89 protein-coding genes and 5 pseudogenes (1 of these 94 cut by a window edge) are annotated in these 104,947 nt (G+C 70.9%); 71 read left to right on the top strand and 23 right to left on the bottom strand.

Annotated features, from left to right (window positions below; all coding sequences use genetic code 11):
• From CLV30_RS26300 to CLV30_RS06540, 4 genes and pseudogenes are all read left to right on the top strand, one after another.
• A pseudogene (locus CLV30_RS26300) lies at positions 1–229 on the top strand (HNH endonuclease signature motif containing protein); the annotation flags it as partial.
• Positions 230–260: 31 nt separating this feature from the next.
• Positions 261–3,584 carry an error-prone DNA polymerase gene (locus CLV30_RS06550; protein WP_106536374.1) on the top strand — a complete coding sequence of 1,108 codons (3,324 nt, stop codon included), beginning with the start codon at positions 261–263 and terminating at the stop codon, positions 3,582–3,584.
• A 59-nt stretch (positions 3,585–3,643) separates the two neighbouring features.
• Complete coding sequence (gene nucS / locus CLV30_RS06545; RefSeq protein ID WP_106536373.1) at positions 3,644–4,333, top strand: endonuclease NucS; 690 nt, start codon at positions 3,644–3,646, stop codon at positions 4,331–4,333.
• A gap of 7 nt (positions 4,334–4,340) precedes the next feature.
• Positions 4,341–4,619: a hypothetical protein gene (locus CLV30_RS06540; RefSeq protein ID WP_106536372.1), complete on the top strand. Its 279-nt coding sequence runs from the start codon at positions 4,341–4,343 to the stop codon at positions 4,617–4,619.
• A gap of 9 nt (positions 4,620–4,628) precedes the next feature.
• On the opposite strand, the gene CLV30_RS06535 is transcribed toward CLV30_RS06540, so the two are convergent.
• The 4 genes from CLV30_RS06535 to CLV30_RS06520 form a co-directional block, all read right to left on the bottom strand.
• Positions 4,629–5,138, bottom strand: coding sequence for a hypothetical protein (locus CLV30_RS06535; RefSeq protein ID WP_129710946.1), 510 nt, complete (start codon positions 5,136–5,138; stop codon positions 4,629–4,631).
• On the bottom strand, positions 5,135–7,090 hold the full coding sequence (locus CLV30_RS06530; RefSeq protein ID WP_106536370.1) for a hypothetical protein: 1,956 nt from the start codon (positions 7,088–7,090) through the stop codon (positions 5,135–5,137). The genes CLV30_RS06535 and CLV30_RS06530 overlap by 4 nt, the downstream gene beginning before the upstream one ends.
• Before the next feature lie 2 nt (positions 7,091–7,092).
• The gene (locus CLV30_RS06525; protein WP_129710947.1) at positions 7,093–7,356 is read right to left on the bottom strand and encodes a hypothetical protein; all 264 of its coding nucleotides are present in this window, start codon (positions 7,354–7,356) and stop codon (positions 7,093–7,095) included.
• Between the two features lie 115 nt (positions 7,357–7,471).
• Positions 7,472–8,047: a hypothetical protein gene (locus CLV30_RS06520; RefSeq protein WP_165358548.1), complete on the bottom strand. Its 576-nt coding sequence runs from the start codon at positions 8,045–8,047 to the stop codon at positions 7,472–7,474.
• A gap of 133 nt (positions 8,048–8,180) precedes the next feature.
• Here CLV30_RS06520 and lpdA point away from each other — a divergent pair, with 133 nt between their 5' ends.
• The 3 genes from lpdA to CLV30_RS06500 are packed head-to-tail and all read left to right on the top strand — an operon-like array spanning position 8,181 to position 11,365.
• Positions 8,181–9,584 (top strand): dihydrolipoyl dehydrogenase, encoded by a 1,404-nt coding sequence (gene lpdA / locus CLV30_RS06510; protein ID WP_106536366.1) that lies wholly within the window; start codon positions 8,181–8,183, stop codon positions 9,582–9,584.
• Positions 9,581–10,516, top strand: coding sequence for an alpha/beta hydrolase (locus CLV30_RS06505; protein WP_106536365.1), 936 nt, complete (start codon positions 9,581–9,583; stop codon positions 10,514–10,516). The genes lpdA and CLV30_RS06505 overlap by 4 nt, the downstream gene beginning before the upstream one ends.
• Positions 10,517–10,531: 15 nt before the next feature.
• Positions 10,532–11,365 (top strand): MBL fold metallo-hydrolase, encoded by an 834-nt coding sequence (locus tag CLV30_RS06500; RefSeq protein WP_106536364.1) that lies wholly within the window; start codon positions 10,532–10,534, stop codon positions 11,363–11,365.
• A gap of 8 nt (positions 11,366–11,373) precedes the next feature.
• Here CLV30_RS06500 and CLV30_RS27775 read toward each other — a convergent pair.
• A pseudogene (locus tag CLV30_RS27775) lies at positions 11,374–11,709 on the bottom strand (esterase family protein); the annotation flags it as partial.
• 166 nt (positions 11,710–11,875) lie between these two features.
• Here CLV30_RS27775 and CLV30_RS06490 point away from each other — a divergent pair.
• Positions 11,876–12,715, top strand: a complete 840-nt coding sequence (locus CLV30_RS06490) for an alpha/beta fold hydrolase (protein ID WP_106536363.1) — start codon at positions 11,876–11,878, stop codon at positions 12,713–12,715.
• Between the two features lie 113 nt (positions 12,716–12,828).
• Positions 12,829–13,461, top strand: a complete 633-nt coding sequence (locus CLV30_RS06485) for an HNH endonuclease family protein (RefSeq protein ID WP_106536419.1) — start codon at positions 12,829–12,831, stop codon at positions 13,459–13,461.
• An 18-nt stretch (positions 13,462–13,479) separates the two neighbouring features.
• On the opposite strand, the gene CLV30_RS06480 is transcribed toward CLV30_RS06485, so the two are convergent.
• Positions 13,480–14,085, bottom strand: a complete 606-nt coding sequence (locus CLV30_RS06480; protein ID WP_205740705.1) for a DinB family protein — start codon at positions 14,083–14,085, stop codon at positions 13,480–13,482.
• Between the two features lie 95 nt (positions 14,086–14,180).
• Positions 14,181–14,663: a nuclear transport factor 2 family protein gene (locus tag CLV30_RS06475; RefSeq protein WP_205740706.1), complete on the bottom strand. Its 483-nt coding sequence runs from the start codon at positions 14,661–14,663 to the stop codon at positions 14,181–14,183.
• An 85-nt stretch (positions 14,664–14,748) separates the two neighbouring features.
• Here CLV30_RS06475 and CLV30_RS06470 point away from each other — a divergent pair, with 85 nt between their 5' ends.
• Positions 14,749–15,636 carry a LysR family transcriptional regulator gene (locus CLV30_RS06470; protein WP_205740707.1) on the top strand — a complete coding sequence of 296 codons (888 nt, stop codon included), beginning with the start codon at positions 14,749–14,751 and terminating at the stop codon, positions 15,634–15,636.
• A 27-nt stretch (positions 15,637–15,663) separates the two neighbouring features.
• Here the strand turns inward: CLV30_RS06470 and CLV30_RS06465 are convergent, their stop codons facing one another.
• Positions 15,664–17,775, bottom strand: a complete 2,112-nt coding sequence (locus tag CLV30_RS06465) for an MMPL family transporter (protein ID WP_106536360.1) — start codon at positions 17,773–17,775, stop codon at positions 15,664–15,666.
• Positions 17,776–17,793: 18 nt separating this feature from the next.
• On the opposite strand from CLV30_RS06465, the gene CLV30_RS06460 reads away from it, so the two are divergent.
• Positions 17,794–18,030, top strand: coding sequence for a hypothetical protein (locus CLV30_RS06460; RefSeq protein WP_106536359.1), 237 nt, complete (start codon positions 17,794–17,796; stop codon positions 18,028–18,030).
• Positions 18,031–18,060: 30 nt separating this feature from the next.
• Positions 18,061–18,849 (top strand): alpha/beta fold hydrolase, encoded by a 789-nt coding sequence (locus tag CLV30_RS06455; RefSeq protein ID WP_106536358.1) that lies wholly within the window; start codon positions 18,061–18,063, stop codon positions 18,847–18,849.
• A 10-nt stretch (positions 18,850–18,859) separates the two neighbouring features.
• Here the strand turns inward: CLV30_RS06455 and CLV30_RS06450 are convergent, their stop codons facing one another.
• Positions 18,860–20,140: a coiled-coil domain-containing protein gene (locus CLV30_RS06450; RefSeq protein WP_129710949.1), complete on the bottom strand. Its 1,281-nt coding sequence runs from the start codon at positions 20,138–20,140 to the stop codon at positions 18,860–18,862.
• Between the two features lie 289 nt (positions 20,141–20,429).
• Here CLV30_RS06450 and mce point away from each other — a divergent pair, with 289 nt between their 5' ends.
• From mce to CLV30_RS06425, 6 genes are all read left to right on the top strand, one after another.
• A complete protein-coding gene (gene mce / locus CLV30_RS06445; RefSeq protein WP_240723247.1) occupies positions 20,430–20,846 on the top strand; it encodes a methylmalonyl-CoA epimerase in 417 nt (138 codons plus the stop codon).
• Between the two features lie 62 nt (positions 20,847–20,908).
• Positions 20,909–22,090 (top strand): acetyl-CoA C-acetyltransferase, encoded by a 1,182-nt coding sequence (locus tag CLV30_RS06440; protein WP_106536356.1) that lies wholly within the window; start codon positions 20,909–20,911, stop codon positions 22,088–22,090.
• A complete protein-coding gene (gene meaB, locus CLV30_RS06435; protein WP_205740708.1) occupies positions 22,087–23,037 on the top strand; it encodes a methylmalonyl Co-A mutase-associated GTPase MeaB in 951 nt (316 codons plus the stop codon). The genes CLV30_RS06440 and meaB overlap by 4 nt, the downstream gene beginning before the upstream one ends.
• Before the next feature lie 125 nt (positions 23,038–23,162).
• Positions 23,163–23,315 carry a hypothetical protein gene (locus CLV30_RS26295; RefSeq protein WP_165358549.1) on the top strand — a complete coding sequence of 51 codons (153 nt, stop codon included), beginning with the start codon at positions 23,163–23,165 and terminating at the stop codon, positions 23,313–23,315.
• Positions 23,316–23,324: 9 nt separating this feature from the next.
• Positions 23,325–24,026 carry a PH domain-containing protein gene (locus tag CLV30_RS06430; protein ID WP_106536354.1) on the top strand — a complete coding sequence of 234 codons (702 nt, stop codon included), beginning with the start codon at positions 23,325–23,327 and terminating at the stop codon, positions 24,024–24,026.
• An 11-nt stretch (positions 24,027–24,037) separates the two neighbouring features.
• On the top strand, positions 24,038–24,550 hold the full coding sequence (locus tag CLV30_RS06425; protein ID WP_106536353.1) for a MarR family winged helix-turn-helix transcriptional regulator: 513 nt from the start codon (positions 24,038–24,040) through the stop codon (positions 24,548–24,550).
• Here CLV30_RS06425 and CLV30_RS06420 read toward each other — a convergent pair.
• Entirely contained in the window at positions 24,512–25,141 is a 630-nt protein-coding gene (locus CLV30_RS06420) for a TetR/AcrR family transcriptional regulator (protein WP_165358550.1), read from the bottom strand. The two genes, CLV30_RS06425 and CLV30_RS06420, sit on opposite strands and share 39 nt — an antisense overlap.
• 96 nt (positions 25,142–25,237) lie before the next feature.
• Between CLV30_RS06420 and CLV30_RS06415 the strand changes: the two genes are divergently transcribed.
• Positions 25,238–26,254, top strand: coding sequence for a hypothetical protein (locus tag CLV30_RS06415; RefSeq protein WP_106536351.1), 1,017 nt, complete (start codon positions 25,238–25,240; stop codon positions 26,252–26,254).
• Here CLV30_RS06415 and CLV30_RS06410 read toward each other — a convergent pair.
• Entirely contained in the window at positions 26,187–26,642 is a 456-nt protein-coding gene (locus CLV30_RS06410) for an RrF2 family transcriptional regulator (protein WP_106536416.1), read from the bottom strand. The genes CLV30_RS06415 and CLV30_RS06410 overlap by 68 nt on opposite strands.
• 89 nt (positions 26,643–26,731) lie before the next feature.
• On the opposite strand from CLV30_RS06410, the gene icmA reads away from it, so the two are divergent.
• Positions 26,732–28,441: a coenzyme B12-dependent isobutyryl-CoA mutase large subunit gene (gene icmA / locus CLV30_RS06405; RefSeq protein WP_106536350.1), complete on the top strand. Its 1,710-nt coding sequence runs from the start codon at positions 26,732–26,734 to the stop codon at positions 28,439–28,441.
• Positions 28,442–28,483: 42 nt separating this feature from the next.
• The gene (locus CLV30_RS06400) at positions 28,484–29,416 is read left to right on the top strand and encodes a tetratricopeptide repeat protein (RefSeq protein WP_106536349.1); all 933 of its coding nucleotides are present in this window, start codon (positions 28,484–28,486) and stop codon (positions 29,414–29,416) included.
• On the opposite strand, the gene CLV30_RS06395 is transcribed toward CLV30_RS06400, so the two are convergent.
• Entirely contained in the window at positions 29,379–30,233 is an 855-nt protein-coding gene (locus CLV30_RS06395; protein WP_205740710.1) for a cytochrome c biogenesis CcdA family protein, read from the bottom strand. The two genes, CLV30_RS06400 and CLV30_RS06395, sit on opposite strands and share 38 nt — an antisense overlap.
• The gene (locus CLV30_RS06390) at positions 30,230–30,841 is read right to left on the bottom strand and encodes a redoxin domain-containing protein (protein ID WP_165358551.1); all 612 of its coding nucleotides are present in this window, start codon (positions 30,839–30,841) and stop codon (positions 30,230–30,232) included. Before CLV30_RS06390 ends, CLV30_RS06395 begins: the two co-directional genes overlap by 4 nt.
• Before the next feature lie 250 nt (positions 30,842–31,091).
• On the opposite strand from CLV30_RS06390, the gene CLV30_RS06385 reads away from it, so the two are divergent.
• The 16 genes and pseudogenes from CLV30_RS06385 (at position 31,092) to CLV30_RS06315 (ending at position 52,640) form a co-directional block, all read left to right on the top strand.
• Positions 31,092–32,072 (top strand): LacI family DNA-binding transcriptional regulator, encoded by a 981-nt coding sequence (locus tag CLV30_RS06385; protein ID WP_420841983.1) that lies wholly within the window; start codon positions 31,092–31,094, stop codon positions 32,070–32,072.
• Positions 32,073–32,467: 395 nt separating this feature from the next.
• A pseudogene (locus CLV30_RS06380) lies at positions 32,468–36,319 on the top strand (GH92 family glycosyl hydrolase); the annotation flags it as partial.
• Between the two features lie 12 nt (positions 36,320–36,331).
• Positions 36,332–37,048: a COG1470 family protein gene (locus tag CLV30_RS28005; protein WP_483401415.1), complete on the top strand. Its 717-nt coding sequence runs from the start codon at positions 36,332–36,334 to the stop codon at positions 37,046–37,048.
• A 239-nt stretch (positions 37,049–37,287) separates the two neighbouring features.
• Positions 37,288–38,289, top strand: coding sequence for a LacI family DNA-binding transcriptional regulator (locus CLV30_RS06375; RefSeq protein ID WP_205740711.1), 1,002 nt, complete (start codon positions 37,288–37,290; stop codon positions 38,287–38,289).
• Positions 38,286–39,233 carry a carbohydrate ABC transporter permease gene (locus tag CLV30_RS06370; RefSeq protein WP_106536345.1) on the top strand — a complete coding sequence of 316 codons (948 nt, stop codon included), beginning with the start codon at positions 38,286–38,288 and terminating at the stop codon, positions 39,231–39,233. Before CLV30_RS06375 ends, CLV30_RS06370 begins: the two co-directional genes overlap by 4 nt.
• A complete protein-coding gene (locus CLV30_RS06365) occupies positions 39,230–40,066 on the top strand; it encodes a carbohydrate ABC transporter permease (protein WP_106536344.1) in 837 nt (278 codons plus the stop codon). Before CLV30_RS06370 ends, CLV30_RS06365 begins: the two co-directional genes overlap by 4 nt.
• Before the next feature lie 27 nt (positions 40,067–40,093).
• A complete protein-coding gene (locus tag CLV30_RS06360; RefSeq protein WP_106536343.1) occupies positions 40,094–41,389 on the top strand; it encodes an ABC transporter substrate-binding protein in 1,296 nt (431 codons plus the stop codon).
• Positions 41,390–41,508: 119 nt separating this feature from the next.
• Positions 41,509–42,462, top strand: a complete 954-nt coding sequence (locus CLV30_RS06355) for an ADP-ribosylglycohydrolase family protein (protein ID WP_106536342.1) — start codon at positions 41,509–41,511, stop codon at positions 42,460–42,462.
• Entirely contained in the window at positions 42,459–43,529 is a 1,071-nt protein-coding gene (locus tag CLV30_RS06350) for an ADP-ribosylglycohydrolase family protein (RefSeq protein WP_106536341.1), read from the top strand. The genes CLV30_RS06355 and CLV30_RS06350 overlap by 4 nt, the downstream gene beginning before the upstream one ends.
• Positions 43,526–44,674, top strand: coding sequence for an ADP-ribosylglycohydrolase family protein (locus tag CLV30_RS06345; RefSeq protein WP_240723248.1), 1,149 nt, complete (start codon positions 43,526–43,528; stop codon positions 44,672–44,674). Before CLV30_RS06350 ends, CLV30_RS06345 begins: the two co-directional genes overlap by 4 nt.
• Positions 44,675–44,688: 14 nt before the next feature.
• Positions 44,689–46,062 carry an ADP-ribosylglycohydrolase family protein gene (locus tag CLV30_RS06340; protein WP_106536339.1) on the top strand — a complete coding sequence of 458 codons (1,374 nt, stop codon included), beginning with the start codon at positions 44,689–44,691 and terminating at the stop codon, positions 46,060–46,062.
• Entirely contained in the window at positions 46,059–46,961 is a 903-nt protein-coding gene (locus CLV30_RS06335) for a ribokinase (RefSeq protein ID WP_106536338.1), read from the top strand. Before CLV30_RS06340 ends, CLV30_RS06335 begins: the two co-directional genes overlap by 4 nt.
• Before the next feature lie 7 nt (positions 46,962–46,968).
• The gene (locus CLV30_RS27230) at positions 46,969–48,936 is read left to right on the top strand and encodes an SUMF1/EgtB/PvdO family nonheme iron enzyme (RefSeq protein WP_106536337.1); all 1,968 of its coding nucleotides are present in this window, start codon (positions 46,969–46,971) and stop codon (positions 48,934–48,936) included.
• A complete protein-coding gene (locus CLV30_RS06325) occupies positions 48,933–50,144 on the top strand; it encodes a CaiB/BaiF CoA transferase family protein (protein WP_240723249.1) in 1,212 nt (403 codons plus the stop codon). Before CLV30_RS27230 ends, CLV30_RS06325 begins: the two co-directional genes overlap by 4 nt.
• Entirely contained in the window at positions 50,141–50,968 is an 828-nt protein-coding gene (locus CLV30_RS06320; RefSeq protein ID WP_106536335.1) for an HpcH/HpaI aldolase/citrate lyase family protein, read from the top strand. Before CLV30_RS06325 ends, CLV30_RS06320 begins: the two co-directional genes overlap by 4 nt.
• A gap of 280 nt (positions 50,969–51,248) precedes the next feature.
• Positions 51,249–52,640: an LVIVD repeat-containing protein gene (locus tag CLV30_RS06315; RefSeq protein WP_106536334.1), complete on the top strand. Its 1,392-nt coding sequence runs from the start codon at positions 51,249–51,251 to the stop codon at positions 52,638–52,640.
• 80 nt (positions 52,641–52,720) lie between these two features.
• Here CLV30_RS06315 and CLV30_RS06310 read toward each other — a convergent pair whose 3' ends face one another.
• Positions 52,721–55,267 (bottom strand): M14 family zinc carboxypeptidase, encoded by a 2,547-nt coding sequence (locus CLV30_RS06310; protein ID WP_165358552.1) that lies wholly within the window; start codon positions 55,265–55,267, stop codon positions 52,721–52,723.
• Between the two features lie 291 nt (positions 55,268–55,558).
• Between CLV30_RS06310 and CLV30_RS27510 the strand changes: the two genes are divergently transcribed.
• Complete coding sequence (locus tag CLV30_RS27510; RefSeq protein WP_106536332.1) at positions 55,559–58,327, top strand: S8 family serine peptidase; 2,769 nt, start codon at positions 55,559–55,561, stop codon at positions 58,325–58,327.
• Here CLV30_RS27510 and glgB read toward each other — a convergent pair.
• The 3 genes from glgB to treS form a co-directional block, all read right to left on the bottom strand.
• Positions 58,305–60,194, bottom strand: a complete 1,890-nt coding sequence (gene glgB / locus CLV30_RS06300; RefSeq protein ID WP_106536331.1) for a 1,4-alpha-glucan branching protein GlgB — start codon at positions 60,192–60,194, stop codon at positions 58,305–58,307. The genes CLV30_RS27510 and glgB overlap by 23 nt on opposite strands.
• Positions 60,195–60,363: 169 nt before the next feature.
• Positions 60,364–61,773 carry a maltokinase N-terminal cap-like domain-containing protein gene (locus tag CLV30_RS06295; RefSeq protein WP_106536330.1) on the bottom strand — a complete coding sequence of 470 codons (1,410 nt, stop codon included), beginning with the start codon at positions 61,771–61,773 and terminating at the stop codon, positions 60,364–60,366.
• Positions 61,770–63,494: a maltose alpha-D-glucosyltransferase gene (gene treS / locus CLV30_RS06290; RefSeq protein ID WP_106536413.1), complete on the bottom strand. Its 1,725-nt coding sequence runs from the start codon at positions 63,492–63,494 to the stop codon at positions 61,770–61,772. The genes CLV30_RS06295 and treS overlap by 4 nt, the downstream gene beginning before the upstream one ends.
• A gap of 552 nt (positions 63,495–64,046) precedes the next feature.
• Between treS and glgP the strand changes: the two genes are divergently transcribed.
• The 4 genes from glgP (at position 64,047) to CLV30_RS06270 (ending at position 69,489) form a co-directional block, all read left to right on the top strand.
• Complete coding sequence (glgP, locus tag CLV30_RS06285) at positions 64,047–66,596, top strand: alpha-glucan family phosphorylase (RefSeq protein ID WP_106536412.1); 2,550 nt, start codon at positions 64,047–64,049, stop codon at positions 66,594–66,596.
• 136 nt (positions 66,597–66,732) lie between these two features.
• On the top strand, positions 66,733–67,554 hold the full coding sequence (locus CLV30_RS06280; protein WP_106536329.1) for an IclR family transcriptional regulator: 822 nt from the start codon (positions 66,733–66,735) through the stop codon (positions 67,552–67,554).
• Positions 67,544–68,299, top strand: coding sequence for an SDR family NAD(P)-dependent oxidoreductase (locus CLV30_RS06275; RefSeq protein WP_205740713.1), 756 nt, complete (start codon positions 67,544–67,546; stop codon positions 68,297–68,299). The genes CLV30_RS06280 and CLV30_RS06275 overlap by 11 nt, the downstream gene beginning before the upstream one ends.
• Positions 68,299–69,489 carry an acyl-CoA dehydrogenase family protein gene (locus CLV30_RS06270; RefSeq protein WP_106536328.1) on the top strand — a complete coding sequence of 397 codons (1,191 nt, stop codon included), beginning with the start codon at positions 68,299–68,301 and terminating at the stop codon, positions 69,487–69,489. Before CLV30_RS06275 ends, CLV30_RS06270 begins: the two co-directional genes overlap by 1 nt.
• Before the next feature lie 3 nt (positions 69,490–69,492).
• Here CLV30_RS06270 and CLV30_RS06265 read toward each other — a convergent pair whose 3' ends face one another.
• Positions 69,493–69,894: a MaoC family dehydratase gene (locus CLV30_RS06265; RefSeq protein WP_106536327.1), complete on the bottom strand. Its 402-nt coding sequence runs from the start codon at positions 69,892–69,894 to the stop codon at positions 69,493–69,495.
• 102 nt (positions 69,895–69,996) lie between these two features.
• Here CLV30_RS06265 and CLV30_RS06260 point away from each other — a divergent pair, with 102 nt between their 5' ends.
• From CLV30_RS06260 to CLV30_RS06215, 10 genes are all read left to right on the top strand, one after another.
• The gene (locus CLV30_RS06260) at positions 69,997–70,761 is read left to right on the top strand and encodes an IclR family transcriptional regulator (protein ID WP_106536326.1); all 765 of its coding nucleotides are present in this window, start codon (positions 69,997–69,999) and stop codon (positions 70,759–70,761) included.
• Positions 70,758–71,510 carry an SDR family NAD(P)-dependent oxidoreductase gene (locus CLV30_RS06255; protein ID WP_165358553.1) on the top strand — a complete coding sequence of 251 codons (753 nt, stop codon included), beginning with the start codon at positions 70,758–70,760 and terminating at the stop codon, positions 71,508–71,510. The genes CLV30_RS06260 and CLV30_RS06255 overlap by 4 nt, the downstream gene beginning before the upstream one ends.
• Positions 71,500–73,110, top strand: coding sequence for an acyl CoA:acetate/3-ketoacid CoA transferase (locus CLV30_RS06250; protein WP_106536324.1), 1,611 nt, complete (start codon positions 71,500–71,502; stop codon positions 73,108–73,110). Before CLV30_RS06255 ends, CLV30_RS06250 begins: the two co-directional genes overlap by 11 nt.
• 6 nt (positions 73,111–73,116) lie before the next feature.
• Positions 73,117–74,145 carry a TRAP transporter substrate-binding protein gene (locus CLV30_RS06245; RefSeq protein ID WP_106536323.1) on the top strand — a complete coding sequence of 343 codons (1,029 nt, stop codon included), beginning with the start codon at positions 73,117–73,119 and terminating at the stop codon, positions 74,143–74,145.
• Positions 74,142–74,663 (top strand): TRAP transporter small permease, encoded by a 522-nt coding sequence (locus tag CLV30_RS06240; RefSeq protein WP_165358554.1) that lies wholly within the window; start codon positions 74,142–74,144, stop codon positions 74,661–74,663. Before CLV30_RS06245 ends, CLV30_RS06240 begins: the two co-directional genes overlap by 4 nt.
• Positions 74,663–75,943 carry a TRAP transporter large permease gene (locus CLV30_RS06235; protein ID WP_106536321.1) on the top strand — a complete coding sequence of 427 codons (1,281 nt, stop codon included), beginning with the start codon at positions 74,663–74,665 and terminating at the stop codon, positions 75,941–75,943. Before CLV30_RS06240 ends, CLV30_RS06235 begins: the two co-directional genes overlap by 1 nt.
• Complete coding sequence (locus CLV30_RS06230) at positions 75,940–76,716, top strand: enoyl-CoA hydratase/isomerase family protein (RefSeq protein ID WP_106536320.1); 777 nt, start codon at positions 75,940–75,942, stop codon at positions 76,714–76,716. Before CLV30_RS06235 ends, CLV30_RS06230 begins: the two co-directional genes overlap by 4 nt.
• A gap of 20 nt (positions 76,717–76,736) precedes the next feature.
• Positions 76,737–77,501: an SDR family NAD(P)-dependent oxidoreductase gene (locus tag CLV30_RS06225; protein WP_106536319.1), complete on the top strand. Its 765-nt coding sequence runs from the start codon at positions 76,737–76,739 to the stop codon at positions 77,499–77,501.
• Positions 77,502–77,557: 56 nt separating this feature from the next.
• A complete protein-coding gene (locus tag CLV30_RS06220) occupies positions 77,558–78,457 on the top strand; it encodes a D-isomer specific 2-hydroxyacid dehydrogenase family protein (protein WP_106536410.1) in 900 nt (299 codons plus the stop codon).
• A gap of 64 nt (positions 78,458–78,521) precedes the next feature.
• Positions 78,522–79,559: a PDDEXK family nuclease gene (locus CLV30_RS06215; RefSeq protein WP_106536318.1), complete on the top strand. Its 1,038-nt coding sequence runs from the start codon at positions 78,522–78,524 to the stop codon at positions 79,557–79,559.
• 48 nt (positions 79,560–79,607) lie between these two features.
• On the opposite strand, the gene glgX is transcribed toward CLV30_RS06215, so the two are convergent.
• Positions 79,608–81,758 carry a glycogen debranching protein GlgX gene (gene glgX / locus CLV30_RS06210; RefSeq protein WP_106536317.1) on the bottom strand — a complete coding sequence of 717 codons (2,151 nt, stop codon included), beginning with the start codon at positions 81,756–81,758 and terminating at the stop codon, positions 79,608–79,610.
• A gap of 101 nt (positions 81,759–81,859) precedes the next feature.
• On the opposite strand from glgX, the gene CLV30_RS06205 reads away from it, so the two are divergent.
• The 10 genes and pseudogenes from CLV30_RS06205 (at position 81,860) to CLV30_RS06175 (ending at position 92,694) form a co-directional block, all read left to right on the top strand.
• Positions 81,860–82,645: an enoyl-CoA hydratase/isomerase family protein gene (locus CLV30_RS06205; protein ID WP_240723251.1), complete on the top strand. Its 786-nt coding sequence runs from the start codon at positions 81,860–81,862 to the stop codon at positions 82,643–82,645.
• Between the two features lies 1 nt (position 82,646).
• Positions 82,647–83,633, top strand: a complete 987-nt coding sequence (locus tag CLV30_RS06200) for a class I SAM-dependent methyltransferase (protein WP_106536315.1) — start codon at positions 82,647–82,649, stop codon at positions 83,631–83,633.
• A gap of 96 nt (positions 83,634–83,729) precedes the next feature.
• Positions 83,730–84,374, top strand: coding sequence for an acyltransferase (locus CLV30_RS06195; RefSeq protein WP_129710951.1), 645 nt, complete (start codon positions 83,730–83,732; stop codon positions 84,372–84,374).
• Between the two features lie 325 nt (positions 84,375–84,699).
• On the top strand, positions 84,700–86,538 hold the full coding sequence (locus CLV30_RS06190) for a choice-of-anchor G family protein (protein WP_106536313.1): 1,839 nt from the start codon (positions 84,700–84,702) through the stop codon (positions 86,536–86,538).
• A 547-nt stretch (positions 86,539–87,085) separates the two neighbouring features.
• Positions 87,086–87,733, top strand: a pseudogene (locus CLV30_RS27770) (choice-of-anchor G family protein); the annotation flags it as partial.
• Positions 87,734–88,348: 615 nt separating this feature from the next.
• Positions 88,349–88,708, top strand: a complete 360-nt coding sequence (locus CLV30_RS27765; RefSeq protein ID WP_425323595.1) for an LPXTG cell wall anchor domain-containing protein — start codon at positions 88,349–88,351, stop codon at positions 88,706–88,708.
• 116 nt (positions 88,709–88,824) lie between these two features.
• On the top strand, positions 88,825–89,574 hold the full coding sequence (locus CLV30_RS26290) for a DUF5819 family protein (RefSeq protein ID WP_165358556.1): 750 nt from the start codon (positions 88,825–88,827) through the stop codon (positions 89,572–89,574).
• Positions 89,571–90,713 carry an HTTM domain-containing protein gene (locus CLV30_RS06180; RefSeq protein ID WP_165358557.1) on the top strand — a complete coding sequence of 381 codons (1,143 nt, stop codon included), beginning with the start codon at positions 89,571–89,573 and terminating at the stop codon, positions 90,711–90,713. The genes CLV30_RS26290 and CLV30_RS06180 overlap by 4 nt, the downstream gene beginning before the upstream one ends.
• An 11-nt stretch (positions 90,714–90,724) precedes the next feature.
• Entirely contained in the window at positions 90,725–91,552 is an 828-nt protein-coding gene (locus CLV30_RS26285) for a DUF5819 family protein (protein WP_165358558.1), read from the top strand.
• On the top strand, positions 91,549–92,694 hold the full coding sequence (locus CLV30_RS06175; RefSeq protein ID WP_165358559.1) for an HTTM domain-containing protein: 1,146 nt from the start codon (positions 91,549–91,551) through the stop codon (positions 92,692–92,694). The genes CLV30_RS26285 and CLV30_RS06175 overlap by 4 nt, the downstream gene beginning before the upstream one ends.
• On the opposite strand, the gene CLV30_RS06170 is transcribed toward CLV30_RS06175, so the two are convergent.
• A complete protein-coding gene (locus tag CLV30_RS06170) occupies positions 92,653–93,945 on the bottom strand; it encodes a glycosyltransferase family 4 protein (RefSeq protein ID WP_106536309.1) in 1,293 nt (430 codons plus the stop codon). The genes CLV30_RS06175 and CLV30_RS06170 overlap by 42 nt on opposite strands.
• 226 nt (positions 93,946–94,171) lie before the next feature.
• Between CLV30_RS06170 and CLV30_RS06165 the strand changes: the two genes are divergently transcribed.
• From CLV30_RS06165 to CLV30_RS06140, 6 genes and pseudogenes are all read left to right on the top strand, one after another.
• A complete protein-coding gene (locus CLV30_RS06165) occupies positions 94,172–94,954 on the top strand; it encodes an electron transfer flavoprotein subunit beta/FixA family protein (protein ID WP_106536308.1) in 783 nt (260 codons plus the stop codon).
• An 11-nt stretch (positions 94,955–94,965) separates the two neighbouring features.
• Positions 94,966–95,928, top strand: a complete 963-nt coding sequence (locus CLV30_RS06160; protein WP_106536307.1) for an electron transfer flavoprotein subunit alpha/FixB family protein — start codon at positions 94,966–94,968, stop codon at positions 95,926–95,928.
• Between the two features lie 141 nt (positions 95,929–96,069).
• Complete coding sequence (locus tag CLV30_RS06155; protein WP_106536409.1) at positions 96,070–97,269, top strand: cysteine desulfurase family protein; 1,200 nt, start codon at positions 96,070–96,072, stop codon at positions 97,267–97,269.
• Between the two features lie 7 nt (positions 97,270–97,276).
• Positions 97,277–98,374 (top strand): tRNA 2-thiouridine(34) synthase MnmA, encoded by a 1,098-nt coding sequence (mnmA, locus tag CLV30_RS06150; RefSeq protein WP_106536408.1) that lies wholly within the window; start codon positions 97,277–97,279, stop codon positions 98,372–98,374.
• A 51-nt stretch (positions 98,375–98,425) separates the two neighbouring features.
• Complete coding sequence (locus tag CLV30_RS06145) at positions 98,426–99,154, top strand: arsenate reductase/protein-tyrosine-phosphatase family protein (RefSeq protein ID WP_106536306.1); 729 nt, start codon at positions 98,426–98,428, stop codon at positions 99,152–99,154.
• 65 nt (positions 99,155–99,219) lie between these two features.
• Positions 99,220–99,657: pseudogene (locus CLV30_RS06140) on the top strand (arsenate reductase ArsC); the annotation flags it as partial.
• Here the strand turns inward: CLV30_RS06140 and CLV30_RS06135 are convergent.
• From CLV30_RS06135 to CLV30_RS06125, 3 genes are read right to left on the bottom strand one after another with little or no spacing between them, the layout of a single operon-like run.
• Positions 99,642–100,529, bottom strand: a complete 888-nt coding sequence (locus CLV30_RS06135; protein WP_106536304.1) for an alpha/beta fold hydrolase — start codon at positions 100,527–100,529, stop codon at positions 99,642–99,644. The pseudogene CLV30_RS06140 and the gene CLV30_RS06135 overlap by 16 nt on opposite strands.
• A 33-nt stretch (positions 100,530–100,562) precedes the next feature.
• A complete protein-coding gene (locus CLV30_RS06130; protein ID WP_106536303.1) occupies positions 100,563–101,159 on the bottom strand; it encodes a TetR/AcrR family transcriptional regulator in 597 nt (198 codons plus the stop codon).
• 27 nt (positions 101,160–101,186) lie between these two features.
• Complete coding sequence (locus tag CLV30_RS06125; RefSeq protein ID WP_106536302.1) at positions 101,187–102,119, bottom strand: universal stress protein; 933 nt, start codon at positions 102,117–102,119, stop codon at positions 101,187–101,189.
• Between the two features lie 155 nt (positions 102,120–102,274).
• Here CLV30_RS06125 and CLV30_RS06120 point away from each other — a divergent pair, with 155 nt between their 5' ends.
• The 3 genes from CLV30_RS06120 to CLV30_RS06110 form a co-directional block, all read left to right on the top strand.
• A complete protein-coding gene (locus tag CLV30_RS06120) occupies positions 102,275–103,693 on the top strand; it encodes an alpha/beta hydrolase family protein (protein ID WP_129710953.1) in 1,419 nt (472 codons plus the stop codon).
• A 129-nt stretch (positions 103,694–103,822) separates the two neighbouring features.
• Positions 103,823–104,191: a thioredoxin gene (gene trxA / locus CLV30_RS06115; RefSeq protein WP_106536300.1), complete on the top strand. Its 369-nt coding sequence runs from the start codon at positions 103,823–103,825 to the stop codon at positions 104,189–104,191.
• A gap of 44 nt (positions 104,192–104,235) precedes the next feature.
• Positions 104,236–104,947 carry the 5' portion of a uroporphyrinogen decarboxylase/cobalamine-independent methonine synthase family protein gene (locus CLV30_RS06110; protein WP_106536407.1) on the top strand. 293 nt of this gene lie beyond the right edge of the window, so only the first 712 of its 1,005 coding nucleotides appear in the window; its start codon is at positions 104,236–104,238; its stop codon lies off the right edge, out of view.

Here is a 104,947-nt window from a genome sequence, read left to right as displayed (position 1 = left end):
CCACACCATCGTCTACCCCCTCGGCGGCACCGACGCATGCAACCTCGGCCTGTTCTGCCGCCACCACCACCTGCTCAAACACCACACCCGCTGGCACGTCGAACAACCCCACCCCGGCACCTTCGTCTGGACCAGCCCCACCGGCCGCACCACCACCATCACCCCCGAACAAACCCCCACCCCACAACAACCCGACACCCCCGACCCACCCGAGCCCCCACCGTTCTGACGACGAACCGCAGCACGAACAGGAACACGACATGGGCTGGCACAACCCCGACATCCCCTGGCGAGAGTTCGAACGTGCGCTGTCGTGGGGCAGCGGTTGGCGTAGCGACGGCGAGAAGCTACCCCGACCCTCCGCGCCGGCGGCCGGACACCAGCTCACGCCGGCAACCGAACGCGTACCCGCGGTGACCACCGCCCCGTCGCGCCCGCGTCCCGGCGTCGCGTGGGCGGAGCTGCACTGCCACTCGGCCTACAGCTTCCTCGATGGTGCTTCCGAGCCGGAGGATCTGGTGGCCGAGGCTGTCGCACAGGGTGTCGAGACACTCGCTGTGACCGACCACGACGGCATGTACGGCGTGGTCCGTTTCGCCGAGGCCGCACGTGCGGCCGGGGTGAAGACGGTCTTCGGTGCGGAGCTGAGCCTCGGCCTCACCGAGCGGCAGAACGGCGTCCCCGACCCGGAGGGGCATCATCTGCTGGTTCTGGCGCGCGATCCGGAGGGCTACCGCCGTCTCGCTGGTGCGATCACCGAGGCACAGATGCGTGGTGACAAGGGCCGACCGGTCTACGACCTCGACGAGCTGGCGACCGCTCACGGCGGGCACTGGGCCGTGCTCACCGGATGCCGCAAGGGCCTCGTTCCGGCGGCTCTGGACTCCGGGGGTGAGTCTGCGGCCGAGGCGGAACTGCGCCGTCTGGTCGCCCTGTTCGGCCGCGAGAATGTCTTCGTCGAACTGATCGACCACGACCAGCCGCTCGACGACACCCGCAACGACACCTTGTACGACCTCGCGAACCTGGTCGGGGCCGGCGTCGTCGCATCCAACAACGTGCATTACGCCCGCCCCGCCGATGCCGACCTCGCCCAGGTGCTGGCGGCGGCCCGCGCCAACAGCAGCCTCGACGACCTCGCGGGCTGGCTGCCGGCCACGGGCACGGCGCATTTGCGCAGTGGGGCGGAGATGCGACAGCGGCTCAGCCGCTACCCAGGGGTGCTGGAGACCACCGTCGCACTGGGCGAGAGTTGCTGGTTCGATCTCACGCTCATCGCGCCGGAGCTTCCCGAGCGGACCGTGCCGGACGGCTGGACCGACGCCGATTACCTGCGGCACGTCGTCGAGGAGGGTGCGCGGAACCACTACGGCCCACGCGGGCCGCAGACACAGCACATCTACGACCAGATCGAGCACGAGCTGGACGTCATCGGACGGCTCAACTTCCCCGGGTACTTCCTGATCGTCTACGAGATCGTCCGGTTCTGCCACGACCAGGGCATCCTCTGTCAGGGGCGCGGATCGGCGGCGAACTCGGCGGTCTGTTACGCCCTGGGCATCACCGCCGTCGACCCGATCGAGCACAACCTGCTGTTCGAGCGTTTCCTCACCGACTCCCGGGTCGGCCCGCCGGACATCGACATCGATATCGAGAACGCCCGCCGTGAAGACGTCATCCAGCACGTCTACCAGCGCTACGGTCGCGCCCGTGCGGCCCAGGTCGCCAACGTCAACAGCTACCGCCCGCGGATGGCACTACGTGACGTCGCGCGTGCGCTCGGGTACAGCCCAGGGCAGGTGGACGCGTGGTCGCGGCACATCGGTCATCACGAGCCGATCCCCGACGACGTCGGCATCCCCGAACACGTCGCGAAGCTGGTGTACCGCATGCTCCGGCTACCGCGGCACCTGTCGATCCACTCCGGCGGCATGGTGCTCTGCGACCGTCCGGTGGGCGAGGTGTGCCCGGTCGAGTGGGCGAGCATGCCCGGCCGCAGTGTCCTGCAGTGGGACAAGGACGACTGCGCGGCGGCGGGGCTGGTCAAGTTCGACCTGCTGGGTCTCGGCATGCTCTCCGCGTTGCGTGAGTCGTTCCAGCTGCTCAGCGGGTTGTACGAGGGCACCTACACGTTGCGCGACGTGCCCGGCGAGGACTCGGCCGTGTACGACATGCTCTGCGACGCCGACACCGTGGGCGTCTTCCAGGTCGAGTCGCGAGCGCAGATGGCCACGCTGCCCCGACTGCGGCCGCGGAAGTTCTACGAGCTGGTGGTCGAGGTGGCGCTGATCCGGCCCGGGCCGATCCAGGGCGGCTCGGTGCATCCGTACATCAAGCGCAAGAACGGGGACGAAGAGGTCGTGTTCCCGCACGAGCTCATGAAGTCGGCGCTGGACCGCACCCGGGGTGTCCCGCTGTTCCAGGAGCAGATGATGCAGTTGGCCATCGACTGCGCCGACTTCAGCGCGGAAGAGTCCGACGAGCTGCGGCAGGCCATGAGCTCCAAACGGTCTCCCGAGCGGATCGAGCGGCTCCGTCACCGCCTGCTCACCGGTATGGCGGCCAAGGGCATCCCGGACGACGTGGCCGAGGACATCTACGGCAAACTGTTCGGCTTCGCCAGCTACGGCTTCCCCGAGTCGCACGCCTACAGCTTCGCCTATCTCGTGTACGCCAGCGCCTGGCTGAAGCGGTACCACCCGGCGGTGTTCACCACCGCGTTGCTGAACAACCAGCCGATGGGGTTCTACTCGCCGCAGACGCTGATCGACGACGCCCGCCGACACGGCGTGACCGTCCGTGGCGTCGACGTCAACGTCAGTGACGTCGACGCCGTCCTGGAAGAACACGTCCCGGTGGTCTCGGATCATCCGCACGCGCCGGCCGACGCACAGCCGGCGATCCGCCTGGGGCTGTCCTCGGTGCGCGGGCTGGGAGCGTCGGTGGCTGAGGCCATCGCAGCGGCGCGTCCGTTCGGCGGTGTCGCCGACCTGGTGCGCCGCGTCGAGGTGCCGTTGCCCGCGCTGGAGGCGCTGGCCACGGCCGGCGCGTTCGAGTGTTTCGGGCTGCAACGGCGTGAGGCGTTGTGGGCGGTCGGCGCGCTCGCTCACGACCGCCCCGGTCAGCTCCCCGGTACCGTTCCCGGAGCCGAAGCGCCCGACCTGCCGGTCATGACGCCGGTGGAGCAGACGTTCGCCGATCTGTGGGCGACGGGGGTGTCGCCCGACAGCCATCCGGTGCAGCACGTGCGTGAGCGGCTGACCGGGTGGGGCGCGGTCCCTGCGGCCACGCTGCGCGACAACGAGGACGGGGTCCGGCTCGTCGTGGGCGGGCTGGTGACGCACCGGCAGCGGCCACCGACGGCAGGGGGAGTGGTGTTCATGAACCTCGAGGACGAGACCGGCATGATCAACGTCATCTGCCCGCCGGGTGTGTGGCAGCGGCAGCGTCGCATCGCACTCGAGTCGTCCGCGCTGCTCGTCCAGGGGAAGCTGGAACGCAACGACGGCGCCGTCAACCTGCTGGCCGCCCGGCTGGCGCCGTTCAAGGTCAGCGGTGGTGTCAAGAGCCGCGACTTCCGCTGATCCCCGACTTCGGCGTCGCTGAGCCGTCGGAGCGGGGCGACCCGGTAACGTCGGACACCGTGCGTCTCGTCATTGCGCGTTGCGAAGTGGAATACGCCGGTCGGCTGTCGGCCCACCTGCCCGAAGCCGTCCGGCTGATCATGGTGAAGGCCGACGGCAGCGTGCTGGTGCACTCCGACGGCGGCTCGTACAAGCCGCTCAACTGGATGAGCCCGCCGTGCTCGCTGGCCGAGTCGCAGCCGGACGGCGACGCGGGTGGCGCTGTCGCCGAATGGACCGTCACCAGCACCAAGACCGACGACCGTCTAGTCGTGCGCATCTTCGAGGTGCTGCACGACACCGAGCACGACCTGGGCGTCGACCCCGGGCTCGTCAAGGACGGGGTCGAGGCCCACCTGCAGGAACTGCTGGCCGATCAGGTCGAGACGTTCGGCGCCGGGTGGCGGCTGATCCGCCGCGAGTACCCGACGCCCATCGGCCCGGTCGACCTGCTCTGCCGCGATCACGACGGCGCGGCCGTCGCGGTAGAGATCAAGCGTCGCGGCGAGATCGACGGCGTCGAGCAGCTCACCCGCTACCTCGAACTGCTCAACCGCGACCCGCACCTGAGTCCGGTGCGCGGGGTCTTCGCCGCGCAGGAGATCAAGCCCCAGGCCCGCACCCTCGCCGTCGACCGCGGCATCATCTGCGTCACCGTCGACTACGACGCGCTGCGTGGCGTCGACGACCCGACCACCCGGCTGTTCTGAGGTCGCGATGATCGTCCTCCCCGCCGTCGGCACCGTTGCGCTGCTGGCGACGCTCGCCGCCGGCGGTGCCGTCCTGGACATCACCTTGTTCGGTGTCGCTGCGGTGTTGTTCGTCGTGTGTTCCTTTGGCGACCAGAACCGCTACGTCTTCTTCGGACGCCGATGGAGCATGCGTGGTGAGCCGGAGCTGTCCGCTGCGGGGCACGAGGCGGCTCGGCTGGGGTGGGTCGGTCTCGCGGTGTTGGTCGTCATCTTCGCGATCGTGGACGTGTCGCCGCGGATCTGACAGGGGGCCTCAGCCGAGACAGTCCGTGAACACGTCGACCGCGACGGTCAGCCCGCCTGCTTCGGCCGGCCCGACGTCGACCAGAAGGGTCATCGTGTAGCCGTCCCGGACGATCTTGACCAGCTCATAGAAGGCGGCGCCGTCCTCGTACCTGCTCGTCAGCGTTTCGCCCGAGAAATCCACGTCATCTCGAACGTCGAGATCATGAGGGCCGGTCATGAAGTTGTCGAACACCGCTTCTGCATCGTCGATCGTCACGTCACCGGACCCGGGGATCGAGAAAACGATCTGGTGCTGGGCGCGCTCACCCTCGGTGCAACCGATGTCGGTGGGCTCGTTGGCCCGAACAGTGCCTTCGCCGCCGGTGAGTGATGCGTACTCGTCGAACAATGGAGTGAGCGCGTCGACCATCTCACCCTGCACCGTTTCGACATCTGTCGATGCGTCGCCTTCCGAACACCCTGTCAATGCCAGTGCGCCGAGAAGAGCGACGAGCGCGCCAGGTCTGATCCACGTCATCGATCCATCGCCCCCACAAACGCGTCGACACCATGAGCGCCGTCGTTCCATCCCTCCTGCGCCTCGTCGGACGGGCCGTTCAGTGCCGGCGTCTCGTTGACCCAGTCATAGAACTGCTCGGAGAGTTGCTCGTCTGCGAAGATCTCATTCATCGGCTTCAGTTCACCGTCCTCGAAGAGCCCTGCTGGGGCGTTCGAAACGGCATTCTCGCCGACACCGTTCTCGATCATGGCCTGGACGGTCATGTACCACCGCATCGACTCCGCCGTCGCGTTCTCCGACACCACCTGGTCTTCCATTCCGGGCCCGCCACTCACCCACTCGCTGAGCTTGTCGTTGGCCGCGACCTGGAAGCCCCAGTAGGCGAAGTGTTTCCAACCCGGCAGTGGGATGATCGCCATGCCGCTGCTGTAGAATTGCGCGACGCCGGCGCGCCGTGCCTCTTCCTGTGCGTCGAAATCAGCGGCGTACTCCTTGCGGGCCAAATAGTGCATTCGGGAAGCACCGCCGAACAGTTGCATGACCTGCTGCGCGTGTGTCCCGTCGGCGTCGCCGGACTTGTCCGCTTGGATGGCGGCGTCGAGCTTCTTGCTGAGCAGGGTGCCCATGGCCTCGTCGAACGGCTGGGAGAGTTGCAGCTCGTCCTGGAAGCTACCGAGGAACTCGTACGTGACCTCTGGGCTTAGATAGAAGGACGGGTCGAGCCCGGTGCCCCCAGGAAAGTCGTTCGGTGCATCGGTCATCGAGGACTCCCGGAACCCCGGCCGCTCGCCGTCGTCGACGAATGACCCAGCGACCATCTCGTGAACGTACGACCCTGCCAGGCGACCAAGGGAGTCCTTGATCAGGAACGGGACCTCGTCGTGGTCCGCCGAGGCGTTGATGAACTTGAAGGCGAACGCCGACTCCTCGTCGCTGTGTTCGGTGCGCGGTGGGTCGCCCTCCACCCCCGAGCCAGCCTCGATGGCGTGCCCGAACGAATCGACCAGTCCGTGCCGGTCGTGCGGGTAGTCGCCGGCTTCGTAGACACGGTCGACGAAGTCGGAGAGCGGGAAGTCCTCGTACCCGGTCAGGGCCTTGCGGGAGGCCTCCGGATTGTTCCCGAGCACCCGGAACGCCATCGCGCCCACGTTGGACGGCAGATCGAGGGGCATCTGGTGCTGATGAGGATGCAGGTTCCGGTTCGATATGTTCTGCGGATCGGACCAGTCCTCCCGCACGAAGGAGTCCAGAGCGGTGCCTTCGACGGCCATCTGAACGAAGAACTGGGAGTCGGAGAAGTCGCCATATTCCAGCAGAGCAAGGCGCCCCCACGCGACCTGGGGATTGTCCGTCTCCTCCCAGAACTCGTTCATGACGTACCAGTCACCCGGCCGCGTCTCGTCCTTCATCGCCGTGCCGAGCCCTATGCTCATGAGTTCGAGATAACGTTGGGAATTCTCGCCGGCCGGGCTACCGGGGCTGCCCAAGCTGGCGGCGAACATCGCGGCCAGCTCCGGGCCGAGTTCGGCGTAGAAGCCCGACATGGCGTCCGGGTCGTTGGCGAGCTCCTCGTAGCGGCTCATCAGATCGTCGAAGCCATCGTTCGGCCCGCCGAGCTCTTCGAAGTCCTGGGCGAGTTCGCGTCCGCGTTGCTCGGCTTCTTCGGAGCTCATCGCATCGACGACCGTCTCGTCCACCTGCACGAACGCAGCGTCCGGCGACTGTTGTTGCAGCCCGCGCGCGAGGTTGAGGCGACGGCGCAACGACGGCAGCTCGTCGTCGTTGATCCAGTTCTGAATGGTCTTGAGGTTGTCGATCGCCTCGGACGTTACGCCCAAATCATCCATGTCCGTCTTGATCGAGCTGTAGCCCAGTTGTCCGGTGAAAGAGTCGATCGCCATCAACGCCGATTGCATCTCGGAGACGAGGTCTTCCAAGCCCTCCACCGACACCGAGGAGTACGTGCCCATCGTCACTCGCCCCCGTCGGGGAGTGTCTTCGGTTCGGCCGAAACGGCCTCGTCAATGTCGTCCGTCAGCGTCTCGGCTGCTGTTCGCAGGTCCGTCTTGCGGTAGTCGACGTCTTCGCCGAAGACGTCGGCTACCGACCCGGTCCAGGCATCGCCTTCGGCCATGATCGTCTGGGGCTTGTCGAGAGCTTCCTTCAGGTCGTCGATCTTGCCGGACACGAGTCGTCGAAGATTTTCGAGTTCTTTGCGACGAGGGTTGTCACCCATATGGACTCCGTTCCGCCGGCGGAGGTGGACGCCACTGGTCGACCGACCACGAACTGCCGGTGATCTTAGCGGCGTGGCTGCTGCCCCCGGGGGTTCGGGTCCGCGTGGGTGGGGCTCAGTCGCGCACGTCGAACATGCCGTGCTCGATCTCGAAGAACGGTGCCGTGCTGGTGCACATCGGTACGTCCTTCTCGAATCCGGCGACCGCCCAGCTCCAGCCGATCCGGTCGTGGCGGCCGCCGTCGTCGATGGTGAACCCGACGCGCCGTCCGCCGAGGTCGACGCCGGGTAGCCCGGGCAGGTCGAACTCGTCGATCACACCCGTCGCGACGGCGACGTCGCCGGCGGCCCACATGCAGTCGAGGGAGCCGCTGAACTCGGCGTAGGGGCTGCCGTCCGGGCGGGTGTGCGTGACGTCGAAAGTGCCACGTACCGACAGCGGGTTGCCCTCCTCGGTGGTGCGACCGCGGATGGTGAACGTCACCGGGTCGCCGGCGTAGCCGGGGAAGTCGAGCTCGCCGCCACCCGAGCCGAACACCCGGCTGCCCGCACTCGGCTGAGCGGAATCGTCGGCCTGGGCGGAATCGTCGGCCTGGGCGGACGTGGAGACGGTGGCGGTGGCGGTGGCGGTGGCCGCGGCGAGGGCGGTCGCGAGCACGGTACGGGTGCGGCGGGACGTGTGGCGGGGCATGGCACGGGTCCATTCGTCAGGGGGAGTGCGTCGCCGACGACTCTGCCGGGACCGCGGGGCCGACGACGTCCCTCCCGCGGGTGAGACCATGGCCACGCGCGGGGGAGCGCGGACGACCTTTAGGCTGGACGCCATGAGTGCGCACTTCGATGTCGTGGTCCTCGGTGCCGGTCCCGGCGGGTACACCGCCGCCGTCCGGGCGGCGCAACTGGGCAAGTCGGTGGCGGTCGTGGAGTCCAAGTACTGGGGCGGCGTCTGCCTGAACGTCGGCTGCATCCCCAGCAAGGCGCTGCTGCGCAACGCCGAGCTGGCCCACATCATCAAGCACGAGGCCGAGTCGACGTTCGGCATCACCATCGGCGGCGAGATCACCGCCGACTACTCCAAGGCCTACGAGCGCAGCCGGACCGTCGCCGACGGGCGGGTCAAGGGCGTGCACTACCTGATGAAGAAGAACGGCATCACCGAGTACGACGGATGGGGCTCGTTCACCGACGCCACCACGCTGGACGTCACGTTGAACGCCGGCGGCTCCGAGACGGTGACCTTCGACCACTGCATCGTTGCCACCGGCTCGACGACGAAGCTGTTGCCCGGCACCCAGCTCAGCGAGCGCGTCGTCACCTACGAGGAGCAGATCCTCGAGAGCGAGCTGCCGGAAAGCGTGGTCGTCGCGGGCGCCGGCGCCATCGGAGTCGAGTTCGCGTACGTGCTCGCCAACTACGGCGTCGACGTCACCATCGTCGAGTTCCTCGACCGGATGGTCCCGCTGGAGGACCCGGAGATCTCCAAGGAGCTCGCCCGCCAGTACAAGAAGCTCGGCGTGGAGGTCCGCACGTCCACTCGGGTCGACGCGATCGACGATTCCGGCGACAAGGTCAAGGTGACCGTCACCGCGGGCGAGCAGCAGGAGGTCATCGAGACCGACAAGGTGCTGCAGGCCATCGGGTTCGCTCCGCGGGTCGAGGGCTACGGTCTCGACAAGACCGGCGTCGCCATGTCCGAGCGCGGTGACGTCGAGATCGACGACTTCATGCGCACGAACGTGCCGAGCATCCTGGCCATCGGTGACGTCACCAACAAACTGATGCTGGCGCACACCGCCGAGGCGCAGGCCGTCGTCGCCGCCGAGACGATCGCCGGCGCGGACACCATGCCGGTCGACTACGCGATGATCCCGCGCGCGACCTATTGCCAGCCGCAGATCGCCGCGTTCGGCTACACCCAGGAGCAGGCCGAGAAGCTCGGCCACCAGGTCAAGGTGTCCAAGTTCCCGTTCATGGCCAACGGCAAGGCGCACGGCCTCGGCGAGACGGCCGGGTTCGTGAAGATCGTCGCCGACGCCGAGCGCAACGAGCTGCTGGGCGCGCACCTGATCGGCCCGGACGTCACCGAGCTGCTGCCCGAGCTGACGCTGGCGCAGATGTGGGACCTCACGGCGGACGAGGTCGGACGCAACATCCATGCGCATCCGACCCTGTCCGAGGCGGTCAAGGAGGCTATCGACGGCATCGCCGGGCACATGATCAATTTATGACCCGATCGTCGACGGCCGCGCTGGCGCTGGCCCTCGTCACGCTCGTCGGGTGCTCGACTGCGGAGTCCGCCGGTTCCGACCCCGCAGCCGGATCCTCGACGCCTCCTTCTGAGACGTCGACGAGGCCTGCCACACCGACGAACGAGCACACCACACCGCAGGAGCCGCGCCCGAGTCTGACCCCGCCGGTGAGCTACGAGCCCGGCTGGCCGGACTGGACCGTCGAAACCGGCGCCGGCTACATGGTCAACAAGTGTGTACCGGAGTCACTGCACGACCGCGTGCGGACCCTCACCGCGAGCGACGGGACGCACTTGTCCGCACTCGAGCTCGGCGACGGCCCCGACGGCGTCGTCCTCGCTCATGAAACGGGCTACAACATCTGCTCGTTCATCCCGATGGGTATCGAGCTCGCGAGCCTCGGGTTCCACGTCATGATCCCGGAATTCCGTTCCCACGGTGCGTCCGAGCTCGTCGAGGTGCCCGAGAACGAGCCCGTTTCCCGTGGCATGGACCGGGACATGGCCGCGGCTGTGGCGGAACTGCGCAGGCTGGGCGCCGAGCGCATGTTCATGGCAGGTGCGTCCTGTGGCGGGACGGTCGCTGCGGGGGCCGGTGCGGACGCGCAGCAGCTCGTCGGCCTGATGATCCTCTCTTCCCCGGTGGAGTGTGATTCGGTCGACGCGGCGAGCGCCGTGGAGCGGATCCGTGCGCCGTCGTTGTTCGTGGCGTCCACGGGCGACATGCAGGGTGCGGTCGAGGCGGAAGTCAGAGAGTTGTACTCCGCTTCCGCGTCACCTGACAAGGAGCTCGTGATCCGCGACGGCGAGAATCACGGCACCGACATGATGCGGGAGTCCTCCGACGGTGCCGACCTGGAAAGCTCGTTGGTCCAGTTCATCGAGGATGCCTACAGCGCCGCCGACGGCTGAGCCTACGATACGTGGATGCTGAGACAGGTCGCAGATGGCGTGCAGGTTCACCAGAGCGAGTTACTCCAGAACAACGCCGTCGTCGTTCAGGGCCGCGCTGGCGTGTTGCTCATCGACCCGGGGATACAAGGCTCCGAAATGGCCTGCCTCGCGAACGACCTTCGCGAGTCGGGGCAGCCTGTTGTGGCGGGCTTCGCGACGCATCCTGATTGGGATCACGTGCTCTGGCACTCCGGGTTCGGCGAAGCGCCTCGGTACGGCACAGCGCGCTGTGCGGCGTACATGCGAGATCTGCTGTCGAACGCGGACTGGAAGACGCGCGTCGTCGAGGGGTTACCGCCGGAGATCGCCGCGGAGGTACCGCTGGACCTGTTCGGCCTCATCACCGGTCTGCCAGTTGGAGCCGCGCAGATTCCGTGGGACGGCCCTGACGTCCGGATCATCGAGCATCCGGCGCATGCGCAGGGCCACGCGGCGCTGTTGATCGAGGAGCGCGGTGTTCTCGTCGCCGGCGACATGCTCTCTGACATCCTGATGCCGTTCCCCGACCAGGACGCCGCGAACCCGGTCGACGACTACCTCGTCGGGCTGCGGCGACTCGAGGAGGTGGCGGACGACGTTGATGTCCTCATCCCGGGTCATGGGTCTGTTTGCGGCGCCGATCAGGTGCGCGCACGGATCAGCCAGGATCGCGCGTACGTGCATGCCTTGCGTGACGGCAACGTTCCCGACGACCCGCGCATCGGCCCGTCGGCCACGTTCGGCGCGGACTGGCTGCCCGGCGTGTATGAATGGCAGGCACAGCGGTTCGCCGAAAGGAAAGAGCACGACGGGGCGCCCGGACAGTAGATGCGCGATCACCGCCAGAGCCAGCGCAGGGCGTCGGGCAGCAGGACACCACCGTGGTTGGCGCTGTGGCCGCCGTTGCCGAGGACCAGGCGAAAGTCGTAACCCGCTTCGGCGAGCGCGGCGGCGACGCGGAGATTGTTCGCGAGCCAGTTCCGCTCCGGTTCGTTCCAGCGCAGGTCGTGGTGGCTGTCCGGCCGCAGCCATGCCGCGGTGAAGGCACAGTTGCCGCCGCTGCTGCCGCCGCAGATGCCCTAGTGGTCCGGGTTCTCGGTGATCGAGTACCGCTCCGTGACCCGGGGAATGATTTGATCCAGGAGAAAGGTGACGTAGCGGTCGTTGAACGACCGCCGGCCTTCCTGGAACACCATGAGCGCGGCCGGCTCCGTCACGCCCGGCAACGTACGGCCGGCCCGGCGACCGGGCAATCGGGTTTCACGCGCGTCGACGGTGTCGCTCTGCTGACCGCTAAGTTCATTGCCCCGGGGTCGGCGCCGTCTCTAGGTTGAGCGCATGCGAGAGATCGAAGCCTGCGACGGCCGGACGCTGGCGGTCGAGGAGTGGGGCGTGCCCGGCGGGACGCCGGTGCTCTATGCCCACGGAACGCCGATGAGCCGGCTGGCGCGGCATCCGGACGAGGACATGTTCCGCGACCTGAACGTCCGGCTGATCACCTACGACCGGCCCGGCTACGGGCGCTCGACGCCACACCAGGGGCGACGGGTCGTCGATGCTGCCGCCGATCTGGCCGCCATCGCCGACGCCCTGGGCCTCGAGGACGTCGTGACGTTCGGCGTCTCCGGCGGCGGACCGCACGCGCTGGCCTTCGCCGCCGCTCATCCCGGACGCGTCCGCAGGGTCGCGACGCTGGCCTCCACCGCGCCGATCGACGCCGCCGGCCTCGACTGGACGGCGGGCATGGCGGATGGGAACGTCGCGAGCGCCGAGGCCGCGAGCCAGGGCCGGGCCGCTCTCGAGCAGCACCTGGCGAGTGCCGAGTCCGACGACCTCGCCTCGTTACTGCCGGCTGCCGAGCAGCGGATGCTGGCGCGGCCCGAGGTTCAGGAGATGCTGTCGGCGGCCTTCACCGAGGCGCTGCGGCCCGGGCTGGCCGGCTGGACCGACGACGAGCTCGCGCTGTACGGGCTGCCCTGGGGCTTCGATCCGGCCGACATCACCGTCCCGGTCCTGCTGTGGCACGGCGAACAGGACACCTTGGTCCCAGTCGGCCACGCCGACTGGCTGCGTCGGCGCATCCCGGGTGCCACGCTCACTCGCAGCGCCGATGCCGGTCATGCCGGGCACTTCGACGCCACCGACGAGGCGCTGCGATGGCTGCTGGCGAAGCGCTGATCACCGCCGGCGTGAACACCGGCTGAATCTTGCGTACGGCACTGACGCCGAGCGGGCGTATCCGGCATCGTTGACGATGACGGTCAATCCGAGCCAATCGGAAGGTCATGGTCATGCGTTCTCGGCTGCTCCGTACCCTGTTCGCCGTCCTCGTCGCTGTCGGCGTCGCCGCCGCGGTCACCGGCCCGGCCGCCGCCTACCCGCCCGACCCGCCATCGGTGGCCGAATCACGTGCCCAGCTCGACGCGATCACCGTCGCCGCGCCCGGCTCGGACGACGGCTACTCGCGCGAGCTTTTCCCGCACTGGCTCGGCCAGGAGGGCAACTGCAACACCCGCGAGGTCGTGCTCCGCCGCGACGGCTCTGGCGTGCAGACCGGCGCCGACTGCTACCCGGACAGCGGCAGCTGGTACAGCGTCTACGACCGGGACTGGCTCAGCGACCCGTCCGACGTGCACATCGATCACATGGTCCCGCTGGCCGAGGCGTGGCGCTCCGGCGCGGACTCCTGGTCGCAGCAGCGGCGCGCGGACTTCGCGAACGACCTCAGCCGCGGGCAGCTGATCGCGGTGTCCGGGTCGAGCAACATGTCCAAGAGCGACCAGGATCCGGCCGAGTGGCGGCCGGAGAACACCAACTGGTGGTGTTACTACGGTCGGCACTGGATCGACGTGAAGCACGACTGGGGTCTGACCGCCGACGCCGCGGAGAAGTCCGCGCTGGACCGGATGCTCGACACCTGCTGACGGTGCAGGCCGGCCCGGTCACTGGCCGACGCGGCCGTCGATGCGCTCGCGCAGGAGGTCCGCGTGGCCGCAGTGCCGCGCGTACTCCGCGATCTGCGCCACCAGAGCGTCGCGCAGTTGCAGGTCCGCGCCGTCGGCACCGAGGTCGGACGCACCGGCGTTCCAGGCGCCGAGGTCGTCCACACCGGCCACGAACCGGTCGGTGAGCGCTGTCTCGGCCCGCCACTGTCGCCAGGCGTCCTCCACGACGGCGGGGTCGGCGGTCGCGCCGTTCCAGTCGCCGTCGCGGTCGTCGTCCGTGCGGTACAGCGGCGGCGCGTCCTCGCCGGCCATGACCCGGCGAAGGTGCCGCTCTTCCTCGACCATGTGCCGCACCAGCCCGAGCAGCGACATCGTGGACGGTGGCACGGATCGCCGGGCGAGTTGCTCGGCATCCAGGCCCGCGCACTTCATCTCCACCGTGAGGCGGTAGTGGCGCAGGTAGTCGAGCAGGATGCCGCGTTCGTCGGTGCCCCCGGCGTCGGTTTCGCGCGGGTCGTCGTCTGGGTCGATCCACATGTCGGTGTACACGGTCGACTCGGTCCACCGTCGTGGTGCGGGCTCGCCGGAATCAGGGGCAGTCATGACGCCATGCTTGCCCACGCCCGGCTCCGGCCGCCACCGAATATGTCACCGAACGTGTGCCTGCCCGGGCCACGCTGCTGCCGGTCCGGATCGACCTACGTGACGGTCACGCTGGGCGCTGACGTTACGCCGCGACGGTCGCGGTGGTAGACCTTGTTCGCGATCCGCCATGCGCCGTCGTCGCACACCAGCAGGAACACGTCGGTGAAGGTGTGCGGGCCGTGCTGCAGCGTCATCGTCGCGGTGCCGACGGTGCCGGTCACGGCGACGTGCTCGATGCGCCGCCGGCGTGACGACTCGTCCGCGGCGGGGCTGCCGGTGAAGTTCGCGCAGTAGGCCGCGAGATCCCAGGACACGAACCTTCCGTCGCGCAGGCCCTCGACGTGAGCCGTCGGCAGGAACGCCTCGTGGAAGTGCGCGGGATCGCCGGTGGCGTGCCCGGCCGCGTAGGCGACCAGCGGCGCCAGGACGGCGTCCGGCACGTCGACCCCCGCGGCGACGCCGAGTCCGTGCTCCGGTTCGCTCACCGGCCCGTTCCGTGTCGAACTCGGATGGTCGTCGGTGTCGTGGTTGCTCATGGTCACGATCGTGTCCGCGGTCGAGCCATGCGACAAGCGAGAATCCTGCATAGGTGGGATGCAACAAACGCATAGCCTGGCGAGTGTGCTGGAATCGTGGCGCTCGTTCCTCGAGGTCTGCCGGACGGGCTCGTTCTCCGCGGCGGCCGAAGAGCTCGGCTTCAGCCAGTCCGCCGTCTCCAGGCAGGTCGCCGGCCTCGAACGCGAGACCGGGGCGCGGCTGCTACATCGGCACGCCCGCGGCGTGGAGCCGACCCCGGCGGGCGAGGCGTTCGGCCACCACGCCCGGATCGTGGTCGCCGAGGCGGACCGGGCGGTCCGCGCCGCCCACGCGGCGGACGCCGTCGTCCCCGAGCGGCTGGCGGTCGGCGCGACGCCCTCGGCCGCCGCCAGCATCGTGCCGGCGGCACTGCGGCGCCTCGTCGACGACCACGGCGTGCGATGGTCGGTGCGTCCAGCGCTCACCGCGGAGCTGGAGGTGCTGGTCGCGAGCGGCGAACTGGACGTCGCCGTCGTCACCGACGCGCCGCCGGGCCTGCAGGCCGACTCTCAGCTGCGACGCGAGGTGCTCGGCGTCGACGAGATGTGCGTGATCGTGCCCGCCGGGCATTCCGCGGCCGGCCGCGACCGGGCCTCGCTCGCCGCCTTCGCCGCGGACACGTGGGTCGAGGACGACGCCGGCTCGGCAGCGCTGCTGCGCCGCCATGCCGCCCGGGCGGACTTCGAGCCGCGGCTGGACGTCGACGCCGTCGACCTGCTGGGCAAGATCGCGATGGTGGCGGCCGGGCACGCCGTCGCGCTCGTGCCCGGCCTGCTGGCGGGGTCGCTGCCGCGGGACGTGGTCGCGGTGCGGCTCGCCGACGCGCCCACCCGCGGCCTCTACGCGCTGCTACCGACGCGTGCCGATCCGCCTCCGCCGATCGTCTCGGACGTCGTCCGCCACGTTTCCGAGGCACTCTCGCTCACGGGCTGAGGTCCATCCGCTGGATCGTCATGCTGATCACGGCGGGTCGGAGTGCGGGCGGAGCCGGCGCAGCGGCCCGGGCGCCCACCAGTTGGCGGGGCCGAGCAGCTTCAGCAGCGCCGGAACCAGCAGCATCCGGATCACGGTCGCATCCAGGGCGAGGGCGATGATCATCCCGACGCCGATGAAGCGCATCATCTGGATCCCCGACAGCGAGAACGCGCCGACCACGACGATCAGCAGCAGCGCGGCCGCGGTGATGACGCGTCCGGATCGAGTCAGGCCGGTGCGCACGGCCTCGGCCGTGGTGGCGCCGTCGTCGTGCGCCTCGACGACCCGCGACAGCAGGAAGACCTCGTAGTCCGTCGACAGCCCGAACACGACGGCCGCCATCAGCACGACGGTGCCGACCTCCATCGGCTGTGGTGTCACGTGCAGCAGGCCGGCGCCGTGGCCGTCGACGAAGATCCAGGTCAGAACGCCGAACGTGGCGGTAAGGCTGACCGCGGCCATGATCGCCGCCTTGAGCGGCAGCACGACGGAGCCGAACGCGAGGAACAGCAGCACCAGTGTCGCGCCGACCAGGACGGCGATCATCACCGGCAGCCGGTCGGTGATCGCGTCGAGGCTGTCGACACTGGTCGCGGTGAGCCCGCCGACCAGCATTCCGGCCTCCGCGGGAGGGTCCATCGCACGGATGTCGCCGACGACGTCGCGTGCCCGGTCGCCGAACGTCGCGCCCTCGTACCAGACGTCCAGCACGACGACGCCGGCGTCGAGCGCGCCGGCGGGAGCGACCTGCGTGACGCCGCCGACCTCGCGGATCTCGGCGGCGAACGACTCCAGCTCCGACGGCGACGCGGCCGTGCCGCGGGTGTCCAGCACCACCCGGACGGTGTCGGCCGACACGTCCGGGAACTGCGCCTCCAGGTACTCGACGGCCGCTCGCGCCGGGTCGTCCTCCGGCAGGATCCGCTCGTCCGGCTGGCCGAACCGGGCGTCCAGGAACGGCGAGATGAGCAGCATCAGCACGGCCAGGATCGGCAGCGCCACGAGCAGCGGACGGCGCATCACCCCGTCGGCCAGCCGTGGCCAGAACCGCCCGGGCCGTGCCGGGCCGCCACGTCGCCGGATGGCCAGCGCGTCGACCCGCCGGCCCAGCAGCGACAGGACGGCCGGAAGCACGGTCAGCGAGATCAGCGCCGCGAGAGCGACGGCCGCCATGCCGCCGTAGGCGAGCGAGTTCAGGAAGTTCTGCGGGAACAGCAGCAGCGTGGACAGCGCGATGATCAGCAGCGTCGCCGAGAACGCCACGGTACGACCGGCGGTGGCGACGGTCCGGCGCACCGCTTCGTGCGCGTCGACACCGTCGTCGAGCTCCTCGCGGAACCGGCTGACCACGAACAGCCCGTAGTCGATCGCCATGCCCAGACCCAGCAGGCTGGCCACGTTGACCGCGAACTCGCTCACCGTGGTCATGCCTGCGATGACGTGCAACACTCCGAGCGCGGACAGCACCGACAGCGCGCCCACCAGCACCGGTAGTGCCGCCGCCACGACACCGCCGAAGATCAGCACCAGCAGCACCAGCACCACCGGCAACGAGACCGCCTCGGCGAGGACCAGATCCTGCTCGATCTGCTCGGACGTCCCGGCCTCCAGCGGGATCTGCCCGGCCAGTTCGGTCCGCACCCCTTCGACGTGCAGCGACTCCTCGATCCGGTCGAAGGCGTCGTGCTTCTCGTCGGAGCTGTCGCCGGCCAGCGTGATCAGCGCCAGCCCAGAGCGCCCACCGTCGCCGCGCAGCGACGGGTCGTCGCTGTTCCAGTACGACCGGACCGCGGCGACGGAGTCGGCGGGCAGGTCGCCGAGCGCGGCGGTGACCGGGCGGCGGACCCCGGGCGAGTCCACGGTGGTCCCTTCGGGAGCGGTGTAGACGGCGACGACGTCCGGCGACGCGGCCGCCGGGTTCTGCTGGCTCAGCCGCACGGCCTGGGCCGCCTCGCTGCCCGGGTCGTCGTAGCCGCCCTGGCTCAGCGAACCGAACACGCCGAGCCCGTAGCCGCCGAGCGCGAGCGCGACGACGATGACCGCCACCAGGACCGGTACACGGCGGTGAGTCACGGCGGTGCCCCAGCGAGCGAACATGTGGGCGACGATAGGACCATGCATGAATCGGTCGAGACGTGGCCCGACGGCGACTGGGTGGTCCGGCGGATCACCGGCAGCTCCTCGACGAAGCCGTACCGGTGCCCCGGCTGCGACCAGCTGATCCGGCCCGCGACGCCGCACGTTGTGGCGTGGCCGGTGGAGGCCACCTCGTTCGTCGGTGACGGTGTCGACGAGCGACGGCACTGGCACACCGGCTGCTGGAACGCGCGCGGGCGCCGTCGGCCGCTGTGACACCTGGCGGGAGCCGTTAGGCTGCCGGACATGACCGTCGAGCTCGCCCACGTCGAGCACGGAGCCGGCGACGGCGGAACGCCGCTGGTGCTGCTGCACGCGTTCCCGGTGCCCGGAGCCGTGCTCGACCCCGTCGCGTCACAGCTGGCCGACCGGCACCGCGTCGTCGTCCCCGATCTGCGCGGATTCGGCGGATCGCCGGACCCCGGAGACGACGAGCCGTCGTTGGACCACTACGCCGACGACGTCGCGGCGTTGCTGGACCGGCTCGGCATCGACCGCGCCGTCGTCGGCGGGCTGTCCATGGGCGGGTACGTGACCATGGCGCTGCTGCGCCGGCACCCCGGACGGGTGGCGACGGCGGTGCTGATGGACACGAAGGCGGCCGCCGACACCGACGAGGCCCGGGCGAACCGCGAACGCGTCGCCGCCGCCGTGCTCGAGAACGGCAACCGGGCGCTGCGGCCGATGCTCGAGACGTTGCTCGGCGCCACCACCCGCCGTGAACGCCCGGACGTGGTGGCGCGGGTGACCCGGTGGCTCGACGAGGCGCGCCCCGACGGCGTCGCATGGGCGCAGCGCGCCATGGCCGCGCGGGCGTCGTCGTTCGACACGCTGGCAGCCGTGGGCGTGCCCGGCGCCGTGCTGGTGGGCGAGGAGGACACGCTGACCGGCCGAGACGACGCGCAGGCGATGGCCGAGGCGTTCGTGCCGCCGGCCCCGGTGCGCGTCATCGCAGGCGCCGGCCACCTCGCACCGGTCGAAGACCCCGGTGCGGTGGCCGGCGCTCTACACGAGGTGGTGTCGTCGACGCCGTAGCGTCGTCAGGTCACTTCTCCTGCTGCTGTGACGCCGACGGGTCGTCGACCAGCTCGGCATCCACCACGTCGTCGGACTTGCCCGACTCGACCGCGGGGCCCGGCTCGCCCGGAGCCACACCGCCCAGCAGGCTACGCAGCTGGCTGAGGTGCGCCGTGATGCTGTCACGCTGCCGGTTCAGCTCGGCGACCTCGCGCTTGGCCGCGGTCAACGTGGACGAGGCCTCGGCCTTGGCCTCGTTCACCGTGGTCTCGGCGTGCGCCTTCGCCTCGTTGACCAGCTGCTCGGCGTTGCGCTTGGCGCCGGCAACGAGCGCCTTGGCCTGTTCGTCCGCCTCGCGGCGCACCTTCTCGGCACGCTCGTGGGCGGCCGTGGCCCTGGCCTCGGCGTCGGTGGCACGGTCCTCGGCGTCGCTGACGAGCTTCTGGGTCTCGTTGACCGACGCCTCGTAGCGCTCGTTGATCTCGCGCTCGAGCTCCTCGCGCTTGGCGACCAGCTGCAGCTCGTGCTCGGTGTTCTCTTTCTCCGCCTTGACCTGCGCCTCGTCGAGCACCGCCTGTGCCTTCGCGCGCATGGACTCGGCCTCGCGCTTGGCGGTGGTGCGCTGTTCCTCGACCTCACGCTTGGTGGTCGCGCGCAGCTCGGCAACCTCACGCTCGGCGACGGCGCGCAGCCGGCTGATCTCGCGCTCGGCCTGGGCACGCCGCTCGCTGGTCTCGTGCTCTATCGACGAGCGCACCTTGGCGGCCTCGCGCTTGGCGCTGTCGACCAGGTTGCTGGCCTCGCGGTTGGCGGAGGAGCGGACCTCCTCGGCCTCGACACGTGCCTCGTCGATGACCTCGTCGGCGGTGCGCTTGGCCTCGGCGCGCAGCTCCTCGACCTCGTTCTCGGCCGCGGTGCGCAGCTCGGTGGCGTCCACCTGCGCCTCGGCCCTGGTCTCGCTGGCCTCGCTGTCGGCCTGTGCGATGAGCTCGCTGGCCTGCTCCTCGGCGAGGCGCAGGAGCTGCTCGATACGTGCACCCAGCCCGGAATACGAGGGCCGCTCGACCTCCCGGAGCTCCGTGCTCGCCTCGGCCAGCTCCTGACGCAGCCGCACGACCTGCTTGTCGAGGTCGTTGGCGCGGTTTCGCACCTGGGCCAGCGTCGCCTCGAGCTGCCGCACGTGCTGTTCGACCTGGACGCGGTCGTAGCCACGCATGGCGATGGTGAACCCGCCCGTCGGCGAGCCGTCGAAGATGGACAGGCCGTCCGCGCCCGTCTCTCGAACCGCTACTTCTCGTACCTCGCTCATGTTCTCCCTCATCGGGGGTGCGACCCCCGGCGGGGCCGTCACACGTCTGTCGTACCCATTGATCCCTTCGAGGTGCTTCCCGGGTCTTCCCCGTCACGGACGCCGAGCCCTCATCAGGTTGGGAAGGCAGGATACCGCCTGACCGGGCTCGGTCGAGGGGGTGCGGGCGGTGGGAAGTCGAGTGTGGCGTGCCTTTCGGAGATCAACGGGGCTCTCCCAGGATCACGGTAGTTGGCGAAATGCGAACCCACCACCCGCTTGGGACACATCAGTAGATATCTTTATCGGCGTGTTCACCACGATCGACCACGTCGGCGTCGCGGTCGCCGATCTGGACGAGGCCGTCGCCTGGTATCGCGACCACTTCGGCATGGAGGTGGTGCACGAGGAGACCAACGACGAGCAGGGCGTGCGCGAGGCGATGCTGCGCGTCTCGCCGGACGACACCGGGCCGTGCGTACAGCTGCTGGCGCCGCTGGGACCCGACTCGCCGATCGCGGCGTTCCTCGACCGCAAGGGCCCGGGGCTGCAGCAGCTCGCCTACCGCGTCGACGACGTGGAGGCGGCCGCGGCCACCCTGCGCGAGCGCGGGATGCGCATGCTGTACGCGCGGGCGCGCCGCGGCACCGCCGGGACGCTGGTGAACTTCGTGCATCCGAAGGACGCCGGGGGAGTGCTGGTCGAGCTGGTGTCCGGGCCACACTGACGCGCCCCCGACGGCGGCGCGCCCGCGGGCTACCGTGGGAGGACGACACTCAGGAGGACGCCATGCCCGTCATCGCCGCCGGAGCGCGTACCCCGATCGGGAAGCTGCTCGGCTCGCTGTCCGGATACTCCGCCACCGACCTCGGTGGCCTGGCCATCCGTGCCGCCCTCGACCGCTCCGGCGTCCCCGCCGCGTCGGTCGACTACGTCATCATGGGGCAGGTGCTGCAGGCCGGCTGCGGGCAGATGCCCGCCCGGCAGGCCGCCGTGAACGCCGGCATCGGCATGTCGGTGCCCGCGCTGACCGTGAACAAGGTGTGCCTGTCCGGCATCGACGCCATCGCGCTGGCGAGCCAGCTGGTGAACGCCGGCGAGTTCGACGTCGTCGTCGCCGGCGGCATGGAGTCCATGACCAACGCGCCGCACCTGTTGCCGGGCGCGCGGCAGGGACACAAGGCCGGCAACATCACCATGCTCGACCACATGGCCTACGACGGCCTGTACGACGTGTTCACCGACCAGCCGATGGGCGCGCTCACCGAGGCCGTGAACCACGACCTGACCCGCGCCGAGCAGGACGAGTTCGCGGCACGTTCGCACCAGCGCGCCGCCGCTGCCTGGAAGAACGGGCTCTTCGCCGACGAGGTCGTCGCCGTCGACGTGCCGCAGCGACGCGGCGAGCCGGTCCGGTTCGACCAGGACGAGGGCATCCGCCCGGACACCACCGCCGAGTCGCTGGCCAAGCTGCGGCCCACGTTCGACTCCGACGGCACCATCACCGCCGGCTCGTCCTCGCCGATCTCCGACGGCGCCTGCGCGGTGGTGGTCATGAGCGAGGCGAAGGCCGACGAGCTCGGCGTCCGGCCGCTGGCGAGTATCGGCGCGCACGGCGTCGTCGCCGGGCCGGACTCCAGCCTGCAGAGCCAGCCCGCCGCCGCGGTGCGCGCGGCCTGCGCCAAGGACGGCCTCGCTCTGGACCGGCTCGACCTGCTGGAGATCAACGAGGCGTTCGCGGCGGTCGGCATCACCGCGACCCGCGAGCTCGGCGCCGACCCCGAGCGGGTCAACGTCAACGGCGGCGCCATCGCCGTCGGCCACCCCATCGGCATGTCCGGTGCGCGGCTCGTACTGCACCTGGCGCTCGAACTGCGCCGCCGCGGAGGCGGCACGGGTGCGGCGGCACTGTGCGGCGGCGGGGGTCAGGGCGACGCCCTGGTGCTGCGGGTGCCGGGTGCCGGCGCGTGACGGCTCCGGTCACCGATCTCGTCGCCCGGGCGACGAAGGGCGAGCGCCGCGCCGTCGCCAGGCTCGTGTCCATGGTCGAGAACGCCTCGCCGCAGTTGCGTGAGGTGATGGCGGCGCTCACGCCGCACGCGGGCGAGGCGGCCATCGTCGGCGTGACCGGGGCGCCCGGTGTCGGCAAGTCCACGACGACGTCGGCTCTGGTGAGCGCCTTCCGGGCGCGCGGGCAGCAGGTCGGCGTGCTGGCTGTCGACCCGACGTCGCCGTTCACCGGCGGCGCGCTGCTGGGCGACCGGGTGCGGATGCAGGACCACGCCACCGACTCCGGCGTGTTCATCCGGTCCATGGCCACCCGCGGCCGGCTGGGCGGGCTGGCCTGGGCCACCCCGCAGGCCGTGCGGGTCCTCGACGCGGCGGGCTGCGACGTGGTGCTGGTCGAGACGGTCGGCGTGGGCCAGTCCGAGGTCGAGGTGGCCGCGCTCGCCGACACCACGCTCGTGCTGCTGGCGCCGGGCATGGGCGACGGCGTCCAGGCGGCGAAGGCCGGCATCCTCGAGGTCGGCGACGTGTTCGTGGTGAACAAGGCCGACCGCGACGGCGCCGAGCAGGTGGTGCACGACCTGCGCTCGGTGGTGCGGATGACCGAGCGTGCGCCCGGTGCGTGGCGGCAGCCGGTGCTGTCCACCGTCGCCGCGCGTGGCGACGGTGTGGACGAGGTGGTCGAGGCCCTGGACCAGCACCGGGAGTGGGCCGCCGGCAGCGGCGACACGCACCGCCGCCGCATCCGCCGCGTCCGGGACGAGATCGAGGCCATCGCGATGGCCGACCTGCGTCGCACGTTCGCGGATCTGCACGGCGACGACCGCCTCGACGAGCTGGCCGCGGCCGTGCTGGCCGGCGAGTACGACCCGTACGCGGCGGCCGACACCGTCACCGCGTCCATGCGGTAGCCTTTTCGATCACCGTGTCAAGATCCGGCGTGGCGCTACGGCCCGCACCGCGATCTGCGGTACAAAGTCATCAGGTGCGCGCGTTGTGCGCCTGCGGACCGGACGTCGTGAGAGAGGATGATGCAGTGAAGAAGGCACTCATCATCCTGGGTATCGCGTTCCTCGTGTATTTCGTGCTCACCGAGCCCGAGGGGCTGGCCGACCTGCTCGGCAGCTTCGGTGACGCCTTCGCCGACTTCTTCGAGGCGGTCATCACCTTCTTCACCGAGCTGTTCTGAGGCGCAGCCATGCCGTCGCCGCTGCGATCCCTGGACAATCTTTGGGACGGCCTGGTCCGGTGGCTGGACCGGGTGGGCGAGGACGGTCCGTTCAAGGTCTTCTGGCGGCACTTCACGTCGTGGTTCGGCCACCGGCTGGTCCGGCGCAAGCTGGTGGCCGGCGAAGAGATCGTGGCCGAGTGCAAGCACAGCATGGTGCTGTACGTGCTGCCGGCGCTCGCGACGCTCGGTGCGGTGCTGCTGCTGGCGATCACCCCGTTCACCCCGGCCAGGCTGGCTTGGCTGCCGCTGCTGACGGCGCTCGGGCTGCTCGGATACGCGCTGATCCGGTCGCTGTACATCGCCCGGGACCGGTTCGTGGTCACCGACTCCAGGGTGTTCCGCGTGTGGGGCCTGTTCTCGCTGAACGAGGCCGAGATGGAGATCGTCCGGCTGCTGGACGTCACGGTCGTGCGCCCGTGGTGGCTGCGCCCGTTCCGTTCCGGGCACATGGTGCTCGAGAACGCCGCCCAGGAGCAGGGGCTTCGCGAGATCCACTACATCCCGCACCCGGCCGACGTGGCCCGCGTCATCCACGCGCTGCGCCGCGAGACCACCGGAGGCGCCTCGTCCGGTGAAGAGGAGGCGCCGCCGAAGAAGAACCCGCGGCGACCCGACCATCCGCGCTCGCCCGGTCCGGTGACCGCCCGGCGCCGGCAGGGCGTCCATTAGGGTCTGTCGGTGTGGCTGAGCCCCTCGATCTCGACTTCGACCCGATCGAACGCGCCGCGTCGATCTGGCGGGACCGTTTCGGCGACGCCGGCGCGATGGCGGCCGCGACCTCGATCATGCGGGTTCAGCAGCTGCTGATCAGCGAGTTCGACCGGATCTGCCGCCCGTACGGGCTGACGTTCGCCCGGTACGAGGCCCTGGTGCTGCTCAGCTTCAGCCGGACCGGGGCGTTGCCGATGGCGAAGATCGGCGAGCGGCTGATGGTCCACCCGACCAGCGTGACGAACACGATCCAGCGGCTCGAGACAGCGGGCTTCGTCACGCGGGAGCCGAACCCCCGCGACGGCCGAGGAACGCTGGCGCGGATCACCGACTCCGGGCGGGACGCGGTGAAGCGGGTGACCGCCGAGCTCATGGACGCCGACTTCGGGTTGCGTGCGCTCGGCGAGGACCAGCGCGCGCAGGTGTTCGAGTTGCTGCGCGGGTTACGTGTCGCCGCGGGGGACTTCCGCAGCGACGCGTGAGCGGATCAACGCGACCATGCCGTCGGCGTAGTCGTCGGCGGTGACGTCGCCGATCAGGTGCAGCTGTCCGACGAAGCCGATCATCAGCCCGTAGAGCGTGACGGCGACCTGCGGTGGGGAGCTGTCCGGGGCGATGGCTCCGCTGGCCACCCAGCGTTCGGCGAGCTGGGTCAATCGGTCGCGCAGTGTGTGCGCGACCGTGTGCACGATGCCCCGGATCTCGGCGTCGTGCAGCGACTCGGCCCAGACGTGCAGAGCGATGCGGGTGGGGTCGTAGCTGCGGGAGGTCGCCATGGTCGTGACGAAGTTCACTATCGTCCGCACGGCTTCCGCCGGGTCCGGCGTCTGTTCCCGGTCCAGCATCTCGTCGATGACCTGGGTGAGGTTGCCGAGGATGCCCTCGGCGGTGCTGCGGACGAGCTCCGTCTTGCTGGGGAAGTACCGGTACACGGCGCCGGCCGACAACCCCGCCTCGGCGAAGACGTCCTGCATCGAGGTGGCGTGGAACCCCTGCCGGGCGAAGCAGGCCCAGGCCGCGTCGAGGATCTGCTGGCGACGGGCGGCGAGGTGTTCGTCTGAGACTCGAGGCATCCCCCCACTATAAAACGGACGGTCGTTCTTGACAGTCCGACGTGGCCACGGAATCATAAAAGAATGACCGTTCGATTTATTTTTGGAGGTACCGCCATGAAACGGGTCATTGCGCTGTCGTTCGGGCTCGCGGTGCTGATCGGAGTGCTGATGACCGCGTTCGTGTGGCCGAACTCGCAGATCGAGCCCCGGGACGTGCCGCTGGCCGTGGCCGGTCCGCCGGAGGCGGCCGAGCAGGTGGAGGGGCGGCTGGCCGAGGCGGCTCCGGGAGCGTTCGAGGTCGAGGCCGTGGCTGACGAGGCGGCGGCGCGTGCAGCGATCGAGGATCGCGACGTCTACGGAGCGATCGTCATGGACCCTGCCGGGACACCCACCATGCTGACCGCTTCGGCTGCCTCACCCGCGGTCGCGCGGCTGCTGGACGGGGTCGCCGCCCAGTTGGCGGCCGCGGAGCAGCCGGACACGGGCCCGGCACCGGCGGTGGAGGACGTCGTCACGCTGCCGGACGACGACGCGCGGGGCGTCGGCTTCAACGGCGGCGCGTTCCCGATGGTGATCGCCGGGACGGCGGCGGGGGCGGCGCTCGTGCTGACCGTCTCCGGAGTGGGGCGGCGGCTCGTCGGCGCGGCCTCGGCCTCCGTCCTCGGAGGGCTCAGCGCGGTGCTGGTCATGCAGGCGTGGCTGGGTGTGCTGGGCGGCGACTGGTGGGCCAACGCGGGCGTGTTCGCGCTGACCATCGGCGCGGTGTCGACCACCATCATCGGGCTGCACTCGCTCATCGGGGTGCCGGGCGTCGGCCTCGGCGCGCTGATCATGGTCGTCCTGGGCAACCCGCTGTCGGGTGTCACCTCCGCGCCCGAGATGTTGCCGAGCGGGTGGGGTGCGCTGGGCCAGGCGCTGCCCCCCGGTGCCGGCGGGACGCTGCTGCGGTCCACGTCGTACTTCGACGGTGCCGCCGCGGGCGGGCCGCTGCTGGTGCTGACGGCGTGGATCGCCGGCGGGTTGCTGCTGGCGGCGCTCGGCGCCGCGGTCTCGCGGCGGTCGGTCAGCGACGTTCCCACGAGTCCGGCCGCGCCAGCAGACCCGTCACGTGATCCGGCAGCGAGCCGCTGAGTATGTCCGCCACGGTCACCGCCTCGAGAACCTCGCGCAGGCTGGCGCGCACGGCCACCCAGATCTGGGTGAGCGGGCGCGCCGGTCCCGGGTACTCGATGTCCTCCGGCGGCATTCCCCGCACCGCGGCCAACGGCCCCTCGGTCGCGCGGACCACGTCGGCCAGGACGATCCGCTCCGGCGGGCTGGTCAGCCGGTACCCGCCGGTGGCGCCGCGGTGCGCCTCGAGGATCCCCGCGCGGCGCAGGTCGCTCAGGATGGTCTCGAGGAACTTGCCCGGGATGTCCTGGGCCTCGGCGAGCTGGTGACGGGTCGCGGTGTCCGGCTCGATCGAGGCGAGCTGGACGACGGCGCGGATGGCGTAGTCGGCGCGAGCGGTGACGTGCACGAGATCCGATCCTGCCACGGGGCGTACCATGGGAACAGTTACTTGGACGTCCAAGTAAATTCATCCGTCGCCGGCCACGAGGGAGAGGCATGGACGCGCAGCAGATCGAGGAGGGCCGGCGGCGCTGGCGCGCCCGGCTGGACCGGGCGGTGGCTGCGGGACAGGTCCGCGACGCCGACTTCACCACCCTGTCCGGTGTCGACGTCGATCCCGTCTACGGCCCGCCGGAAGGCGCCGACGACCCGCGTTTCGAACGGATCGGCTGGCCCGGCGAGTTCCCGTTCACCCGCGGGCTGTACTCGACCGGATACCGCGGGCGCACCTGGACCATCCGGCAGTTCGCGGGGTTCGGCAACGCGCGGCAGACCAACGAGCGCTACAAGCTGATCCTGCGCTCCGGCGGCGGCGGGCTGTCGGTCGCGTTCGACATGCCGACGCTGATGGGCCGCGACTCCGACGACGAGCACTCGCTCGGCGAGGTCGGGCACTGCGGCGTGGCCGTCGACTCGGCCGCCGACATGGAGCTGCTGTTCTCGGAGATCCCGCTCGGCGACGTGACGACGTCGATGACGATCAGCGGGCCGGCCGTGCCGATCTTCTGCATGTACGTCGTCGCGGCCGAACGCCAGGGCGCCGACCCGTCGGTGTTGAACGGCACGCTGCAGACCGACATCTTCAAGGAGTACATCGCGCAGAAGGAGTGGCTGTTCGGCCCGGAGCCCCACCTGCGGCTGATCGGCGACCTCATGGAGTACGTCACCGACGCCGTGCCGGACTACAAGCCGCTGTCGGTGTCCGGCTACCACATCCGTGAGGCCGGGGCGACGGCCGCGCAGGAGCTGGCGTTCACGCTCGCCGACGGTTTCGGCTACGTCGAGCTGGGGCGCTCCCGCGGCCTCGACGTCGACACTTTCGCGCCGGGCCTCTCGTTCTTCTTCGACGCGCACGTCGACTTCTTCGAGGAGGTCGCCAAGTTCCGCGCCGCCCGCCGGATCTGGGCCCGCTGGATGCGCGACGTCTACGGCGCCACCACCGAGCGAGCGCAGTGGCTGCGGTTCCACACCCAGACCGCCGGCGTCTCGCTGACCGGGCAGCAGCCGTACAACAACGTCGTGCGCACCGCCGTCGAGGCGCTGTCGGCCGTGCTGGGCGGGACGAACTCGCTGCACACCAACGCGCTCGACGAGGTCCTGGCGCTGCCCACCGAGAACGCCGCCGAGATCGCGCTGCGCACCCAGCAGGTCCTGATGGAGGAGACCGGGGTGGCCAACGTCGCCGACCCGCTCGGCGGCTCCTGGTACGTGGAGGCGCTGACCGACCGGATCGAGGCCGAGGCCGAAGAGATCTTCGACCGGATCCGCCGGATGGGCGAGCCGCACCAGCGGTGGCAGGACGCCTACGGCCCGATGACCGCCGGCATCCTGCAGGGCGTCGAGGACGGCTGGTTCACCGGAGCCATCGCCGAGTCCGCGTTCCAGTACCAGCAGCGGCTCGAGAAGGGCGACAAGCGCGTCGTCGGCGTCAACGTCCACACCGACACCGTCTCCGGTGAGCTCGACATCCTGCGCGTGTCGCACGAGGTCGAGCAGGAACAGCGCCGTGACCTCACCGAACGGCGCGCCGCCCGCGACGACGAGTCCGTGCACGCGGCGCTGGCCGCGATGACCGAGGTCGCGCGGGGCAGCGGCAACCTGATCCCGGCGATGCTGGACGCCGTCCGGGCCGAGGCGACGCTCGGCGAGATCTGCTCGGCGCTGCGCGACGAGTGGGGCGACTACACCGAGCCGGCCAGGTTCTGACCCGCGTGGCACCGCGGGTGCCCGGCGGGGGAGGATGGGGGCATGAGCTCGCAGAGTTTCAGCCGCCCCGGCGCCGTCGACCTGTCCTCCCTGAACACCGGTGGGCCCGGCCGCCCCGCAACCGGCACCTCCGGTGCGGGCGGGGGAGGGTACGTCGTCGACGTCACCGAGGCGACGTTCCAGGCCGAAGTCATCAACCGCTCCGCGTCGGTCCCCGTCGTCATCGACTTCTGGGCGACGTGGTGCGAGCCGTGCAAGACGCTGTCGCCCATCCTCGAGAAGCTGGCGGCCGAGTACGAGGGCCGGTTCTTCCTGGCGAAGGTCGACGTCGACGCCAACCAGTCGATCGCGCAGGCCGCGCAGGTGCAGAGCATCCCCACGGTGGTCGCCGTGCTGCAGGGGCAGCTGGTGCCGCTGTTCCAGGGCGCTGTCACCGAGCAGCAGGCGCGACAGGTCATCGATCAGCTGCTGCAGGCGGCCGTGGCCAACGGCGTCACCGGGCGGGCCGAGCCCGTCGCCGGCGCCGAGGACGAGCAGGCTGAGCAGGCCGAAGAGGAGCCCGTCGATCCGCGGTTCGAGGCCGCCTACGAGGCCATCAACGCGGGCGACTTCGACCGGGCGGCCGAGGCCTACCGCACGGTCCTCGCCGAGACGCCGGCCGACGCGGAGGCCAAGGCCGGGCTGGCGCAGGTCGAGCTGCTGCGCCGCACGTCCGGCGTCGACCAGGCGGCCGCGCGCTCGGCCGCCGACGCGAGCCCCACCGACGTCGACGCCCAGCTGCAGGTCGCCGACCTCGAGGTCGCCGCAAGCCAGGCGGAGGCGGCGTTCGACCGGCTCATCGCGACCGTGCGGGCGGTCAGTGGCGACGAGCGCGAGCGTGTCCGCGGCCGGCTCCTCGAGCTGTTCGAGGTCGTCGGATCGACCGACCCGCGGGTCGTCAAGGCCCGGGGTGCCCTCGCCAGCGCACTGTTCTGAGCGTCACCACCACGACCACCACGGCTGCCAACGCCAGCGCCATCCGGCCCGGCCCGACGGCCGACGCCCAGTCGGTGAGCGTGCCCTGCACCGACAGCGCCGCATCGATGACGGGGTCGTCGGTGCCGGAGCCGGCGTTCACCCGCAGCTCGTACACGCCGTAGTAGGCGACGTACGCGCCGGCGACGAGCAGCAGGACGCCACTGCCGCGCGACACGTACGGCAGCAGCCGGCGCGCACGCCGCACGAGCGCGTCACTGCCCAGGGCGACCGCCACGGCGAGGACGCCGACCACGAGGCCCATGCCGGCGCCGTAGGTGACGAACGCCGCCAGCCCGCTCGGCACACCCGACGAGAACGTCGACGTGGCCAGAGCCAGGAACGGCGCCACGGTGCACGACAGGCTGGCCACCGCGTACGCGACGCCGTAGACGAGCATCGACCACGGCGAGTGCGACGGCGCGCCGCCGGACAGCCGCGGGACGCGCAGCACCAGCTCACGACCCGACACCAGCCATCCGCCGAGCGTGACGAGCGCGGCGCCGACGATCACCGTCGCCCACGGCAGGAAGCGTTCGACCGACCACGCCGCCGGCACGACGACCAGGCCGAACGCCCCGAAGACGGCGATGAACCCCGCGGTCATCGCGGCCGTCATGGTCACCGCCCGGCGCAGCGCCGCGGTCGTCGAGCGTGTCGAGCCGCCGGCCACCAGCAACGTCAGGTAGGTGGGCAACAGGGCGAAACCGCACGGGTTCAGTGCCGCGAGCATGCCCAGCACCAGCGCGAACTGGTACGGCGCGTCCGGTGCGCTCACCCCGCCGCCAGTTCCTCGACCCGGTCGGCGATCTCGGCCTCGTCCAATGGGCCCGAGACGATGTCGACGGTCCCCTCGGGGGACACGAAGCCGATGTCGTACTGCTGCGTCACGCCGAAGTGGGTGTAGACCTCGCCGTCGCGGTCGTCGATGTGCGTGATGCCGCCGACACCGCCGTCGGCGATGAACCCCTCCATCGCGGCGAGGTCACCGGAGAGCCCGGCAACCCCGACGAACGTCACCTCGCCCTCGTACTCGGCGGCGAGGTCGGCGATGGTCGGCGCCTCGCCCTGGCACACCGGGCACCAGGGTGCCCAGAACCACAGCACCGCCGGCTGTCCGGCCAGACTCGCGCCCTCGAACGTGCCGCCGCCGACCGTCGGCGCGGTGAAGTCCAGCTCGTCCGGGACCGGCGGTGCGGTCTCGGCGGGCGGGCTCGTCTCTTCGGCGGCCTCGGTGGCCGCATCGGACGGGGGCGGGTCGGTCGACACGCTCGGCGGCGGCGTCCCGGTCGGGGCGGCCGTACCACCCTCGGAGTCGTCGGCGCCGCACGCGGTGCACACGAGCAGGAACGCGAGGATCGCGGCAGGGGTGACCGATCGCCGCATGACAGAGGACCTCCGGGTGACACGATGGCGGTGCCGCACCATCGTCTCCCCGGCACACCCCCTGCGCCCCTTACCGATTCATGAACTCTCGAAAGATTGACCACGTTCACCATGGAATTCCATGCGTCACCACCCCTGCATGCCTCGTGACGTGCGTGAAAGCCTCGTGATGCCCGGGAGTGGCGGCGTTCGGCCAGGTGTGGGTGATAACGTTGTCTCCGTGACCACCGGAAGCGGCGGCCGGCCGACAATGAACGACGTCGCCCGTCACGCGGGTGTCGGGCTCAAGACGGTCTCGCGCGTCGTCAACGGTGAGCCGAGGGTCAGTTCGGCCATGGTGCAGCGGGTCCGGCAGGCCATCGAGGACCTCGGTTTCCGTCGGCACGAGGGCGCGCGTCTGCTTCGACGCGGCCGCACCGCCTGCGTCGGTCTCGTCCTCGAGGACGTCGCCGACCCGTTCTCGTCGGCGCTGACCCGGGCGGTCGAATCGGAGGCCTGGGCGAACGGTTTCCTGCTGCTGACCGGCTCGTCCGGTGAGGACGCGGTCCAGGAGCGTGAGCTCACGCTCGCCTTCTGCGCCGGGCGGGTGGACGGCGTGGTCGTGGTGCCGGCCGGTGACGACCATCGCTACCTGGCGCCGGAGATCGAGGCGGGCGTCGCCGCCGTGTTCGCCGACCGTCCGGCGGGCCGGATCGAGGCGGACGCGGTCCTCGTCGACAACACCGGCGGAGCCCGGCTCGGGGTGGGGCACCTGCTCGAGCAGGGTCACCGCCGCATCGGGCACATCGGCGACGCCGAAGGCATCTTCACCGCCGGGGAGCGGCAGCGCGGCTACCGCGAGGCGCTCGAGGCCGCCGAGGTGCCGTACGACCCGTCGCTGGTGGCCAGAGGGCCGGTGGAGCAGGAGTTCATCCGGCATGCCCTGGACCGGATGCTTGCCGGCCCCGAACCCGTGACGGCGGTGTTCACCGGGAACAACCGCGCGACGGTCGCGGTGATCAGGGATCTGGCGACGCGGGAGCGCCGCCCGGCTCTGGTCGGGTTCGACGACTTCGAGCTGGCCGACATGTTGTCGCCGGCGGTGACGGTGGTCGCGCAGGACGCCGCCGTGTTGGGGCGCACCGCGGCGCAGGTGCTGTTCCAGCGGCTGGGTGGCGACGTGAGCTCAGCCCGGACCATCGAGCTGCAGACCCGCCTGATTCCGCGGGGGTCGGGCGAGATTCCCGCGTGAGCGCCGTCGGTGATCCGGCTGAAATGTCACGAACGCGTGACACCACGACGGTGATCCCTTGACGTCCCGGCTGGTGGCCCGATAGACACGTGCGGAGCGTGGTGACAACGTTGCCACGAGCGACGGCACATCGGCGGAGGCGGTTTGTGATGCAACGTTCGTTTCGACGCGCACCGGCGGGCCTGCTGACGGCTGCGGCCGTCCTGGTCAGCGCGCTGGTGACGGCGCCGGCCGCGCCGGCCACGCCGGCCACCGAGGAGACCGCGGCCACCGAGGAGACGGCGGCCACCCCGGGAGAGGCGCCCACCGCTGCGGCGACCCCGGAACCGACGGCCCCGGCCACGCCGGACCCGGACGAGACCGACCAGGAGGACACCGGTTCCGAACCGCCGTCCGTGTTGTCGGCGGAACCGGACGCGCCCAGCGAGCGGGAGGCGACGGCGGACTTCTTCTCCTCCTTCGAACCCGGTGACCCGCAGCCGGACTGGGAGAACACCGCCGAGGTCGGTGCCGACGGTGAGAAGCGGATGTCCGGGGTCACCGGGACCCCGGCGACGGGCATCCCGGGCAACCTCATGGACCAGATCGTCGAGGTCCGTGCCAACGCGGAGAACCCGCCCAACGAGAACAAGGAGCGGGTCGTCGACGGCAACGTCAACTCGAAGTGGCTCATCTTCCAGTCCACGGGCTGGCTGGAGGTCCGGCTCGACGAACCCGTCGCCGTCGTGCACTACGCGCTGACGTCGGCCAACGACGCGCCGGAGCGTGACCCGCGGGACTGGACGCTGCAGGGCTCGCAGGACGGAGAGACCTGGACGACGCTGGACACCCGTTCCGGCCAGGAGTTCGCGGACCGGTTCCGGACGAACGAGTACCGCATCGAGAACGACACCGCGTACACCTGGTACCGCCTGGACATCAGCGCCAACAATGGTGCCGATCTGCTGCAGCTGGCGGAGTTCCAACTCTCCGACGGCGACACGACCCCTCCGCCGCCCACCGACATGCGCGCGGCGACCTCCGGCGGGCCGGTGAACGGGTGGACGATGCGCCCGGAGGTCGGCTGGACCGGGACGCGTGCCCTGCAGTACTCCGGTGGTCAGACCGCCGAGGGACGCGGGTACGCGTACAACAAGGTGTTCGACGTGGACATCCCGGTGGAGGCCGACACCGAGCTGTCGTACATGGTCTTCCCGGAGCTGACCGACAACGACCTGAACTACCCGAGCACACACGCCGCGGTCGATCTCGCGTTCACCGACGGGACCTACCTCAGCGAGCTCGACGCGCAGGACCACCACGGTTTCGACCTGACGCCGCAGGCGCAGGGCTCGTCGGAGTCGCTCTGGCCGGACCAGTGGAACCACAAGAAGTCCGTCGTCGGCGCCGTCGCCGAGGGCAAGACGATCGACCGGATCCTGGTCGGATACGACGCCTCGAACGGTCCGTCGCTGTTCAACGGCTGGTTCGACGACATCCGCGTGGGCCCGCCGACCGGCGACGTTCCGGACAGCTACACCGGGCAGCCGACCGACCACGTCATCACCACCCGCGGTACGAACTCCAGCGGCGGGTTCTCCCGCGGCAACACGATCCCGGCGACGGCCGTGCCGCACGGGTTCAACTTCTGGGTCCCGATGACCGACGCCGGCTCGACCGGCTGGCTGTACGAGTACCAGCGCGAGAACAACGCCGACAACCTCCCCGAGCTCGAGGCGTTCACGGCCAGCCACGAGCCGAGCCCGTGGATGGGTGACCGGCAGACGTTCCAGGTCATGCCGTCCGCCGGCACGCCGACGACCGACCGCGACGCCCGTGCGCTGGCGTTCCGGCACGAGAACGAGGTCGCCAAGCCGCACTACTACGGCGTCACCTTCGAGAACGGCATGCAGACCGAGATCGCCCCGACGGACCATGCGGCGATGTTCCGGTTCACCTTCACCGGCGACGAGTCGTACCTGATGTTCGACAACGTCGACAACGCCGGCGGGCTCACGCTGGACGCCGAGAACGGCGTCGTCACCGGCTACTCCGACGTGCGCAGCGGACTGTCCAACGGCGCCACCCGGATGTACGTGTACGCGACGGTCGACCAGCCGGTCGCGGCCGCCGAGAAGCCGTCGGACGGCGCCCGCAGTGACGTGTTCGGTCACCTGCGCCTCGACACCAGCGACGACAAGCAGGTCACGATGCGGATCGCGACCTCGCTGATCAGTATCGAGCAGGCGCGGAAGAACCTCGAGCTGGAGATCGCCGCGGACGACACGTTCAGCGACGTCCGCGGCCGGGCGCAGCAGCAGTGGGACGACAGGCTGGACGTCATCGAGGTCGAGGGAGCCAGCCCCGACCAGCTGACGACGCTCTACTCGAACCTGTACCGGCTGTTCCTCTACCCGAACTCCGCGCACGAGAACGTCGGCACCGCCGAGCAGCCGGAGTACCGCCACGCGGTGCAGTCCTCGACCGGCACGCCGCCCAGCGGGCCCGAGGAGACCGGCGCCGAGGTCGTCGACGGCAAGGTCTACGTCAACAACGGGTTCTGGGACACCTACCGGACCACCTGGTCGGCGTACTCGCTCCTGGCTCCCGAGCAGGCCGGCGAGATGGTCGACGGGTTCGTGCAGCAGTACCGCGACGGCGGGTGGGTCTCGCGCTGGTCCTCTCCCGGCTACGCGAACCTGATGACCGGCACCAGCTCGGACGTGTCGTTCGCCGACGCCTACGTCAAGGGTGTCCCGGGCATCGACGGCGAGGACACCTACGCTGCGGCGCTCAAGAACGCCACCGTCGCGCCTCCGGGAGACGACCCGAACAACACGAACGTGGGCCGCAAGGGCCTGCAGACCTCGCAGTTCCTCGGCTACACCCCGTCGGCGGTGTCCGAGGGCGTGTCGTGGGGCCTGGAGGGCTACATCAACGACTTCGGCATCGCGAACCAGGCGAAGGCGCTGGCCGAGGACCCGGACACCACTCCGGCCGAACGCGAGCGCTACCTCGAGGAGCACGAGTACTTCCTGGCCCGTGCGCAGAACTACGTGCACATGTTCGACGAGCGGACCGGCTTCTTCCAGGGACGCGCTGCCGACGGGACGTGGAAGTCCACGCCGGAGGAGTACGACCCCCGGGAGTGGGGCCACGACCATGACTACACCGAGACCAACGGGTGGAACTTCGCCTTCCACGTTCCGCACGACGGGCAGGGCCTGGCCAACCTGTACGGCGGGCGGGACGCCCTGGCCGGCAAGCTGGACGAGTTCTTCTCCACCCCGGAGACCGGCACGTTCCCCGGCTCGTACGGCGGCATCATCCACGAGATCCGCGAGGCGCGGGACATCCGGATGGGGCAGTGGGGCTTCAGCAACCAGGTGTCGCACCACATCCCGTGGATGTACCTGTACACCCAGCAGCCGTGGAAGACCCAGGAGATCACCCGCGAGGTGCTCTCGCGGATGTACGTCGGCAGCGAGATCGGCCAGGGCTACGCCGGTGACGAGGACAACGGCGAGACGTCGGCCTGGTACATCTTCGCGGCGCTGGGCATGTACCCGCTGCAGGTCGGCAGCGAGAACTACGCCATCGGCTCGCCGCTGTTCACGAAGGCGACGGTGCACCTGGAGAACGGCGAGGACCTCGTCATCAAGGCGCCGGAGAACAGCGAAGAGAACGTCTACGTGCAGGGACTGACCGTGGACGGCGAGGAGCACGACAAGACCTACCTGCCGCACGAGGAGATCGCCGACGGCGGGGTGCTCGAGTTCGACATGGGTCCGGAACCGTCCGACTGGGCCACCGACGCGGACGACGTGCTGCCGTCGATCACCGACGACACGGACGTGCCGCGGCCGCTGCAGGACTCGACCGGCGCCGGGCGCGGGCAGCCGAGCGTCGGCGGCGACGCGGACGCCGCGGCGTTGTTCGACGACACGTCCGGTGCCACGGTGTCGCTGCCCGCCGGCGACGCGTGGGTGCAGTACGACTTCGACAACGTCCGTAAGCCGCTGACCAGGTTCTACACCTTGACGTCGGGCGCCGACGGAACCGGCGGCGAGCCGCTGAGCTGGAAGGTGCAGGGCTCGAACGACGGCGAACGATGGACCGTCCTGGACGAACGCACGGACCAGACGTTCCGCTGGGGCCAGCAGACCCGGCCGTTCAAGCTGGAGAACCCGGCCACGTACCGGTACGTGCGGGTGGTGTTCACCGACACCGGCGGCGCTCCCGTCGACCTGTCCGAGGTCGAGCTGCTGACGTCGCAGCAGGTGTCGGCGGCGCCGCTGGCCGCCGAGACGACGTCCGGCGTCGGCTCGCCCGGTGAGACGGCGACGCTCGACGTGACCGTGTCGAACAACGGCAACCGGCCGGCACGCGGGACGGTCACCGCGGACGTCCCGGACGGCTGGCCGGAGCCCGGCGAGGTGCGGTTCGGACGGCTGAACCGCGGCGAGTCGACGACGGTCCAGCTGAACATCGCCATCCCGGAGGACGCGGAACCGGACGGCTACAGCATCGAGGTCACCGCGCAGGCCAACACCGGCACCGCGACGGCCACCGCGAACCTGCAGGTCATCGGCGACACCATCGAGTTCTCGCCGTTCACCGCGGCGGAGGAGCCGTGGCTGTTCGAGGACAACGGTTCGCAGCGCAGCTACGCCGCGTACGACGGGTTCGGCCGGTTCACCGACGGCGACAGCCACGTGGTCTACCGGTTCCCGACCCCCGACGGCGTCGGCGCGCACGAGCTGACCATGGAACTGGCCAACCAGTACCTGGTGAGCGTGTCGACGGACGGCGAGAACTGGCAGCCGGTGCTCGAGGAGACCGAGGACGTCCGCGACCAGAGCAACCGGCGTGAGTACGCCGTCGACCTGAGCGGGCTGGACCCGGAGGGTCAGCAGCTGTACGTCCGGGTGCAGGACAGCATGCCCGAGAACGGCTGGGGCGCATGGATCGCCCGGGTGCGCCTGTCGACCGTCTGACCTGAGGCGCGCCTCGTCAGTACTGGTGACGCGGCTGGTGCCTCATGATCGCCCATGCGGGCGAGATCATGAGGCGCCAGCCGCGCAGCTGTTCGCGCTCCGCTCCGCGGATTACGGATACGTTGCGACGACTTGACGGCGCCGTGTCGGTGCGATTTCAATAGCGGGCACATCCCGGAAACGTTTCCTGCCGGGATCGTCGGCCAAGGGCGGAAACGATTCCGAGGAGGTGCGCCCCGGTGAGCCAGAACCACCGTCCGACCATCCACGAGGTGGCCAAGGTGGCAGGTGTGTCGATCTCGTCGGTGTCGCGGGCGCTCAACGGCAACACGTCGAACACCGAGATGGTCGAGCGGGTGAACGACGCCGTCCGCCAGGTGGGCTACGTGCCGAGCGTGGTCGCCCAGTCGCTGAAGACCCGGCACACCGGGCAGATCGCGTTCGCGATGGAGGACATCGGCAACGCCGCATACCTCGCCATGGTGCGCGAGATCCAGCCGACGCTTCGCGACGTGGGCTACCGGCTGCTGTTGCACAGCACCGGCGCCGACGTCGAGGACGAGCTGGGCGTGCTGGACAGCCTGAGCCAGAACTACGTCGACGGGCTCGTCCTGTGCCCGCTGCGGGTCACCGAGCGGCACGTGGCGGCGCTGCGGGACACCCCCGTTCCGGTGGTGGTCATCGGGCTGCTGCCGGACGACGTGCCCGTCGACAACGTCCGCGCCGACTCGCGTGTGGGCGCCGGCATGGCCGTGGAGCACCTGTACGAGGCGGGCGCGCGCCGGATCGGGTTCATCGACGGGCCGGTCGACACCGTGCCCGGGCATGCCCGATACGAGGGCTACCGCCGCGGCCTTGACGCATGCGGACTTCCGTTCGACGAGGAGCTCGTCGAGTTCGCCGACTTCCAGTTCGAGGGCGGCCGGCACGGGGCGCGCAGCCTGCTGGCGCGGACGGACGTCGACGCGATCCTCGGCGCGAACGACCTGATCGCGGTCGGAGCGCTGCACGTCCTGCGTGAGCTCGGCCGGTCGGTGCCGGACGACGTCCGGGTCATCGGCATGGACGACACCACCGTGGCGGCCACCGGCTTCCCGCCGATGTCCAGCGTGTCACTCGGCTCGGCCGACCGTGGCCGCATCGCGGCGCAGCTGCTGCTACGGCGACTCGACGGCGACACGTCCCCGCCCGAGCGGGTGACGGTGCCGCCGTCACTGACGATCAGGGAGAGCACTCTATGAGCGCGGCACCGACCGTCGAGCGACCACCGGCCTCCACGCCGTCGCCGCGCCGGCCACGGCGCACCTGGCTCGGCCTCGATCGCGACGGGCTGATCCTGGCGATCCCGGCGCTGATCCCGGTCGTGGTGTTCAGCGTGTACCCGCTGCTGCGCGGGATCTACCTGGGCTTCACCGACGCGAGGGCGGGCCGGGCGAACGAGACCTCGTTCACCGGATTCGAGAACTACGCGAGCCTGCTCGACGACTCCTACTTCTGGGAGTCGTTCCGGATCGGGCTGGTCTGGGCGTTCTCGGTGACGATCCTGCAGTTCGTCTTCGCTCTGGGCCTGGCGTCGCTGCTGAACCAGAAGATCCGGATGCGCTGGCTGGCCCGGACGCTGGCGCTGGTGCCCTGGGCGATGCCCCAGGTCGTGGTCGGCATCATGTGGCGGCTCGTCTATCACCCGAACGCCGGCATCCTGAACAGCGTCCTGATGGACCTCGGGGTGATCGACGGGAACGTCGACTGGCTCTCGTCGTTCGAGGTGGCGCTGCCGGCGGTGATCGTCGTCGGCATCTGGGCGGGCATGCCGCAGACCACCGTCGTGCTGCTGGCCGGGCTGCAGAGCGTGTCGAAGGAGCTGCACGAGGCGGCGGCGATGGACGGCGCGGGCGTGTGGCAGCGCTTCCGCAACGTCACCTGGCCGGCGATCAAACCCGTCGTGCTGGCGATCACGACGCTCGACTTCATCTGGAACTTCAACTCGTTCGGGCTGGTCTACGTGCTGACCGAGGGCGGACCCGGAGGCGCGACGCGGCTGCCGCTGCTGTTCGCCTACGAGGAGGCCTTCCGGTACGGCAACTACGGCTACGCCGCGGCCCTGGGCAACGCGATGGTCGTGGTGATCGCCCTGTTCGTCGTCTTCTACCTGCGGCAACGGATGAAGGAGGCGGACGAGCGATGAACCGCCGGCGCCCTGCCGTCACCTCGCTGAAGTATCTCGCGCTGGTGACCTACCTGATCTTCCTGGCGTTCCCGCTGTTCTGGCTGATCTCCACGTCGCTGAAGACGCCGCAGGAGATCGCGCTGATCGACCCGACGATGATCCCGCGCGAGATCACCTTCGACAACTTCACCACCGCGTTCAGCGAACAGCCGATCGTCCGTTCCATCCTGAACACGACGCTGGTCGCCGGAGCATCGTGCGTGCTGACCGTGCTGCTGTCGATCCCGGCCGCGTACGTGATGGCGCGCTACCGCTCCACGCTGAGCCGCGCGACGCTGGTGTGGGTCCTGCTCAGCCAGATCTTCCCGTTCATCCTGGTGATCATCCCGCTGTTCCTGCTGCTGCGCGACTTCGGCCTCTACGACACCTACATCGGGCTGATCACCGTGTACGTGGTCTGGAGCATGCCGTTCGCGCTGTGGATGCTGCGCAGCTACGTCGCGACCATCCCGTACGAGCTGGAGGAGGCCGCGTCGATGGACGGGGCGTCGAAGGCCAGGACGATCAAGGACATCGTCGCGCCGCTGCTGGCGCCCGGTGTCGTCGCGGCGGGCCTGTTCGCGTTCGTCTCGGCGTGGAACGAGTTCATGTTCGCCCTCGTGCTGATCCGCAGTCCGGAGCAGCAGACCCTGTCGCTGACGCTGGTGAAGTTCATCGGCGCCGAGGGGGTGGCCCGGCTGGGCCCGCTGGCGGCCGCGTCCCTGGTGGCGACGGTTCCCAGCCTGATCTTCTTCGCCATCATGCAGCGCCGGCTCACCGGAGGGCTGCTGGGCGGAGCCGTCAAGTCGTGATCATCATCTCGAGAAGGAGGACCACCCATGCGTGTGTTCAAGGCGGCGGCGGCCGTGACGGCGGCGGGCCTGGTGCTCGCGGCGTGCGGCAGTGACGACGGCGGCGACGGCGGGTCGGGATCGGCCGACGAGCCGGTCGAGCTGACCTTCCAGACCCTGGCCTGGCAGACGGCCTCGATCAAGGCGAACGAGCAGATCGTGAAGACCTGGAACGAGGAGAACCCGGACATCCAGGTCGAGCTGCTCCAGGGTGACTGGAACAACGTGCACGACCAGCTGGTGACGTCGTTCGAGGGCGGCACCGCCCCGGACGTGTTCCACTACGAGTCGACCACGCTGCTGGACTTCTCCGACCGCGGCAACGTGCTCGACCTGTCCGAGTACCTCTCCGACGGCATCCGTGAGGACATCCGGCAGGGTGCCTGGGACACGGTGACCTACGACGACGGCGTCTACGGCGTGCCGTTCCTGCAGGAGTCCCAGGTGGTGTTCGCGAACAAGGCGGTCGTCGACAAGGCCGGCATCGAGCTGCCGACCATCGAAGACCCGTGGACCTGGGACGAGTTCGCCGCCGCGGCGCAGAAGCTGACCACCGAGAACCGGTACGGCGCGGTGTTCCCGCTCAAGTCGCCCGCCAACCGGGTGCTGAACCTGGGGCGGAACTTCGGCGCGGACTACTTCAGCGACCCGTCCGGCGACGCGAAGGCCGTGTTCGGCGACGCCGAGGCGGAGGTGCCGCAGCGCATCCACGAGATGATCTACACCGACGAGACGGCGTCACCGGACGGCGTCGGCATGTCCTCCTCGGATGCGCTGCCGGCGTTCTTCGACGGTCAGTACGCGCTGCTGCCGGGGGCGATCTGGCTGCGTCAGCAGCTGACGGAGCAGGCCCCGGACGGGTTCGAGTGGATCACGCTGCCGGCGCTGGAGGGCGACAGCCAGCAGCAGGGCGCCGTCGCGCAGACCCTCTCGGTCTCGGCGAGCACCGAGCACCCGGAGGAGGCGGTGCAGTTCATCGAGTACTTCCTGAACGCGGAGAACCAGGTCAAGCTGGCGGCGGGCGACTGGCTGCTGCCGACCAGCCAGGAGGCGGCGAAGAGCCCCAGGCTCAACGACGAGGCCACCGGCTGGGACGTCGCCACCGCGACCGCCGACAATCTGGAGATGGCGCCGTTCCAGCAGGTCAAGGGGTTTGAGGAGTGGAAGAGCAAGATCGCGAACCCGGCGTTGCAGGAGTACTTCAGCGACGAGATCAGCATCGAGGAGCTGGGCACGAAGCTCACCGAGGACGGCAACGAGATCCTCGAGCGTTACCAGCGCTGATGCGTCGCCCGCTCCCGTGTCACCTGATCGCGATTTCGTCACCTGATCATCGGCCCGGGGCATCGAGCGCCGGCCACGAGACCCCAGACTCGACGACGACGTAGGGAAGAGGCGAGCGGATGAGGGACCGCGCACGGGGGTGCCTGCTCGGCCTGGCCATCGGGGACGCGATGGGGGCTCCGGCGGAGAACATGACCGCCGAAGCCATCGCGGCCCGGTGGGGACCGGTCGAGGGCTTCCTCACCGACGATCCCGCGGGTACCGACGACACCGAGTACGCGGCCTTCAGCGCCCTGTTGCTCCTCGACCACGGTCACGACCTGACCAGTGACGACGTCGCCGATGCCTGGCTGGAGCACCTGGCCGGACGCAGCGGCGGGTTCCCGGGCGCCGGGTTCAGCGAGCTCGGCACGATCGAGAACCTCCGCGCCGGCCTGCGCCCTCCCGCCAGCGGACAGCACCTGCACTCGTGGAGTGATGGGCTGGCGATGCGTGCCGCCGTGCACGGCGTGTACGCGGCCGGGGACGCGGTCGCGGCGGCGCGGCTGGCCCGCGTCGACGGCGCCGTCAGCCACCACGGGGAGGGCGTGCACGCCGGCGTTGCGGTCGCCGCGGCGGCAGCGACGGCGATGGCCGGCGCCGAACCGGCGGCAGTCGTCCGGGAGGCCCGCGCCGCGGTGCCGGACGACTCGTGGACGGCCCGTGCCCTGGACACGGCCACCGCGCACGCGGGTGACGTCGCGCGCCTGCTCGACGCGGTCGTGGTCCGCGGCTACCCGTGGACCGACCTCGGCCCGGAGGCGGTTGCTCTCGCGTTCGCGTCGTTCCTGGCGGCCGACGGCGACCCCGTCCGGGCGGTGACCGGCGCGGTCTCGATGGGACGCGACGCGGACACGACCGCCGCGATCGCCGGCGCCCTCGCCGGAGCGTCCCGCGGCGCCGACGAGATCCCGCTCGAGTGGCGCGAGACCATCGGCGTCGTCACCGGGCGCTGCCTCGGCGAGGTCGTCGCCGGCCTGCACCCGGTCGAGCTGGCCGACCGGCTGTCCGAACGACGGGAGGTGCGCGGATGAGCGCGACCGACAGGCGCGTGGGCGCGCTGCTGGGCCTGGCCGCCGGTGACGCCGCCGGATGGCCGGCGGTGCGCCATCGCGCGCACTTGCTGCCGGCCTGGACCCGGCGGCTGCACCGCGACCTGGACGCCTTCGCCGAGACCGAGCAGGTCACCACGCTGCCGGTGCCGTTCTCGCTGAACCAGCCCACGGAGCCGCTACGGCTGGGGCCCGGTGACGACGCCGAGTGGGCCGCGTGGACGGCTTCCCGGCTGCTCGACGCGGCAGAATCGGCCGGAGGTGTCGACCGGGTGCGCCGCGCCGACGTGCACGGATGGTGGCGCTCGGCCGCCACGGCCGCGACGGTGCCGCGGGGTCGGATCAGCGTCGCCACGGCCGTCGGCAACCTCACCCGGGGGATCGATCCGCCGCACACCGGGCACGACAATCCGCACCATTTCGACGACGCGGCGGCGGTCCGCGCGGTGGCGCTGGCGGCCGGCAGCGCCACCCCCGACGAGGCGGTGCGCCTGGCCGGGTGGGACGCGGAGGTCACGAACGCCGACGACGGGGTCGCCGCGGCCCGGGCCGTCGCCGTGACACTGGCCCGCCTGATCGGCGGCGACGACATGACGAAGGCCTGGACGGACGGGGCGGCGCAGCTGCCCCCGGACGGGCTCGCGGCCCGCACGGTGCAGCGGGCCCGCCAGGCCGGTGCGACGGCGTCCCGCCCGGCCGACGCGGTCGCCGAGCTGGACAGCGTCGTGGACCACGTCTACAGCTACGGGGTCGCCGCCGCGCAGACGCTGGCGGTCGCCGTGACGCTGGCGGAGGCGGCGCACCGCGGCGGCGCAGCCCCGATCGAGGCGATCACCGCCGCCGTGTGCCTGCCGGCGCTGGCGGACAGCGCGCCCGCGCTCACCGGAGCGCTCGTGGGCGCGGCCTCCGGCGCGTCGTCGCTTCCGTCCGCATGGACGCAGCGGTGCCGGTATGTCGCCGGCTGCTGCTCGGCCGAGTTGGCCGGCACCGATCTGTTCGACATCGCCGCACGTCTCGACGCGGCCTCGACCCGAAAGGATCATTCGTGACCAGGCATGGGCTCGTCGACCGCGCCGTAGGGTGTCTCGTCGGCGCCGCCGTCGGCGACGCACTCGGAGGCGCGACCGAGGGATGGTCGCCACGGCAGATCCGGGACCGCTGGGGCGGCTGGGTCGAGGGCATCGTCGGGCCGTACTTCGAGGACTGGTCCACCGCGCGCCCCATCGCGCCGTACCACAAGGGTGACGGGCACATCACCGACGACACGTTGATGACGCACCTGCTGGTCGAGGTCTACGAGCAGGCGCGCTCGCACCTGAGCGCCTACGACGTGGCCGAGCGGCTGGTCCCGCTGATGCTCGGCCGGCAGGTGTGGATTCCGGAGCTGGAGGCCGAGGCGCTGCCGTTGCAGCGGGTCTTCCTCGCGGAGAAGTACCTGGCGCTGCGGCTGCACTGGGGGCACGCGGATCCGCGCGAGGCGGGCGTCGGCAACGCCGTGAACTGCGGTGCGGCGATGTACATGGCGCCGGTCGGCATCGTCAACGCCGCCGACCCGGACGGTGCCTACGCCGAGGCGCTGGACGTCGCCGGGGCGCACCAGTCGTCCTACGGTCGCGAGGCCGCCGGCGTGCTGGCGGCGTGCGTGGCCGAGGCCGCGCGTCCCGGGGCGGGCGTCGACGACGTGCTCGACGTCGCCGTCCGGCTGGCGAAGGACGGAACGAAGGCCGGCATCGAGGCGGTGGCCGAGACCGCGTCGTCGATCGGGCACTGGACCGAGGCGGTGGAGTCCGGGAAGCTGCGCGCGGCGGTCGCGCCGCACGACACCGTCGGCGAGGACTACCGCGACCAGGGGCTCGGCGCCCGGCGACCGAGCCGCCTGCACACCATCGAGGAGCTGCCGGTGGCGCTGGGCATGCTGATCATCTCCGGCGGGCGGTGGCACGACGCGGTGCTGGGCGGCGTGAACTACGGCCGCGACTCCGACTCGATCGCGTCGATGGCCGGCGCGGTCGCCGGTGCGATGCACGGGCGCGAGGCCGTGCCGGCCGATCTGGCCTCGGCGGTGGCCACCGCGAGCCGGACCGACCTGGTGCGGCCGGGGGAACGGCTGGCGGCGGTCGCCACCGAGATCCGGGTGGCCGACCGGCGGCGGCGGACGGCGGCGGACGACGCATTCGGGGAGCTGACGACGTGAGCGGATTGCGGACCATGTGTCTGACCTGGGTACAGCCGGAGGATCTGGTCGGGCACGCGCTGCGCCAAGCCGAGGACGACGGCGTCGACGTGGCGGACCTGCGCACCCGCTGGGTGCAGGCGGGCGGCGACCCGACGCCGCAGCACAGCGGCGCGTCCCAGGCACCGGCCGATCCGTCCCGGCGCGAGCTGGCGCACCGGATCCTGGACGAGGTCGACGCCCGGCCGAGCCCGCTGGACGGTCGCGAGCCCACTGATCTGAACGACATCCGCGCGCTCACCGCCGCCGGCGCGTCCGTCGTCGCCACCGCCGGTGCGCCGGTCACCGCGGACGCCGACCGGGTGCACGGGGCGTGGCTGGGCCGGGCGGCGGGCTGCCTGCTCGGCAAGCCGGTCGAGAAGATCCCGCGCCGTGGCATCCGCGAGATCCTTGAGGCGACCGGGCGGTGGCCGCTGAACGACTGGTTCACCGCCCGCGGGCTGCCCGACGACGTCGCCGCGCGCTGGCCGTGGAACCGCCGCAGTGCGGTGAACAGCCTCGCCGAGAACATCGACGGCATGCCCGAGGACGACGACCTGAACTTCCCGATGCTCAACCTGGCCGTGCTCGAACGCCACGGCGCCGCGTTCACCACCGACGACGTCGCGCAGGCGTGGCTGGCCGAGCTGCCGGCCGGGCGGGTGTTCACCGCCGAGCGGGTCGCGTACCGCAACCTGCTGCTGGGGCATCCGCCGCCGGAGACGGCGCGGGTGCGCAACCCGTTCGGCGACTGGATCGGCGCGCAGATCCGCGGTGACGTGTACGGCTGGGCCTGCCCGGGCGACCCGGTCCGCGCGAGCGAGCTGGCCTGGCGTGACGCCGTGCTCAGCCACACCCGCAACGGCGTGTACGGTGCGATGTTCGTCGCGGCGGCCGCCGCGAGCGCGGTCGTCGCGACGGACGTCGACGAGGTGCTCGACGCGGCGCTCGCGGTGGTGCCGCCGGACTCCCGTTACGCCGAGGCGGTCCGCTTCGCCCGTGCGCTGCCGCGGCGGTCCCCGGACATGGAGTCCGCGGTCGACGCCGTCGAGGACCACTACGGGCAGTTGCACTGGGTGCACGTGCTGAACAACACCGCGCTGACGGTGGCGGCCCTGGTGTACGGCGAGGGTGGCTTCGAACGCTCGATCACGAACGTGGTCGCGGGCGGCTGGGACACCGACTCCAACGGCGCGACCGCCGGGGCGATCACCGGCGCGCTCGCGGGCGCGTCGGCGTTGCCGCCGCGCTGGACCGAGCCGCTGCGCAACCGGGTGTCCACGACGTTGTCGGGATTCGACGGCATCGGCTTCGACACGCTGGCGACGCGGACAATCGCCGTCGCCGGCCGGATCCGGGAGGCAGCATGAGCACCGGCGGCATCGCCGTTCTCGGCAGCGCGAACATGGACCTCGTCGTCACCGTCGACCGGGCCCCCGGCCGCGGCGAGACCGTCACCGGCCGCACGTTCACCACCGTGCCGGGTGGCAAGGGCGCCAACCAGGCGCTCGCGGCCGCGCGTGCCGGCGCCGCCGTGCGGTTCCTCGGGGCGGTCGGCGACGACGACTTCGGCCGGACCGTCTCGACCATCCTGCGCGCCGACGGCATCGACGTCTCCGGCCTGGTGACCAGCGCCGAGCCGACCGGGACGGCGCACATCACCGTCGACGGCGACGGCGACAACTCCATCGTCGTCGTGCCCGGGGCGAACGGATCCCTGGCCGCTCTGACCCCGGAGCACCGGGCCGGTATCGAGGCCGCCGACCTGCTGTTGCTGCAGCTCGAGCTGCCGCTGCCGCTGGTGGCCGAGGCGGCCGCGCACGCCCGCGCCGCCGGGGTGCGCACGGTGCTGACGCCGGCGCCCGCGGTGCCGTTGCCGTCCGGCCTGCTCGGTGACGTCGACGTGCTGGTTCCGAACGAGCACGAGGCGGCCCTGCTGGCGCACACCGGCGATCCGGTCGCCGCCGGGCACCGGCTCGCGGCCGAGTGCGGCGACGTCGTCGTCACGCTCGGTTCGCAGGGGGCGGTGCACATCCGCGGCGGCGACGAGCGGCGGGTGCCCGCATTCGCCGTCCCCGCGGTGGACACCACGGCCGCGGGGGACACGTTCGTGGGCGTGCTCGCCGCGAGCCTGGCCGAGCAGCTGCCGTGGGAGGCCGCGATGCGCCGCGCCGGCGCGGCGGCGGCACTGTCGGTGCAGCGTTTCGGCGCGTCGTCGTCGATGCCCGCCCGCGGCGAGATCGACGCGTTCCTGGCCACCGGAGGATGACCTCACCGTGCTGAACCCCTACGTTCCCCGGCCCATCGACCGGCCCACCGACGTCCCCCTCGATCCGGAGGCCGACCTGTCGGTCCTGGACGAGGCGAAGATCCTGGCCGCGCCGGACGATCCCGCCGACTGGCCGGCGTGGCGCGCCCAGCTCGGCCGCTGGCGCCGCGAGGCCGCGGAGCGCGCCGGCTACGACGGCTCCCGCTACGACACCGAGCCGACCGACACGTTCGTGGTCAGCCTGGTCTGGCTGTGGGACGAGCTGCTGTACGACCACGACGCCGGCGTGTTCGACGTCGACGGCTACGTGCGCGCCGCCGAGCGCGACTTCGGCGGTTTCGACGGTGTCGTGCTGTGGCACGCCTATCCGGACGAGGGCGTGGACGGGCGCGACCAGTTCGCGTTCTTCGAGGTGCCGGAGCTGCCGGAAGTCGTCCGCGGTTTCCACTCGCACGGGGTGCGCGTGTTCGTGTCGTACTACCCGTGGGAGGCGAGCTCTCCCGACGCGGCGGGCGATCTGCTGCAGCTGGTCGACCGGCTCGGCGCCGACGGCGTCTTCCTGGACAGCTCGAAGGAGGGCAGCGCCGCGATCCGCGCCGGGCTGGACCGGCTGCGGCCGGGTCTGAGTATGGAGGGCGAGTCTCGGCTGCCGCTGGCGCGCATCCACGACCACACCATGTCGTGGGCGCAGTGGTTCGCCGACTCCGACGTGCCCGGCGTGCTGCGCACGACCTGGTTCGAGCGCCGGCACGTGCTGCACCACACCCGCCGCTGGAACCACGGCCACCGCCACGAGCTGCAGTCGGCGTGGTTGAACGGCTCGGGCGTGCTGGTCTGGGAGAACGTGTTCGGGGTGTGGGTCGGCTGGAACGAGCACGACCGCGCGACGCTGCGGTCGATGCGCCGGGTGCAGCGCGACTACCGGCCCTGGTTGCAGAGCGAGAACTGGACCCCGCTGGCCGATCATCCGGGCGGCGGCGTGCCGGTGTACGCGTCGCGCTGGGAGCACGACGGGGTGGCGCTGTGGACGGTGGTGAACCGCGGCGACGACCACGACGGGCCGTGGCTGGTCGTCGAGGACGGCGGCGCCGTGTTCACCGAGCTGACCACCGGTGCTGCTCTGGACGTGTCGGCCGACGCGGCCGGGCGCACCGTCGTCGGCGGCCGGCTGCCCGCGGGCGGGGTGGCCGCGGTGCTGGCGGGACCGGCGGAGCCTGCCGCGGACGGTGCGCGCGCCGGCGAGCTCGCCGCGGCCGACCCCACGTTCCCGCGCCGCATCGCCGAACGGGTACCGGTCGCGGCGGCGCCGTCGCCGGGCGTGCCCGCCGGATCGGTGCGGGTCGACGGCGGGCGCCACGACCTGACGGTGACCTACCGGGTCCGGGAGACCGGGCTGTACGGCGAGGCGCCGTACGTGGACGAGTGGAAACCGCTCCCGCCCAGGCTGCACCAGCCGGGGACCGCGCACCGCCGCGTCCACCTGGGCCCGTTCGCCGTCGAGCGGACCGAGGTGACCAACGACGACTTCGCGGCGTTCCTCGCGGCCACCGGTTACCGGCCGCGGCGACCGGAGCGCTTCCTGGCGCACTGGGTGGACGGCGCACCGCCGCCCGGGCAGGGCGAGCGGCCGGTGACGCACGTCGAGCTCGCCGACGCCCGCGCCTACGCCGCATGGGCCGGCGCACGGCTGCCCACGGAGGACGAGTGGCAGGTGGCCGGCGAGGCCGGGCTGTTGAGCCGCGGATCACCGGCGGTGTGGAACCTCACCGAGAGCGAGCACAGCGACGGGCGGACCCGGTTCGTCATCCTCAAGGGCGGCAGCGACTGGGAGGACACCTCGTCGGCGTGGTACTTCGACGGCGGTGTCCGCGAGCCGTCGTTCTCCGCGAAGTTCCTGCTGCTCGGCGCCGGGCTGGGGCGCTCGTCGTCGATCGGATTCCGGTGTGTGGTCGACCTGGTGGAGGAGGGGCGTTGAACGCGCCAGGGAACGAGCCGGTGAGCGGGCCGTTGGCCGGTGTGCGGGTGATCGACGCCGCGACGCTGTTCGCGGGGCCGATCGCGGCGGTGCACCTCGGCGACATGGGCGCCGACGTGGTGAAGGTGGAGCATCCGGACCGCCCCGACCCGTCCCGCGGGCACGGCGTGGCCCGCGACGGGCACAACCTGTGGTGGAAGACGCTCGGCCGGAACAAGCGGACGGTGACCGCCGACCTGTCGAGCCCGGGTGGGCGCGAGGTGTTCCTGCGGCTGGCCCGGGACGCGGACGTGGTGATCGAGAACTTCCGCCCGGACACGCTGGAGCGCTGGGACCTGGGCTACGACGTGCTGGCGGAGGCGAACCCGGGGCTGGTGCTGGCGCGGGTGACCGGGTTCGGCCAGACGGGCCCGTACCGGCGCCGTCCCGGCTTCGGCACCCTGGCCGAGGCGATGAGCGGCTTCGCCGCGATGACCGGCGAGTCGGACGGCCCGCCGACGTTGCCGCCGTTCGGCCTGGCCGACGGGGTGACGGCGCTGGCGACCGCGTTCGCGGTGACGTCCGCGCTGCATGCGCGCGAACGCACCGGGACCGGCCAGGTGATCGACATGGCGATCATCGAGCCGATGCTGTCGGTACTGGGCCCGCAGATCACCCGCTGGGACCAGCTCGGCACGGTGCAGCCGCGCACCGGCAACCGCTCGGTGAACAACGCGCCGCGCAACACCTACCGCACCGCCGACGGGCGCTGGGTGGCGGTGTCGACCAGCTCGCAGAGCATCGCCGAGCGGGTGATGCGGCTGGTGGGCCGTGCGGACCTGGTGGACGAGCCGTGGTTCGCGACCGGCGCCGGCCGCGCCGAGCACGTCGCCGAGCTGGACGAGGCGGTCGGCGCCTGGGTGGCGGCGCGCAGCCGGGACGAGGTGGTCGAGGCGTTCGAACAGGCGCAGGCGGCCGTGGCGCCCGTCTACGACGCGTCCGACCTCGCCGCCGACCCGCAGCTGGACGCGCTCGGAACCGTGCTGACGGTGGACGACGACGATCTCGGCCCGATGGCGATGCAGAACGTGTTGTTCCGCCTGTCCGGCACACCGGGCGAGGTCCGCTGGACCGGGCGCGGGCACGGCGCCGACACCGACGAGGTATTGGGGGAGCTGGGCTTCGACAGCGACCGGATCGCCGAGTTGCGGCGCGACGGTGCGGTATGACCGTCACGCTGACCCAGCTCTACGTGCCGGCCGACCGTGCCGACCGGGCGCACAAGGCGATGGCGTCGTCGGCGGACGTGGTGATCCTCGACCTGGAGGACGCGGTGGCGCCGGCCGCGAAGGTCCCCGCCCGCGACGCCGTTCCGGAGATCGTGGCGGCCTTCCCGGGCCGGCCGGTGCAGGTCCGGGTGAACGCCGCCTCGTCGCCGTGGGGCGCGGCGGACCTGGCGATGGTGGCGACGCTGCCGGCCACGGTCGGGGTGCGGGTGCCGAAGGTCGCCGTCGCCGCCGACGTGAACCGGGTACGCGACGCCGTCGGCGGGCGAGACGTGCATGGCCTGATCGAGACGGCTGCCGGCGTCGAGAACGCGGGGGAGCTCGCCCGGACGCCCGGGGTGGCCTCGATCGCGCTCGGTGAGGCGGACCTGCGGTCGGACCTGGGGATCAGCGCGGACGAGGGACTCGCATGGTGCCGCCAGCGCGTCGTCGTCGCCGCGCGAGCCGTCGGACTGCCGGCACCGGCGATGGCGGTGTACACCGACCTGAACGACCTGGAGGGCCTGGCGGAGTCGAGCCGGCGGGGCCGTCGCCTCGGTTTCGTCGGGCGGGCGGCGATCCACCCCAAGCAGCTGCCGGTGATCGAGGCCGCGTTCGCCCCGGACGACGGCGAGGTGGCGCGTGCCCGCGAGGTGATCGCCGCGGTGGAGGAGGCGCAGGCCGTCGGCGACGGCACCGCGGTGCTGCCCGACGGCGCCTTCCTCGACGTCGCGATGGTCGACCAGGCCCGCCGCATCCTCACCCTCGCCGCCCGCGCTCGGGAATGACCACGTTCACCATGGAATTCCCTGCGTCACCACCACTGCAAGCCTCGTGACGCATGTGAACGCCTCGTGGTGTGCCGGCCGGTCGGTACCACCGTCTTGCCAAACACCGGACATGGACTGATAATCCGGGCGTGGTGCGTGGTCGGGAGCACGTTCCGGCGCGCGGGGGGCAGGTTCTCGGGTCGTGTGTCCCGCGTCAGGGGCCGCGCTGCCGCTCTCCTCCGGTACCAGCCGACAGGCCGCATAGGTGCCAGTCGCATCGGAAGGAGGAGAGCACGCTATGCGCAAACGTTTCTCGTGGGTGATCGCCCCGATCGCTGTCGTGGCGCTGTCCGTCGGTGCCCTGTCGGCAGGCGCGGACCACGGGTCCCGGGAGAGCACCCAGAACCTGCATGCCATGGGGCACAGCCCACATCCCGCCAGCTTCGACGTACCCAGCGCCGAGCGCGAGGTCAATTCCGACATCGCGTTCTGGGGGGACATCGCGTTCCACGGCAACTACGACGGCTTCCGGATCGTGGACGTCTCCGCGCCCGGAAACCCCAAACTGATCAACCACCAGCGCTGTACCGGCGATCAAGGCGACATCTTCGTCTGGGAGGACATCCTGGTCAGGTCGTGGAACTCGCCTGCGCCCGCGGGCCGGTTCTGTGACGGTCAGCCAGTGCCCGTCGGTTTCGAGGGGTTGCACGTTTTCGACATCAGCGACTTCGCCGACCCGGAGCTGATCGGATCGGTCGAGCTGGACTGCGGTTCACACACCCAGACCGGCACGCTGGACGACGAGAACGACCGGCTGATCATCTACAGCAACGTGTCCAGCGGATGCACCAAGGACGGTGTCGAACTCGGTGACGCGATCGACGTCGTCGAGGTGCCGCTCGAGGCACCGGAGAACGCCCAAGTCGTCAACCAGGTACCGCTGATGGGCGGCACCCTGGGTAGCAACAACGGCTGCCACGACGCCGGGCTGATCGAAGGCGACGTCAACCTCCTGGCCTGCGCCAGCGGCCACGCGGCCAATGTGTTCAGCGTGGGTCCACCGCATGGCGGCACGCTGGAGGAGCCACTGTTCCGCTACACGATCGAGGAGACCGACGAGTTCGGCAACCAGGTCGGCGTCGGGGGGCGCTGGCACTCGGCCGGGTTCTCCTGGGACGGCGACGTGATCGTGCTCGGCTGGGAGCCCGGCGGTGGTGGCCAGGCCGAGTGCGAAGCCGACGACCCGGACATCAAGAAGTCGATGTTCTTCTATGACGCCGACGACGGCGCCAAGCTCGGTCAGTGGGTGCTGCCCCGGGCGCAAGGGCCGGACGAGAACTGCACGATCCACAACTACAACGCTGTGCCGTTGCGCGACGGACGTGACGTGGTCGTGGCCGGCAACTACCAGGCCGGCACGTGGGCCGTCGACTTCACCGACCCGGCGAACGCCGTGGCCGTCGCCTGGTCCGATCCCGCATCGCTGGGGCCGGGGCCGTTCTGCAGCCAGACCTCGCCTCCGGGCTGCCAGCTCGGTGGCGCATGGTCGAGCTACTGGTACAACAAGCTCATCTTCGAGAGCGATATCACCAGGGGCCTGAACGTCTTCCGGCTCAGTGACAAGGTCACCGCGAAGTCGATCAAGCTCGACCACCTCAACCCGCAGACTCAGGAGTTCAGTCTGCCGTAGTCAGCGAGACCAAGGGCCGCGCCCGGGTGAACGGGCGCGGCCCGTTCACCCACCACGCTGTCTCCGCGAGGCGCGGTCGGCTAGCCGTTCCACCACAGGGCGTTCGCGACCTGGCTGAACAGGCCCTCCGGGTGCGAGCGGTACAGCGGCTCGGTGCCGAACAGCGTCACGTCCGCGCCGCGCGCCTCGCCGCTGACCACCACCGGCGCCCCGGCGGCCTGGTCCTGCCCGACCCAGTGCCCGGCCAGGAAGAAGTCCTCGTCACGCAGCCGCTGATCCACGCGGACGTCGTCGCCGACCGAGGTGAAGTACAGGGGGGAGCTGACGAACGACGTCGGCAGCGTGTCGTCGCCGGTGACGGGGGAGTCCGGGTCGTTCTCGACGGCGACGATGCCGTTGGCGTCGCGCCGGGCCTCCTCGACCGCGACGTCCAGCAGCCCGGCGTCGCCGTTGAGCGCCGTGCCGGCGCCGCCGCGTCCGACCACCACGCCGCCATCGGCCAGCCACGCGTCGAACGCCGCTCGCTGCGTCTCGTTCAGGTCGTCGACGTCGAACGTCCCCGATGACACGTACAGCGCGTCGAAGTCGTCGAACGCGTGCTCGCCGGTGTTGAACCCGGCGTCGGTGACAGTGGCCGGGTCGAACCCCATCCGGTCGAGGGTGAACGTCTCGTCCGCTCCGGCGGCGGCGCCGAGACGGACGTCGTCGACGCGTTCCGCGTCCCGTGCCTCTCCGCGCCCCAACGCGGAGAACGCCACGCCGAAGGTGTCGGCAGCCTCGGTGACGTGTTCGCGCGCCGACCCCGGCACGGCGAACCGGCCGTCGTCGAGGCGAACGGTGCGCACGTCCGCGTCGAGCAGATGGTTGGCGGCCTGGACCCCGGCGAGCGAGCCGGTGTCGAACGCGTAGAACGGGGGCTGTCCCGGCGCCACCCAGCCGGTCGGTGCGGCCTGCGTCACCAGGTCGAGCGCCCGGGTCTCCAGCGCGCCGTCGGAGACCCGCTGCACGTCCGCGCCCCACAGCTCGCCGTGGCTCCACGCCGAGATGTCGTACATGGTGGGGAAGTTCGTGGTGACGTCGCGGCCGACGTCCAGGATCGTGTTCGCCAGGCCGCGCTTGGCCTGGTGCATGTCGACGACGTAGGCGCCCGCGGGGTAGCGCTCACCGCCCGCGCGGAACGGCCGCCGTGCCTGGTGCACCTCGACGTCGTTGTCGAGGAGGAACCGCACCAGCCGCGCGGACTGCGGGTCGCCGCGCCGGCCGGTGCCGCCGGGGATGACGTAGGCGCGCGGGTAGTCCTGCTGGAACGTCTTCGCGTTGTCGCCGGCGGCCAGGTCGAGCGCCAGCTCGTCGTCGATGGGACGCGACGACTCGCCGGCCTCGCCGCGCCGGAACATCTCCAGCTGGTCGGCGAGCAGGCTCATCCGGTTGCGGTGTGCCCAGGCGAAGTTGGCCTCGATGGCCGCCCGCGCGACGGCGGTGTTGATGCGCGTGCGCTCGTGGCGTTCGGCCTCGTCCTCGATGCCCCGCGGGTTCAGCGGGATCTCCACGGTGTGCCCGACGACGCCGTGGTACATGGCGTACATCGGGGTGAAGATCGGCGGCCAGTCGTCCCAGCCGCTGGTCTGGTTGCGGTACGGGATGTTGACGGCGTCGACACGCGGCTCGTCCAACGCGAGCACCGCCTCCTCCATGGCGAGTCCGTTGCGCAGGGCGTTGCGGATGTAGAGGTCGTACTCGTAGTTCTCGCCGTGCGGACCGGTCGTCGGCTCGATCAGCGTCGTTCCGGTGTAGCCGTGCATGTCCAGCATGGTCAGCGGGTCGTACCGGATGATCTGGTCGTGCACGGCGCGCGACTCGGGCTGCGACTGGGTGATGTAGTCGCGGTTGATGTCGAAGCCGTTGCCGTTGCGCCGGGTGCCGGCGACGCGGCCGTCCGGGTTGTTGGTGACGACGAACGCGACGACGTGCTGGTCGAGCAGTTCGACGACCTCCTGGTCGGAGGAGAAGGCCAGCCGGTCGAGCACCTGCAGCGACGCGTCGGTGCCTTCCCACTCGTTGCCGTGGATGTTGTTGTTCACCAGCAGCGGCGACTTCCAGTCGTCGTACTCGCCGGCCTCGAACGCGGCGAGCGCGGCCTGGGGGTCCTCGGTGCGCAGGTCGGACAGGCGCTGCCACTCGTCCCACTCGGCGTCGGTCATCGGCGAGGTGGCGACGACGAGGTGCAGGTCGCGGCCCTGGGTGGACTCGCCGATGATCTCCACCGAGATCCGGTCGCTCTGCTGCAGCGCACGCAGCGCCGGGGGGATGTCGTGGTACGGCGTGAGGTTCAGCGGGATGGACGCGTCGTCCGGGTTGACCGGCACGTCCTCGATGACGTCGTTGTCCGGCTGGCCGGGCAGATCACCCGCTGGGGCGGGGTCGGTCGCACGGGGCTGACGCGCGTGTGACGGCTGCCGGCCGGGCGAGTCGGGAGCGGGAACCCGCTCGTCCGGCGTGCGCACCGACGGTTCGGGGACGCCGACGGCGTCCGGTGACCCGGACGTCGGATCGGCCGCGGAAACGGGTGCGAGTGATAGTGCGACCGCGATTCCGGTGAACACCGCAGTCGAGCGTCCGATCCGCATGGACCCGTCCCTTCGCCGGTGCCGGTTCGAGATGAGCGCCATCCTGTCGCCGATGCCGGGACATGACAAGAGGTCACCGGTGGGTGATCTGAGTGATTCGGCATGGTTCACAACCGCACGGGGTGTGCCGTCCCGGTTCCACCCCCTGCGGTTCGGTTCGTGGGATTCCCGGTAGCGTGCCACGATCTCTTCCAAACGACGGCGAAGTCCCCATAAGTTACGGGAGACCCCGCCGGACCGGTGGGGTGCTGTCATGCCCTTCGAGCACGATTTCGACCACGGGAGATGTCGATGACACGACCATCGCATGCACCGGGCAGAGCCGCCGGCACCCGGCGGGCCGGTCTCGGTGTCGCGGCCTCGGTCGCGCTGACGGTGGCGGCGATCACGCCACTGAGCGCGGCGTCGGCCGGACCGGGCGCCCACCCCGACGACGCCGGCTATCTCGGCTCGGCGTCCGAGCTCACCGGCGCGCCGCCGGCATCGGACGAACTCGTCCACGAACCGTCCGGCGCCTGGTTCGTCCAGCTTGCCGGCACGCCGTCCGCCGAGGGCGGTGACGCGGCCGAGCTGCGCCGTCAGCGGCACCGTTTCCTCGACGAGGCGGCCGCGCTGGGCACCGACCTGAAGGTGCGCTACTCCTACGACCGCCTGTGGCACGGGATGTCGGTACGCGCGTCGAAGGCCGACATCGCGGCCATCGAGGACTCCGCGCGCGTCGAGGCGGTCTTCCCGGTCGCCACCGTCGACGCGCTGGAGCCCACCGACACCGAACCGGCCATGGACTCCGCACTGGGCATGACCGGCGCCGACATCGCGCAGAGCGAGCTCGGCCTGGACGGTGACGGGCTGCGCGTCGGCATCATCGACACCGGCATCGACATCGACCACCCGGACCTCGGCGGTTCGGGCGCCGACGACGCCACCGAGTTCCCGACGCGCCGTGTGGTCGCCGGCCACGACTTCGTCGGCGACGACTACAACGCCGACCCGTCGTCACCGGCGTACGAGCCGGATCCGCAGCCCGACCCGAACCCGGACGACTGCCAGGGGCACGGCACGCACGTGGCCGGAATCGTGGGAGCCGACGGCGACACCGCGAGTGGTGGCGTGCGCGGCGTGGCGCCGGCGGTCGAGTTCGGCGCCTACCGGGTGTTCGGCTGCGGCGGCTCCACGACGTCGGACATCATCCTGGCCGCCCTGGAGCAGGCCCTGGTCGACGACATGGACGTCGTCAACATGAGCCTCGGCGCGGGTTTCGTGTCGTCGCCGGACTACCCGACGGCAGTGGCCAGTGACGCGCTGGTCGAACAGGGCGTCACCGTGGTGGCCTCGATCGGCAACAACGGCACCGCCGGCACCTGGTCGGCCGGCGCTCCCGGCGTCGGCGACGACGTCATCGGTGTCGCGTCGTTCGACAACACCGAGTACGACGCGCGGATGTTCACGGTGTCGCCGGACGGCCGCGAGGTCGGCTACGGCCACGCCAGCGGCTCGCCGGAACCGCCGGTCGAGGGGAGCCTGCCGATGGCGCGCACCGGCACCCCGGACACGCCGGACGACGGCTGTGACTCCGCCGGCGAGCTGCCGGACCTCAGCGGCACGGTCGCGCTGGTCCAGCGGGGTGAGTGCTACTTCTACGACAAGGCCATCAACGCGCAGAACGCCGGCGCCGAGGCCGTGATCCTGTACAACAACGTGCCCGGCAGCTTCGCGCCGACGGTGGCGCCGCCCACGCCCGACGACCCGCCGGTGACCGTTCCCGTGGTGGCCATCTCGCAGCAGGACGGGCTGGAGCTGAACAGCCGCATCGCCGCCGGCGAAACGACGCTGACCTGGACCGACGAGACCACGACGGTCGAGAACGCCACCGCCGGGCTGATCTCGTCGTACAGCTCCTACGGCATGAGCTCCGACCTGACGCTGAAGCCGGACCTGGGCGCTCCCGGCGGGCTGATCCGCTCGACCTACCCGCTGGAGAAGGACGGTTACGGCGTGCTGTCCGGCACGTCGATGGCCGCGCCACACGTCGCGGGCGCTGTCGCGCTGCTGCTGCAGGCCCGGCCGGATCTCGAGGCGGGTGAGGTCCGCGACGTGCTGCAGAACCACGCGGACCCGGCGGACTGGTCACTGGTCCCGGACTCCGGCTACATCGAGCCGACGCACCGGCAGGGCGCCGGCATGCTCGACATCGACGACGCCGCGCTCGCGGAGACGTCGGTGACACCCGGCAAGCTGTCGCTGGGCGAGTCCGAGACAGGGCCGTCGACGCGGACGCTGACCGTGCGCAACGACGGCGACACCGCCGTCACGTACGAGCCGTCCCATGTCAACGCGATCAGCACCGGCGACGCCCCGAACGATCCCGGCTTCTACCTGGGCGAGGCCGGTGTCGAGTTCGGGACCGACACGCTCACCGTCCCCGCCGGCGAGACCGCCGAACTCGACGTCACGGTGACCGCGCCGGACGGACCGGAGCTGGGTCAGTACGGCGGCTACGTCGTGCTGACGCCTGAGGACGGCGACCCGCTGCGGGTGCCGTTCGCCGGGTTCGTCGGCGACTACCAGGACCTGCCGGTGCTGACCGAGGCCGGAGCCGGCCTGCCGGAGCTCGGCCGGGTGGCCGAGTGCGAGCGCTACGTCGAGCTGAACTGCACCATGGGCGGCGTCTACGACCTGCTGCCCGACGGCGCGACGTACACCATGACCGAGGGCGACCGTCCAGTGGTGCTGGCGCACCTGGAGCACCCGGCGGAGAACGTGTCGTTCGAGCTGTTCCGGGCGCGGCACGACGGGACGCCCGGCGTGCCGGTGGTCGGGCCGTTCAACACGGTGCTGTCGGTCGACGAGGTCGGGCGCAGCGGCACGCCCACGGCGTTCAACGCCTACGTCTGGGACGGCACCCGACCGCGCGGACACGGCACCGACCGGACCGTTCCCGTCCCTGACGGTCGCTACGTGCTGCGGATGACCGTGACCAAGTCGCTGGGCGACCCGCACAATCCGGAGCATGTGGAGACCTGGGTCTCCCCGGTCATCACGGTGGACCGGGAGGGGTAGGCGGGCGCAGCCAGAGAGTGCCGAGCGGCGGGAGCCGCAGGGTGGCCGACGCGGGGCGACCGTGCCACGCGTCGGTCCCGGCGGTGACCCGGCCCAGATTCCCGACGCCGGAACCGCCGTACACGTCGGCGTCAGTGTTGAGCACCTCGTCCCACGATCCCGCGGACGGAAGCCCCAGCCGGTAGTTCTCGTGCGGGACGGGACTGAAGTTCGCCACGCACGCCAGCACGCCGCCGTCGTCGTCGAAACGCAGGAACGAGAAGACGTTGCCGGTGGCGTCGCTGGCGTCGATCCACTGGAACCCCGACTCCTCGGTGTCCAGGCGCCACAACGCCGCCGTGTCGCGGTAGACCCGGTTCAGATCGCCCACCAGCCGCTGCAGACCGGCCCGGCCCGGGTTGTCGAGCAGCTGCCAGTCCAGCTCGCGCGACTCGGCCCATTCGGCGTCCTGGCCGAACTCGTCGCCCATGAACAGCAGCTGCTTGCCCGGATGCGCCCACATGAACGCGAAGTACGCCCGCAGCGTCGCCGTCCGCTGCCACTCGTCGCCGGGCATCTTCGACAGCAGCGACCCCTTGCCGTGCACGACCTCGTCGTGCGAGAGCGGCAGCACGAAGTTCTCGCTGAACGAGTACATCGTCGAGAACGTCATCTGGTGATGGTGATACTGCCGGTGGATCGGGTCGTGGGCGAGATACGACAGCGAGTCGTGCATCCAGCCCATGTTCCACTTCAGCCCGAAGCCGAGGCCGCCGAGGTGTGTCGGCCTGGTGACGCCCGGCCACGCGGTGGACTCCTCGGCGATGGTGACGATGCCGGGCACGGTGCGGTACGCGCTCGCGTTCGTCTCCTGCAGCAGCGCGATGGCGTCGAGGTTCTCGCGGCCGCCGTGCACGTTGGGCAACCAGTCGTCGCCGCTGCGGGAGTAGTCGAGGTAGAGCATGGAGGCGACGGCGTCGACCCGCAGCCCGTCGACGTGGTACTCGTCGAGCCAGAACAGCGCGTTGGCGACCAGGAAGTTGCGGACCTCGGGACGGCCGTAGTCGAAGACGTAGGTGCCCCAGTCCGGGTGCTCGCCGCGCCGCGGGTCGGGGTGCTCGTACAGCGGCGTCCCGTCGAAACGCGCCAGGGCCCAGTCGTCGCGCGGGAAGTGCGCCGGGACCCAGTCGACGATGACGCCCAGCCCGGCCTGGTGCATCGTGTCGACGAAGAACCGGAAGTCGTCCGGGGTGCCGTACCGCGCGGTGGGCGCGTAGTACGAGGTCACCTGGTAGCCCCACGACCCGCCGTACGGGTGCTCGGCCACCGGCATCAGCTCGACGTGCGTGAACCCCATCCGCGAGACGTAGTCGGCCATGTCGACCGCCAGCTCGCGATAGGTGCGCCCGCGCCGCCACGATCCGAGGTGCACCTCGTAGATCGACATCGGCGAGTCGTGCGCCGTCCAGCCGGCTCGCTGCCGTAACCACCCGGCGTCACCCCACACGTACGACGAGCGGTGCACCACCGACGCCCGTGCGGGAGGCACCTGCGTCCGGGCGGCCATCGGGTCGGCCTTGTCCCGCCACACCCCGTCCGCGCCGTGGATCTTGAACGTGTACGGTGCGCCGTCGCCGACGTGCTCGACGAACGTGCCCCACACACCGCCGCCGAGCTGGATCATCGGGTCGTTGCCGCCATGCCAGCCGTTGAAGTCGCCGGCCACCTCCACCTCGCGGGCGCTGGGCGCCCACACGGTGAAGATCGTGCCGTGCCTGCCGTCCACCGTCGTGGTCCGCGCGCCGAGCACGTCCCACAGCCGTTCGTGCCGGCCCTCACCGATGAGGTGCAGGTCGACCTCGCCCAGGAGTTGCCGTGCATCGATCATCCGGCGAGCTTATCCGTGGTGCCGCCGTCACGTCCCGGATCCGGGCGGTGAGTTCGATCAAGTAGCGTTGATGCGCGTGCGTAGGGCGCGGGCCGCTCGTCCTGGCGCGGCGGTGGTGGACGGCGCGTACGGCTGGCCATGAGGACCAGCTACCTGGGATCCGGCCTGCTCAGCCGGCGAAGCGCTCCAGCGCGGAGAGCGGGATCGGCAGCCAGCTGGGGCGGTGCCGCGCCTCGAAGACCGCCTCGACGACGGCGATATCCACCTCGAGCGCACGGATGAGTTCGACCTCGTCGTCCGGGTCGGTCTGCGACGCCGCACGGTAGCCGGCGCAGAAGGAGTCGCTGTTGCGCTGCGCCCACTCGCGTGCCCGGTAGACGATCTGATCGTGCGCCGGATCCTCCGGCGGATGATCGGTGACCAGCAGGTGCTGCGCGGCGTAGTCGAAAGACCGGAGCATTCCCGCGATGTCGCGCATCGGGGAGCGCGGGAGACCCCGCTGGGCCAGAGGGAGCTCGCGCTGGCCCTCGAAGTCGATCAGTTTCCAGCCGTGCACCGTGCGCAGCACCTGGCCGAGGTGGTAGCTGCCGTGGATGCGCTGGGCGGGGATCGCGCGCTGACGGTCGTGCAGCGTGTCGTAGTGCACGCGTAACTGCGCGGCCATCGGCTCGAGCTCCGGGACGACACCCACCGCGGTGTCGAGCCGCTCGTGCATGGCACCGATGAGACCCGCCACCTCCGCGGGCGTCAGCGTGGAGGTCTCCTTTATCTCGGCCAACGTCTCGTGCACCCGGGCCGTCGCCATACCCAGCCGGTAGGACTCGCCGGCGAAATCGCCGCCGACCTCGTTGGCGTGCAGGTCGCCCTCGGCGTAGAGGTCCCGCACGCTCGCGGTCGCCACCGCCCAGCCGTCGGAGGCCGTGGTCAGGTACTCCTGCAGCATCGCCAGGCTGGCGGTGTGCGTTGTCCCTGAGCCGTCGCGCCACTGGCCGTCGATGCGTCCGAACAGTGGTGCGATCAGGTCGCAACCCGCGGCCGTCAGCGCTTCGTGCAGCTCCACGTCCGGGTTCAGGCCCGGCTCGATCATGCGGAACACCTTGAGCCGGGCCACGTCACCGTAGGCCAGGTTGGTGTTCTGGTGTTCACCGGGCAGCACCAGCGAGCGTTCACCGAACGGGATCTTCGCTCCGGGCTCGACGTGGAACGTCAGGCCCTCAGGCGCCTGCGTGCCGGTGTCGAAGTAGCTGAGCAGGGCCGTGGTGGCGTCCTTGTCGTGCAATGCGTCGTACACGTGCCCGTCGCTGGTCAGCCCGAGGTGGACGTGGTCGAGCCGGTCGGCGCGCTCGGGCCGGACGGACAGCGGCACCTGGACGAGGCCGGTGCCGTCGTCGTGGGTCGCCTCGACGATCAGGTGCCACAGCCGTGGTTCCGCGTCGGACAGCAGCGACGCCGACACCACCCGGACGCCGACCTGACCCGTGCGCGCGCCGGTGAACCAGTGCTGCTGCGGCAGCCACGGCCCCAACAGCGCGACAGCTTCGTCCAACCCGGCGTCACCGGTCACGGCATCGCCCGTCACGGCATCGCCTCCTCGGGCAGTTGCGCCAGTCGGAACCAGTAGAAGCCGTGTGAACCCACCGTCAACAGGTACGGCAGCTCACCAATGGGCGGGAACCGGACACTGCCCAGCAGCTCGATCGGCTGCATGCCCTCGTACCGGCGCAGGTCCAGCTCGACCGGCTGCGGGAACCGGGACAGGTTGTGTACGCACAGCACGATGTCGTCGCCGAACGTGCGCAGGTAGCTGAGCACGGTGGGGTTCGACCCGCCGAGGTCGACGAACTCGCCGAGCCCGAACGCCGGGTTCTGTTTGCGGACCTCGATCATCCGCTGCGTCCAGTGCAGCAGCGACGACTTGTTCTCCAGCTGCCCCTCGACGTTGGTGACCTGGTAGCCGTAGACGGCGTCCATGATGACCGGGAGGTTGAGCCGGCCCGGGTCGGCCGTCGAGAATCCGGCGTTGCGGTCCGGCGTCCACTGCATCGGCGTGCGCACCGCGTCGCGGTCGCCCAGCCAGATGTTGTCGCCCATGCCGATCTCGTCACCGTAGTACAGCACCGGCGACCCGGGCATCGACAGTAACAACGCGTTGAACAGCTTGATCTGGTTGACGTCGTTGTCGAGCAGCGGCGCGAGACGGCGGCGGATGCCGAGGTTCGCCTTCATCCGCGGGTCCTTGGCGTACTCGGACCACATGTAGTCGCGTTCCTCGTCGGTGACCATCTCGAGCGTGAGCTCGTCGTGGTTGCGCAGGAACACGCCCCACTGGCAGCCGGCCGGGATGCGCGGCGTCTGCGCCATGATCTCGCTGACGGGGTAGCGCGACTCACGGCGCACCGCCATGAAGATGCGCGGCATCACCGGGAAGTGGAAGGCCATGTGGCACTCGTCGCCGCCGACGTCCGGCTCGCCGAAGTACTCGACGACCTCGCTCGGCCACTGGTTCGCCTCGCACAGCAGCACCGTGTCGGGGAACTCGTCGTCCATGACCTTGCGCACCTTCTTCAGGAAGGCGTGCGTCTCGGGCAGGCTCTCGCCGTTGGTGCCCTCCTTCTCGTACAGGTAGGTCACGGCGTCCAGGCGGAACCCGTCGACGCCGAGGCCCAGCCAGAACCGCACGACGTCGAGCATCGCCTCGTGCACCGCCGGGTTCTCGTAGTTGAGATCCGGCTGGTGGCTGAAGAAACGGTGCCAGAAGTACTGCTTGCGCACCGGGTCGAAGGTCCAGTTCGACGACTCGGTGTCGTTGAAGATGATGCGAACGTCGGAGTAGCCGGTGTCGTCGTCGGCCCAGACGTAGAAGTCGCCGTACTCGCCGTCGGGGTCGTTGCGGGAAGCCTGGAACCACGGGTGCTGGTCGCTGGTGTGGTTCATCACCAGGTCGGTCATGATGCGCATGCCCCGCTCGTGCGCGGCCGTCACGAACTCCGAGAAGTCGGCCAGCGTCCCGAACTCGGGGGCGACCTCCTTGTAGTGCGCGACGTCGTAGCCACCGTCACGGAGCGGCGACGGGAAGAACGGCGGCAGCCACAGGCAGTCGACCCCGAGCCACTGCAGGTAGTCCAGCTTCTGGGTCAGGCCGCGGAGCGTGCCGATGCCGTTGCCGTCGGAGTCGTTGAACGACCGGACGAGCACCTCGTAGAAGACGGCGCGCTTGAACCATTCCGGGTCGGTGCCGCGCGCGGGGACGCCCGACGCCGCGTCGGTACCGCTCGAAGTCTGCGGCCGGGCCTCGGTCATGACCGACACCATTCGATGGTAGGCGCCGCGGCGGGCCGATGCCTCGAATGCGGCGCGGGCGAGTCGATGTGCACTGTCGCCTCTCGTGACGGACTGGGACGTACGGCGGCTGCCGGCCCGTGGTCGGTCACGCAGGCAGGCAGCAGCGGATGCGGCAGGGGAGAGATCATCTGGTTTGCGCTGTATTCGAGAACGCGACGGTGACGCAGACGTTTCCGGGCGGGGTGTGCCCGGCGAACAGTATTCACGCGAGATGGCTGTCACGCCAACCACTTCGGCGAGGTTCATGATCGTGTTCGCAGGTGTTCGCGCCGCCGCCCGTCACGGTGTGTGACGCCGCGGTCGTGCGCGTCCTGCTGAAACGCATCATTGTGAAGGTGACCTGGGCGGATTCGTCCCGTTGCCGGTGCCGGCCGAGTACGTGTGGTGACGACGCCGAGACCTCGATGCGAGATGCGTCACACCCGGCGCTCCGGAGGCGAGATCGGCGGTCCTCGCGCTGGTCGCGCAACGTTCAGCGCCATGTCACGTCGGACCGGATACCGTGAGCGGGTGCGAGCCATCCGACGCCTCATGGTCCGGACCGTCCTGCCCGAGCAGCTGGAGCCGCTCGGCGAGTTGGTCACCAATCTGCGCTGGTCGTGGCATCAGCCGACGCAGGAGCTGTTCGAGGCGGTCGACCACGAGCTGTGGGAACGCGTCGGGCACGACCCGGTGCGCCTGCTCGGGGAGATCTCGCCCGACCGGCTCGCCGAGCTCGCCGCCGACCAGGCCTTCCTCGGCCGGGTCCGGGCGGCGCACGACGATCTGCGGCACTACCTGTCCGAACCCCGCTGGTACCAGGACGCCGACCACGAGGCTCCCGCTGCCGTGGCGTACTTCTCGCCGGAGTTCGGCATCACCCACGTGCTGCCGCAGTACTCCGGCGGCCTCGGCATCCTCGCGGGTGACCACCTGAAGGCCGCGAGCGACCTGGGCGTGCCGATGATCGGCGTGGGGCTGCTGTACCGGCACGGGTACTTCGTGCAGTCGCTGTCGCGTGAGGGGTGGCAACAGGAGCGCTACCCCGTCGTCGACCCGGACAACCTGCCGCTGACCCGGCTGCGGCACCACGACGGCGAGCCGGTGCGCGTCGAGGTCGGCATGCCGGAGGGCCGGACACTGGGTGCGGCGGTCTGGGTCGCGCAGGTCGGCAGGGTGCCGCTGTTGCTGCTCGACTCCTCGATCGAGGAGAACGGGCCGATCGAGCGTGACGTCACCGACCGGCTGTACGGCGGGACGGGCGAGCACCGGCTGCGCCAGGAGCTGCTGCTCGGCATCGGTGGTGTCCGGGCGGTCCGGGTGTACTGCGACATCACCGGCACGCCGCCGCCGGACGTGTTCCACACCAACGAGGGGCACGCCGGTTTCCTCGGGCTGGAACGCATCCGCGAGCTGATCGACGACCACGGCCTCGGCTACGAGGCGGCGCTGGAGTGTGCGCGGGCCGGCACCGTGTTCACCACGCACACCCCCGTCCCCGCCGGCATCGACCGGTTCCCCGTCGAGCTGATGCGCCAGTACTTCGGCCCGGACGCCACCGGGCCCGGGTTGCCGGTCGAGCAGGTGCTCGCACTGGGCTCGGAGGACTACGAGGGCGGCGACCCGGACGTGTTCAACATGGCCGTCATGGGGCTGCGGCTGGCGCAGCGGTCCAACGGCGTCAGCCGGCTGCACGGCGACGTCAGCCGGTCGATGTTCGCCGGGCTGTGGCCGTCGTTCGACGAGCACGAGCTGCCCATCGGGTCCATCACGAACGGCGTGCACGCGCCAACATGGGTAGCGCCGGAGGTCCTGCACCTCGAGGAGAAGGCGATCTCCGGCGGCGGGTGGAAGTCCGCCACGACCACCGTCTCCGACGGCGACATCTGGGCGGTCAAGCACACGCTGCGCGAGCGTCTGGTCACCGAGGCGCGGCGCCGGCTGCGAGTGTCCTGGCGCACCCGTGGCGCCAGCGACGCCGAGCTCGGCTGGATCGACGACGTCCTCGACCCCGGCGTGCTGACCATCGGGTTCGCGCGCCGCGTTCCGTCGTACAAGCGCCTCACCCTGATGCTGCGCGACCCCGGCCGGTTGAAGGCGCTGCTGCTCGACCCGGAACGCCCGGTGCAGATCGTCATTGCGGGCAAGGCGCATCCGGCCGACGACGGCGGCAAGCAGCTGATCCAGCAGATGGTGCGGTTCGCCGACGACCCGGAGGTGCGCCGCCGCATCGTCTTCCTGCCCGATTACGGCATCGGCATGGCGCAGGCGCTGTATCCGGGCTGCGACGTGTGGCTGAACAATCCGCTGCGGCCGTACGAGGCCTGCGGCACGTCCGGGATGAAGGCCGCGTTGAACGGTGCGCTCAACCTGTCGGTGCGGGACGGCTGGTGGGACGAGTGGTACGACGGCTCCAACGGGTGGGCGATCCCGTCGGCCGAGGGCGTCACCGACACCGACCATCGTGACGACCTCGAGGCGGCGGCGCTGTACGACCTGATCGAGAACGAGGTGGCGCCCCGGTTCTACGACGTGGACGCCGAGGGGATTCCACGGCGCTGGGTCGAGCTGCTGCGGCACACGCTGACCTCGTTGGGGCCGAAGGTGCAGGCCACGAGGATGTTGCGGGAGTACGTCGACGACCTCTACACGCCCGCTGCCGCGGCGGGGCGACGGCTGAACGCCGACTACGCCGGCGCGGTGTCGTTGGCCGGCTGGAAGGAACGGGTCCGCGCCGCATGGCCGGACGTGACGGTCCAGCACGTCGAGAGCGCGACGGCGGACGCGGTCGAGCGCGGCCAGACGCTGCGGCTGCGCGCTTTCGTCGCCCTCGGCGCGCTGACGCCCGATGACGTCGACGTACAGGTCGTGCACGGTCGGGTGGACGAGTCCGACGCGCTGCGTGATCCGGAGGTGGCGGCGATGCGGGCGGCCGAGGAGCTCGACGGCGGCACCTACCGGTTCGAGGGCGAGGTCCATCTCGACCGCCCCGGCGCGTTCGGGTACACGGTGCGGATCGTGCCGCGGCACGCGTTGCTCGCCGACGGCGCCGAGATGGGCTTGGCGGCGCTGGCGGGCTGACGCCACTCGTTCCATCTGATGGAAAGGTGCGGTGTGGCGGATCCGTACGCACCCTTGTGGTGTGGTGGCTACTGGTGGTTGACATGCGTCGATCGTGTCGGGTTGACTGCCGGGAGCCCACACCGGAGGGTTTCATATGGTGGAAACAACTGGCGGGCAGGCCGTCTACCGCGCCCTGGACGTGGTCGCTCATCTGGGCCGGCACCGCGAGGGCGCGCGTCTCGGGGAGATCGCCGACGCGCTGACCCTTCCGCCGAGCACGGTGCGCCGGCTGCTGCGCATCCTCTGTGAACGCCAGTTCGCCGTGCAGGACCCGGTGTCGCGGTGCTACGGCCCCGGCCCGCAGCTCTGGCGGTTCGAGAGCGCGCAGATCGACGTCCGGTCGTTGCGCGACGTCGCCGCGCCGGTGCTCACCGAGCTGCGCGACGCGACGACGGAGACGGTCTTCCTCTCCGTGCGCGAGGGCAGCGAGGTGATCTACGTCGAGTCGGTGCCGGCGGTTCATCCGGTCCAGATGTACGGCCGACCTGGCGACCGGGTGCCGGTCCATGCCACCGCGCAGGGCAAGGCGATCCTGGCGCACCTGCCGTCGTCGCTGGTCACCCAGGTCATCGAGCAGCTGCGTTTTCCGGCGTTCACCGCGCACACGATCACCTCGGCGCAGGAGTTCCGCGCCGCGCTCGACGCCGTGCACGCCCGCGGGCACGCGTTGAGCGTCGAGGAGCACGAGGCGGGCGTGATCAGCATCGCCGCCGCCGTGCTCGACCCGGAAGGGCGAGCCGTCGGCGCCGTGTGCGTGGGGTGCCCGCGGTTCCGCTGGGACCCAGAGAGCCTCGAGGCCGAGGTCGCCGAGCCGGTCCGTCGTGCCGCCGCGCGGATCACCGCGCTGCTGTTCCCGCTGGCGGGTGCGACGGCGGCGGCCGAACCAGTGCCGCAGGAGGCCGTGGATGTCCGGTGACGTGGACGCGAGCCTGGCCGGGCGGGTCGTCGTGGTGACGGGCGCGTCGGGCGGTATCGGCCGGGCGATCACCGACCTGGTGAGCCGCGACGGCGCCGCGGTGGTCATGGGCTGCTCCGGCGACGACGCCTGGCCGGAGCAGCTCCCGGACGGCGCCGGCACCAGCACGGCGGTCCATCGCGTGGACGTACGTGACCCGGAGCAGGTCGACGAGCTGATGGCGTTCGCCGGCGAGCGCTTCGGCGGTATCGACGCTCTGGTGAACAGCGCCGGTGTGATGGAGCAGGTCGACTTCGAGGACCTCGACCCCGCTCTGTGGAACGAGATCATCACCGTCAACCTGACCGGGGCGTACCTGTGCGTGCGCGCCGCGCTGCCGTGGCTTCGCCGCAGCGCGGCTCCCGTGGTCGTCAACGTCGCCTCCCAGCTGGGCTATGCCGGCGCCGCCCGCGCGGTCGCCTACAGCGCGTCGAAGGCCGGGCTGCTCGGGCTCACCCGCGCACTGGCGCACGAGCTCGGGCCGGGGATTCGGGTCAACGCGGTGGCGCCGGGACCGATCCGCACCCCGATGACCGATCCGCACGCCACCCCCGAGTGGGTGGAGCAGAAGACGTCACGCCAGGTCATGAAGCGCTTCGGTGAGCCGCACGAGGTCGCGTCGGCGGTCCGGTTCCTGATCGGCGACGAGTCCTCCTACTTCACCGGACAGACGTTGTCTCCGAATGGTGGCGGGGTGATGCCGTGATGGCCGAGACCGAGCACGCGTTGTTGGAGCTGGACTCCGACCAGCGAGCTTTCCTGGACGCCGTGCACGCGTTCGCCCGGAACGAGGTCGCGCCCAGAGCGCGCCGGATCGACGCCGACGACACGTTCGACCCCGGCCTGGTGTCGAAGGCGGCCCAGCTCGGGCTGCAGGGCATGGTGTTCGACGACGACGGCGCCCTCGACCCGGAGGGCTACGTCCTGGCGCACGAGACGACCGAACTGCTCGCCTCGTACAGCGGCGCCGCCGCCCTGGCCGTCGGGGTCGCCCGGCTGCACGCGCACCTGCTGAACCGCTTCGCCGGACCGGAGGCGCGCGAGCGCTGGCTGCCCGGGCTGCTGGACGGCACCGGGTTCGGGTGCTTCTGCATCACCGAGCCGCACGCCGGCTCGGACGTGCGCGGCATGCGGACGACGGCGGCGGCCGACGGTGACGACTACGTGCTGTCGGGCGAGAAGGCCTTCATCACGCAGGCCCCGGTCGCCCGGTTCGGCATCGTCCTGGCCAAGCTCGAGCACACCGAACGCGACGCGGACATGCGCGCGTTCGTCGTGGACTTCGACCAGCAGGGTGTCCAGGTGGGCGGACCCGAGCCGATGCTCGGCTTCCGCGGCGTGCCGATGGCCTCGGTGGTCTTCGACGGCGCCCGGGTGCCGGCCGCGAACGCACTGGCCGTGGACGGGTTCGCGGGGATGTTCGAAGGGGTGAACCTGGCCCGCCTGGACGCGGCCGCCTACGCCCTCGGATTCATCCGCGGAGCCCTGCGTGAGTGCACAGAGTACCTGCGTGAACGCGAGAGCTTCGGCAAGCCGCTGGACCGGCATCAGCTCGTCCAGGGCGCCCTGGGCGAGATGTTCGCGGACTATCTGGCGGCGCGGGAGCTGACCCTCTCGGCGGTGCGCGGCTTCTCCGCCGGCCAGGGCGGTGACGCGACGCTCATCTCCGCGGCCAAGCTGACCGCGACCGAGGCGGCGATGCGCTGCACCTCCAAGGCCGTCGACCTCCTGGGCGGCAGCGGCGTGCATCTCGACTACGCGGTCCAGCGATTCTTCCGGGACGCGAAGATCACGCAGATCATCGACGGCACCAGCGGGATCCAGACGCTGATGCTGGGGCGTGCCGCCGCCGGCCTCGACTGGTCCCGCTCGGTGCCTGCCCGGCCGCCGTCGTGAGGGTCACAGGAGCTTCATCGTGTGGGCGGCGACGAGGCACACGTCGCCGTCCTGATTGCGCACGGTGACGTCCGCCTCGACCCGGCCGGTCGTGTCGTCCACGCTGGTGACGACGTAGTCGACGGTGACGGTGTCGCCGATGAACACGGGTGCGGTGAAGCGCAGCCGGTCGTAGCCGTAGCTCACCGCCTCGGTGGCCGTGCGGGACAGCAACGTGGTGGACGCCGCGGAGGCGTAGCCCAGCAGCAGGACGCCGTGAGCGACGCGGCGTCCGTACGTGGTGCGTGCCATGAACGTCTCGTCGACGTGGTTGGGGCTGAGGTCGCCGGTGATGCCGGCGAACAGGTAGACGTCGGACTCGCCGACGGTCTTGCTGACGCTGGTTCGGTCCCCGGTGGTGATCACTGGGCGGTCTCCTCACGGTTCGAGCGCGGGTTCATCCCTCTTGACGTGCCGTTCATCCGTGTCTAACGTCGCCGCCACAGAAATGGAAGGGTTTCCCACATCGTGGAAAACAAGCGCGACATGCTCGGCAAAGGGCTCCATGTGCTGACCCATCTCGGTGACCATCCGGACGGCGTGAGCGTCAGCGAGCTCGCGCGTGAGACCGGTCTGCCGGTGAGCACCACGCACCGCCTCCTGGCCACGCTCGTCGCGGACGGCTACGCGGCCGTCGACTCGGGCACGCACTTGTACCGCGTCGCGCTGCGGGTCTTCGAACTCAGCCAGAAGGCCGCCGCGACCTGGGGCTCCACCCGGGTGCGCGAGGAGCTGACCGCGATGACCGAGGAAACCGGGGAGTCCGCGCTGATGGGCGCGATCGACGGCACCGAGTTCGTCTACCTCGAGCACGTCGAGGGGCCGCACCGGGTGCGGGTGAAAGGCAATCTCGGCACCCGTGGGCCGCTGCACTGCACCGCGTTGGGCAAGCTTCTGCTCGCGGTGCAGCCGGCGGGAGAACGCGACCGGATCCTCGACGAGCTCACCCTGACCCGCTACACCCCCACCACCATCACCACGATGCCGCGGCTGCGCGAGGAGCTGCACGTCACCGCCGAGCGCGGCTACGCCGTGACCGACCAGGAATACGAGCCGGAGATCAGGTCCATCGCGGTTCCGGTGACGGCCGCCGAGCAGCTGGGCTCCACGATCGCCGTCTGCCTCACCGCGCCCGTCTACCGCACGTCGCTCGACCGACTGCGCGACTGGCTGCCGGTGCTGCGCGAGACCGGCCGCAAGATCGCTCTGTACCGGCCGGGAGGCCACCGTTGACGGGCGCGACGACGTGGGATCCGGGACTGGCCGGCCAGGTCGGCATCGTGACCGGCGCGGCCGGCGGCATCGGTCTGGAGACGGCGCGGCTGATGGCCGAGGCCGGTGCCCGGCTGCGCCTGGTCGACCGCTCGGACGCCGTGCTGGACGTCGCCGATGAGCTCGGCGCCGACGCCGACGTGCGTGACCTCGCCGAGCCGGCGGCCGGCGCGGAAGTGGTCGAGACGGTCGTGCGCGACATCGGTCCACCGTCGTTCGTCGTCAACGCCGCCGGAATCCAGGCACCGCGCCGCCCGCTGACTCAGCTGCGGGACGAGGACTGGTCGCAGCTGTACGCGACCAACCTGCGTGCCGTGCTGAACGTGTGCCGCAGCGCGGCGTCGCGGATGCGGCCCGGCTCGGCGATCGTCAACGTGGCGTCCGTCTCCGGCACCGTCGCGGTGCCCGGGCTGGTTCCCTACGGCTCGCTCAAGGCCGCGGTGGCGCAGCTGGGCAAGGGCCTCGCGGTCGAACTGGCCCCCGACGGCGTGCGCGTCAACGCGGTGGCGCCCGGCTACGTCCGCACCGCCATGACCCGCGAACTGCTCGACGACGTCGAGCGTGGCGAACAGATCCGCGCACGTATTCCGATGCGCCGGGTGGCCGAGCCGGTCGAGGTGGCCCGCGTGATCGTCTTCCTGCTCTCGCCGCTGTCGAGCTATGTCACCGGCGAGGTCGTCCATGTCGACGGAGGGTTCAGTGCTCAGTAGCTGGTCGGTCAAACCCGTGCTCTCGGCCGACGCGGCGGTCGAGCTGATCGACGACGCCGCGACCGTGTTCGTGGGCGGCTCCGGCGGCGGGGTGCAGGAGCCGTCGTCCCTGCTTCGAGCTCTGGCACGCCGGTTCGAAACCACCGGTTCACCGCGGGAGCTGACGGTGTGGCACTGCAGCGGCATCGGTGACCGTGCCGGCGGCGGGATGTCGCTGCTGGCCGACGACCGGCTGGTCCGCCGCGTGGTCGGCGCGCACTGGGGCATGTCCCCGGAGATGGCCGCGCTCGCGATGGAGTCGCGGATCGAGGCGTACAACCTCCCGCAGGGGGCGATCTCGCAGCTTCTGCGTGAGACGGCCGGCGGCCGGCCCGGACTGGTGACGCCGATCGGGCTCGGCACGTTCGTGGACCCCCGCCTCGAGGGCGGCCGGCTGAACTCCCGCACCACCGAGGACATCGTCGAGCACGTCGAGCTCGCCGGCAGCGAGGCGCTGTTCTACCGGGCCCCGCGCATCGACGTGGCCCTCCTGCGCGCCACGACAGCCGACGAGTGCGGCAACCTCACCTTCGAGCACGAGGCCGCGCTGCTGGAGGGGCTGGCGCTGGCGCAGGCGACCCGGGCCACCGGCGGAACCGTCGTGGCGCAGGTGAAAAATGTCGCCTCCGGCGGCACGCTGCACCCGCACCAGGTCCGGGTGCCGGGCGTCGTCGTCGACACTCTCGTCCTCGACCCCGAGCAGCGCCAGACCTGCCTGCGCGAGCACGACCCGTCGTTCACCGGTGAGCTCAGCGTCCCCGTCGGGGCGCTGCCGGTGCTGGACGCCGGTCCGCGCCGGGTCGTGGCCCGCCGCGCCGCCGCCGAGATCGAGCCGGGCGCCGTCGTGAACCTCGGCGTGGGCATGCCGGACGGGGTCGCCCTCACCGCGGCCGAGACGGGGCTGCTCGACGAGATCGCCTTCGCCGTCGAGCAGGGGCACGTCGGGGGCGTGCCGGCCGGCGGCGTCGAGTTCGGCGCGGTGCACAACGCGGCCGCGACGCTCGAGGCGCCCTCGCAGTTCGACTTCTTCGACGGCGGCGGCCTGGACGTCGCGTTCCTGGGCATGGCACAGGTCGACCGGCACGGCAACGTCAACGTCAGCCGGTACGGGGACGTGCTGTCCGGCAGCGGGGGCTTCATCAACATCACGCAGGGCACCCGCCGGGTGGTCTTCTGCGGCACCTTCACGGCCGGCGGACTGGACGTCGAGGTCCGGGCCGACCCGGCCGGGATCCGGGTGCGTTCGGAGGGGCGGACCCGCAAGTTCGTCTCCGACGTCGAGCAGGTCACGTTCAGCGGGGAACGCGCGCTGCGGCTGGGCCAGCAGGTGCTCTACGTCACCGAACGGGCCGTGTTCGAACTCACCGGCGACGGGTTGAGGCTGGTCGAGGTCGCACCGGGTACCGACATCGAGCGCGATGTGCTGGCGCGGATGGATTTCGAACCCGTCGTCGACACGCCGCGGCCGATGCCCGAAGCGGCATTCAGCGCGGCGCCGTCGCGGGATCCCCGCGGCGGGCGACCGGTCAACACCGTGGAGCCGACCCACAACGAGAGGTGAACGGCCATGTTGCGATCAACGACGATCAACCGCAAGCGCACGGCGGCAGCGGTCAGCGGCGTGCTCCTGCTGGGCGTGACGGCGTGCGGCGCCGAGTCCGGCGGCGGCGGAGGAGGTGGCGGCACCACCCTGGTGATGGGCCACCAGCTCGCCGCCGACACGCCGTTCGACAAGGGTCTGGACCGCTTCGCCGAACTGGTGGAGAAGAAGACCGACGGCTCGGTGACGGTCGAGGTGCACCCCAACGCCGAGATCGGCAGCGAGAAGGAGCTGTTCCAGGGCATGCAGGACGGCACGGTCGACGGCGGGGTCATCGCGCCCGGCTCGATCGCGGAGTTCGTGCCCGAGGTGAGCGTGCTGTCCATGCCGTTCCTGGTCACCAGTCGCGAACAGCGCGACCAGATCATCGAGGGGCCGGTCGCCGAAGAGATCACCACGATGATCGACGAGCAGACCGGCGTGCGGACCGTGGGCTACTTCGGCGGCGGCATCCGGAACATGTTCTTCACCGAACCCGTCTCGGGTCCGCAGGACATCCAGGGACGCCTGTTCCGCACACAGCCGAGCGAGATGCTCACCGACGCGTTCGGCGCCGTCGGCTTGGAGCCGACGGTCGTCGCGTACAACGAGCTCTACAACGCGCTGCAGCAGGGCGTGGTGGACGGCGCGGAGAACGAGTCGGTCTACATCGTGAGCCAGAAGTTCTACGAGCCCGCGCCGCACATCCTGCGCACCCAGCACGAGGTGACCATCCGGCCGCTGATGATGAGCGGTCAGACCCTTGACAACCTCCCCGACGACCAGCGTCAGGCCGTGCTCGACGCCGCCGAGGAGGCGTCGTCGTACGAGCGCGAGCTGGAGGGCGAGACCGACGACGCGGCGCTGAAGCGGCTGACCGAGGAGCTCGGCGCCACCGTCACCGAAGCCGACACTGCGGCGATGGCCGAGAAGGTGCGCCCCGTATGGATGAAGTACGCGAAGCAGTGGGACATGGTGGACGCGGTCGAGCAGATGGCCGAGCTGCAGACCTCATGAGCACCGTGTCCCGCCTGCTCGACCGGGTGCACGCGGTGCTGCTCGCCGCCATCGCGGTGCTGCTCGCCGTGCTCACCGTGGTGGTCGCCTACCAGGTGTTCGGCCGGTACCTGCCGCTGATCCCGCGGGCGCTGTGGACCGAGGAGATCGCGCGGCTGTGCCTGGAGTGGACGGTGTTCCTCGGCGCTGCGGCGGCCGTGCGGCGTGGTGACCACTTCGTCATCGACCTGATCCCGGCCCGCCTCGACGCGTGGCTGGCCCGGCCGGTGCAACTGGTCGCCATGGCCCTCGTGCTGGTGATGAGCCTGGTCATCACGGTCGGTGGGTTCAGGTTCGCCCTGGACGGGGTGGACCAGATCTCCACCACGTCCGGCATCCGGCTGGTGTGGGCGTACGCCGCGATACCGGTCTCCGGGGTGCTGATGGTGGTCTTCGCGATCGAGCTGGCCGCGAAGGCGCTCACCGGGACGGTCACCCGCGGCGGGCATCCCGCCGTGCCGGCGGGAGGTGGTGAGTAGTGCTCAGCGTCGTCATCTCCCTGCTCGTCATCTTCGTGGCGATCTGCCTGTTCCGGGTGCCGATCGCGTTCGCGCTGCTGCTGGCGTGCCTGCCGTACTTCCTGCTGAACGACCGGCTCACCGTGGAGCTGCTCGCGCAGCGGATGTACTCGGGGCTCGACTCGTTCGTGCTGCTGGCCGTGCCGTTCTTCGTGCTCGCGGGCGCGATCATGAACGTGTCCAAGGTGACCGACCGGCTCATGGCTCTGGCCCAGGCGGTCGTCGGCTCGATCCGCGGTGGCCTCGGCATGGTGAACGTGTCCACGTCGATGGCCTTCGGCGGCGTGTCCGGGTCGTCGACCGCCGATGTGGCCGGTCTCGGTTCGGTGCTCATCCCGCAGATGGAGCGCCGCGGCTACGCGAAGGAGTTCGCCGTCGGCATCACCGCGGCTTCGGCCGTGATCGGCACGATCGTCCCCCCGAGCATCCAGATGGTCGTGTGGGGCTCGTTGACGAGCACGTCGATCGGGGCGATGTTCCTCGCCGGCGTCATCCCCGGCGTTCTGATCGGCGGCGGCATGATGGTCGTCACCTACGTCCAGGCGCGGCGGCACGGTTTTCCCAAGGAGAGCCGCCCGTCGGTGGCGAAGGTGGCCCGGGCGCTGCGCGACTCGCTGCTGGCGCTCGGCATCCCGGTGCTGGTCATCGGCGGTATCGTCGGCGGGTTCGTCACCGCCACCGAGGCGTCGGTGCTGGCGGTGCTCTACGCGCTGCTGCTGGGGCTGGTCGTGTACCGCACGGTGCGGCTGCGCGACCTGCCCCGGGTGTTCCGCGAGAGCGCGCAGCTGACGGCGCTGCCGTTGTTCGCGCTGGCCGCGGCGTCGGTGTTCGCGTATCTGCTGGCGTTCTACCGGATCCCGTTCCTGATGCAGGACGCGGTGGCCGGCGTGCCGCCCGAGGCGCTGCTTCCGCTGGTCGCGGTCGTGTTCATCGTCCTGGGGACGTTCTTGGACGCGCTCCCGGCGATGGCGATCATGGTCCCGGTGCTCGCTCCGGCGATCACGGCCGCCGGTGTCGACCCGGTGCAGTACGCCCTCGTTGCGGTGATCTCGCTGGCGTTCGGACTGATCACGCCGCCGTACGGACTGTGCCTGCTGTTGTCGTCGGCGATCGGCAAGCTCCCGGTGCTGCGGGCGGTGAAACCGATGTCGCCGTTCGCCGCGGTGATCGTGGGCGTGCTGATCCTGACCATCCTCGTCCCGGAGACGGTGCTGTGGCTGCCAGAGGTGGCGGGCGAATGACCCCGGAACCGGAACGGCCGGCCGGACGTGTGGACGTCCGGGTCGACGACGACGTCTGCTGGATCACCCTCGAGCGCAGCGAGCGGCTGAACGCGCTCGACCCGCCGATGCTGTCCGGTCTGGCCGACGCGCTGGACGGCGTCGCCGACACCGGCGCCCGTGCCGTCGTGATCAGCGGAGCCGGCGAGCGTGCCTTCTGCGCGGGCGCAGACGTGCGCGTCCTCGCCGAGACACCGCCGGAGGACGTGCTCCGGTCCAACCTCACCGGGCACGACGTGTTCGACCGGATACAGCGGCTGCCGGTGCCCGTGGTCGCCGCGATCTCGGGGGTCGCCCTGGGAGGCGGGCTGGAGCTGGCGCTGGCCTGCGACGTTCGCGTCGCTGCCGAGCACTCCCGGCTCGGGCTGCCCGAGGTGAGCATGGGCGTCATCCCGGGATGGGGCGGCACGTGGCGGCTGGCCGAAGCGGTCGGCGCGGCGCGCGCCCGCGAGCTCATCCTCACCGGGCGTCTGGTGGACGCCGAGGAGGCCGCGCGGCTCGGGATGGTCCACGACGTGGTGCCGGGCGAGCGCCTCGTGCCGGCGGTGACCGAGCTCGCTGTGACGTTCGCGAGCCGGAGCGCGCCGGCACTGGCCGCCGCGAAGCGGGCGCTGGCGGCCGTGTCCGATCACGCCCGGTCGCAGGCGCAGGTCGAGTCGGGCGCGGTGGCCTCGCTCGTGACGGGGGCGGAGTTCCGCTCCCGCGTGGCGGGATTCCTGGGAACGCGAGCGTGAACGGCATGAAAGGAGACCGGATGGAGATCTCGTTCGAAGGAAAGACGGTGCTGGTCACCGGTGCCAGCACCGGTATCGGCGCCGCCGTGGCCCAGGGGTTCGCCGGCTGCGGCGCTGCCGTCGGCGTGCACTACAACACCAACGCGGACGCCGCCGGCGAGGTCGTCGCCGGGATCGTCGACGCGGGAGGCCGGGCGGTGCCCGTCCCCGCCGACCTGTCCGAGCCGCGCGACTACGACGACCTCGTCGCCGACGTCGAGAACCGGCTCGGACCCGTCGACGTCCTGGTCAACAACGCCGGCAGCCTGGTGGGCCGGCGTGCCACCGGTGAGGTCGAGCGCGCCTTCTACGACGAGGTCATGGAGCTGAACCTCGGATCCGTCGTCGGTCTGTGCAACGCCGTCGTGCCGGGGATGAGCGAGCGCGGAGGCGGTGTCATCGTCAACGTCAGTTCCATCGCGGCCGACAACGGCGGCGGGCCCGGCTCGTCGTTGTACGGCGCCAGCAAGGGCGCGGTCGCCTCCTACACCCGTGCGCTGGCCAAAGAGCTGGCCGGCGTGAACATCAGGGTGAACGCCATCTCGCCGGGCGTGATCAGCACGCCGTTCCACGAGCGGTTCTCCACGCCGGAGTCGCTGGCGGCCATGGCGGCGACGATTCCCGCCGGCCGCACCGGGACCGCACAGGAGTGCGTCGGTCCCACGCTCTTCCTCGCCAGCGACCCGATGAGCGGTTACGTCACCGGTCAGGTCCTGGCTGTCAACGGCGGGCAGTACTTCCGGTGAGCGGGCCGGACGACGGGATCGACGGCACCGGTGCCGCTGGTCCGGCCGGCACGGCGCTGCGGGTCCATGTGGGGCCGAAAGCTCCGGAGCCGCTGGTGGAGGCGGTACGGGGCGCGGGGGCGGCGATCGTGCCGGCTGACGAGGCCGAGGCGCTGGTGTGGTTCGGCGGCCCCGCGGACGAGTTGCGTACGTACCTGCACCCGGGTGTGCGCTGGGTCCAGCTCCCGTCGGCGGGTGTCGAGTCGTACCTGGCGGCGGGGGTGCTGACCGGCGACCGCGTCTTCACCTCCGCCGCCGGCTGCTACGCGCATTCGGTGGCCGAGCACACGCTGGCCATGATGCTCGCGGCCGCTCGCCGGCTGCCGGAGCTGGCCAGGGCCCGGACGTGGACGAGCCCGGAGCCGGTGTCGCTGCGCGGGGCGCGGGTGGTGATCGTCGGTGCCGGCGGCATCGGGCAGGCGCTGATCGCCCTGCTGGGCCCGTTCGACGCGGACATCGTCGCCATCACCCGCTCCGGGCGGGCGGTGCCCGGCGCGCGGGTGTGCACGACCCCCGACCGGCTGCACGACGTGCTGGCCGACGCGGACTTCGTCGTGGTCGCGGCGCCGTCGACGGCGCGGACGAGTGCGCTGGTCGGTGCCCGCGAACTGGCGCTCATGCCGTCGACGGCATGGCTGGTCAACGTGGCGCGGGGAACCCTGGTCGACACCGACGCGGTGGTGGCCGCGCTGCGGTCCGGCGAGATCGGGGGAGCGGCGCTGGACGTCACCGACCCGGAGCCGCTGCCCGACGGTCACCCGCTGTGGTCCGAGCGGCGTGCGCTGATCACGCCGCACTCGGCGAACCCGCTCTCGCTGCGGCTGCCGCGCCTGGCCGAGCGCGTCGGCCACAACACGGCGAGATTCGCCCGCGGTGAGCCGCTGGAGGGCGTCGTCGACCCTTCCGCCGGCTACTGATTTGGTGATGAGGGCGTCGTTGGTGGTGTCATAGCCCCAGTAGCGACGCCCTCTCCAGGACGGCATGATCACCAGGAGCCAAGCGCTCGCGGCCGGCATGACGCTCGACATGCTCAGGCACGCGATCCGCTCGGGCGGCCCGTGGCAGCGCGTGCTTCCCGGTGTCTACGCGACGTTCAGCGGACCGCTGAACACGCTGCACCGGCTCCGCGTGGCGGTTCTGTACGCAGGCGACGAAGCCGTCGTGACAGGTCCCTGGGGCTGCGACATGATCGGGCTGCGATACGGACCGCCCCTGGGTGACGCGGTCGACGTCCTGGTCGGGCACGGACGCGGCCGCGGCAGTACAGCTCGCGTGCGTCTGGTCCGCACCCGGCGCATGCCCGACGCGCGACGGTGGGTCGACGAGGAACGTCTCGAGGACGCCCGCGGATCCGGTCCGCCGCTGGACGTGACGCTCGACCCGCTCGCGCCCAGCGCTTCGCCCGGCGTCATCCCGATGGCGCCTGCGGCCCGTGTCGTGATCGACACCGTCGTCCGGCCGGATCGACTCCCGATGGACTGGCGCCCGGCCTGTTCGCCGCGCCGGACGGACTGCCCTGACTGCCGCGGAGGCCGGCTGCACCGGGCGAGTGCGCTACGCAACGTCCGCGCCCTGATGTGCGAGGTCGTCCAACGTCGCCGCGCGAGTGTGGCCGACCTGCGCGCCGAGGTGGCCGCCGCTCCCCGGCGCGGCGGTGCGCTGGCCCGTCTGGCGATGCGCGACATCGACGCAGGATGCCGCTCGGCGCCGGAGTGCGAACTGCGCGACCTGGTACGCCGCAGCCGTGTGCTGCCCGAGCCGCGATGGAACCGCGTGCTGCCGGGCAGCCGCGGTATCCATCCCGACGCGTGCTGGCCGCGGGCGCGGCTCGTGGTCGAGGTCGACTCACGCAGCTGGCACGGGTTCGGCGACGCGCCGCGCCGCACGGAGGAGCGTCGAGCTCGCTACGCGGCGCTCGGCTGGCGGGTGCTGCCGGTGTCGCCGGCCCGGATCCGCGCCGATCCGGACGCCGTACTGGCCGAGCTCGAGGCCGCGTACCTGGCCGGTCTCGGGCGATGAGGGCGTCGTTGGTGGTGTCATGGCCCCAGTAGCGACGCCCTCATCACGTCAGTCGAGGGCGCGCAGGAGCAGGGAGCTGCGCGGGGCCAGGGTGAGGGTGGTGCCGGCGCCGGGCTCGACGTTGCCGCCGAGTTCGTCCGCGGTGTCGAGCACGACCTCGTAGCGGCCCGGCCACACCCCGGCCGGCAGCGTGACCTGCGCCGGCTCCGCACCCGAATGCAGCCACAGCAGGAACGAGTCGTCGGTGATCGGCCGGCCCCACGCGTCCCGGGAACGGATGCCGTCGCCGTTGAGGAACATCCCGAGGGTCTGCCGCGACGCGTCGCGCCAGTCGTCGTCGGCCATCTCGGCGCCGGACGGGGCGAACCAGGCGATGTCCTTGCGGCCACCGTCGACCAGCGGCTCACCCTCGAAGAAGCGCCGCTGGCGGACCACCGGATGCTCGGCGCGCAGCTGCAGCAGCCCGCGGACGAACTCCAGCAACTGCGGGAACCGCTCGCGTAGCGACCAGTCCAGCCAGGTGGTCTCGTCGTCGAGGCAGTAGGCGTTGTTGTTGCCGTGCTGCGTGCGGCCCATCTCGTCGCCCGCGGTGATCATCGGAACCCCGGTGGACAGCAGCAGAGTGGTCATGAAGTTGCGGATCTGGCGCTGCCGCAGTTCGAACACGCCCGGGTCGTCGTCACCAGCGAGACCTTCGACGCCGTGGTTCCAGGACCGGTTGTCGTCGGAGCCGTCGTGGTTGTCCTCGCCGTTGGCCTCGTTGTGCTTGGCGTCGTACGAGACCAGGTCGCGCATGGTGAAACCGTCGTGCGCGGTGACGAAGTTGATGGACGCGTACGGGCGCCGGCCGTCGTCGGCGTACAGGTCCGACGAGCCGGACAGCCGGTAGGCGAGGTCGTGCACGCCGCCGGCCTGGCCGCGCCAGTGGTCGCGCACGGTGTTGCGGTAGCGGTCGTTCCATTCGGTCCACAGGTGCGGGAACTCGCCGACCTGGTATCCGCCGGGGCCGACGTCCCAGGGCTCGGCGATCAGCTTGACCTCGCGCAGCACCGGGTCCTGCTGGATCACGGTCATGAACGACCCGAGCATGTCGACGTCGTGCATCGACCGTGCCAGCGCCGAGGCGAGGTCGAACCGGAACCCGTCGACGTGCATCTCGCCGACCCAGTACCGCAGCGAATCCATGACCATGCCCAGGACGGACGGATGGGCGACATGGAACGTGTTGCCGGTTCCGGTGTAGTCGGAGTAGCGCGCCGGGTCGTCCGGATCGAGGTGATAGTAGGCGTCGTTGGCGATGCCCCGGTACGAGAGCGTGGGCCCGCCGTCGCCCTGTTCGGCGGTGTGGTTGTAGACGACGTCCAGGATGACCTCGAGGCCGGCTTCGTGCAGCGCCCGCACCATGGACTTGAACTCGGTGACCTGCTCGCCCCGCGTGCCCGACGAGGAGTAGCCGCCGTGCGGGGCGAAGAACGCCAGCGAGTTGTAGCCCCAGTAGTTGACCAGGCCGCGGTGCTGCAGGTCGGGTTCGCTGACGTACTGGTGTACGGGCATCAGCTCGACCGTGGTGACACCCAGCGAGGTGAGGTGCTCGACGACGGCGGGATGCGCCAGCCCCGCGTACGTGCCGCGCAGCTGCTCGGGGACGTCCGGGTGGCGCATAGTGAACCCGCGGACGTGCGCCTCGTACAGGACCGTCCGCGCCCACGGCACCCGCGGTGCGGCGTCGCCGCGCCAGTCGAACGGCGCGTTGTCGACGATCACGCTCTTCGGGACGTACGGAGCGGAGTCACGGTCGTCGCGGACGGTGTGGTCGCCGCCGGCGTCCATGGACGCGCGCAGGTGCCCGAACGCCGCCGGGTGGGCCACCAGGTCGCCGTCGACGGCCCGTGCGTACGGGTCGAGCAGCAGTTTCGCCGGGTTGAAGCGCTGACCGTTCGCCGGGTCCCACGGGCCGTGCAGCCGGAACCCGTAACGCGTTCCGGGCCGCAGACCGGGCAGCCGTCCGTGCCAGACGTCGAACGTCTTGTTGATCAACGTGTGTTGTGTCTCGGCCCCGTCGTCGTCGAACAGGCACACGTCGACGCGCTCGGCGTTCGGCGCCCACAACGCGAAGTTGGTCGACTCGGGACCGTACGTCGCGCCGAGCGGCGTCCAGTGGCCGGGCCAGGGAAGTGTCGCGTCGTTCACCCGGGGCATTGTGTCCTATTGCGCCGACACCGTTGTGATTCCCCCGGGGCGGGTGGCGGCAACCCGTTACAGTGATCGCACGGTGCGGTTCGCGAGGGTAAGGGGACATGGTGAACGATCGGCCTCTCGTGCGGCTCGACGTCGATGACGGGGTAGGGACGATCCGCCTCGACCGGCCGCCGATGAACGCACTGAACGCGGCGATGCAGGACGGCCTGGCCGCCGCGGCGGGTGAGGCCGGCGAGCGCGCGGACGTCCGTGCGGTCGTCGTGTACGGAGGCGAGAAGGTGTTCGCCGCCGGCGCGGACGTCAAGGAGATGGCCCGCTGGTCCTACACCGACATGGTGGACCGCTCGAGCGCGCTGCAGGAGGCGTTCACAGCGATCGCGCGGATCCCGAAGCCCACCGTCGCCGCCGTCACCGGTTATGCGCTCGGCGGCGGATGCGAGCTGGCGCTGGCGTGCGACGTCCGGGTGGCCGCCGACGACGCGACCCTCGGCCAGCCGGAGATCCAGCTCGGCATCATCCCGGGCGCGGGAGGCACCCAGCGGCTGGCCCGGCTGGTCGGACCGGCGCGGGCGAAGGATCTGATCTTCACCGGCAGGTTCGTCCCGGCGGCGCAGGCACAGTCGATCGGCCTGGTCGAACAGGTGGTCCCGGCCGAAGAGGTGTACCCGGCCGCACGGGCGTGGGCCGAGCGGTTCGTCGGCGGACCCGCCTACGCGCTACGTGCGGCGAAGGAGGCCATCGACCGTGGCCTCGAGACCGACCTGGACACCGGGCTCGCGATCGAGCGGCAGCAGTTCGCGGGGTTGTTCGCGACCGCCGATCGCACCATCGGGATGCGCTCGTTCGTCGAGAACGGCCCGGGACACGCCGAGTTCGAGGGACGGTGACGTGGCCGGCGACACCGACGACACCGACGACACCGAGCACGGACACCGCCGCCCCGCCGCCTCGGCCGAGGACGTCGAGCGCGCGTGGCACGACACCAAGCTCGCCCAGGTGCTCTACCACGACTGGGAAGCCGGCAGTTACGACGACAAGTGGTCCATCTCGTTCGACGAGCGGTGCGTGAGCTACGCGCGTGACCGGTTCGCCGCGGTGGCCGGTGCGCCCGGTGCTCCGTTCGGGCACGCGCTCGAGGTCGGCGCCGGAACCGGGTTCTTCTCGCTGAACCTGCGGCTCGCGGGCGTGCTCGACGAGGTCAGCGTCACCGACATCGCGCCGGGCATGGTCGACGCGGCGCTGGAGAACGCACGTCGGCTCGGCTTCGAGATCGAGGGGCGCGTCGCCGACGCGGAACGGCTGCCGTACGACGACGACACGTTCGACGTCGTCGTCGGGCACGCCGTCATCCATCACATCGTCGACGTCGAGCTCGCCTTCCGCGAGATGCTCCGCGTGCTGCGACCGGGCGGGCGCATCGTCATCTGCGGCGAGCCGACCCGGTACGGCGACCGGATCGCGCGGACGCTCTCGCGGGCGACGTGGTGGGCGGCGACGCGTGCGTCGCACCTGCCGATGCTTCGTGACCGGTGGGCCCGGCCGCGGTCCGAGCTGGACGAGTCGTCCCGGGCCGCCGCACTGGAAGCGGTGGTCGACCTGCACACCTTCGACCCCGGCGAGCTGGAGGCGACGGTCCGGCGCGCCGGCGTAGCCGACGTGTCGACGGTCACCGAGGAGCTCACCGCGGCCTGGTTCGGCTGGCCGGCGCGGACGCTGGAGTACGCGGTCAACCCGGAGCGGCTGGGCGCGCGGTGGTCGATGTTCGCCTACAAGAGCTGGTTGCGGCTGTCGGCGGTGGACCGGGTGCTCGACCGGGTCGTCCCGGCGCAGTTGTTCTACAACGTCTCGGTGACCGGGGTGAAGCCGGCCGGGTGACCGGTCACGCCGCCCCGACTGTTCATGCATCGAGCCCGGCCCGTCCCGGTCTCCCGCACGTCTCCGCGCCGTCACGGTCTCGGCTACCGTGCGGGTGTGTTCCGCCGACGCCCTCCACGCCGAGCTCGACTGGTCACCTGGGCCGGGCTGCGCTGGATGGTCCGGCATCGTGCCTGGACGCCGTGGTATCTCGTGCGGTACGCGAGGTTGCTGGCGTTGCGGCTGCGGCATCCCGAGGTCGTGGTCGAGGGCCTGGTGTTCCTGGGCCGCGGGGTGCAGGTGCGCGGCCGTCCCGGCTACGGCCGTGTCGTGCTCGGCCCGTGGGTGCATGTGGGTGACCTGACGCGGCTGATCGCGCACGAGGGCACGCTGCGTGTCGGCGAGAAGGCGGTTTTCGGTCGCGAGGTGCTGGTCAGCTGCTATCTGGACGTCGAGGTGGGCGGCCGGACCCTGGTGGCCGACTGGGTGTACGTGACGGACTTCGACCACCGCTTCGACGACGTGACGAGGCCGATCAAGGATCAGGGGATCGCCAAGTCGCCGGTGCGTATCGGCACCGACGGCTGGCTGGGGACGAAGGTCAGTGTGCTGCGGGGGTCGGTCGTCGGGCAGGGCTGTGTCGTCGCGGCGCACGCCGTGGTGCGCGGGACCGTTCCCGACGGCGCGGTCGTGGGCGGGGTGCCGGCCGAGGTGCTGAAGTACCGGCCGGGCGCGGGCACGAACACTCTCGGTAACGATTGAGACACGTTCGTCGGCGCAGCGTGACGAGGTGGCGCTGACCGGGCGCGCGGACCGGAGCCACACGGTTACGAAGAATGTTCCTGAGTGACCGTTTCCAGCCGTTCGGATTGTCAGGGTTGCGCCTGATTGGCGATATCGGTCGAGCTTGCGCCGAGCGTCGTCAAGATAGCCATTTCTTCTAGTCATAGCCGCGGTCGTATTCACGGTGGCGGAGCGCCGGAACGGCCGTTACGTTCATTTCGTATGCGCCAGTCGTCCCGGTGGTGGCATGCGGATGGCGCGAAGCACCGAACATTCGGTGGGACCGTTGATGTGAGGAGAGCGCATGGCACACACGGAGACACACGGTCGGCGACGAACGACGCGCGCCCTGCTCGCGCTGGGTCTGGCTCCGGTACTCGCCGTAGGCGCGTCGCTGACGCCGGCGTCCGCGGCCGAAGGTGACTCGTCCCGTGCCGGGGCGCGGTTTCTTTCCGGTGAGATCCTCGGAACGAATCTGGACGACACGGCCGAACTGGCCGGCGTCGAGGTCGAGAATCTCGGTGAGCCGGACCCCGTGACGGCGACGAACCCGCTCGACCTGACGGTTCTCGACTCGATCAATGTCAACGTTCCCGGCGGCGTGCAGCTCCCGCTGAGCGACATCGTTCAGCTCGGCGCGGTGAACCAGTGGGCCACCGCCGAGGACGCGGGCGCCTCGCACGCGGCGACCGGCGCCGTGGCCGACAACGGCGGTGTGGGCACCGGCGTCGACGCGGGCTTCCCGGGCAACGCCACGTTCGACCTCAGCGACGTCCTGGGTGACAAGCTCACCGGCCTGGTGGCCGACGTCGAGCTCGAGCTCGGCGCCGTCTCGTCCGAGGCCCACCTCGTGGGACCGGAATCGGCCGACGGCGCCTTCGAGCTGACCCGCGACTACGAGATCGCCAACGGGAAGCTGAAGCTCGGCGTGCCCGCGCTGGCCGATCTCGGCCCCAAGGTCGAGCAGGCGGTCGGGACGGTCGACGAGACGGTCAACGGGCTCGTCGGACCCGAGGGCTCGGTCACCGGCGCCGTCGAGAGCCTGTCGGCGCTGACCGACCTGCTGGCGTTGATCGGCGCCGAGAAGGTCGACGTGACCGCGACGCTCGAGACCGACCTGCAGAGCGCGGTCCAGGAGTTCCTCGCCACCCCGATCGGCGAGGGGACCGGGGTCCAGCTGAACCTGGCCGAAGGGACGCTCGTCGTCGACCTGGGCGTTCTGCTCGGCGACCTGAACGGGCAGGCTCCGAACACCGAGGTCCTGAGCCAGGCGGTCCTCGACGAGCTGGCCGCGACCGTCGGTGAGGTGCTCGACAAGGCCGTCCAGGACCTGGTGGCCGTGGTCGAGGACGCCCTGCAGAAGGCGGAGCTCGACCTGGCGATCTACGCAGAGGTGACCGACCCCGTCCTGGGGACGCAGGTCGGCACGCTGGACCTGGTGCTGAACGACACGCTCGGCAACATCGTCAGCGGCAAGGCGCAGATCGAGGACAACAGCACCGGCACCGTCCCCGGCCTCATCGCGCCGGTGATCGCCGAGACGATGAACCAGATCCTCGCGGTGGTCGGCGGCACGATCGACGAGACGGTGTTCGCCGAGGGCGGCGTGCTCACCACGCTGGGTGAGACGGCGGCCGGGCTGCTCGGAGGGCTGACCGACACGCTCGCGCCCGTCGGCGAGGCGCTGGCGCAGCTGCTGTCCATCAAGCTGAACGTCCAGCCGGACGTGTCCGCGGAACCGGTCGACGAGCACCACTCGCAGCTGCCGTCCACGACGGCCGAGCCTCGGGTGAGCGACGGTCCGTACAGAGTGGCCGCCGTCCAGGTCACCGTGCTGCCGGCGAACCCGGCCGCGGTCGTGACGCTGGCCCGTTCCGAGGTCGGCGAGAACACGGTGGCCGAGGCCGGTCAGGAGACCGGGGCCGACGTGGCCCGGAACGGTGGCGCTGTCGGCGGCGCCGTTGGTGGCGCTGTCGGTGGTGACGCCGCGGCCGGTGGTGCCGGTGGCGCCGGAGCCGGTACGGGACTGCCCGACACCGGGTCGTCGTCCAATCAGCTCCTGATCCTGGGTCTCGCACTCATGCTCGCCGGCGGCATCGCGGCCTATGCGGTCAGCCGCCGCCGGGGATTGCCGCAGCGATGATGCGATGTCGTCGCTGAGGTGACCGCAGCCGACGGGTCCGTGTCCGGGCGGCCGGATACGGACCCGTGGCTGTTGCACGAACGCCGGCTGGGCTGACATCGCCCGAACGGCCTACGCCGGCCTCGCCTACACGGACGCTGAGCTGCGACGAAGGTTCCAATGTCGCGCGAGTGACGGCGCCACCGGGGCTCTCAATTGAGATAACGATTCGATTAAGAGAACCTACGGCTGGGTTTAGACCATTGGTGCCTTCTTCGCTCGGGTTCCTGTACGGAATGTCCGATTGATCCGCATGGATTTGTCGGCGTTCCTGACGGTCTGCTCTTTAGGTCCGACAGGTCGGTTTGTCCGATTTTTGTACCACTTCGCGAGGTATGTCATAGATGTCTGTTGTGCGACTTTGCGAACGGGGCGTGCCGATTGGGTGGTCAACGGCCTCGGGGCCGAATATCGCCAAGAACGAGACACGTTCCCGGGGTGGTTGTAGGTTCATGATCACGCTCCGTGGGCCAGGGCGTATCTGACGGCCACGGAGGAGCCCGCCAAAATGCCAAGAGGAGAAGGCATGCCTGCAACACCTGTTGTTCACCGGCGCCGAGCTGCGAAAACGCTGCTCGTCGCTGGTTTTGCCCCGGTATTCGCGATGGGTGCGTGGCTTGCACCCGCCGCAGCGGCCGAGGGCGATGAATCTCGCGCTGCTGCGCGGTTCCTCGACGGCCAGGTCCTGGGTCAGGACCTGGACGAGATCGTCGAGGTCGCGGGCGTCGAGGTCGAGAACCTCGGCGACCCGGAGCCGGTCACTGACGCAAATCCCTTCGACGTGACCGTGCTCGACGCGATCAACGTCAACGTTCCCGGTGGCGTCCAGCTGCCGTTGAGCGACATCCTCGAACTCGGGGCGGCCAACCAGTGGGCCACCGCCGAGGACGGCGCCACGTCGCATGCCGCGACCGGCGCCGTCGCCGACAACGGAGCCATCGGTACCGGCGTCGACGCGGGCTTCCCGGCCAATGCGACGTTCAACCTGACCGATCTGCTGGGTGAGGAGTTCACTGACCTCATCGCCGATGTCCAGCTGGAGCTGGGCGCGATCTCGTCCGAGGCGCATCTGCAGCCGAACGACAGCGACGCGTTCGAAGTCCAGCGGGACTACGAGATCGCCGGTGGCAAGCTGGTGATCACGGTGCCGCTGCTCGGCGGCCAGACCGGCGGGCCGCTCGGGCTGGGCGCCAACGGCCCGACCGTGCCGGAGCTGGAGGAGGCAAAGGCGCAGGGCGTCGACGTCGACCTCGAGAACGGCACCATCACGATCGACCTCGACAAGGTGTTCGAGGGGCTCAACACGCTCCCCCCGAACACCGAGCTGATCGGGCCGGCGCTGTTCGACGCGATCGACAGCATCCTGTCCGGCCTGCTCGGCGACGAGCTCGGCGGTGCGCTGGGCGACCTGCTCGGCAGCCTCGGCGTCGAGAACCTGACCGACGGCCTGTCGGAGGCGCTGTCCGGCCTCGTGTCGGTCAAGGTGAACGTGCAGCCGGACCAGCCGGCCCCGTCGGACGGACAGTCCGCGATCGAGACCCGGGACACCATGTCGGAGGAGTACAGCGTGGCCGCTCTGCAGGCGACGCTGCTGCCCGACGTTCAGGGTGGCGTCTCGCTGACTCTCGCCGAGTCGACGGTCGGCCCGAACACGCTCGCCGACCCCGGTCAGGAGACCGAGGTGGACGGCACTGAGGTCGACGGCACTGAGGTCGACGGCACGGAGGTCGACGGCACTGAGGTCGACGGCACTGAGGTCGACGGCACTGAGGTGGACGGCACTGAGGTGGACGGCACTGAGGTGGACGGCACTGAGGTGGACGGCACTGAGGTGGACGGCACTGAGGTCGACGGGACCGAGGTCGACGGGACCGAGGTGGACGGCACTGAGGTCGACGGGACCGAGGTCGACGGCACTGAGGTCGACGGGACCGAGGTCGACGGCACTGAGGTCGACGGCACCGAGACCGACGGTGAGGCTGACGCCGGCGGCGCCGAGAACGGCGGCGACGAGCTGCCCGACACCGGTGCCGGCTCCAGCCAGCTGCTCATCATCGGCCTGGGCCTGATGCTCGCCGGCGGGCTCGCGGCGTACGCCGTGTCCCGCAAGCGCGGTGTGACCGAGGCCTGAGGCGCCGGTCGCACTGTCGTTGACACGATGAACCGGCGGGCCCACCACGTGCGTGACGGTGGGCCCGCCGGTCTCGGTACGTCCACGCCTGACTCGGTACCCGTGAGGGGCGGCACGTGAGCAAGCGAACCGAAGAGACGCCGGGCAACCGGCCCATCTGGATCAAGGTCGTCGCGGGGATGCTGGGCGCGTTGCTCTGCGCGCACCTGTTCGCCACCGCCGTCTACGTCGGCCCGGCCAACGCGGCCAAGCAGAGCCTCGGCGAGTCGTTGACGTCGTACATGTACCCGATGTTCCAGCAGGACTGGAACCTGTTCGCTCCGACGCCCATCAGCGTCGAGTACGACCTGCTGGTCCGCGGATGGTACGACGACGAGCGTTCCACCGACTGGGTCAGCGCGACCGAGACCGAGGTGGACGGCAACGTCCTGCACAGCCTCGCGCCGTCGCGCGCCGGCATCGTCACCCGTCGCCTCGCCGGCCACATGCGCGAGCAGTACCGCGAGGTCACGCCGGCGGAACGGTCCGTGCTCTCGGGTGACTACCACACCGACGCCTGGGACCGGATGGAAGCGCGGATGGTCGCCCTGGACGAGCACAGTTCGGACGAGCGGATCTCGTACGTGCTGCGGCTGGACCGGGCGATGGCCGCCTACGCGACGCAGTTCGTATGGGCCCGGTGGGGCAGGGACCAAGACTTCGCCTACGTCGAGTTCAAGATCCGCGTGACCCGGGCGCCCCGGTTCGACGATCGCGGCGACGAACCCGAGGTGACCGAGCGGCAGTTCGGCCGGCGGCCGCTCTACCGCTACGACGCGCAGGACGAGGGCGCGTTCACGGACGCGATCGAGAGGTTCGGGTCGTGATCAGAAGGGCGTACGACGCCGCGCTGGACCACATCGGCGGCCGGATCGAGTTCGGTGAACGGTGGCTTCTGGACGCGAGGCGAGCCAGCTACGGTGTCGCGGTCGTCCGGATCATCTTCGGGCTCGGCGCCGTCTGGTTCCTGCTGGCGAACTGGAGCAACCGGCACTACCTCTGGGGTGACGCATCCCAGTGGATGTCGCCGCTGGAGCGCAACGGCGGGTTCGACTGGCCGTTCACGCTGTTCGCGGGCGGCAGCGCGCCGACAGAGCTCACCGTGAAGCTGCTGGTCGTGCTGGCGCTGGCGATTGCGCTGACGCTCGGGTGGCGGACCCGGGTCGTCGCGCCGCTGTTGCTCGTCTGCTGGGTCAGCCTGATCGAGTCCAACCCGCTCTACGGCGACCAGAGCGACAACATCTTCCGGATCCTGCTGATCTACCTGTGCTTCGCCGACATTTCCGGACGATGGTCGCTGGACGCGCGGCGCCGCGCCCGCGCGGCACGTGGCACGGCGGGCCGGTTGCTGGCCACGTTGCCGACGCCGCCGGCGCGGGTGCGGCGGAACGCGAGCCTGCTGGCGACCCTGCTGCACAACCTGTCCGTGCTCGCCGTGGCCGGACAGGTCTGCATCATCTACGTCGCCTCGGCCATGTACAAGATCCAGGGCGAGTACTGGCAGGACGGCACCGCGGTCTTCTACCCGTTGCAGGTGAGCCACTACCGGCCGTGGCCGTTCCTCAACGACCTGTTGTCGGCCAACGCCTTCGGCGTGCTGGCGGTGTCGTACTTCTCGGTGTTCATCCAGCTGTTCTTCCCGCTGCTGCTGATGCGGCGCACCACCCGGGTGTTCGGCCTCGTCGGCGTCCTGGGGATGCACGCGGGCATCGCGGTGATCATGGGGCTGCCGTTCTTCTCGCTGTTCATCATGGCCGGCGATCAGGTGTTCGTGCGCGACAGCACCTACCGCGCGGTGGCGCAGCAGGTCCGCGGTGCCTGGCAGCGCAGACGGCGCCGGCGCCCGGCGCCGGACGAGCCACCGGACAGCGGCGAACCGGCGGACGACTCGCTCGACGCGCACCCGACCGAACCCGCCGGTCCGGGACCGGAACGTCGGCAACCGGCCGGTGAGCTCATCTACTAGCCTGGCCTCCCGTGTCGGAGGAGAACTCGCCGGGCAAGCCGGTGCGCCGCGAGGACGCCGCAGGTCCGCACGCCGCGGACGGTGGCCGGCGCGCGGCTGAGCCCCCGCCTGTCGCAAAGGGGCTCGCGTTCTTCCTCGTCGGTCTCGTGGGGATCCACTTCGCGGCCACGTTCCTGTGGAACGCGCCGTCCAGCCCGGTCAGTGAGTCGGTCGCCGCCGAGGTCAACGGCTACATGCGGCCGTTCTTCGTGCAGAACTGGAGCCTGTTCGCGCCCAACCCGATCAACGCCGAGGACGAGCTGCTGGTGCGGGCGCAGGTGCGTGATCCGCAGACCGGCGACGTCGAGGTCACCGAATGGCGCAACCCCACCCAGTTGGAGTGGAGTCTCGTCCATCACAACCCCGCGCCGTCGCGGGCGAGCCGCCTCTCGTCCAACCTGCACCGGCGGCTCAGCTCGGCCTGGTACGACCTGACCGACGAGCAGCAGGAGATCGTGGCCGACGACTACCGGGACATGGCCGACTGGCGCCCGCTCGCCGGCGATCTCATCGACTCTCAGGGCGGGGAGACGTCGTCGGAGGTGGCCAACGTCGTCCGCGCCGACCGGGTCACGACCGGGTACGCCACGCAGTTCGCGAAGGCGATCTGGGGGCGTGACGTCGTCGCCGTCCAGTTCGAGCTGCGGCGCACCCCGGTGCCGCGATGGGACGAGCGCATGGAGCCGGAGCCGCAGCACCCGTCGCACAGCACCCGCGAGTTCGGCTGGCGGCCGGTCCTGGTCGACAGCGAGCAGGACGAGTCGGCGTTCGCCCGCACCGTCGAAGGACTGCAGGAATGATCGGCGAAGCGTGGCGGGAGATCACCGCCGGAATGGGCCGCGTCCTCGACTCCGGTGAGCGGTGGCTCTTCGACGGCAAGAAGGCGACGTACGGGCTCGCCGTCATGCGGATCCTGTTCGGCGTCATGATCCTCGGCACGTTGACGGTGAACTTCGCCGACCGGCACTACGTGTGGGGCCCCGGCGCACGCTGGCTCTCGCCGTGGCTGACCGTCGACGACTACGGGTTCCCGTTCACCTGGGTGTTCGGCGCCGGTGACCCGGCGGCCGTGTTCACGCTGAAGTATCTGCTGCTCATGGCGCTGGCTGTGGCGTTCATGCTGGGTTGGCGGACCAGGGTCGTGACGCCGCTGCTGATGATCGCCGTCGCCTCGCTGATGCGGCTGAACCCGATCGCCGACGATGCCGGCGACAACCTGGTCCGCATCATGCTGCTGTTCCTGTGCTTCGCCGACACCGCGAGGCACTGGTCACTCGACGCGCGCCGCCGCGCCCGAGAGGACTACCGGCCGCTGGTGCCGCTGCCGTCGTGGACGGGGGTGCTGTTCCACAACGTCGCGCTGCTGGCGGTGTCCGCCCAGATCTTCATCGTCTACATGACGTCCGGGCTGTCGAAGGTCCAGGGCGACATGTGGCAGGAGGGGGTCGGGCTCTACTACCCGCTGCAGATCGACCAGTACGTCTCGTGGCCCGCGCTGAACGAGATCGTCTACGCGAGCGGACTGTTCGTCACCGCCGGCAGCTACGTGACGGTGTTCGTGCAGGTGCTGTTCCCGCTGCTGCTCATGCGCCGCGGCACCCGGGTGGTCGCGCTGCTGCTGATCTTCTCGATGCACGTGGGCATCGCGGTGACGATGGCGCTGCCGTGGTTCTCGCTGGCGATGATCGCCGCTGACGCCGTCTTCGTCCGTGACGTGACGTACCGGGCGCTCGCGCGGTGGCTCCGGCGGTCCCGGCGCGGCGAAGGGGACGCCACGGCCGGGGACGGAGACGCGACGGCCGGGGACGGAGACGCGACGGCCGGGGACGGCACGGACAGCGGGGCGCCCGGCGAGCCGGTGCCGACGGCGCCGAGCCGGCGCGAACGCCCGGCGGACGGCTCAGAGGTCGCCGCGGGCACGCCGCCACGCCTGCCGGACTGACTCCGGCCGGTCGGCCAGCACGTTGCCGTCGACGGCGGGAGCGGGCCGGGGCCGTGGCGGTCGCGGCTCGGTGATGGCGGAGGCGTAGACCTTCTCGGTTTCCCGCGCCACCACGGACCACACGAAATCCTTCGCGGTGCGCTGGTGCGCGGCCTGGACCAGGCGGTCGGAGAGCCCGGGCTCGTCCAGCACGCGCAGCACCGCGGCGGCGAGATCCATCGTGTCGCGCGGCGGGACCAGCAGGCCGGTGACGTCGTGCTCGACGACTTCGCGCAGCCCACCGCTGTCGCCGGCGATCACCGGTGTGCCGGCGGCGCCGGCCTCCAGCGCGACGATGCCGAACGGCTCGTACGAGCTGGGGACGAGGGCGACGTCGGCCGTCCCGAACAACGCCGCCAGGTCGGACTGGTCGAGGCGCCCGGCGAACTGCACGACGTGGTCGATCTGCAGCCGCTGGGCCAGCCGGCGCAGCTCCACCTCCTGGCTGCCCGCGCCCGCGAGGACGAGCCGTGCGTCGTGGTGGCGCTGACGCACCTGGGCCAGCGCCTCGATGCAGATGTCGGCGCCCTTCTCCCACTCGAGCCGGCCGCCGAAGACCAGCATCGGTGTCGTCGGCGGGATGCCGAACCGTTCGCGCATCTGCTCGCGTGCCCGCGGCGGGGTGCTCCACGCCGGCTGGTCCACGGCGTTGAGGATGACCGTCAGGTCGTCGGGCGGGACGTCGAACGCGGCGGAGGCCTCGACGCGCATCGCCTCGGAGCAGACGATGGTCCGGCCGGCCTCGGCGACCATCCATGCCTCGATGTCGTGCCGGGCGCGCGACAGCGGCGTCGACAGCCAGCCGTCCCAAAGCCCGGCTTCGGTGGCGTGCACGGTGGCCACGAGCGGACGGTCGAGGGCGCGGGCGAGGTTGATGCCGGCGTGGGCGTCGACCCAGTCGTGTGCGTGCACCACGTCGGGCAGCCACTCGCGGGTCAGGTGGTGTGCGGCGCGGATGAGGCTGGTGTTGAGCGCGAGGACCCACGGCACGAGGTCCGTGGGCCGTTCCGGGCCGGCAGGCGGGTCCGGGCGGACGCGCAGCACCCGGACCCCGTGCACGTCCTCTTCGTCCGGGGCGTCCGGGTGGGTCTGGGTGACGACACTGACGTCGTGTCCGTCGCTGACGAGACCTTCGGTGAGGCGTTGCACGTGCCGCCCCAGCCCGCCGTAGATGACCGGGGGGTACTCCCACGAGACGACGAGGATCCGCATCGCGTGATGGTCTCACAGCCGGGTCGCCGTACCGTAGGGTTTCGCGGGCATCCGCGCGGAGTGCGGACTGTGACGCGTTGCACGCCGGCGCCGCTTGGTGCGACCGGTTACCGGCCGGTAACCTACGGAGCATTCGCACACCGCGAAAACCCCGTCCGCCGGCCCGGCGCGCGGAGGTGGCACGCTAGCCACGTTGCGGACCCATCGACAGGAGGTCGTAGCGGCCATGAAGATCGTCGCCCTGGTCAAGCACGTCCCGGACGCCACCGCGGAGCGGACGTTCGACGACGCGGACCACACCACCGACCGGACCGGCGTCGACGGGCTGCTGTCCGAGCTCGACGAGTACGCCATCGAATCAGCGCTGACCGTCGCCGACGGCGGCGACGCCGAGGTGGTCGCGCTCACCATGGGCCCGTCCGGCGCCGCGGACGCGATCAAGAAGGCGCTGCAGATGGGCGCCGACTCCGGTGTGCACATCAGTGACGACGCGCTGCACGGCTCGGACGCGCCGGCGACGGCGCGGGTACTGGCCGCGGCGCTGCGCCGCATCGGCGACGTCGACCTCGTCCTCACCGGGATGGCCTCGACCGACGGCGGCATGAGCGTCGTGCCGGCGATGCTCGCCGAGCACCTCGACCTCGCGCACGTGGGGTTCGTCGGTGAGTTCTCCGTCGACGACGGCACCGTGCGCTGCCGTCGCGACGGCGACACCGCCTCCGAGAGCGTCGAGGCGGCGCTACCGGCGATCGTCTCCGTCACCGACCAGATCAACGAGCCGCGTTACCCGTCGTTCAAGGGCATCATGGCGGCCAAGAAGAAGCCGGTCGAGACGTTGTCGCTGGCCGACCTGGACATCGACCCGTCGACCGTCGGGCTCGCCGCCGCGACGTCGGTCGTCGACGAGGTCACCAAGCGCCCCGAGCGGACGCAGGGCGAGATCGTCACCGACGAGGGCGACGGCGGAACCCGCCTCGTCGAGTACCTGGCCGCGCAGAAGTTCGTGTAGGGAGACCCGCGATGGCAGAGATCCTCGTCCTCGTCGACCACGTCGACGGCGACGTCCGCAAGACCACCACCGAACTGCTCACTCTCGCGCGGCGAGTCGGCGAGCCGGCCGCGGTCTTCCTCGGCCCGGGATACGACGTCGCGAAGGAGACGCTGGGACGGTTCGGCGCCGCCAAGGCCTACGTCGTCGACACCCCGGAGCTCGACGAGTACCTGGTCGCGCCGAAGGCCGAGGCGCTCGCGCAGATCGCCGGCGAGGTGCGGCCGGCCGCGGTGCTGCTGACGTCGAACGCCGACGGCAAGGAGATCGCCGGACGGCTCGCCGTCAAGCTCGGATCCGGGCTGATCACCGACGCCGTCGACGTCGCGCCCGGCGACGGTGGCGACGGCGGTGTGACCACCACCCAGTCGGTGTTCGCCGGCGGATACACGGTGGCGGCGCGGGTCAACGTCGGCACGCCGATCGTGACCGTCAAGCCGAACGCCGCCACGCCGGAACCGGCCGAGGTGACGCCCGTCGACGAGAAGGTCGACGTGTCGATCTCGGAGTCCGCGCGCAAGGCGCGTGTGGTCGAGCGGACGCCGCGGGTGGCGACCGGACGGCCCGAGCTGACCGAGGCCGGCGTCGTGGTGTCCGGAGGCCGCGGCACCGCGGGCGACTTCGTCCCGGTCGAGGCGATGGCCGACGCGCTCGGCGGTGCCGTGGGCGCCTCCCGCGCCGCCGTCGACTCCGGCTGGTATCCGCACGCGTACCAGGTCGGGCAGACCGGCAAGACCGTGTCGCCGCAGCTGTACCTGGCGGCCGGCATCTCCGGCGCCATTCAGCACCGGGCCGGGATGCAGACGTCGAAGACCATCGTGGTCGTCAACAAGGACGCCGAGGCGCCCATCTTCGCCATGGCGGACTTCGGCGTCGTCGGCGACCTGCACACCGTGCTGCCCCAAGCGGTCGAGGAGATCCGCTCCCGCTCCTGACCGCTGCGGCGCAAATGACCACGTTCACCATGGAATTCCATGCGTCACCACCCCTACAAGCCTCGTGATGCGTGGAGTCGCATGGTGACGGCCATCGCTCCGGGCGGGGCACCCAGCGTGACGACGTAGACTGGCGTGGTCATGTCTGAGCGCCGGGTGTACCTCGACCACGCGGCGACGGCGCCGATCCTGCCCGAGGTGATCGACGTCGTCGCCACGACGATGGCTACTCTCGGCAACCCGTCGTCGTTGCACGCCTCCGGGCGTCGTGCTCGCAAGCTTGTCGAGGAGTCGCGCGAATCCGTCGCCGCCAGCCTGGGTGCACGGCCGAGCGAGGTCGTGTTCACCTCCGGCGGCACCGAGGCGGACAACCTGGCCGTCAAGGGCATCTTCTGGGCGCGCCGGGCAGCCGACCCGCGCCGGGTTCGCATCCTTGCCTCCGCGGTCGAGCACCACGCCGTCCTCGACGCGCTCGACTGGCTGGCCGCGGAGCAGGGCGCCAAGGTCGAGTGGCTGCCGGTCGACCACGCGGGCCGGGTGGACGTGGACGCGTTGCGGCGCGCGGTCACCGCCGACCCGGAGTCGGTCGCCCTCGTCACCGTGATGTGGGCGAACAACGAGGTCGGGTCGCTGCAGCCGGTCGGCGAGGTGACCGCGGTGGCACGCGAGCACGGCGTGCCCGTGCACTCCGACGCCGTGCAGGCCGTCGGCAACGTGCCCGTCGACTTCGCGGAGTCGCGGCTGGACGCCCTGACCGTGTCGGGCCACAAGATCGGCGGCCCCGTGGGCTCCGGTGCCCTGCTCGCACGGCGCGAGCTCGACCTCGTCCCCGTCCAGCACGGCGGCGGCCAGGAGCGCGACGTCAGGTCGGGCACGCTCGACGCGCCGGCGGCGGCCGGCTTCGCGGCGGCCTTGCGCGCCGGCGTCCCCGACGTCCGTGAACGGGCGGGCGAGCTGGCGCGGCTGCGAGACGCGCTGGTCGACGGCGTGCGAGCGGCCGTGCCCGACGCCGTGCGCAACGGCGACCCGGCGCGTAGCCTGCCCGGGCACGCGCACTTCTCGTTCCCGGGGTGCGAGGGTGACGCGATGCTGCTGCTGCTCGACGCCGCGGGCATCGACTGCTCCACGGGTAGCGCGTGCACGGCGGGCGTGCCTCAGCCGTCACACGTGCTGCTGGCCATGGGCGTCGACCCCGAGATCGCGCGTGGGTCGCTACGGTTCACGCTCGGGCAGACGTCCACGCGCGCGGACGTCGATGCGCTGGTCGACGCCATCGGCCCGGTGGCCGAACGCGCCCGCGCGGCAGGCTTGATGAACGTGACGATGTCCCGAACGAGGTGAAGTGATCATGCGTGTCCTGGCGGCGATGTCCGGCGGTGTGGACTCCGCCGTGGCCGCGGCCCGGCTGGTCGAGGCCGGCCACGACGTCACCGGGGTCCATCTGGCGTTGTCGTCCAATCCGCAGTCCTTTCGGTCGGGGGCGCGGGGATGCTGCACCATCGAGGACTCCCGGGACGCCCGCCGCGCCGCGGACGTGCTGGGTATCCCGTTCTACGTCTGGGATCTCGCGGAACGGTTCCGTGCCGACGTCGTCGACGACTTCGTCGCCGAGTACGCCGCCGGGCGGACGCCGAACCCGTGCCTGCGCTGCAACGAGAAGATCAAGTTCGCGGCCGTGCTGGACCGGGCGCTGGCGCTCGGGTTCGACGCGGTGGGCACAGGCCACTACGCACGCGTGGTCGACACGCCGTCCGGGCGTGAGCTGCACCGCGCCGTCGACCCCGAGAAGGACCAGTCGTACGTGCTGGGCGTGCTGACCGGCGAGCAGCTCGCGCACGCGATGTTCCCGCTCGGTGACACCGTCAAGACGGACATCCGGGCCGAGGCCGAGCGCCGCGACCTCGCGGTCGCGCGTAAGCCCGACAGCCACGACATCTGTTTCATCTCCGACGGGGACACCGCCGGCTTCCTCCGTGACCAGCTGGGAGAGGCTCCCGGCGAGGTCGTCGACACCGACGGGCAGGTCGTGGGCGAGCACGACGGCACCTACGGGTTCACCATCGGCCAGCGGCGCGGCCTGCGGATCGGCACCCCGGCCGCGGACGGGCGGCCGCGGTACGTCCTCGACATCTCGCCGGTCGACCGCCGGGTGACGGTGGGGCCGCGCGAGGAACTGGCCGTCGGCGAGTTGACCGGCGTGTCGCCGCGGTGGTGCGGTGCCGCACCGGCGTCGTCGATGCGATGTTCGGCGCAGTTCCGGGCGCACGGCACGCCCGTCGACGCGTCGGTGGCGGTCTCGGCCGACGGTTCCGAGGTGGTGGTGCAGTTCGACGAGCCGCAGGAAGGTGTGGCGCCGGGCCAGGCCGTCGTCCTCTACCAGGACTCCCGCGTCATCGGCTCGGCCACGATCGACACCACCCGCGCTGCCGCACCCGTCCCGTCGTGATCATTCCGCGTCCGCTTGACGGGGATAGAAAGGTCAGTGAGTATTGAGGCAATGGATGTTGAGGTATCGCTGGAGCGGCGGGCCGCCGTCCACGCGGCGCTGGGCGACGCGGGGCGGCTCGCGATCGTCGACGCTCTGGCGGTCGGCGATCTGACCCCCGGTGAGCTGGCCGAGCGGCTCGACGTCGGTTCGAACCTGCTCGCGCACCATCTCCGGGTCCTCGAGGAAGTCGGGCTCGTCCGCCGCCGGCGCTCCGAAGGCGACCGGCGGCGCAGCTACGTCACCCTGACCGACGCGGCCTCCGTCGTGTCGTCGCCGACGGCACAGCCGAAGGCGTCACAGCACGACATCTCGCGTGTGGTGTTCGTGTGCAGCCGCAACTCCGCGCGGTCGCAGCTCGCCGCTGGGCTGTGGCGACGGTGGAGCCCGTTCCCGGTGACGTCGGCGGGAACGCACCCGGCCGAGCGGGTCCATCCCGGCGCACTGGCGGTCGCTCGCCGGCATGGCGTCACCTTGCACGCGCCCACGACGCGGCACGTCGCGGCGGTGATCCGGCCCGGCGATCTCGTCGTGGCGGTCTGCGACCAGGCACACGAGGAGCTGCCGGACGACGACCGGCTGCACTGGTCGATCCCGGATCCGGTCCGCGAGGCCTCCGACCAGGCGTTCGACGCTGTTGTCGCCGATCTCACCAGCCGGGTTCCGCGGCTGGCCGGCCAGGTCGTCCACACCGAGCACCCCGCCCACGCCACGCACCCCACCCGACGGAGGACGTCATGACCGAGCCCGCCAGCACGCCACCCGCAGCCGCTCGCGACCTGCCGCGAGACGAACGGACGCACGACGGCGGGCGACCGACGGTGGTGTTTCTGTGCGTGCACAACGCCGGGCGGTCCCAGATGGCGCTCGGGTTCTTCCGGCATCTGGCGGGTGAGCGGGCGCTGGCCCGTTCCGGCGGCTCCGAGCCGGCGAGCGAGGTGAACCCGGTGGCGGTCGAGGTCATGGCCGAGCGGGGCATCGACATCGGCACGGAGGTCCCGAAGCCGTGGAACGACGAGGTCGTCCGCGCGGCCGACGTCGTCGTCACCATGGGCTGCGGCGACACCTGCCCGGTCTTTCCCGGAACCCGGTACGAGGACTGGGCGCTGGACGACCCGGCCGGTCGGGACGTCGACGCGGTGCGGCCGATCCGCGACGAGATCGAGCGGCGGGTCCGCGATCTGCTCGAGCGCCTTGACGTCCCGGTGTCCAGCGCGACCGGGCGGGGTCAGCCGGCGACGTAGCCGACGACCAGGTCGACGACGCCGCGGTCGCGCAGGATCCGCTGGTGTCCGAGCCCTTCGGTGGTGGCGAGTTCCGCGCTCGGCCAGTCGGAGGCGAGCCGCACCCCTTGGTCGTACGGAACCTCCTTGTCGTCGCGGTCGTGCACGACGAGGGTGGGCGGCAGCTCGGTGCGTGTGCCGAGCCCGGCGATGTCGTAGTCCGACATCGGGCGTCCGGCGAGCATCTCCAGCCGCGCCATCATCGCCTGCCGTCCGCGAGGTCCCAGACCGACGGTGCGGCAGAACGCCGAGGCCACGGGTTCGACGGCGATGCTCGGTGCGATCAGCACCAGGCGCGCGGCGGGCATGCCGTCGTGTACCGCGAGCGCGGTCGTCGCGCAGCCGAGCGAGTGGGCGACGACGGCGGCCGGCTTCCCGTGTCGTCCGGTGGCGGCGACGAGGGTGTCGGTCAGTTCCGGGCCGAGTGAGCGGCCGGCGCCCAGCCGGCCGGGCGCGGACTCGCCGTGGCTGGGCGCGTCGACGGCGATCACCCGAAACCCGGCGTCGACGAGCGGTGTGACGAACGCGCCCAGCTGGCCGCGCCAGCCTCCCCACCCGTGCATCAGGTAGACCGGCGGACCGAACCCCCAGGTCTCGACGGCGACGTGCCTGCCGTCGCCGATGTCCAGCCAGGAGCGTTCGCCGGCGTCTGGCCGCTCGTCGCGGCGCCGGCCCGCGTTGCCGGGCAGGGTGCACCACAGCCGTGCCGCCCTGGCGCCGGCCGCCTTCGGGGCGAACCGTTCGAGCAGGCCGAACGATGCCCGGACGGAGGCGACCCGGAGGCGATCGTTCGCACGAACGATCGTGCGTTTTTTGGGAGAGTCGTCGGTCATCTCGGTGTGCCTCCAGCAGGTGCGGTGGGTGTGTCAGCGAGCGGGCGAGCGCGCGGCGTCGAGCAGCGTGTCGAGTGCGCGCCGGGCGCGGGCCTCGGCGCCGTCGTCGTCGAGCAGCCGGTGCGCGTGGTAGTACGACAGCATGACGCCGTCGAGGTCGGCGGCGAACTGGACCGGGTCCGCGTCCGCGCGGAAGTGCCCTTCGGTGATGCCTCCGCGGAACATGCGCGCGATGGTGTCGTAGAGGTCGCGGTGGTCACGGGCGAGCTGGTCGCGCACCGGGCCGAGCTGCTCGTCCAGCTCGGTCGCCGCCTTCACGAACAGACAGCCGCCGGGCATGCGCGCCTTTCCGCAGGTCACCCACCGTTCGAAGAGTTCGCGTACCCGCGGTTCGCCGCGTGGTGCGGCCAGCGCCGGGCGGACGACGGCGTCGACGAACTGCTCGCGTGCCTCGCGCAGCACCTCGAGCTGTAACTGTTCCTTGGACCTGAAGTGCGCGAACAGGCCGCTCTTCGACATGCCGGTGGCCGTGGCCAGGTGACCGATGCTCAGCCCGCCGAGCCCCACTCGGTACGCGGCGTCGACGCCGTGCCCGAGGATCACTCGGCGGGTGTCCGATCCTTTGGTCACGCTGCCGAGAATAGCACGATCGTTCGGTCAGGAGTCGGTGGCCGGTTCCTCCTTGCGGGCCTCGCGCGGCTCGTGGACGACGGTGACCGGGCAGGGGAGCCGGTGCAGCAGTGACCGCGCCGCCGAGCCCAGCAACAGGCCGGTGATGACGCCGTGCCCGCGCCCGCCGATCACCGCGACGTCCGCCGACTCGACATGTTTGGCCAGCGCGTTCGACGGGTTCGCGTACTCGACGGCGGTCGTGACCTCGACGTCGGGGTGGGCGCGGCGCTGCGCGTCCAGCGCGGTGCTGAACACCTTCGAGGAGTATTCCTCGAACACGGTCTCGTCGCTGCGCAACGGCTTGGCCTGCGGGTAGCCGTAGGGCAGCTCGACCGCGTGCACGGCGATCACCCGGGTGCCGCGAGCGGCGGCCAGCGCGAACGCGTACTCGACGGCCGAGCGCGACCGTTTCGACCCGTCGACGCCGAGCAGCACGTCCGCGGGGGTGTTTCCGGGCTCCCACTCGGTCGGGACCACGGTGACGGGCACGTGCGCGTGGGTGGCGCTGGCCGTCGCGGTGGAGCCGAGGAACAACGTCGCCAACGGTGGCTGCGTGGAGCGCCCGACCACGAGCATGCGGCCCTCGGAGCCGTGCCGCAGCAGCGCCTGCGGCGCCGGGCCCTCCTCGGTGACCGTGGACACCTCGAGGTCGCCGTACCCCCGCGCGGCGAGCAGGTCCTCGGTCATGCGGAACACGTTCGCGGCATGGTCCGGCCCGGACACCGGGTGCGGCACCGGATACACCTGGATGGGATAGGCATGGACCAGGCGGAGCGCATCACCGTGTGCCTGCGCTTCGCGGGCGGCCCAGTGGGTGGCGTTCAGTGCGGCAGGCGAGCCGTCCACGCCCACGACGATGGTGCGTTCGGGGTCGGAGCGGGTTCGGCCGGCCTCTTCGCGATCTCCTGTGTTCGTCATTGCACCAGCTCACCGCCGGATCCGGAAACGCGCAAGGGCTTACCCGCTCCCGGATCATGCAAACAGGCCGGTGCGGGCGTTCCTGCCGTGTCGATTTCGCGACGTCACGTTCGACGCGGAGGTGAGTCGACAACCGACAGACAGGAGGCAGGACGATGAGAAGCATGCGTGGGCGCTGGACGGCGCTGTGCACCCTACTCGGACTGGTGCTGGCCACCGCTGCACCGGCAGCCGCCGCGCCGGGCGCCGCGACGGCGGCCGTGGCAACGGAGGACGGCCGCAGTTACACCGGAACCATCGACGGTGCCGACTTCCGCGTCGAGGTCCCGGCACAGTGGAACGGCACGCTCGTGCTGTTCAGCCACGGGTACTACCCGCCGGGCATGCAGATGCCCCCGGGCGTCGCGCTGTCCACTCACTCGCGGACCGAGCAGTGGCTGCTGGAACACGGGTACGCGCTCGCCGCGTCGGACTTCACGGGCAGGACCGGTTTCGTGGTGGAGGACGCGCTGCAGGACCAGGTCGCGGTTCTGGACTGGTTCGACGAGCACGTCGGCACCCCCGAGACCACGGTGTCCAGCGGGATGTCGATGGGCGGCGGCATCGCGGCCAAGCTCTCCGAGCTCCGTCCGCGACGCTTCGACGGCGTGCTCACCGTGTGCGCCGAGTACGACTTCAACGCATCGTGGAACACCGCGCTGGACATCGCCTACGTCATCAGGACGCTGCTGGCTCCGGGCCAGGACATCGATCTGGTCGAGGCGCGTGATCCGGCACGCAGCACCGAGCTCCTGCTCGCCGCCATCGACGAGGCGACGACGACGGAGCTGGGCCGGGCCCGGCTCGCCCTGGCCGGCGCGATCGGCAACGTCCCCGGCTGGTACTCCACGCCCGATCCCGAGCCCACGGATCTCGGCGCCCGCCTGCGTCAGCAGCTCGACTGGATCCGCTACGCGTACGTCATGGGCCTCGGCCCGGCCGGCCGCGGCGACCTCGAGGCGCGAGCGGGCGGAAACCCGTCGTGGAACACCGGCGTCAACTACCGCCGGCTGTTCGCGCACTCCGCCCGGCGTGACCTGGCGGTGCAGGCATACGGCGGAGACCGCCGGCAGCTCGCCGCCGACCTGCGCAGCCTCGCGGCGGCTCCGCGGATCAGCGCCGATCCGCAGGCACGGCGGGCCATCGACGAACTCAGCGTGCGCGGCACCACGCCCGCTCCGGTACTCACCGTGCACAACACCGGCGACGGTGGCGCCCTCCCGGATCAGCAGGGCTGGTACGCGCGCCAGGTCCGCCGCAACGGTGACCGCGGCGACCTGCGGCAACTGTGGGTGCAGCGGGGCAACCACTGCGCGTTCAGCGCCGCGGACGAGATCGTCGCGCTCCGGACGCTGCTGCAGCGGGTGCAGACCGGCCGCTGGGGCCCGACGAGCCCGAGCCACCTGAACGCGGCGGTGAGCCGGTTCGACGATCGGTACGAGCGGGTGCTGGACTTCGCGTACCAGCCCGGTTGGGCGCTGCCGCCGGCGTTCACCGAGTTCCGGCCGCCACGGTCGCTGCGCCCGTCGTTCTGACCCGGCGTCGTCGCCGGCGGATCGTCGCCGCACGGACTCCGTGGGGGACGGGACGTGGACACCGGCCGGGGGAATTCGCGAGCCGGCCGCCGCGTTCCGTCCCCGGACACCGTGAAGGGAGCGGAGACAATGGCGACGGTCGACATCACCAAAGAGACGTTCAACGACGTGACGACCTCGGACGGCATCACGCTGGTGGACTTCTGGGCAGCCTGGTGCGGGCCGTGCCGGCAGTTCGCCCCCGTGTACGAGAAGGCGTCGGAACGGCACGAGGACATCGTGTTCGCGAAGGTCGACACCGAGGCCGAACGTGAGCTGGCCGGTGCGATGCAGATCACCTCGATCCCCACGCTGATGGCGATCAGGGACGGGGTCGTGCTGTACGCCGAGCCCGGCGCGCTGCCCGAGCACGCGCTGGAGGACCTCATCTCGCAGGTCCGCGCCCTGGACATGGACGAGGTGACCCGGCAGGCGGCCGAGCAGGCCGAGACGGGTTGAGGGCACCGGACGCCGGTCGCGGCGCCGTCGTAGGGTCGGTGTCCGTGGACTTCCCCTGGACCACCGGCGCCGCGACCGGCGTCGGCTCACTGCCGTACGACGACCGGGACGAGGCCGCGCGCATCGTCCTCGGTGAACTCCCGGACCTGCCGCACCTGCCGGAGCTGCCGAACCGCGGCGCCGTCGCGAGCATGGTCGCGCGCACGGCCGCGCTACTGATCGACCTGCACGTCGACCTCCAGCCGTCCGGCTGGCGGCTGATCGAGCGTGAGGGTGCGGACGAGCGGCGTGCGCGATCGGCGCTCGCCGCCGACCTGGACGCGCTCGAGATCGCCGGGCACGGGCTCACCGGCCCGGTGAAGGTCCAGGTCTGCGGCCCGTCGACGCTGGCGGCGAGTCTGGAGAAGATGCGCGGCGACCGTGCCGTCTCCGATCACGGCGCTCGCCGCGATCTGGCCGAGTCGCTGGCCGAGGGCGTCCGGACGCACGTCGCCGACGTCCGGCGCCGGTTGCCCGGCACGCAGGTGCTGCTGCAGCTCGACGAGCCGAGCCTGCCGGCGGTTCTGGCCGGGAGCATCCCCACCATCAGCGGGTACGGGCGGCTGCGTCCGGTCGAGGCACACGAGGCGGAGTCGCTGCTCGCGCTGGTCGTGCAGGCTGCGGACGTGCCCGTCGTCGTGCACAGTTGTGCCCCCGACGTGCCGGTGTCGCTGCTGCGGCGGGCCGGTGCGACGGCCGTCAGTGTGGACCCGTCCG

Source organism: Haloactinopolyspora alba, assembly GCF_003014555.1.
Classification (GTDB): domain Bacteria; phylum Actinomycetota; class Actinomycetes; order Jiangellales; family Jiangellaceae; genus Haloactinopolyspora; species Haloactinopolyspora alba.
The sequence above is the reverse complement of the archived record's forward strand: the minus strand, read 5'-3'. Positions and strand labels throughout refer to the sequence as shown.

What these genes read in the sequence shown, in the direction of transcription:
- CLV30_RS06430 (WP_106536354.1), top strand. Translation starts at nt 23,325, where the DNA reads ATGCCGTCGCCGCTGCGATCCCTGGACAATCTTTGGGACGGCCTGGTC.
- CLV30_RS06460 (WP_106536359.1), top strand. Translation starts at nt 17,794, where the DNA reads ATGCATGAATCGGTCGAGACGTGGCCCGACGGCGACTGGGTGGTCCGG.
- CLV30_RS06415 (WP_106536351.1), top strand. Translation starts at nt 25,238, where the DNA reads ATGAAACGGGTCATTGCGCTGTCGTTCGGGCTCGCGGTGCTGATCGGA.
- CLV30_RS06490 (WP_106536363.1), top strand. Translation starts at nt 11,876, where the DNA reads ATGCGAGAGATCGAAGCCTGCGACGGCCGGACGCTGGCGGTCGAGGAG.
- CLV30_RS06340 (WP_106536339.1), top strand. Translation starts at nt 44,689, where the DNA reads ATGTGTCTGACCTGGGTACAGCCGGAGGATCTGGTCGGGCACGCGCTG.
- CLV30_RS06360 (WP_106536343.1), top strand. Translation starts at nt 40,094, where the DNA reads ATGCGTGTGTTCAAGGCGGCGGCGGCCGTGACGGCGGCGGGCCTGGTG.
- CLV30_RS06485 (WP_106536419.1), top strand. Translation starts at nt 12,829, where the DNA reads ATGCGTTCTCGGCTGCTCCGTACCCTGTTCGCCGTCCTCGTCGCTGTC.
- CLV30_RS06530 (WP_106536370.1), bottom strand. Translation starts at nt 7,090, where the DNA reads ATGGGCACGTACTCCTCGGTGTCGGTGGAGGGCTTGGAAGACCTCGTC.
- CLV30_RS06335 (WP_106536338.1), top strand. Translation starts at nt 46,059, where the DNA reads ATGAGCACCGGCGGCATCGCCGTTCTCGGCAGCGCGAACATGGACCTC.
- CLV30_RS06125 (WP_106536302.1), bottom strand. Translation starts at nt 102,119, where the DNA reads ATGACGAACACAGGAGATCGCGAAGAGGCCGGCCGAACCCGCTCCGAC.
- CLV30_RS06370 (WP_106536345.1), top strand. Translation starts at nt 38,286, where the DNA reads ATGAGCGCGGCACCGACCGTCGAGCGACCACCGGCCTCCACGCCGTCG.
- CLV30_RS06390 (WP_165358551.1), bottom strand. Translation starts at nt 30,841, where the DNA reads ATGCGGCGATCGGTCACCCCTGCCGCGATCCTCGCGTTCCTGCTCGTG.
- CLV30_RS06480 (WP_205740705.1), bottom strand. Translation starts at nt 14,085, where the DNA reads ATGACTGCCCCTGATTCCGGCGAGCCCGCACCACGACGGTGGACCGAG.
- CLV30_RS06535 (WP_129710946.1), bottom strand. Translation starts at nt 5,138, where the DNA reads ATGACGTGGATCAGACCTGGCGCGCTCGTCGCTCTTCTCGGCGCACTG.
- CLV30_RS06310 (WP_165358552.1), bottom strand. Translation starts at nt 55,267, where the DNA reads ATGCGGATCGGACGCTCGACTGCGGTGTTCACCGGAATCGCGGTCGCA.
- mnmA (WP_106536408.1), top strand. Translation starts at nt 97,277, where the DNA reads ATGCGTGTCCTGGCGGCGATGTCCGGCGGTGTGGACTCCGCCGTGGCC.
- CLV30_RS06240 (WP_165358554.1), top strand. Translation starts at nt 74,142, where the DNA reads ATGAGCACCGTGTCCCGCCTGCTCGACCGGGTGCACGCGGTGCTGCTC.
- CLV30_RS06465 (WP_106536360.1), bottom strand. Translation starts at nt 17,775, where the DNA reads ATGTTCGCTCGCTGGGGCACCGCCGTGACTCACCGCCGTGTACCGGTC.
- CLV30_RS06245 (WP_106536323.1), top strand. Translation starts at nt 73,117, where the DNA reads ATGTTGCGATCAACGACGATCAACCGCAAGCGCACGGCGGCAGCGGTC.
- CLV30_RS06280 (WP_106536329.1), top strand. Translation starts at nt 66,733, where the DNA reads ATGGTGGAAACAACTGGCGGGCAGGCCGTCTACCGCGCCCTGGACGTG.
- CLV30_RS06540 (WP_106536372.1), top strand. Translation starts at nt 4,341, where the DNA reads ATGATCGTCCTCCCCGCCGTCGGCACCGTTGCGCTGCTGGCGACGCTC.
- treS (WP_106536413.1), bottom strand. Translation starts at nt 63,494, where the DNA reads ATGACCGAGGCCCGGCCGCAGACTTCGAGCGGTACCGACGCGGCGTCG.
- CLV30_RS06355 (WP_106536342.1), top strand. Translation starts at nt 41,509, where the DNA reads ATGAGGGACCGCGCACGGGGGTGCCTGCTCGGCCTGGCCATCGGGGAC.
- CLV30_RS06175 (WP_165358559.1), top strand. Translation starts at nt 91,549, where the DNA reads ATGATCGGCGAAGCGTGGCGGGAGATCACCGCCGGAATGGGCCGCGTC.
- CLV30_RS06520 (WP_165358548.1), bottom strand. Translation starts at nt 8,047, where the DNA reads ATGCCCCGCCACACGTCCCGCCGCACCCGTACCGTGCTCGCGACCGCC.
- glgB (WP_106536331.1), bottom strand. Translation starts at nt 60,194, where the DNA reads ATGATCGATGCACGGCAACTCCTGGGCGAGGTCGACCTGCACCTCATC.
- icmA (WP_106536350.1), top strand. Translation starts at nt 26,732, where the DNA reads ATGGACGCGCAGCAGATCGAGGAGGGCCGGCGGCGCTGGCGCGCCCGG.
- CLV30_RS06135 (WP_106536304.1), bottom strand. Translation starts at nt 100,529, where the DNA reads ATGACCGACGACTCTCCCAAAAAACGCACGATCGTTCGTGCGAACGAT.
- CLV30_RS06170 (WP_106536309.1), bottom strand. Translation starts at nt 93,945, where the DNA reads ATGCGGATCCTCGTCGTCTCGTGGGAGTACCCCCCGGTCATCTACGGC.
- CLV30_RS06160 (WP_106536307.1), top strand. Translation starts at nt 94,966, where the DNA reads ATGGCAGAGATCCTCGTCCTCGTCGACCACGTCGACGGCGACGTCCGC.
- CLV30_RS06315 (WP_106536334.1), top strand. Translation starts at nt 51,249, where the DNA reads ATGCGCAAACGTTTCTCGTGGGTGATCGCCCCGATCGCTGTCGTGGCG.
- CLV30_RS06420 (WP_165358550.1), bottom strand. Translation starts at nt 25,141, where the DNA reads ATGCCTCGAGTCTCAGACGAACACCTCGCCGCCCGTCGCCAGCAGATC.
- CLV30_RS06145 (WP_106536306.1), top strand. Translation starts at nt 98,426, where the DNA reads ATGGATGTTGAGGTATCGCTGGAGCGGCGGGCCGCCGTCCACGCGGCG.
- CLV30_RS06350 (WP_106536341.1), top strand. Translation starts at nt 42,459, where the DNA reads ATGAGCGCGACCGACAGGCGCGTGGGCGCGCTGCTGGGCCTGGCCGCC.
- CLV30_RS06225 (WP_106536319.1), top strand. Translation starts at nt 76,737, where the DNA reads ATGGAGATCTCGTTCGAAGGAAAGACGGTGCTGGTCACCGGTGCCAGC.
- CLV30_RS06365 (WP_106536344.1), top strand. Translation starts at nt 39,230, where the DNA reads ATGAACCGCCGGCGCCCTGCCGTCACCTCGCTGAAGTATCTCGCGCTG.
- CLV30_RS06385 (WP_420841983.1), top strand. Translation starts at nt 31,092, where the DNA reads ATGAACGACGTCGCCCGTCACGCGGGTGTCGGGCTCAAGACGGTCTCG.
- CLV30_RS06120 (WP_129710953.1), top strand. Translation starts at nt 102,275, where the DNA reads ATGAGAAGCATGCGTGGGCGCTGGACGGCGCTGTGCACCCTACTCGGA.
- lpdA (WP_106536366.1), top strand. Translation starts at nt 8,181, where the DNA reads ATGAGTGCGCACTTCGATGTCGTGGTCCTCGGTGCCGGTCCCGGCGGG.
- CLV30_RS06450 (WP_129710949.1), bottom strand. Translation starts at nt 20,140, where the DNA reads ATGAGCGAGGTACGAGAAGTAGCGGTTCGAGAGACGGGCGCGGACGGC.
- CLV30_RS06550 (WP_106536374.1), top strand. Translation starts at nt 261, where the DNA reads ATGGGCTGGCACAACCCCGACATCCCCTGGCGAGAGTTCGAACGTGCG.
- CLV30_RS06455 (WP_106536358.1), top strand. Translation starts at nt 18,061, where the DNA reads ATGACCGTCGAGCTCGCCCACGTCGAGCACGGAGCCGGCGACGGCGGA.
- CLV30_RS06500 (WP_106536364.1), top strand. Translation starts at nt 10,532, where the DNA reads ATGCTGAGACAGGTCGCAGATGGCGTGCAGGTTCACCAGAGCGAGTTA.
- CLV30_RS06525 (WP_129710947.1), bottom strand. Translation starts at nt 7,356, where the DNA reads ATGGGTGACAACCCTCGTCGCAAAGAACTCGAAAATCTTCGACGACTC.
- CLV30_RS06155 (WP_106536409.1), top strand. Translation starts at nt 96,070, where the DNA reads ATGTCTGAGCGCCGGGTGTACCTCGACCACGCGGCGACGGCGCCGATC.
- CLV30_RS06275 (WP_205740713.1), top strand. Translation starts at nt 67,544, where the DNA reads ATGTCCGGTGACGTGGACGCGAGCCTGGCCGGGCGGGTCGTCGTGGTG.
- CLV30_RS06440 (WP_106536356.1), top strand. Translation starts at nt 20,909, where the DNA reads ATGCCCGTCATCGCCGCCGGAGCGCGTACCCCGATCGGGAAGCTGCTC.
- CLV30_RS06400 (WP_106536349.1), top strand. Translation starts at nt 28,484, where the DNA reads ATGAGCTCGCAGAGTTTCAGCCGCCCCGGCGCCGTCGACCTGTCCTCC.
- CLV30_RS27510 (WP_106536332.1), top strand. Translation starts at nt 55,559, where the DNA reads ATGACACGACCATCGCATGCACCGGGCAGAGCCGCCGGCACCCGGCGG.
- CLV30_RS06215 (WP_106536318.1), top strand. Translation starts at nt 78,522, where the DNA reads ATGATCACCAGGAGCCAAGCGCTCGCGGCCGGCATGACGCTCGACATG.
- CLV30_RS06165 (WP_106536308.1), top strand. Translation starts at nt 94,172, where the DNA reads ATGAAGATCGTCGCCCTGGTCAAGCACGTCCCGGACGCCACCGCGGAG.
- glgX (WP_106536317.1), bottom strand. Translation starts at nt 81,758, where the DNA reads ATGCCCCGGGTGAACGACGCGACACTTCCCTGGCCCGGCCACTGGACG.
- CLV30_RS06320 (WP_106536335.1), top strand. Translation starts at nt 50,141, where the DNA reads ATGACCGTCACGCTGACCCAGCTCTACGTGCCGGCCGACCGTGCCGAC.
- CLV30_RS06230 (WP_106536320.1), top strand. Translation starts at nt 75,940, where the DNA reads ATGACCCCGGAACCGGAACGGCCGGCCGGACGTGTGGACGTCCGGGTC.
- CLV30_RS06190 (WP_106536313.1), top strand. Translation starts at nt 84,700, where the DNA reads ATGGCACACACGGAGACACACGGTCGGCGACGAACGACGCGCGCCCTG.
- CLV30_RS06505 (WP_106536365.1), top strand. Translation starts at nt 9,581, where the DNA reads ATGACCCGATCGTCGACGGCCGCGCTGGCGCTGGCCCTCGTCACGCTC.
- CLV30_RS06270 (WP_106536328.1), top strand. Translation starts at nt 68,299, where the DNA reads ATGGCCGAGACCGAGCACGCGTTGTTGGAGCTGGACTCCGACCAGCGA.
- trxA (WP_106536300.1), top strand. Translation starts at nt 103,823, where the DNA reads ATGGCGACGGTCGACATCACCAAAGAGACGTTCAACGACGTGACGACC.
- CLV30_RS06475 (WP_205740706.1), bottom strand. Translation starts at nt 14,663, where the DNA reads ATGAGCAACCACGACACCGACGACCATCCGAGTTCGACACGGAACGGG.